We start from the raw sequence: 111256 nt of genomic DNA, 5'->3' as shown, positions 1-111256 counted from the left end.
GGCACGCCCATCCCGTTCACCTACGCGGTCATCATCCACCGCACCATCTACCTGTACTGCGTGCTGCTGCCCTTCGGTCTGGTGGATGCCATCGGCTTCATGACGCCGGTGATCGTGGCCTTCATCGCCTACACCTTCTTCGCGCTGGAGGCCCTGGGCGCCGAGCTGGAAGAGCCCTTCGGCACCGCGCCCAACGACCTGGCGCTGGACGCCATGTCCCGGATGATCGAGGCCACGCTGCGCGAGCTGGCTGGCGAGCCGTTGCCGCCCGCCCCCCTGCAGGAGGATGTGCTGTTCCTGACCTGAGGCGGCACAATCGCCGCACCCGCATCACGGAAAGAAGGGACACGCCATGACGGAGACAGCCAAGGTCAGGGGCCCGGCCTCGTACTTCCCATCCATAGAGAAGACCTACGGCCAGCCCATCGCATACTGGATGGACTTGCTGAAAAGGCAGGACACGCGCAAGCACATGGAGCTGGTGGCCCGGCTCAAGGCCGGGCACCAGATGGGCCACGGGCATGCGAATGCCCTGGTGGCGGCCTTCCTGGCCCAGGCCTGATTCGGCCCTGTCCCGTGCCCAGCGCCCGCCGGACGGCGCCCCCCGCCTCGTCCAGCAGCCGGCGCGCTGCCGGAGCCAGCCCCAGCATGTGGATGCAGGCATGGACCATGCCCGGCAGGCGCACGGCCGCCACGGGCACGCCGTCGCCCTGCCCGCTCCAGCCACGAGGAGTAGCCACTGTAGATGCCCTGGCGGCCGCTGGGCAGGAACTCCGCATCCTTCACATGGAACATGCGGATGTGCTCGCGATAGATGTCGATGTAGTCGAGATAGCCCAGCTGCTGCAGCACGAAGTGGCTGGGATCGAACAGGATCTTGCAGCGTTCGTGGCGGCCGACCAGTTCATGGAAGCGCTCGAAGCTGGTGCCGTCGTGCAGGTCCTCGCTGGGGTGGATTTCGTAGCACAGGTTCACGCCCTGCTCGTCGCAGGCGTCCAGGATGGGGCGCCTGCGGCGCGCCAGCTCCTCGAAGGCGGTCTCGATGAGGCCGGCCGGGCGCTGCGGGAACGGGAACAGGTCAGCAATCAATTTCGCGCAGGAAAACGAGGAAGTGGCCGCCTGGCTGGCCGTGCACCGCCGCCAGCGCGCGCAGTCCATCATCGACCGCCTGCAACGCGCGATGGACGAGGGCGAGTTGCGGGAAGGCGCGGATGTGCAGGCCCTGGGCGACTTCTATGCCGGCTGCACGGCATCTCGGTGCAGGCGCGCGACGGCGTGTCGCGCCCGCGCCTGCTGGCGGCCTCCGGAACCGCCATGGGAGTGCTGGACCAGGCATTGCGCCCGGCCCGCAGGTCTTGAGCGGCCGAGCTGCTAGCCGCCGTGCTTCTTCAGCTCGCCCAGCAGCTGGGTCACGCTGGGCGTGACGATGGGGATGAAGGCCGACTCGCGCCAGCGGCGTGCAAAACCTCCCGGCGTGGTGACGCCCGGCGTGGCGACGCCCGGCGTGGCGACGCCCGGCACATCCAGGTGGTAGGCCCTGCCACCCGTGGCCTGCAGTTCCAGTTGCAGGGCCTGCTGCACGCTGTCGTGCAGCGCCAGGCGCAGCGCGAACAGGCGCTGGGGCGCCTCGGCGAATTCGCCGCCGTCCACGCCTTTCTGGATGGCCATGGCCGCGTCTTCCAGCCGCTCACGGGTCTCCGTCAGCGCCTCGCGCAGCACGTGGCCGCCCTCTCCCATGCGCCGCGCCGCCGCCGCGCAGGCCGCCCGCGCCAGGCCGATGGACAGGCCGCACTGCATGCCCAGGAAGGCGGGACGCACCTGCGGCAGGAAGCCCCCGGCCTTTTCGGCCAGCAGGTCATCGGCCGTGATGGCCACGCCAGCGAGCCGCAGCGCGGCCGTGTTCGTTCCGCGCAACGCCATCAATTCCAGGTCCGGTGAGCGCTGCAGGCCTGGCCGGTCCGAAGGCAGGGCCACGATCATGGGTGGCGCGCCGTCGTCGCGCGCCACGGCCACGGCCGCCAGGAACTGCGGCTCGCGCAGGTTGGTGCACCATGGCACGCCGCCATCGAGCAGCCAGCCGCCGCCAGGTGCGGGCATCGCGCGGATGCTCAGTGCCTCGATGCCACTGAGGAATTTCATGATGTTGGACAGCCCCGAAGCGCCTGCCGTCTCGCCGCGCAGCAGCGCCGGCAGCCAGCGCTCGCGCAGGCCGGTATTGCCGGTCGCAGCCAGCATCTGGATCAGCACGCGCTGGCCCCAGAAGGCAAACGCCGCCGCCACCGAGTGCGAGGCCACCTGGGCAATGGCTTCGATGGCATGGCTGACCGGCGTCCCTCGCCCGCCCATCGCCTGGGGCAGGCCATGCGTGAGCAGGCCGGCACGGGCCAGATAGGGCACGACGCTGGCGGCCTGGCTGGCATCGGCATCCAGCGATCCGGCGCGTTCATCCAGCCACTGGCGATCGGCCTCGGTGAGCAGGGTGGAGTCTTCAGGGACGCGGGAGGCTGGCTTCAACAGTGTCATATGGCGTATGGATTCCCAATGAAAAAAGGAACCGCCGGCCCCGGCGGTTCCTTGACATCCTAGCGCGCCATCCTGGCCGCGCAGATGACACAGGGCAAGGCTCAGTGCAACGCCTTGCCAGGCCGGGTTTCCTCGCGCAGGGCCTTGACCTTGTCGCTCAGGCCGGCCCAGGGCTGCAGGCCGTACTGGCTGCGCATGGTGTTGAGCAGCGTGGCGATCTGCTCGTCGCTCAGGTTGTGGCGGAAAGCCGGCATGGTTCCCAGCTGCGGATGCGCCGGTCGCGTGATGCCGTTGAGCACCACGTGGATGGCGTTGGTGGGCGAATCGCTGTACAGGTTGGTATTCAGCGACAGCTGGGGCCGCGCGCCAAAGCTGCTGCCCGCCAGCACGCCGCTGGGGTCCGCGCGGTGGCAGGCCATGCAGGCGCCCTGGTACAGGCGGTAGCCCTGGGCGTCCACGGGTAGCCTGGCCACTTCGGTCTTTTCCTTCACCAGGGCCTGGGCGTCGCCCGTGCCTGCTCCATCGGCCAAGGGCTTGCGATAGGACATCAGATAGGTCGCGACGGCGTTGATGTCCTCGGCCGACTGGTGCGACAGGCCCTCGATCACGGGCGCCATGGGGCCGGCGGCCACGCCGTGGCGTTCCGAGAAGCCGGTCTGCATGTAGCGCACCAGATCCTCACGCGTCCAGGGCAGCGGGGCCACGGCCTTGTCGTTGAGCGCGGGCGCATCCCAGCCATCGATGAAGGCGCCGGCCAGGTGATCGACGCCCTTCTTCTCGGCACCGAACTGATTGCGCGGCGAATGGCAGGCAGCGCAGTGGCCCAGGCCTTCCACCAGGTAGGCACCGCGCACCCACTCGCCCGACTGGTTGGCGGGCGCGGGCTGCACGCCCGGCTCCAGATACAGCGCGTTCCACAGGGCCAGGCCGCGTCGCACGTTGAACGGGAAGTTCAGCGCGGTCCTGGGGGCCTTGTTGGAGACGGCCGGTTCGCTCATCAGGTAGGCGTACAGGGCCTTCATGTCCTCATCGGTGATGCGGGTGAACGCCGTGTAGGGGAAGGCCGGGTACAGGTAGTTGCCCTCGCGGTCCACGCCGTGGCGCATGGCGCGCTCGAAGGCCTCGAACGACCAGCGGCCGATGCCGGTTTCGGCGTCGGGCGTGATGTTGGTCGAATAGATGGTGCCGAAGGGGCTGGGCATGGCCAGGCCGCCCGCATTGCGCTGGCCGCCGGGGGCGGTATGGCAGACTGCGCAGTCGCCCATGTGCGCCAGACGGCGCCCCTGGTCGATCTGCTGCGGGCTGAAGTCCTGCACCGGGATCTGCTGCTGGGGAGCGATCTCGCCGCGGCCCGTGGCCAGCCAGAAGGCGGCGCCGGCCACCACGGCCAGGCCAACCACGCCGAAGGTGATTTTCTTGATTGTTTGCATGTCCTGGTCCTTCGTTCTCAGTTGCCGGCCTTGGCCGCCTGGGCCTTGAGCGCGGCCAGCACGCGCGCCGGGGTGAACGGCACCTCGCGCAGGCGCACGCCGGTGGCATCGAACACGGCGTTGGAGACGGCGGCGGCACTGGGCACCGAGGCCGATTCGCCGGCACCCATGGGGTCTTCACCCGGGCGCTCGACCAGTTGCACATCGATCTCGGGAAGTTCGTCAAAACGCAGGATGGGGTAACCACCCCAGTCCAGCGAGGTCACGCCCTTGCCGTCGAACGTCACGTATTCCTTGAGCACGCGGCTGGTGGACTGGATGATGTTGCCGTGCACCTGGTGGCGCACGCCGGCCGGGTTGACCATCTCGCCACAGTCGTGGGACACGAAGACCTTGTCCACCTTGATCACGCCGGTCTCGCGGTCCACGGTCACGTCGCAGATCCAGGTGGCCCAGGCCGCTCCGTAGCCGGGGAACTTGCTGTGGTAGTAGCGGGCGTAGGCAAAGCCACGGCCCTTGACCAGGCGCTGGTCGGCCGGCGCGGCCTTGCGGTGGGCCGGGCCGTCCTGCCAGTTGGCGTGCTTGCGCGCGGAAAGCGACAGGGCCACGGCGCGCGGATCCTTCAGGTAGCGCAGACGGTAGGCGATGGGGTCCTCGCCGGCCAGCCAGGCGCACTCGTCGATCCAGCATTCATGGGCGAACACGTTGGGCAGGGCCGAGACGCCGCGCATCCACGAGGCGCGCACGATGGGTGCCGCATCCTGCGAGACCACGCGCATCTTCGGGTACTCGTACTGCGGAATGGCCGTGCGGTCGCCCATCTGCAGCACCTTGGCCTTGTTGGGCACCTTTCCCGTGAGGATCAGGGCCAGGGCCGCCGCGTCATTGGAGGGGTAGCAGGTCTTGAGCTCGTAGCCCAGCACCTCGTGCTTGTCGTCCAGGCCACCGCGCACGCGGATCAGCTGGCCCGTGCCCTTGGGCTCCCAGGCCGCTTCCTGCTCGCGCATCAGTTGCACTCGCACCGGACGACCCACGGCCTGCGACAGCAGCACCGCATCGGATGCCACGTCGTCGGCGCAGTTGCGTCCATAGCAGCCCGAGGCCTCCAGGCGCGTGACATTGATCTGGTCCGCCGCCATGCCGGTCAGCGTGGCGATGTCCTTGCGCACATCGTGCGGGTTCTGGGAGCCGGTCCACACCTGGATCTGGTCGCCCTTCACATCGGCCACCGCGCAGGACGGGCCGATGGAGGCGTGCAGATGGTAGGGCCAGACATAGTCTGCCTCGATCACCTTGCTGGCGCCCGAGAAGGCCTCATCGATGCCCGCATCCTCTCGCAGCATGCGGTCCGTTTTTTCGTGCCTGGCCAGCGTGCCGTGCATGGCGTCCAGCGACAGGTCGGGCACGCCGGCCCAGTCCTTCCACGTCACCTCCAGCTGGCGCATGGCCGCGATCGCCTGCTCCTCGCGCTCGGCCACCACGCCCACGAAGTCGCCCTGTACCACGACCTTGACGAGGCCCGGCAGATGGGCCACCGATTGCTCGTTGACCGACACCAGGCTGCTGCCCAGCGGCGCGGAAGCATCCGCTCCGCCGTACGGTGGGCGCACCACGCGGCCGTGCAGCATGCCGGGAACGCGCACATCGTGCACATAGGCCAGCGCGCCCAGCACCTTGGCGGGGATGTCCACCCGCTGCACGGACTTGCCGATGTAGTTGAAGCCGCTGGTGCGCAGCGGCACCTCCTTGTCCAGGGCGATGTTCAGGTCCTGGCCCTGGGCCAGTTCGCCGTAGCCGATGCGGCGGCCACCCTTGCCCACGACCACGCCCTTGGAGGTGACCAGCGCGGACACCGGCTGCTGCAGCTTTTCGGCCGCCAGGCCCAGCAGCAACTGGCGCACCTGGGCCGCAGCCTTGCGCATGGGGATGGCATCGACCTGGATGGTGTTGCTGGCAATGGTCGGGCCCTGGTTGGGTGTGCGGCCCGTATGGCCCAGGACCATGGTGATGCGTTCGAACTCCACGTCGAGTTCATCGGCCACCAGCTGGGCCAGCGAGGTGCGGATGCCCGTGCCCAGGTCCACGTGACCGTGATAGGCCGTGACGCTTCCGTCGGCACCGATGGCGATGAAGCTGCTCACGCGGTCGATGGGAGGGATGGGAAAGGCGCCGGCCACGGCCTCGGCAGGGCCGGAAGTCTCAGCCACCAGGCCCGCCGCCGCGACAGAGCTGACCATGACCATGCCGCCGAGCTTGAGCAGATTGCGACGCGTCAGTTGCAAGGGGTTGGAAGCATTCATGCCGCACCTCCCTGGGCAATCAGCACGCGCGCCCGTGCGGCCGCGCGCATGATCTCCACATGCGTGCCGCAGCGACACAGGTGGCCCGCAAGGGCCTGGGTGACCTCGTCGTCCGTCGCCGTGGGCTTGTGGTCGAACAGGGCCACCAGGGCCATGACCATGCCGTTGGTGCAGTAGCCGCACTGGGCAGCCTGCTCGTCGATGAAAGCCTGCTGAACAGGGTGCAGCCTGTGCACGGCATGCCCGGCCGACTTGCCTTCCGGCAGGCCCGGCACGCTGGCAGGCAGCGCCGCCTGCCAGTCACGCGCCACGCGGGCGTGCTCGGCCTGGGTCGCCTCCTGGGACAGCCCTTCCAGCGTGGTGACCTGCATGCCTTGCACCACGCCCACGGGCACGGAACAGGAGCGGGCCACCTTGCCGTCGATCAGCACGGCACAGGCACCGCACTCGCCCAGGCCGCAGCCGAACTTGGGACCGTTGAGCTGCATGTCGTTGCGCAGCACATAGAGCAGCGGCGTCTCCGGACTTACGCCCTGGAGCTCGACCTCTTGTTGGTTGAGTGTGAATTTCATTTTTGCAAACCTCGTGGTTGACAACAGGTGAAAACCATAGGTGTGCACTGAAAAGCAGCAGCCGGCCTGTCGTGGCAGAGGCCGAAAAAGAAAGCCCACCGCCTTCAGGGTGGGCTATTGCTCGTGGTTTTCAGCAGCAATTCACTCGGACGGCTGCCTGTTGTATGCAAACGATTCTATGCCGCTGCCTGCGACTGCGCAGGCGAACGGAAGGTTGGATCGCCCCCGCACAAACTCGGATTTTTCGTCGCTTTTTACTCACAAAACCATGTGGCTTCAATGGGAATGTCCATGCAAGCATAACGATCACCCGTTCTCGCAACGGGCTCCTTGCCTGGGGACACGCACCAGCAAGGTGCACGCAACGGACAGCCTGCCATGCACCGCTACGCATAGCCCGCTCGGAGAATCAGCAAGGCATCCACCCTCAGGCGGGCCTTGTCGCGGCCGCCACCAACCCAGCAAATCAGTCGGCTTTTATCTGCATCAAATTCCAGTGCAGACGCTTGAAAACTTCTGCGCCTCCATAGGCAAGCAGCAAGAAAAAGCATGTCAACAAGAAAATCGACCACAACCCGCCAGCAAGCACCGGCAGGCCCGGCCCTGCGTCTGGACCTAACGGGTGCCCGGTGTGATCTGTATCGTCCCCAGGCCCGAACCCATGGATTGCCGCCGCCGGGTACCCAGCCAATACACCCAAAGCCCACGCAGCCAGGCCAGGGAAAATGCCGACGCCAGGCCCAGCATGCCCCACTGCCCGGCCAGCATGCCGGCATAAAGCCAATAGGGCATGCCCACGAGGCCAAAGAGGCAGGCCCATCTTCGCAAGGCTTCCGAGCGGGATTGGGACAACCACACGGCAATGGCCACGGGGATGGAGAAGGCGATCTGGTCGAGGCTCATGGCTGCATCATACTGTACAAATAAACAGCCATCCACCAGCAGCCAGCAGTCTTCAGAAGTCAGAAAGCTGTGCTTGCCCGGCCTGATCCAGGGTGCCGAAGACATGACCCTGCATCAACTCAGCCCCCAGGGATCGGGCCAGCCGCACATCGTTGGGGGTGTCCACGCCATCCAGGATCACCCTGGCATTCAATCCCTGGGCCATGCGGACCATGCTTCTCAGGAACAATGCCGCCCTGCGATCGGAGCGAGCCTGAGCAAAGAAATGCCTGGCAATCTTCACTTCATGCATCTGGCACCTGCTCAATACATGGGGCGTGGCGCCGCCAATGCCGAAATCGGCCAGGCACAGCTTCAAGCCAGCCGCCTCGACGGATGAGATGGCATGTATGAGCTTCTCCTGCGTCCTGTCCAGGGTGAAGAGCCTGGCTCCCAACCTGAGGACCACCCGCTGCCTGGGCACCCCGCATCGCTCCAGGGTTTCCATGATCCAGGGTACGAAATCCTGCTGCTGGACCAGCCACTGGCTGACTCCGAGGGAAAAATCTCCTCCAAACTTCGAGTACCTGATGATGTCGAAGGAAATCTGCAAGATGACACGCTCAAGCAGCTCATACTCCAGGCCGCAACCCTCAATGAACTCCAGGGCGTGCGGCCTCAAGGCATCCACTTGTGCATAGGCAGATGGGCTGACCCCTGCTTCCACGCCCTTCAAGGTGCCATCCGTACAGGATATTTTCTTGACCATATCCAGAGGTACATTTTTCTCCCCAATGGCTTTGCGGACCTTTCCTCTGTAGTCTTCGACTTGGCTGACATAATCGATGAACAGGGCTTCGATCATCATGGCTTAATCGCCTTTCAATTTCGTGTTTCACTCCGTGCTCACAGACGGCCGGCAAAATCAGCCCAGGTGCCTGACGCTCCATAATGCTGCGAGACCATCGATCGCCATGAAGACAGTGATAAATCCACCAACCGTTGGCTCTCAAGGAGTAGAGCCCCTTTCCGCCCCTGCGCAGATTTTTTCGGGAACGAAGATTCTCTTCATCTCATCGTCCAATCAGCTGCATGCATTGCTTTCGCCATTTCTCCAGGGCTGGGGCCTGGATTTGCACTCCTATTCAAGCCCCAGCGAGATCAGGAGCGGACATGTCAAGAATTTTCGGTTTGCCATTTTCGCAGGACCCAGGGATTCATGGAATCCAAGGAGCGAGAATCGTGTCGCGTCTGCCTTGGACTGCATCATAGAGTGCGAAAAAAACCATGGCCTGGAACCCGAGAGAATCAATCAGCGACTCATCACCGTATCTTCGAAATCATTGCCAGGATTAGTCCAGGCTCTTCAATGGGCAATCCATTCACCCTACTCCGCTTCTCCGCCCCGGCCATCTCGTCTCCCCCTTGGAATCAGTCTGTCAGATATTCACTTGCAGCACTTGCAGGAAACCTCAGCCACGATCAGGACCGCTTTCCTAGCATCATTATCATCATCCTTGCTGATCCTCACCACATCCAGGGACCGCGAGGATATCCAGCGCGAGCTGCACAATCTTTCCGGATCGTTGAGATTCTTCCATCTCAGAGAGATGTCTTTTTACTGTTTGGCCCTGGAGGAGGGCATCACCCGCAATGGATTTGGCGCTCATGCAATGGACATTGCATATTTGCAATCGGAATTGTCGAATCTGAAAAAAATCATGCTGGCAATGGGCCAAAGCTGAAGCACGAAAGCATTCATACACCCCTTGACGAAGTCACCCAACCACACTCCAGCGCATATTTCATGAGGTCTATGTCTTTCTTGATACCAAGCTTGTGCATGGCTTTGACTTTCTGGGTGCTGATGGTCTTTTTGCTTCTATTCAATCTCGCTGCAATCTCATCGACGCGAAGCCCTGCGGCATAGAGTCTCACCACCTCGGCCTCCTTGGGACTGAGAATGACAGGAGATTTTCCCTCTATGGGGATTCCATTCGCCCCCACCCGGCCAAGGCACTCCGATATGCTTGGAGAGTAGTAAATTCCTCCCGCATACGCCGCATGAATGGCCGGCACAAGATGAAGAACAGGGTCCGCCTTGCTGACGATGCTGATCCCCGAGACCTGGGTCAGGGCCTGCAAAATTGCCGGATTGTCCAGCATCGTCAGAACAACCAGCCCCACCTGGGGAAATTTTCTCGATATATAGCTGAACAACTGCAAGCCATCTCCGTATCCACCTTTGGGCATGGAGTAATCAGAGACCAGCACATCGAAATCTTCTTCCTCCAGCCTCCTGATCAGATCGCTGGAGTTGGAAACGCTTGCATTGAGCAGGATATCCTGCTCTGACGCCAATTCATGACGGATACCGGAGATGATACCCGGGTGGTCATCCGCCAACAGTACGGATATTTCTGATTCTTCCTCGTGGTTCATGGCAGAGAATTTGATGTCCAAGACCCTTACAACTTTCCAAGGCTATCGCGCAAATCTGCCACCACGGCATCGATGCACCGCCACTCCCCTGATTCAATCAGCGATGAGATTTTCTCCAGGTAGGCCAGCTGCACGGACATGCCAGCCACTGCAAATGCTCCCTTCATCGCATGGATCTCCTGACGCATGCCACCAGTGTCTTTAAGCTCCATGCAGTTCTTCAGCAACGCCAGGGAATCCTCTGTCGTCGATATGAGCATGTCGAGATAAGCAGAAACTCCGGCACTGAGATTATCCTCGGAAGCAGAGGAAACGTTCCACTTCTTTACGATATTCCTGGCGACGAAAATTTTTATGTTTCCCAAAGAGGCTGGTTTGAAAATAATATCTGAGATTCCGAACTGCAAGCATCTGGCTTTTTCATCCTTTCCCGCATGTGCCGTGATCGCACCAACCGGAATATGCGGATACTTCTGCCTTATGTGCCGTGCCAGCAGATATCCGCTCATGCCCGGCATCTGGAGATCCGTGATGACAAGGTCGTATGTCTGTTCCGCCATCATGCGCAAGGCGATTTCTCCGCCAGGTGCTGCATCGGCCGCGCATCCCACAATCCTCAGTTGATCCACCAGCAGCATGCGATTGACCGGATGGTCGTCCACCACGAGAATCCGCGCGCAAGGGCTGTTGCCTTCCATGACAGCGACATCATCCTCCGGGCCACGGTCCTGGGGAAGCAGGGCAGGTTCTGCATGATGGGCAGGAAATGACAATTCGAATTGACTGCCAAGTCCCGGTCGGCTGGAAAACCGGATCTCTCCTCCCATCAGACGCGCCATGCGCTGGCACAGCGTCAGCCCCAACCCTGTTCCTCCGAATTGCGCAGAGATGCCCGCCCCTGCCTGCCTGAATGCATCGAAAATGAATGGATGCTGTGAGGATGGAATTCCTATGCCCGTATCCGACACAACGATCCGTACCTGGCCTGAAGACTCCGATGCATGGATCCCAATCCGGCCCTGCCTGGTGAACTTCACGGCGTTGCTCAGAAGGTTGTTCATGATCTGCTTGACGCGCTCCACATCACCCAGATAGCCACCCCGCAGCGATTCATCCGCCACCACGAAGAATTCCATGCCGGCGTCCAGCACCAGCGGCTCGTAGATGCTTGCCACATGTTGAATCGCTGCCCTGAGATCAAATCCCGCCAGCTCCACGCTCATCTGCCCCGATTCTATCTTTGAGAAATCAAGCACATCATTGAGCAGTTGCAAGAGAGACTGGGATGATGAAGATATGACATCCAACCTGGCTTTCTGAGGATCAGACAAATGGCCTCTGCTCAGTATCTCCAGATTACCGAGAATGGCATTGAGCGGGGTCCGTATTTCATGACTCATGACAGCCAGGAAATTCGACTTTTCCTTGCTTGCGTCTTCGGCGGTCTTTCTGGCCCGCTCAAGGTTTCTGTGAAGCTGCTTGTGCGCCGTGATGTCCGCGAATCCGCAAAGCAACACATTTCGGCCACGATATCTTGTCTTCACCATGACGGTTGACAACTCCGCCAAATCCCCATCGCGCTCGATGACGATCTCGCTGTTGACCTGCGCATGCCCATCCTCTCTTCTGGGGGAATTTCTTTCTGCGTTGATACGACAAAAATATCCCATCAAGGATTCCTTTTGTCCTTTGCCATGCAGAACCATGCTGTCCTTGCAAAGCTGCATCATGCCGTTCTCCAGCAGCATCTTCTGCCTCTTGATATCCAACACCCCGAGACCATAGGGAGCCATCGCCATGATGGTCCTGCTCAATTGCTCTGAATCAAATACATGCCTTGCCTTTCTGTATATTGGAACAAATATACGCTCATAGAAATAGAAAAGAAACCCCCAGAAGAAAAGAATGAAAGCAGCAGCAAGAAACAAATATACGACAGACCTACCCTTCAGATATACCGCATCCTTCCAGGAGAAAACATGAAACAGCGACATGTTTGTGTTTGATATATCGGATCTATAGTAAAATAATCCATTTTCGTATACACTTCCATACCTGCTCAATATATACTTTGCAAGCAATCCTTCCTGCCTCTTCCAGCCTTGCATGACCGCCCGGTCGGCTGTCGCACGAACCTCGGCCCCTCCCCCCAATGCAATGCCCCCTGCAGAGTCCATGATGAAGAATGATCCGCGCACATCATTCTGCTCCATCAAGCTCGCGACGTAATCTGTGGGCATATCACTGACTACTGTCAGAAAAGGCTTTTCATTCTGAAATGCCGTAGCCATGATCTGAAATGACAGGTCTCCTGTAAGAACACTCCTTTCCGGCGCAAGCCATATAGGCTGGCGTGGAGCCCCCGTTCTTCCAGCACGCCCATCGTTTTCATAGATCCTGGAGATGTTCGACTTCAATCTCTGCAAGATGGCATCTCTCTCCACATCATCAGGAACATGATCGATCAGGGCACCGATGAATTTTCCATCAGGACTGAAAACATAGGCGGATATTGCCTTCCCATGCTGCAAGAAGCTGGAATTCGCAAGATAGGCCAACTCCTCCAGAATGACCCCGTACTCATCATTCAACTGGCGGCTCTCGAATCCCTCCAGCAAAGTGACCGGGATCACGCCTCCCGCTTCCGGCTGTCTCCAGATGCCCGAGCGCGATTCATGAGCATGCCCCCAAATCAACTCTGAAGCGACGATTCCACGCATCACGATGACCTGCTTGGTTTCTATTTCAACGAGGATGCGCGTTCTCCTGTCCTGGAAGCTGGCCCTTCTTTCCTCCATGAATTCATTGAACTCTGCCAGCAGAGCCACCAAGGCCACCACGATCACAAGAAGCGTAAAAACCAGCCCTCCGCCAAGGAGCAGCGTCTTGTTGTAGCGATTGAGAAGGTAGAGATCCCTTTTTTCCCCTTCCTCAGATATGCGCGCTTCCATCTGTGTGGACTACAGCAGATTTTCAGGTGGCAGGACTCCCCGCGAATCAAATACCTTCTTTTCAATCATGGAGGCCTACTTTCTGACATCCACCCAGCCCATCTCGATGCCGTAACGAATGAGACCTATATCCTTCTGAACACCCAGCTTGTTCATGATGGCGATCTTGTGCGTGCTGATGGTCTTGACACTGCGATAAAGCCGTCTGGCAATTTCGGAGACTGTCAAGCCGGAAATGAGTAGCAGCAGAATCTCCTCCTCACGTTTTGAAAGCTGCACCGGCACATCTATCTTCATTAGCCGATCCTCCCCACCTCCCAGGATCTTGCTGGCACCCGGAGAAACGAACTGTCCATCCGTATATGCGGCATAGATGGCCGGCAGCAGGCTGCCCAGCGAATCTGTCTTGTGGACTATCCTGTAGACACCCTGATTCGCCAGTGACTTGATGATTCCAACGTTTTCGATCATTGTCAGCATGACGATCTTGACTTCTGGAAACCTTTTTCTGATGACATTGAGCATGACCAGTCCGTCACCATATGCACCACCGGGCATGGAGTAATCCGTCACCAGCACGTCGCATTCGTTCTGCCTGAGAAAGCTGATGATCTCCGTTGAGTTTTTCGCCCTGCCGACTATCTGTATTTCATCCTTGTTCTCCAGGATGCTTTCAATGCCTGCAAGAACTGCCGGATGGTCGTCGGCAATCAATATGCGTAAGACAAAGTTTTTCATGATCCAGGAATGAGCATTTCGGAGCATTTCGAAGACTCGTCCTATTCTAGGTAGGTTTCCTAGGACAGACGCCCTGGTTTTGTCTGATTTTTTGGCCCAAAAAATAGGACTAGTCCTATTTTTACTGAGGGATGGTGCAAAGTTCGGCAACTGGTCTTAGGCTGGCACCGGGAATTCGACCCAGCGCCCGATCTGGCATGGGATCGACATGGAAGCTCCCGCACTTCGGCATGGTTCCCGGGCTTCCCTCGGTCGCGCTGAAGAGTTCGCTGAATCCCGGCACAATCCGTGCATGAGAATCCTCCACACCATGCTGCGCGTGGGCAACCTCCAGCGCTCCATCGATTTCTACACGCAGGTCCTGGACATGCAGTTGCTGCGCACCTCCGAGAACCCCGAGTACAAGTACTCCCTCGCCTTCCTGGGCTTTGAAGGCGGCAATCCGGGACAGGCCGAGATCGAGCTGACCTACAACTGGGGTACCGAGGCCTACGACATGGGCACTGCATACGGCCACATCGCGCTGGGCGTTCCTGATGCCTACGCTGCCTGCGAGAAGATCAAGGCTGCTGGCGGCAACGTCACGCGCGAAGCCGGTCCGGTCAAGGGTGGAACCACCGTGATTGCCTTCGTCACGGACCCCGATGGCTACAAGATCGAATTGATACAAGAAAACTCGAGGGCTTACAGACACGACGGCCCGTCCACGGCCGGTGGCGTGGAACCGGACCCCTTGCGCAACGCATGAATGACAAGCTCCCCCAGGCACCCTCACGGCTGCCGGCGGGGCTTCATTGCGTTCGGGGGCTGCGGGGCTGCAATCGTCCCGGGGAAATCAACGTCACCACGCTGCCCTCCCCCTCCTGATTCCAGTACAACCGGTGGATCGTGGCGCCTTGCAAGCTTGATGCGGCTACGGGAGGTGTCTATAGTTCTTCCACGCGGCAGAACCACCATCGCGCAAAGGCCCCGCCATGTACCAGAACTTGCTTGTGCCGATCGACGGAAGCGCCGCCTCCAGCGCTGGACTGACGCAAGCCATAGAGCTGGCGAGGGCGGTCAACGGGCGCATACGCCTGCTCCACGTCATTGACGACGTGTCCTTTTCCTTTGTCATGGATGCCTATGCCGGACAGCCCGGCAGCTGGCTGGAGGATCTGCATGCCGAAGGCACCAGGATCCTCGCCGATGCAACGGCGGCGGTGTCGCAGGCCGGGGTGGCCGTGGATGCCATCCTCGATGACCGATTGAAATCCCCGGTACATGACGTGGTGGTGTCGCAGGCCGCCAGCTGGCCCGCCGACCTCATTGTCATAGGATCGCATGGCAGGCGCGGGATCGAGTATGCAATGCTGGGAAGCAGCGCCGAGAAGATTCTCAGAAAATCCAGGGTTCCAGTGCTGGTGGTGCGTGCAGACGCATCATGAGGGATTGCGATCACTGGTCTGGCGCAGAGGCTGCGGCGCTGCGGATTCTCCAACCCGCAGCGCCGCAGCCGCATGGCTCAATCCACCAGGATCACTTCCACGCGGCGGGCCTCGGCGTTGCTGCCATCGGCCTGCAATTGCTCGGGCTTCCTGAGTTCGACCTTGTCCTCGGCCACGCCCAGGGCCGACAGCGCGGCCTGGACAGCCAGGGCGCGTTTCTTGGCGAGCTCCGCATTCAGTTCGGCATTGCCCGTGGCGTCGTGGAAGCCGGAGACCACGGCACGCTTGCCGCCCTGCACACCGGCCACCACATCGGCCAGCGCTTCATTGGCACCGACCGCCAGCTCGGCCTTGGCGGAAGCAAAGTAGAACTTCACCACGCCATTTTCGACAACCACGCGGGCCACGTCTTCCTCGATCACCACGGGTGTCGCGGCCACCGCCGCAGGCGCGGTACCGGCAGCGGCCTTCGCCGGGCCGTGCGCGATGCCACGCTGGTAGACCACGACACCGACCACCGTGGAGACGACGAGCGCAATCAGGGCAAACAAGAAACCCAGGGCAAAACGCTGTTGGCTGTCGTCGTCGGAATTGTTGAAAGACATGAAGCACTCTCCGTGAATGAACTGTTGAAAGAAAAGCCGAAAGACTGCGAAAAACCGATGGATTGTAGAGGCCGGCCCATGGACGTCCGATTCCTGGTCTGGCCAAGACCGGAAGCCTGGCCGGACTGTGGCGATCCCGAGACAAAAGATGCGGCCGACAGCCGGCGGTGCCGAGCCGTGTACACCATTCGGGCATCCAGGCGTTAAAACGTCATTGTTCTTTCACGCCTTGCCGTCCATGTCCGCACTGCCCGAGTTCGCATTTGCCCGCCGAGAACCCCAGCCCATGCTGGCCGAAGCGCTGCATCACTGGGGTGGTGCCGACGATCTCTGGGTCTTCGGCTATGGCTCACTGATCTGGCGCCCGGATTTCGATTTCTGCGAACGCCGCACGGCCCGCGTCTTCGGCTGGCACCGGGCACTGAAGATGTGGAGCACCATCAATCGCGGCACGCCCCAGAACCCGGGACTGGTGTTCGGCATGCTGTCCGGCGGCAGTTGCCAGGGCATGGTGTTCCGCATTCCGCGCCAGCAGGGCCACGCCGTCCTGGAAACTCTGTGGCAGAGAGAGATGGCCAATGCCGTCTATGACCCGCGCTGGCTGCCCTGCCGCACCGGCCAGGGCACGGTGCAGGCGCTGGCATTCACGCTGTCGCGCCACAGTCCCAACCACACGGGCGAGCTGGCCCCGGAGGACTACCGCCGCATCTTCAGCGAGGCCAGGGGCATCTACGGCAGCACGCATGACTATGCGCGTGCGACCTTCGACGAGCTGCAGCGCCTGGGAATCCGTGATCGTGCCCTGCAGCGTCTGCTCAGCTATGCAGGCCCGTCCGGATCCGGGGGCCTGGCTGGCTGCTGACGCCGCGCCGCCTGGATTGGGCGGTGCAAAGCTGCTCTCTCCGACAGGCCAGGCCCGTGGCACAGGGCAAGATGGAGCCGCGCGTCTAGCGCATTTCCCGATTTTTCAGCACGGATTCCCAACAGGAGATAGCCACCATGCCTTTGAATGCATATCCATCCAGCCACCAGGCCGCCAGTGCGCCCTCCCATTCTTGTGCAGCCATGAAGCTGCTGATGGCCACCGGCATGGTGCTGGCCCTTGGCGCCTGCGGCAACTCGCCCAGGACATCCGCAGCCGCACCGGGTGCGGCGGCACCTGCCCCCGCAGCGGCAATGGCCCAGTTGCAGCCCACGCAAGGCAGCCAGGTCAGTGGCAGCCTGCAGTTCACCCCCCAGGCCGATGGCAGCGTGCGCGTGCAAGGCTCGGTGCAGGGCCTGGCCCCGAACAGCGAGCACGGTTTCCATGTCCATGAAAAAGGGGACTGCTCCAGCCCCGACGGCCTGAGCGCCGGAGGTCACTTCAACCCGACGGGCCAGGCCCATGGCCGCTTCGGCGCCACGCCCCATCACACGGGAGACCTGCCCAGCCTGCGCGCCGACGCCCGGGGCGTGGCAACCATCGACTTCGTCTCGCGTGGCCTCACCCTGGACCAGGGCCCTGCCAGCGTGGTGGGCCGTGGCCTGATCGTTCACAAGGATCCGGACGACTACACCACGCAGCCCACCGGCAATTCGGGCGCGCGCCTGGCTTGCGCCGTGATCACGCGCGGCTGATCTCCCCGTCAACGCATGCAATCTCGCAGCCAGGCCGCGCAGTGCTCGGCCTGAGCCGCGGGCCACCGGACATTGACCGTGGTGTCGCCACGGCGCAGTTCCACGTGGATGACGTCCGTGGCAATGCCTGTCCCCCGGTTGACGGTGAAGATCCGTCCCCACCAGCCGCTGCCGGGCAGGCGGCCAGCGGCTGGTGGGGCTGATTCGCTGGCGGGCCATGGTACCGAGACGGACTCTGGTGCAGGCTCGGCCGAGGGCGCGGGCATGGCGGGTGGTATGGCATCCGCGTCCGCGTCCGCAGACAAGGCACCGGCAGGCACCGACCCGCCGTGTTCGATGCGCGCCGCCAGGTTGGCGCCGAATTCCTCCCATATCCGGTCGGCCTTGGTCTTCATCACGCTCAGGCCGAAGGCGCCCAGGCGGCCCAGCAGGTCCACATCGACCTTGATGCGCAATGCGGTGCCGCCCTCGGGCGTGGCCTCCAGAAATACCTCGCTGCGCTGCTTGAGGGAACTGGCCACCGAAGTGTCCTCACCCGTGCCCTCCACGCGCAGGTACTCGGGTGCACGCTGCTCGACGATGCGCGTGCGCAGCTTGAATCTGGCGCTGATGAACGAGATCTTCTGGTGCATCACGGCCACGTATTCCGTGGGGCTGATCACTTCGATGGACTGCATGCCCGGAACGGCGCCACCCATCACCTGTGGATCCAGCAGCAGGGCCCAGACTTGCTCGCGCGGAGCCGAAACGGTGAGTGTCTTTTCAATTTCCATGCATGTTCTCCGCGGCCACGAGGACCGATTCCACGATCTGGGTGTACCCCGTGCAGCGGCACAGGTTTCCGTTGAGGCCATGGCGCACTTCGTCGGCGCCGGGCCCGGGCTTGCGGGCCAGCAGGTCGCAGGCCGCCATGATGAAACCCGGCGTGCAATAGCCGCACTGCAGGCCGCCGCATTGCATGAAGCTTTGCTGGAGCGGGTGCAGTCGCTCCCCATCGGCCAGCCCCTCGATGGTGGTCAGCACCTTGCCGTGCACCTGTACGGCCAGCATCAGGCAGGACTTGACCACCTCGCCGTCCAGCAACACCGAGCAGGCGCCGCAGACGCCCGTCTCGCAGCCGCGCTTGGTGCCGGTCAGGTGCAGGTCGTCACGCAGTAGGTCGGACAGCAGCCGGCGCGCGGGCACCTCCAGGCTGCAGGGCTCGCCATTGACGTTGCATTCGATGCGGTGCTGGCTCATTGCATTTCTCCCGGCTCCATGGCCATGTCCAGGCCGAACAGCCCGGCCACGGTGCGGCGTACATTCACACGCACCATCGCGCGGCGGAAATCCGCCGAGCCGCGCGTGTCGGACACCGGCGTGATGTCGGCCGCAACGATGCGGGCCGCCTCGACCGCCACGGCCCAGGTGACGTCACGCCCTTCGAGAAAGGCCTCGGCGCGCCGCTGCCGTGCGGGAATGGGCGTGGAAGCGCCCACCACCAGGCGCGCATCGCGGCAGACGCCATCGGCGGTGTCCGCAACCAGGGCCACGCTGACCAATGGTCGGTGTTCGGCGGCCGTACGCAGAAAGCGCGTATGGACCCCGCTGCGCCCCTGCGCCATGGGCGGCACGCGGACCTCGCTGACGATCTCGTCGCTGTCCAGTGCGGTGGTGTAGTAGTCGACAAGAAAGTCCTCGATGCCCAGAACGCGCTCGCCCCGCGCACTGGCCAGCACGACCTGGGCGTCCAGCGCCATCAGGCAGCCGGGAGGGTCGGTGGACGGATCGGCGTAGCAGAGGTTGCCGCCCACCGTGCCCTGGTTGCGTACCTGGGGGTTGGCCATGCGCTGCGCCATGCCGGCCAGCACCGGATAGCGCTGCTGCACCAGCGGCGATGCCGCCAGTTCGGCATGCCGCACCAGGGCGCCTATGCGCAGGCCGCGCTGCGGATCGAAGTCCAGCCCGTGCAGGGCCCCTATGCCGGCCAGCGACACCAGATGGGTGGGCGCCAGCATGCGCTGGCGCATGCCCAGCATCAGCGCGGTGCCACCGGCGATCACGCGGCAGTCCTCGCCCAGTTCGGCCAGCAGCCGGCTGGCCTCGGCCACCGTGGCTGGTTCCAGGAAATCGAAGTCATGCATGGTCTTGCTCCTCGGCCCGTGCGCGCAGCGCGGCCAGGATTTTTTCAGGCGTGATCGGCAGGTCGCGGATGCGCACGCCGATGGCGTCGTGGACGGCGTTGGCAATGGCCGGTGCCCCGGGCAGGATGGCCGTCTCGCTGGCCCCCTTGGCGCCATAGGGACCGTTGGGGTCGTTGGATTCGACGAAGCCGCCGCGCAGCAGCGGCACGGCATCGGCCGTGGGCATGGTGTAGTCGGCGAAATTGCCGTTGGCCAGGCGCCCGCCTTCCAGGTGCAGTTGCTCGTACAGCGCCCAGCCCATGGCCTGCACCGTGGCTCCGTTCGTCTGGCCATGGATGGCGACGGGGTTGAGAGCCTTGCCGCAGTCGTCGGCCACATAGCTGTCGAGCACCGTCACCTGGCCGGTCTCGGTATCGACCTCGACCTCCACGGCCTGGGCCGCGAAGGAGTATGCCGGGGCGATGTTGCCGTACAGCTGGTCGTCGTGCATTCGGGTCTGGGCATCCCAGGTATGGCTGACCTGTATGCCTTCGCCGCCATGTCGCCAGATGTGCTGGCGCGCCAGTTCGGCCATGCCCAGGGCGCGGTCCGTGCCGCGAACGCGCACCTGGCCATCGGCCAGTTCCAGATCGTCCAATCCGGCCTCCAGCAACTGGGCGCCCAGGGCCAGCAGCTTGTCGCGCGCGGCCCGCGCGGCGCCGATGGCGGCATTGCCCGCCGCCATGGTCACGCGCGAAGCCAGCGAGCCGATGGCAAAGGGAACGCTGTCGGTGTCGGGCGGCGCCACGCGCACGCGGGACAGGGGCAGCGTCAACTCATGGGCCACGATCTGGCCGAGCATGGTCATGGCGCCCTGCCCCATGTCGCACTCGCCGCTGAGCACCAGCACCTGGCCATCCTCGTGGATGCGCAGGCCCACGGTGGAGCCATCCCAGTTACCCATGGTGCGGTTGCCGCTGACATGCATGGCAGCGGCCATGCCCAGGCCCCGGCGCCGGACGCCGCAAGCATCACGGGGCCGGGCTCGCCGGGCGCTCCAGCCGATGGCCTCGGTGGCCTGGTCTATGCATTCCTTGAGGCCGGCGCTGCCGATCTTCCAGCCGTGCACGGTCACGTCCCCGGCCTCGACCGCATTGCGCCTGTGCACCTCGGCCGGGTCCAGGCCCAGTTGCCCGGCCATGGCATCGATGTGGCTGTTGAGTGCGAACAGCATCTGCGTGCCGCCGAAGCCCCGGAACGCCCCGTGCGGCGGGGTGTGGCTGTAGACCAGGGTGGCGTGCGAGCGCACGTTGGCCAGACGGTGCATGTTGTCGCTGCGCATGGCGCTGACGTGCATGACCTCGGCCGACAGGCCCGCATAGGCGCCGCACTCGGCAAGGATGCGCACCTGCTTGGCCAGGATGCGGCCATCGGCGGCCATGCCCAGCTTGAGCGTGATGCGCTCGGGCACGCTGGAGCAGCAGGCCAGGAAGTCCTCCAGCCGCGTGTTCACCAGGCGCACCGGCCGGCCCGTGCGCAGGGCCAGCAGGCCGGCGAGCAACTGGTTGTCGTCCTCGATGATCTTGCCGCCGAAACCGCCGCCCGTGGTGGCCTGCACCACGCGGATGCTGGAGACGGGCCGCTCCAGCGCGGCCGCCAGCCGGGCCCGCGCCAGGAACACCGACTGCGTGGAGGTCTGCACCAGCAGCCGGCCCTCGGCGTCGATGGACGCCAGCGTGGCCATGGGCTCCAGGTACCCCGGGTACTGGGCGTGGGTGGTGTAGGTGGCTTCGTGCACGAGGGCGCTGGCCGCGAAGCCGGCATCGGGATCGCCGCGCTCGAAGCGGATCTCGTGCGCGACATTGCCCCGGCCCGGATGCACGCCGGGAGCCTCTTCGTCGAGGGCCTCCTCGGGCGAGAGAATGGCCGGCAGTTCCTCGTACTCGACCTCGATCAGGTCCAGCGCGTCCCGCGCGATCTCCTCGGTGGCGGCGGCCACGGCAGCGACCTCCTCGCCCGCGAAGCGCACTAGGCCATCGGCCAGGATGCGCCGCTCCTTGTGGCTCACGCCCCAGGGGGTACGGGGCGCGTCGGCTCCGGTCAGCACGGCCTTCACGCCCGGCAAGGCCAGCGCGGCCCTTGTGTCGATGCGCACGATACGCGCATGCGGATAGGGGCTGCGCAGTACCTTGGCATGCAGCATGCCGGGCAGCTTGAGATCGCCTGCGTACCGGGCACGGCCCAGCACCTTGGACAGGGACGTGACCTGGGCCGTCTCGCGGCCCAGGGTGGAATGCAGGGAGTTCATGGCGTTCGACGTCCCCATGTCATTGCGCCGTGATGCCGAGTTCGCGGATCACGCGGCCCAGGCGTTCATGGTCGGCCGCATTGACCTCGGCCAGCACCTGCGACGCCCCGCCGACGGGCACGGCGCCGAAGGTGGCCATCCTGGACACGACCTCGGGCATCTTCAGGATCTCGTTGAGATGGGTGTTCAGCGCCTGTACCACGGCAGCCGGTGTGCCCCTGGGCGCGAAGACGCCATTCCAGGCGCCTGCGGCGATGTCCTTGTAGCCCAGTTCAGCCAGGGCTGGAACCTCCGGCAGCAGCGGCGAGCGCTTCGGGTCGGTCACGGCCAGGGCGCGCAGCTTGCCCGCCTGGAGGTACTGGGCCACCGGCCCCAGCGTCACATAGGCCAGGCCCACATGGCCGGCCGCCACGTCGTTCACGGCCGGCGCCACGCCGCGATAAGGCACATGCTGGATCTTCACCCCGGCGGCGCGGTTCAGCCACTCGGCGCCGATGTGCATGGGCGAGCCGGCGCCAGGACTGGCATAGCTCAGGTTCTTTCCGGCCCGGGCCGCAGCCACCATGTCGGCCACGCTCTTGAAGCCCGTGGACGGATGGGCCACCAGCAGCACGGCCTGGCTGGCCGTCAGGATCACGGGCGTGAAACCCTTCAGGGGATCGTAGGTGGCCGCCGCGGGCAGTTGCATCACCATCGGCGCGATGGTGAAAGGATTGGGCGTGAACAGCAGCGTGTAGCCGTCGGGCACGGCACGGGCGACCAGGTTGTTGCCCACCGTGCCACCGGCGCCTGGCCGGTTGTCGACCACCACGGGCTGCTTCAGCCGCATGGAGAGCTTTTCGGCCAGCAGGCGCGCCATGGCGTCGGTGTCGCCCCCCGGCGGATAGGCGACCACCAGGGTGACGGGGCGGGAAGGATAGTCCTGGGCGAGTGCGCCGCCACAACAGGCGGCAAGGGCGGCTGCGGCGGCCATGCTCAGGCCTTGCCGACGATTGGGGTTCATCACGGGGCTCCTGGGGCAGTGTGCGGGGCTGGCGGTACGCCCCATTGACATGAATCACTAATGAAACATTGATTCTCAAAAGAATCCGATAGCCATTGTGAATCGAGCAGTTGATGCATCAACTTACTGAAACCACCAATTGACTCTTGTCAGATTCTCAAAATCTGATCTGCAACGAAACCACCAGGCAGCCTGTGAAACAATCCTTGCCCACATGACCTCTGCGACCCCCTCCTCCTCCCCGACCTCGGGTAATGGCCCCTGGACCGACCTCGACGAGAGCGGCAGCACGCTGACGGTCGATCTCTTCCTGACCACCCTGATGAGCCAGGTCGGCAATGCGCTGCGCCGCACCATCACCGTGCCCTATGCCGACGCGGCCGAGCTGACGGTCTCGGAGTGGCGGCTGCTGGCCCTGATCGCCCATGCGGGCGAACTGCCCTTCAGCGCGCTGGTGGTGCAGTCCACATCGGACAAGGCCCTGGTCAGCCGCACGCTGCGGCTGCTGGAAGAACGTGGCCTGGTGGCGCTGCGGGCCGAGGGCCATACGCCGCGCAAGAAGATCCTGTGCGCCATCACCCCCGAAGGCCAGCGCCTGCATGACCAGGTGATGCCGCAGGCCCGGCGACGTCAGGCCGCGGCACTGCGCGTGCTGACGCCCGAGGAGCGCGAGGTGATGTACCGCGCGCTGCACAAGCTGCGCGGCCATTGCCAGGAAGGTGGATCCTCCGGATCGGGCGGCGAGGACTGAGTTCAGGCGGCGCTGCCGCGCGCCCGCAGCAGCGCTTCGGCGCGGGCCAGATCCTGAAGCGTATCGATGTCGGCGAGCACGCCGGCATCGTCGACCTGCACCAAGACCACTGCCCCCGCCTCGCGCAGGGCCTTGAGCACGGGCGAGCCGCCTTGCTGTCCGCTCAAGGCCATGAGCGCCGGGCCGCAAGCCGCGCCAAAGCCCACGGGATGCCCGCGCTCGCCGGCATGCACGGGCTGCGCCGCCTGCGCGCCGTTGCGCAAGGCATCGGCTACCTTGCGCAGCGTCTGCGGCTGCACCAGCGGCAGATCGCCCGGCAACACCAGCCAGCCGGAGGCGCCTGCCGTGGCGCGCACGGCGGCGGCCAGCGAGTCCCCCATGCCGGGATGGCCCGCATCCTCCAGATGCCATGGCAGACCGCTGGCGCGCACGGCGGCCAGGGTGTGCTCCAGCACCGTGCTGGCGCCCAGGGGCGCGGCCAGCTTGTGCATGGTGCCGCCCGAGGCGCGAAACCGCTCGCCACGGCCCGAGGCCAGGATCAGCACGCAAGAGAGATCGTCAAGGACTGTGCGCATGCGCAAATGTAGCGCGGCCGGCGGGCCCCTGGCGGAGGCACAATGCAGGCCATGAGCAGCTTATCCACCTCGATCGCCGACCTGCGCAAAAGCTACGAGCGCGCGGAACTGAGCGAATCGGCCTCCCAGGCCGATCCGCTGCAGCAGTTTGACCAATGGCTGCAGGAAGCCCTGCGCGCCCAGGTACCCGAACCCAATGCCATGACGCTGGCCACGGTGGGCGGGGACCTGCGCCCCAGCACCCGCATCGTGCTCATCAAGGGCTATGACGAGCGCGGCCTGGTCTGGTACACCAACTACGACAGCCGAAAGGGCCAGCAGCTGGCCGGCAACCCGTTCGCGGCGCTGCAGTTCCACTGGGTGGAGCTGGAGCGCGTGGTGCGCATCGAGGGCCGCGTGGAAAAGGTCAGCGACGAGGAAAGCGACGCCTACTTCAACAGCCGTCCGCTGGACTCGCGCATCGGCGCCTGGGCCAGCCCGCAAAGCCAGGTCATCAGCGGCCGCAGCGTGCTGGTGGCCAATGCGGCCAAGTACGGCGCACAGTTCCTGCTCAACCCGCCGCGCCCGCCGCACTGGGGCGGATTCAGGCTCGTGCCCGACCGCTGGGAGTTCTGGCAGGGCCGCAAGAGCCGCCTGCACGACCGCCTGTGCTACCAGTTCGAAGGCGGCGCCTGGCTGCGCCAGCGTCTGGCGCCGTGAGGCACTGATGCGCTGAGGCCGGTCAGCCCAGCAGGCGCTGGGCCAGCACCAGCATCAGCGGCACGGTGACCAGGGCCAGCGCCGTGGACACCGCGATGCTGGCCGACACCTCCTCCTGCATCACGCCATAGCGCTGCGTGAAAAGGAATACGTTGGCGCCCACGGGCAGCGCTGCCGCCGTGAACATCACCGCCACGGGCAGGCCGTTCAGGCCGAAAGCCCATGCCAGTGCCAGCAGCAGCAGCGGGTGCACGAGATTCTTGACGAGCGCGATGCCTACGGCCTCGCGCAGGTTGCGCCCGACCTTGGTGTAGGCCAGCGTGACGCCCACCAGCAGCAGGGCCATGGGCCCCAGCGCCTGGCCCAGCACCTGCAGCGAGCGATCCACCACCCCCGGCAGGACCAGGCCCGTCTGCGCGAACAGCAGGCCGGCCAGGATGGGCAACGGCACCGGATGCACGATGCCGTTGCGCACGGCCTGCAGCACCGTGCGCCACAGGGGGCGCGGCGCGCTGCGGCCCGCACGCTGGTTCTCGCGTGCCTCCGCCAGCTCGAACACCACGGTGGCTGCCGTCAGCAGGATCAGCGCATGCAGGGAGACCAGGGTGAACAGCGTGACCAGCCCTGCCTCGCCATGGACCAGCCCGACCAGCGGTACACCGATCATGACCGTGTTGCTGAACATGTTGGCCAGCCCTCGCGCGGCCGAACGCGTGGAGAAGCCGGCCAGCCCCATGGACACCACGAAGATCAGCCCGGTCGCCAGAAAGTACAGGGCCACCGGCTGGAAGTTCAGCTCCTGTACACGCACGGCGCCCATGGTGCGGAACAGCAGGGCCGGTGTGAGAACGAGGAAGACCAGGTTGGACAGGTCCTTGATGGCAGCCGACCGGACCCAGCCCAGGCGGGCCGCGAGAAATCCGGCACCGATGCACAGGATCACCGGGATGAGGGAGGCGAAGACAGGAGAGTTCACGGAAGCGGAGCCGGGACAGGAGAGAGAGGCGCCACCTGTACAGGTCTGCGGCGCGCGCAGATTATGCGCCGCCACAACCGTCGGGCGTGGCCAGTTCGTGATGCCCTGTTTCTGGCGACTTGTCGCCACAAATATCGACCTTCCGTTGTAAGGTTTGTTTTTACAACTCATGTAAGTTACATTCAAGACCCACACATCACCAGCGACACCCCTTGCCTGTACCCACCCGCATGCCAGCCTCCACTGCTCCCTCGCCCGCTGCAACGCTCCTGGCTCCTGACGGGCCGGCACTCTTTCGCCAATGGCTGGCCTGTGAAGGCTCCAAAGGCTGGAATGCCCTGGACACGGCCCCTGACAGCGGCTACGAGACCGTCTGGCGAGCCTGGCTGCGCAGCCTGCAGGATTCAGGCGCCCGCGCCCCGGGCGAACACCCCGCCACGGCGGGCCCGGCCCCCTGCGGCACCGGGGCACCAGTCCATGCCTGGCAGCAGGCCACGGCCGTGGACGTACAGAACTTCCTGCGCCCGCGCCAAGGGCAGGTCTCGCACCACCTGCCCGGGCGCCGCATCAGCGAAGTCACGCGCCGACGCTATTGGCGGCTGCTGGAACGCATCTACGACCACGCCCTGGAGCATGGCTGGGTCATGGCCAACCCTGCTGCCGGGCTGTCCGCACCGGAGCGCCCTCCCGCCGAGGACGGCCAGGGCCATTGCCTGCCCGCACCGCTGTGGCAGGCCCTGCCCCGCCATTTTCCGGTGGCCGACGGCTTCCAATCCGCGCGCGACCGTGCCATCTTGCTGTTGTTGTACGCACTGGCCCTGGCACCCGAGGAAGTCCGCGGACTGCACTGGCGCGACGTCCAGGGAACCGCACCACCAACGGGCCTGCCGACCACGCTGCATATCGATGGCGCACGCGCCGCGCAGCAACGTGTGCTGGAGTTGCCGGAGGCGGTCGCCCTGGCGCTGCGCGACTGGCACGGCTTCAGCGCCGGACAACGTGGCCCCGAAGCCATCCGGCCCGATGCGCCGGTCTTCTATTCGCGTGAAGGCCAGCCGCTGTCGGTGCGCGTGCTGTTCCATGTGGCCTCGCAGCTGCTGCAGCGCGCCCATGCGGCGCAGCACGCGTCCAGCCAGAAGGCGCCGCTGCACCGCGTCGGCCCCCAGGTGCTGCGCAACACGGCCATCGTGCAGTGGCTGCGCGATGGCCGGTCCGAGTCCGAGGTGGTGCGGCTGATCGGTGTGGAAAGCGCACGTGCCCTGCGCCACCTGCGCCACTACCTGTAGCGCAGGCGACTCGCGACCCCGGGTGGGGCCGGACAGACCTCAGAAGGAGACCTTCACCCCCACGGTGATGTTGCGCCCCATCAGCGGCGCCGCGTTCTTGATGAACGAGGTATGGGCGAAGGCCAGGCGGTTGGTCAGGTTCTGGCCCTTGATGAAGATCTGCCAGGGCATGCCGCCTGCCGTGCGCAGCGTATAGCTGGCCGAGAGGTTGAGCATGCCGTAGCCGTCGGTCTGCGTCTCGAAGGCGGCCGTGCGGTTCTGGCGCAGCACCTGCACCCATTCGGCCTGGGCATCCCAGCCCTTCCAGAAGGTGTCCACGCGCACGCCGACGCGTGCGGCGGGGATGCGCGGCAGGCGCGAGCCGTCCTCCAGCCGGGCGCGCACCGCATCGCCGAACAGGGTCACACCCCACTGGCGCGACAGCTTCTGCCGCACCTGGCCCTCCACGCCCGTGAAGCGCGCGTCAGCCTGGGTGTATTGCAGCAGTTGCAGGCCATCCACCTCATCCAGCGTGGCGCCATAGATGTAGCCCTTGACGCGATGGTGGAAGGCATTGACGCTGAAGGTGGTGTCGCCCGAGCTCTTGCGCAGGCCGATGTCCAGTGCCTGGGAGCGCTCGCGCTTGAGATCGGCATTGCCGCGCTCATAGGTGGAGGTCGCCATGTGCAGGCCGTTGGCATAGAGCTCTTCGGCCGTGGGCAGACGGCTGCCCTGCGTCAGCGACGCCGAGAGGCTGTAGCCCGGCGTGAACTTCCAGACCGACCCCAGCGAGAACGAGGTGCCGTTGTGGCTGCGCGAGATGGCGCTGCGCTCTGCATCCACGGTCTGGCGCTCGTGGCGCAGCGCGGCCTGCCAGCGCCAGTCCTGCCAGCGGTATTCCTCCAGCAGGTAGATGCTGTTGCGGCGGGTCTCGGTGGGCTGCACATAGGCTTCCTCGCCCTCGGCGCTGAACCTGCGCTGCACGGTCTGCAGGCCGATGACCCCACGCCAGCCGGCGATGGGCTGGTGCTCGGCCTCCACGCGCAGGTCGTGGGCACGGTTCTTGAAGGTGGTCGACACCTGCCCGTCCTCGATCTCGTCGTGGCGGTAGTCCGTCCAGCCGCCGCGCACGCGCAGCGCCGCGATGCCCGCCGTCGGATTGCGCCATTCACCGCGCAGATCCCAGCGCTCGCTGACGAGATCGACCACAGGAACGCTCGCATGGTCATGGTCATGTTCGTCTCCATGGTCATGGCCGTCCTCGTCATGCCCGTGGTCATGGCCACCGCAGTGCAGGTGGTCGCCATGGGTGTGGCAGCCCTCGAAGCTGTGGTTGTGGCCCGGCAGGCCGTAGCGCGCGGTCTGGCGCGTATAGGCCAGACCCAGGTAGCCCTGGGTGCCGATCCAGGACAGACCCAGGCTGCCCGTGTCCGTGCGGTTGAAGCTGCCGGCCACCTTGCCCTGGGACTGGCCATTGGGCGCCCAGCCACTGCCCACGCGGTAGTCGCCCGCATCACGCGCCATGCCTTCCGCGTGGATGGCCAGCTGGCCCGCGCCGCCCGTCAGCGAGAACGCTCCGGCCGTCTCGCCCGCGCCCGTGCTGCCGCGCAGCTGGGCCGAGCCGGTGATGCCGTTGGTGGGGATGGCGGTGGGAATCTTGTCGTCCAGGATATTGACCACGCCGCCCATGGCGCCACCCCCACCGTAGATCAGCGCGGAGGGGCCGCGCAGCACCTCGATCTGCGTGGCCAGCATGGGCTCGCTGGCCACCGCGTGGTCGGGGCTGATGGTCGAGGCGTCATGCAACTCGGATCCATCGCTGAGGATCTGCACGCGCGGCCCATCCATGCCGCGGATGATGGGCCGGCTGGCACCGGCTCCGAAATGGCTGGCGTGGATGCCGGGCTCACCGTCCAGCGTCTCGCCCAGCGTGGCGGCCTGGCGCAGTGTCAGCACGTCGCTTTCCAGCACGGTGGCCGGCGTGGACATGTCCTCGGAGGACAGGCCCAGGCCGCTGGCCTTGACCGTCACCTCGTTGAGCACGGGACCTGACCCGCGCTGTGTGTCTGCCCGGGCCGCGGCGGCGGCCCCGCCTTCAGGTTCGGCGGCCAGGGCCGTGGCCCCCATGGCCGGCCCGAGCACGCCCGCCAGCAGCAGCTGCTGCAGCAGGGGGCGCAGCTTCATCCTCTCCCCCGGGGCCTTTGCGTCCTGGTGGTATTGCTGTGTTGTCACTCTCATCACTGGTCTTCCTGGCCGCGCGCGGCCACGGGCCCTCGGGCGTGGCGATCCGCGCGCTGCAAAAATGGCATCGAAAACGGACGGCCGCGGCCTGCCAGGCAGGTGCGCGGACCTCCGATCGGAAAAAGCATTCAGGAGCTGCCGGTCCTGGGCGCGACCCCCGTGCGCAAGCAATGCGGGACGGGCGCGGCAACGCGGCGCCGAGCCCGGCGGGCGCGCACGGCACCCGCCAGAGGTTCAGGCCGCCAGGCGGGCAGGAGCACAGTGCGGGGGAGCCCGCGCATCGAAGAAAGCCGCCAGCGTTCGGCCATCGCGCACCATGGCAGGCGGCATGGGACGGGCCTGCTCGGCCCAGACAGGCGGCAGGACCACGGCGGATGGCGGTCCGGCCATGCCGTCGTGCAACTGGTCCAGCAACTGGCAGTCGGCGGGACCATGGCCCGAGAACAATGCATGCACCCAATCGATGGGAGCGGTGCAGGAGGCGCAGGCAGCCTCGGCCTCCACCTGCGCAGGCCGATGCAGCGTCGCTGCCGCCAGTCCCCCCGCATGCACCACACGGTGCATCTGGCCCAGCAACGGGGCCAGCGCCAGGGAGCAGACCAGCAGCCAGGCCAGCAACCACCCCCTGCGCCACACGACGGCGCGCGGCGCCTGCCATGGGGCAGGCGCCGTCGCAGTGCGGTCCGGGGGCGGGAAAGACATGGATGGATCAGCGACGGTTCGGGAAGCGCAAAGTGTATGCTTCAAATACAGGCCGGGGATTCACAACCCTGTCACAAAGCCTGGGGCGCGGCTCAATGCGCGTGGCGCATGCCGCAGAACTTGCCCAGCGCCAGGCCCTTGCAGTCCAGCTGCAGCTGCTTTTGGCACTGTTCGTGGTCGCGGCCGGCGGCAAGGCATTGCGCGGCGGCCTCGTGGGCCTTGGCCATGGCCCGGTGGCGCTCCATGTCGGCACGGGCGTGGGCATCCAGCGGCGCCGACGTGCCCGTGGCCCCGGCGGCCGGCCGGCCCTGGGCATGAACGTGCTCATGGTCATGCGCGCGGACCTGCGGCGCCAGCAAGGCGGCCACCAGAATCAGGGAAGCGGAACGGAGCGGGGCAAAGGTCATGCAAGATCCTGGATATCCATGCGATGGCTGAGAAGAAAAGGAATGGGAACGGGTGTGTGAGGGCCGCCTCACGCAGGCCGGGCACCGGCCCCGTCGCCGCAGTCCCGGCACAGGCCGGTGACCGACACATCGATGGCCCGGCCCTGCAGGCCGCTGGCCTCCAGCGCCTGGCGCAACTGAGACAGCGCCGCCCGCAAAGGCTCTGCGACCTCGCCACCCAGCCGGAAGGCGCTGTGGCAGTCCGCACATTCGAAATGCGCCGCCGCACCGGCCTCCTGGGTCGCGCCCTGCGTGCAACGGCCGTAACGTGCCACGCGCGCCGCATCGACCGTACGCCGCAGCAACCCGGCCTGGGCCAGGCGATCGAGCAACCGGTAGACGGTGACCCGGTTGACCTTCACGCCCTGCGCATGCAGGGCGACCTCCACCTCGGCCTCGCTCAACAGCGCGTCGGCATGTCGCGTCCACAGCGCCAGCACGGCGCGCGTGGCCCGGGTGGAGCGCATGCCGGCAGGCAGGGACAAGCAAGCAGAGGAGGACATGGAGAAAAGGCTGGTGGCCGCAGCGGGCACTATTGCAACTCGATTGCATTATGCCCGCAAATCACACCTGCTTACAGATGCCCGCCCGCACTCACTCCCTGACCCAGCGCGCAAAGGCTCCCCGGAATTTCTGCACCTTGGGGCCCACGACGAACGCGCAGTAGCCCTGGTTGGGGTGGTGCAGGAAATAGTCTTGGTGGTACGCCTCGGCGGGCCAGTAGCTGGCCAGCGGCTGCACCTCGGTGACGATGGGCGCATCGTAGGCGCCGGCCTGGGTCAGCTCGGAGATCAGCGTGCGCGCCACCTCGGCCTGCCGGTCGTCCGTGGTGTAGATGCCGCTGCGGTACTGCGTTCCCACATCGTTGCCCTGGCGATCGAGCGTGGTCGGGTCATGGGTGCCGAAGAACACCGTCAGAAGGTCGCGCAAGCCAATCACCGACGGATCGAACTGCACGCGCACCACTTCGGCATGGCCGGTCTGGCCGGTACAGATGTCTTCGTAGGTGGGATGGTCCAACTGCCCGTTGGCGTAGCCGCTTTGCACATCGGTCACGCCGCGCACGCGATCGAAGACGGCTTCGGTGCACCAGAAGCAGCCGCCCGCCAGATAAATGGTTTCCGTGGTCATGTGGGTTCCTTCAATGCCATGAATTGGCGCAGGTTGACTCCCCTCTAGCGTAGCCCATGCACGCGACAGGTGACGACGGACGGATCTGCGGTTACGATAACTAACCCATCAGTCATTAATTTTCCGTGTCCGATTCCCCCGTCTCTCCACCCGCCCCCGCCGAACCCTCGGGCAAGCGCAGCCGGCGCAAGCAGGAACGCCCCGGCGAACTGCTGGAGGCCGCGCTCGACCTTTTCGTGGAAAAGGGCTATGCCGCTACACGCGTCGAGGAAGTCGCTGCGCGTGCCGGGGTCTCCAAGGGCACGCTGTTCCTCTATTTCGCGAGCAAGGAAGAGCTTTTCAAGGCCGTGGTGCGCCACAGCATCGCGGGCCGCTTCGGCGAGTGGAGCGAGGAACTCGACAACTACTGTGCGCCCTCCACCGATCTGCTGCGCTACTGTTTCAAGACCTGGTGGGAACGCATAGGCAACACCAAGGCCTCGGGCATCACCAAGTTGATGCTCAGCGAGGCCGGCAATTTCCCCGAGCTGTCGCAGTTCTACCATCAGGAAGTCGTTCTTCCCGGCCATGAGCTGATACGCCGCATCCTGCAGCGGGGCGTCGAGCGCGGCGAATTTCGCCCGATGGAGCTGGACCTCGCCGTGCATTGCGTGGTGGCGCCCATGATGTTTCTGATGATCTGGAAACACTCCCTGGGAGGCTGCCTGCCCCATGGCGATTTCGACCCCGAACGGTTCCTGGAGTCCCAGATCGACTATCTGCTGCACGGCATGTGCCTGCCCGTCGCAGCCCCAACGCCCCCCTCCTCCCCGTCCACACCATGAAGCGTCGTACTGGCTGGCTGATCGGCCTGGCCCTCCTGATCGCCATCGGCGCCAGCGTGTGGCGCGCCGCCGCCATGCGCCAGGCCAAGCAAGGCGCCATCGCCGCGGCCACACAGCCGCGCGAGTTGCCGGTACGTGTGTCGGCGCAGGAGCTGGTGCCGATCCAGCCTCGCCAGCTGGCCTTGACCATACCCGCCAGCGGTGTGGTCCAGGCCGTGCGCAGCGCCGTGGTCAAGGCCTATGTGGCCGGCGAGTTGCGCGGCCTGCAGGTCCGCGAGGGAGACACCGTGCGCAAGGGCCAGGAACTGGCGCATGTGGATGCCACCGAGCTCGAGGCCCGCTGGCGCCAGGCCCGCGAGCAGGCCGACGCCTCCCAGGCCCAGTTGCAGCTGGCCCGGCGTCAGCACGACAACAACAAGGCCCTGGTCACCCAAGGCTTCATCTCGACCACGGCCCTGGCAACCTCCCAGTCCAACCTCGATGCTGCGCAGGCCAATCTGGCGGCCGCCCGGGCCGCCGCCGATGCCGCGCGCAAGAGCGTGACCGACAGCGTGCTGCGCAGCCCCATGGACGGACAGGTCTCCCAGCGCCTGGTGCAGGACGGCGAACGCGTGGGCGTGGAGACGCGGGTGCTGGAGATCGTCGACCCCTCCGAACTGGAAGTCGTGGCCCAGCTCGCACCCGCCGATTCGGTGCGCGTGCAGGTGGGCCAGCGGGCGCTGCTGCAGGTACAGGGTGCGGGCACGGATGTGGCTGCCGTGACCGCGCGTGTCGTGCGCATCAACCCCAGCGCCCAGGCCGGCTCGCGCAGCGTGGCAGTCTATCTGCGCCTGCAGGAGCCCGGCCCTGCCGCAACATCCCTTCCGATCATCAGGCCTGGCCTGTATCTGCAAGGCAGCATCGTGACCGGCAGTGTCGAGCAGTTGGCCGTGCCGCTGACGGCCGTTCGTACGGATCAGCCCCAGCCCTATGTGCAGTTGCTGCAACCGGACCCCGCGACGGCGACAGGCCACAAGCCGTTGCGGGTGCAGCACCGTCCCGTGGCGCTGGGCAGCCAGAGCGCGCAGGATGGCGCCACCTGGATCGCCGTCTCCAGCGGACTGCAGGTCGGTGACAGGGTATTGGCCGGCAGCGTGGGCGGCCTGCGCTCCGGCACAGCCGTACAGCTGGAAGATGCGCCACCTGCGGCAGACTCCAGCACACCTGCCACGAAAGCCCGCTGACCATGTGGTTCACGCGCGTCAGCCTGGCCAATCCGGTCCTTGCCACCATGCTCATGCTGGCGCTCGTGGTCCTGGGAGTGTTTTCCTACCAGCGACTCAAGGTGGACCAGTTTCCCAACGTGGACTTTCCCGTGGTCGTGGTCACCGTGGACTATCCGGGAGCCTCGCCCGAGATCGTGGAGTCCGAGGTCACCAGGAAAATCGAGGAAGGCGTCAACTCCATCGCCGGCATCAATGCACTGACCTCGCGCAGCTACGAGAGCACCAGCGTCGTCATCATCGAGTTCCAGCTGCATGTCGATGGCCGGCGTGCCGCCGAGGACGTGCGCGAGAAGGTGGCCTCGGTACGCCCCAGCCTGCGCGACGAGGTCAAGGAGCCGCGCGTGCTGCGCTTCGATCCGGCCAACTCGCCGATCTGGTCCGTGGCCGTGCTTCCCCAGGCTGCCGAAGGCACCCAGGCACCCGATGCCGTGGCCCTGACCAGCTGGGCCGACCAGGTGCTCAAGAAGCGCCTGGAGAACGTGCGCGGCGTGGGCGCGGTCAACCTCGTGGGAGCCACGCCGCGCGAGATCAACATCTACCTGCTGCCCGAGGCCCTGGAGGCCTATGCCATCTCGCCCGAGCAGATCGTGGCTGCGGTACGCAGCGAAAATCAGGACCTGCCGCTGGGCGCCATCCGCTCGCGCGAGCAAGAGCGCGTGGTGCAGATCGATGCGCGCATGAAGCGACCCCAGGATTTCGAGCGCATCATCGTCGCCCAGCGCGCGGGCGCTCCCGTGCGGCTGGGCCAGCTGGCGCGCGTGCAGGACGGCGCCGGGGATCTGGAAACCGTGGCCCTCTACAACAGCAGCCGCACCCTGCTGCTGTCCGTGCAGAAGGCACAGGATGAGAACACCATCGAGGTGGTGGACGGCCTGAACGCGACGCTGCGCGACCTCGCAGCCGAGCTGCCGCCCGGTGTGCGGCTGGAGCCCATCGCCGACAGCGCCCGCCCCATCCGCGTGGCCGTGAACAATGTGCGTCAGACCCTGATCGAGGGTGCCGCGCTGACAGTGCTCATCGTCTTCCTGTTCCTGAATTCCTGGCGCTCCACGGTGATCACGGGGCTGACGCTGCCGATTGCGCTGATCGGCACCTTCCTGTTCATGTACTGGTTCGGTTTCTCCATCAACATGATCACGCTGATGGCGCTGTCGCTGTGCGTGGGCCTGCTGATCGACGATGCCATCGTGGTGCGCGAGAACATCGTGCGCCATGTGCAGATGGGCAAGGATGCGCATGCGGCGGCGCTGGACGGCACGCAGGAGATCGGGCTGGCGGTGCTGGCCACCACGCTGTCCATCGTGGCCGTGTTCCTGCCCATAGGCTTCATGGGCGGCATCATCGGCAAGTTCTTCCACGAGTTCGGCATCACCATCGTCGCGGCCGTGATGATCTCCATGTTCGTGAGCTTCACGCTGGACCCCATGCTGTCCAGCGTCTGGCACGACCCCACCATCCATGCCCATGGCGAGCAGCGCGGCCACAGCCTCTACGACCGCACGCTGGGCCGGGTCACGGCCTGGTTCGAGCGCGCCACCGATGCGCTGTCGGACTTCTACCAGGACGTGCTGGCCTGGGCGCTGCGCCACAAGATCATGACCCTGGTTGCGGCGCTATCCATCTTCGTGGCCAGCGTCGCCCTGGTACCGCTGCTGGGCACGGAGTTCGTGCCCAAGGCCGATTTCTCCGAGACCACGGTGAGCTTCAACACGCCGGTGGGTTCTTCCATCGAGGCCACCGAGGCCAAGGCCCGCCAGGTCGATGCCATCATCCGCGCCCTGCCCGAGGTGCGCTACACGCTGGCCACCATCAACACCGGCACGGCCCAGGGCAAGATGTACGCCAGCATCTACGTGCGGCTGCTGGACCGCCACCTGCGCCAGCGCAGCGGCGACGAACTCTCGGGCGTGCTGCGCGAACAGTTGCTGAGCGTGCCGGGCATCACGGTCACGCATGTGGGCCAGCGCGAGCCCGTGGGTGGCCAAAAGCAGGTGGAGTTCTCGCTGCAGGGGCCGGACCTGGGCGAACTGGAACGGCTGAACCGCGTGGTGATGGAGCGCCTGCGCGGCATCCCCGGCCTGGTGGACCTGGACAGCAGCCTCAAGCCCGACAAGCCCGTGATCGACATCGCCGTACGACGCGACGCGGCCGCCGACCTGGGCCTGTCGGTAGGCTCCATGGCGGCCGCGCTGCGCACCTGGGTGGCCGGCCAGACCGTGGGCAACTGGCGCGCCAGCGACGACCAGACCTATGACGTCAAGGTTCGCCTGGCGCCCGAATCACGCAGCACGCCCCAGGATCTGGAACGCCTGCCATTCGCCCTGCCCTCGTCCGACGGCGGCACACGCATCGTGCGCCTGAACCAGGTGGCCACCATCGTGCCCGGAACGGGCCCCAGCCAGATCAACCGCCGCGACATGACGCGCGAGATCGGCTTCAGCGCCAACGTCTACCTGCGCTCCAGCGGCGAGGTCTCGGCCGACATCCGCAAGGCCCTGGCCGACATCGCCCTTCCACCGGGCTACCGCACCCAGTTCAGCGGCGCCACCAAGAGCATGAACGAATCCTTCGGCTATGCGGTGTCGGCCCTGGCACTGGCCATCATCTTCATCTACATGATCCTGGCCAGCCAGTTCAAGAGCTTCCTGCAACCGCTGGCGCTGATGACTTCGCTGCCGCTGACTCTGATCGGCGTGGTGCTGGCGCTGATGATGTTCGGCTCGGCCCTGTCCATGTTCTCCATCATCGGCGTGGTCATGCTCATGGGCCTGGTCACCAAGAACGCCATCCTGCTGGTGGATTTCGCCATCCGTGCGCGCGGCCCCCACAGCGATCCGGACACGGGAGAAATGCGCGCGGGCCTGCCGCGCGAGCAGGCCCTGCTGCTGGCCGCGCGCGTTCGCCTGCGCCCCATCCTGATGACCACGCTGGCCATGATCTTCGGCATGGTGCCCCTGGCCTTCGCGCTCAGCGAAGGTTCGGAGCAGCGCGCCCCCATGGGCCAGTCGGTCATCGGCGGCGTGGTCACCTCGTCCCTGCTGACCCTGGTGGTCGTCCCCGTGGTCTATTGCTACCTCGACGATCTTTCCCTGTGGCTGCGGCGGCTGTGGAATGGCGGCCAAGGTGCCGTGGCCGCCAGCGCTCCCACCCTCCCCCGAGACTCGTAGAATCAAAGGTTTGTCCTGACAAGTCTTTCTCCGGAGATACCCCATGAACCTGCCCCTGAACAGCCTGCCCGAGCACCACAGCGCCCAAGCGCATGCACGCTACAACATGATCGAGCAGCAGATCCGCCCCTGGAACGTGCTCGATGAGGAAGTGCTGGCGCTGCTGGGCAAGGTGCAGCGCGAGAACTTCGTGCCGCCCGAGCACGCCGGCCTGGCCTTCATGGACCTCGAGATCCCACTGCTGGGCTCGGCCGAAGAGGCAGCCGCCAAGGGCTGGTGCATGCTGGCCCCGCGCATCGAGGCGCGCGTGCTCCAGGACCTGAAGATCAAGCCCACGGACCGCGTGCTGGAGATCGGTGCCGGCTCCGGCTACATGGCCGCCCTGCTGGCTTCCCAGGCCAGGGAAGTCGTCACGCTGGAAATCGAGCCCGCGCTGGCCGAGATGGCGCGCGAGAACCTGCTGGGTGCAGGCATCACCAATGTCGACGTCAAGCTGGCCGACGGTGCCACGGCCGCCGCCGCGCTGGGCCAGTTCGATGCCATCGTGCTCAGCGGCTCCGTGGCCCGGGTGCCCGAGGCCCTGCTGGCCCAGCTCAACGATGGCGGCCGCCTGGCAGCCATCGTCGGCCAGCTGCCCATGATGCGCTTCACGCTGGTGCACAGGAACGGCCACCAGTTCGAGACCCGCCAGCCCTGGGACGTGGTGACAGCGCGCCTGGCCCATTTCGAGGAGCCTTCGCGCTTCACGTTCTGAAAACCGCCACGGCGGCAGGCCCCGCAGGGGCTTGCGCCACGGCACCCGAACTCCATCCCGCAAGGATCTTTCCGATGCTTCCCCAAGTGCCTCCCGCGCAACTCGACGACTGGCTGAACCAGCACTCCAGCGGCCCCGATGCCCTGCCCCTGGTGCTGGACGTGCGCGAGCCATGGGAAGTGGCCCAGGCCAGCGTACGCCCCGAGGGCTTCGAGCTGCGCTGCATTCCCATGGGCGAGATTCCATCCCGCCTGCAGGAACTCGATCCGGATCACCCTATCGCCTGCCTGTGCCACCACGGCGCACGCAGCATGCATGTCGCTGCCTTCCTGTTGAACAACGGCTTCGAGACCGTGGCCAATATCAGCGGAGGCATCGATGCCTGGTCGCGCGAGCGCGATCCAGGCGTGCCGCGCTACTGAGAGCGGCAAGACGCAAATGGAACCCGGGACGTGGCCTTGCCGGCCGCCCCCGGCGCTTCGTGACGACCGTGATTTGACCCGAGGACCTCTATGCCCCTGCTCCGGCCCCCTGCCCCTGCTGCTCCCGCCCTGACCCGCCACCGCGCCTGGCACCGCGCAAGCCTTCCCGCATGGCACCTGCGTCCGCTGGCCCTGCTGCTGTGCGCCACAGGCATGGGCGCGGCACTGGCCCAGGCACCCGCGCCCATGGCGCAGGCAGCCGCACTGCCTTCCCTGGCGGCCTCCACGGCCACCGGCCAGAACCTGTCCGAACTGGTGGCCAAGGCCCGCGGCTGGGACGCCCAATGGCAGGCCCAGCAGGCCGACGCCCAGGCTGCGGCCAGCCGCGCCGAACAGGCACGCTCGGGCCTGCTGCCCAGCGTGGGCCTCCAGGCAGGGGCCAACACCTCGCACATCGAAGTCAGTGTGCTGCCCGGCAGCTTCCGCTCGCCCCAGCAGAACCTTCAGCTCAGCGCCCAGCAGCCGCTGTACCGCCCCGCCAACAAGCTGGCCTACGACCAGGGCCAGCGCGGCGTGGACGTGGCGCGTGCCCAGCTCGACGGCGGCGAGCAGGCCCTGCTTGTGCGCGTGGCACAGGCGTACTTCGACGTGCTGGGCGCCCAGGACAGCCTGGCCGTTGTCAAGGCCCAGAAGGCCGCCATTTCCCAGCAGCTGGAGTTCGCCAAGCGCAACTTCGAGGTCGGCACGGCCACCATCACCGACTCTCGGGAGGCGCAGGCCCGGTTCGATCTGGCCAGTGCCCAGGAAATCGCCTCGGAAAACGAACTGCGCGTCAAGCGCCTGGCCCTGGACCAGATCGTCGGTGCCGTGGGCACCGTGCCCAGGCCGCTGGCCCAGCCCCTGCAATTGCCGGCCCTGCTGCCGGCCGACGCGCAGGCCTGGGTGGACACCGCGCTGCAAAGCCAGCCCCAGCTGCGCCAGGCCCGGCTCGCACTGGACATCGCCCAGCTGGAGACAAAAAAGGCCGAGGCTGGTCACAAGCCCACCGTGGACCTGCAGGCGGGCTATGTCGTCAACCGTTATCCCAACGGTTCGGTCACGCCGCAGATCGGTACCAGCTACCGCACCAATGCGGCCAGCGTGGGCGTGGTCATGAACCTGCCGCTGTTCGCGGGCTTTGCCGTGCAGAACCGCATCAAGGAAACCCTGGCGCTGGAGGACAAGGCCCGCGCCCAGTTGGACGATGCCCAGCGCAATGTGGAGCAATCCACGCGCACGGCGTTCCTCGGCGTGCAATCGGGCCAGGCCCAGGTCAGGGCGCTGGAGGCCGCGCTGGCGTCGAGCCAGAGCGCGCTCGACGCCAACAGGCTGGGCTACGAAGTCGGCGTGCGCATCAACATCGACGTGCTCAACGCCCAAAGCCAGCTCTACCAGACCCAGCGGGATCTGGCGCTGGCACGTTACCAGGTGCTGCTGGGCCAGCTCAAGCTGCGCCAGGCTGCGGGCACGCTCAACGACGATGACCTGCGCGCCATCGACGCACTGTCGCTGCGCGCGCCAGCGCCTTGAACCCCTGCAGGGCCCGCGCACCGGGCCCGGCGGCGGGCATGCAGGAGGCCGCGGACGGCCGCGCCGGAGCCGCGCCGGACGCGGCGCCGCGCAGCCCGGACGAAGCGGCGGTCAAGGCGGCCGCCAGAACGCAGGCTGCGATGACGCGGCTCCGACGGGAACGGCGCAGAGCTTCTGGCATGCGCACCTTGCCTTTCGGAAGTTTCATGAGCTGGCGACTGTGGCGAACCTGCCTGAAGGTCCGCCCCAGGTTTTCTGAAGGAATGCTGAAGCACGCCTGCCGCGCGTTGGCCGATACTCGCGGCTGCCCTTTCGCCAGCGCCCATGCATGGACTGGAAGCGGCACGGGAACAAGGCCATGAAACTTCTGCTGGTGGAGGACGATCTGGATCTGGGCAATGGCGTGCGCATTGCCTTGTGCGACCACGGCCTGGACGTGGTCTGGGTGCGCCGCCTGGCCGATGCCCTGCGCACGCTGGAGGAGCAAGCCTTCGAGATGGTGCTGCTGGACCTGGGACTGCCCGATGGCGACGGCATCAGTCTGCTCACACGGCTGCGCCGCCAATGGCAGCGTCTGCCCGTGCTCATCCTCAGCGCGCGCGACGGTCTCCACGACCGCCTGCACGGCCTGGACAGCGGTGCCGACGACTACCTGGTCAAACCCTTCGCCCTGGCCGAGCTGGTCTCCCGCGTGCGCGCACTGGCGCGTCGCAGCTACGGCACGGACGACGGCACGCTGCATCTGCGCGGCCTGGCCTTGCACGAGCCCACACGCCGCGTCAGCGTGCAGGGCCAGGAGGTCGAGCTGTCGCGCTGCGAGTTCGACCTCCTGGCCCTGCTGCTGCGCCGCACGGACCGCGTGGTCACGCGTCGTGGCATCGAGGAGGAGGTCATCCCGGGCGGCAGCGCCAATGGCAGCAATGCGCTGGAAGTCCATGTCTCGAACCTGCGCCGCAAGATCGGCCCCGGCTACATACGCACGGTGCGCGGCATCGGCTACGTCATCGACTCGCAGCCTGCTGCCGTCCCGCCCGCCAGCCCATGAGCGCCACCCTCGCCGCCGATGTGCAGCCGCCCGCGCCCTGGTGGCGCCGCTGGCTGCGCCCCACCCTGGGCCGGCGCCTGCTGCTGGCACAGATGGGCGTGCTCACCGCGATCTGGACGGCCCTGCTGGTGGCGGGCATCTACATGGCCCACTTCTACAACGAGCTGCTTGCCAGCGAGCCCATCTACCATCTGGTCATGGCCGTCGCCGAGGATCTGGCCGACCAGCCCGAGCGCCAGCAGCACAGCCTTGCCGCCCTGGATACGGCGCTGCGCCACGAGTACGGCGATGGTGACGACGACAATCGTTTCACGCCCACCCTGCTGGTCTGGCAGCAGGGACATTTGATCTTTCGCGCCCCCACGCCCGCACCCACGCTGCGCAACCGCGTGATCGGAGCCGTGGAGGACATCGAGGCCGACGGGCAGACCTGGCGCATGCGCACGCTGCGCTCGGCCTCGGGCCGCACCGAGGTCACGCTGATGCTGCCTTCGTTCAAGGAACTGCTGATCACCCTCAACACGCGCAGCTACTACCTGTTGCCGCTGCTGATCAGCCTGCCCTTTCTGGCCTTCCCCGCCTGGTGGTCCGTGCGCGCGGCGCTGCGCCCGCTGCGCCGTGTGAGCGATGAGCTGTCCACCCGGGGACCCGACGACCTCAGCGCCCTGACCTATGCCCCGCCGCATGCGGAGCTCAGCCCCCTGGTACAGGACATCAATGCCCTGCTGGCCCGCGTGCGCTCCAGCAATGAACGCGAGCGCAACCTGATCGCGGATGCGGCCCACGAACTGCGCACACCGCTGGCGGCCATGCATGTCAACGTCGAAGCCCTGCTGCGCCATGGTGGCGAGCCCCACCAGCAAGAGCTCATGAACAGCCTGCTGCGCAGCAACCAGCGCGCCAGTCGCATGGTGGCCCAGTTGCTGCAACTCATGCGCAGCGAAACCGAAGCGCCCGGAACGGTGCAGCAGGCCATCCGCCTGGACTTGTTGCTGGAAGACCGGCTCGCGGCCCTCGACGCCCTGGCCTGCCGCCGCCCCGTGGAACTGGCCCTGGAGTCCAACGAACCCCTGAGCGTGCTGGGCGAACGCGAAGGCCTGGTCTCACTGATCGACAACCTCGTGGACAACGCCATCAAGTACAGCCCCGCCCACGCCACCGTGAGCGTGCGTCTGGAGCGCCAGGGCGTGCAAGCCGTGCTCCAGGTGCGCGACCGGGGCCCCGGCGTTGCCGAACCCTGGCGCCAGCGGGTGTTCGACCGCTTTTTCCGCGTCCCGGACCAGAGCCAGAACGGCAGCGGCCTGGGCCTGGCCATCGCCAGAACCGTCACGGACCGCCATGGCGGCAGCATCACGCTGCACGACGCCGAAGGCGGCGGCCTGCTGGTGCGCGTCACGCTGCCCGTACTGGCGCAGGACGACTGAGCCGGGCAGAGGTCAGCGCAGGAAAGGCTCCTGTGCCCGCATCAAGGCCACCACCGCCTGCGCCGTCGCCTGCGCCGCGCCCCGATGTTCCTGCAAGAAATCACGGGCCTGGCGCACGGCATGCAGATGGGATGGCGGGTCCTGGGCAAGGGCCATGGCCTGGCGGATCGCGTGGTCCATGTCCGGTGCGCGCAGGGCAGCGCCAGCGGCGCAGGCCAGCTCCGAAGCCTCGCTGAAATTGAAGGTATGCGGCCCCAGCGCCACGGGGCAATCGCAGGCCAGTGCCTCGATGAGGTTCTGCCCGCCCAGCGGCGCGAAGCTGCCGCCCATCAGCGCCGCGTCGGCCAGGCCGTAGTAGAACGCCATCTCGCCCAGCGAATCGCCCAGCCACACATCGATGTCCCCGGCCGCCGCGCCGGCCGGTGGCCCACCCACCCACTGGCTGCGCCGCGAGACATGCAGCCCGGCACCGGCCAGCAGCGCCGCCACCTCGTCGAAGCGCTGGGGATGGCGCGGAACGACCAGCCACTGCACACGCCGGGCTTGCGGGCCCAGCGCATGCAATGCCTCGATCAGCATGGCCTCCTCGCCCTCGCGGCTGCTGGCCAGCAGCAGTACCGGGCGGACAAAGGCCTGCCTGCAGGCCCGTGCGCGCTCCAGCTGCACGGTATCGGGGCGGGCGTCGAACTTCAGGTTTCCCAGCACGCCGCGCACCGGCGCGCCCAGTTGGCGCAGGCGTGCGGCATCGTCCTCGGTCTGGGCCCAGGCGGCGGCCAGCGCCGCATAGGTGGGCCGCGCCAAGGGCGCCACGCGCAAGGCCTGGCCCAGCGACTTGTCGCTGAGCCGCGCATTGGCCAGTGCCAGGGCGATGCCCTCCTGTCGGCAGACGGCCACCAGGTTGGGCCAGACCTCGGTCTCCATCAGCACACCGACCGCCGGCCTGAACTGCCGCAGAAAGCGCCGTACGGCCCCCGGTGTATCCCAGGGCTGCCAGACCTGGAGGTCACCGGGGCGCAGCAGCTTCATGCCTTCGGCACGGCCCGTGGCCGTACCATGGGTCAGCAGCAGGCGCATGCCGGGCAGGCATTGCCGCAGCGCGGCCAGCAAGATGGCAGCCGCCCGCGTCTCGCCCAATGACACTGCATGGATCCAGACCCACTGCCCGCGCCCGTCCTCTCCCAGCGTGGCCGGCGCATAGCGGCCAAAACGCTCGGGGATGTGCTCGGCGTAGACGGGCTCGGCCTGGGCACGCCTCAACAGCTTGCGGCGCAGCACGGGCTGGGCCGCCCAGGTCACGGCGCTGTACAGCGCGCGCGCCCAGTGCATGGGAGAACGGGAAACCATCGCCTTGCGGAAAGCTCAGTGCGCCGCGCTGCCCGGGCGGGCACCGGGCTTGACGCGTTCGAGCAGCGCCAGCATCTGCGCTTCGATGCGTGACAGCGCCTCCCGGGTCTGGCCCTCGAAGCGCAGCACCAGCACGGGCGTGGTATTGCTGGCGCGGATCAGGCCGAAGCCGTCGGCCCAGTCCACGCGCAGGCCGTCAATGGTGCTGACCTGGGCCGGCGCGGCAAAGGTCTCGGCGGCCAGCGCCTGCAGCTCGGCCGCCAGGCGATGGGGCTCGCCTTCGGCGCAGGTCACATTCAGCTCGGGCGTGGAAAAGCTCGTTGGCAGTGCATTGAGCAGCGCGCTGGGGTCGGCCACGCGGGTCACGATCTCCAGCAGGCGGCAGCCTGCGTAGGTGCCGTCGTCGAAGCCGTACCAGCGTTCCTTGAAGAAGATATGGCCGCTCATCTCGCCGCCCAGGGGCGAGTCCAGCTCCTTCATGCGGGCCTTGACCAGGGAGTGGCCGGTCTTGAACATGACCGGCTCGCCGCCCGCCTCCCGGATGGCGGGTGCCAGGCGCTGCGTGCATTTCACGTCATAGACGATGTGGCCACCCGGCACGCGCGAGAGCACGTCCCTGGCGAACAGCATCATCTGGCGGTCGGGAAAGATGTTCTGGCCATCCTTGGTGACGATGCCCAGGCGGTCGCCATCGCCATCGAAGGCCAGGCCCAGTTCGGCGTCCGTGCTGCGCAGCGCCTCGATCACGTCGCGCAGGTTCTCGGGCTTGCTGGGATCGGGATGGTGGTTGGGGAACTCGCCGTCCACCTCGGAGAACAGCTCGATCACCTCGCAGCCCAGTGCACGGAAGATGCCGGGGGCCGAGGCACCGGCCACGCCGTTGCCGCAGTCCACCACGATCTTGATGGGACGCGCCAGCTTCACGTCGCTCACGATGCGGGACTGGTAGTCGGCCAGCACCTCGGCGCGGCGCACGCTGCCGGTGCCCGTGAGGGTCCAGTCGTCGTTCTCGACGCGGCGACGCAGGGCCTGGATCTCCTCGCCATGGATGGCACGGCCGGCCAGCACCATCTTGAAGCCGTTGTAGTCCTTGGGGTTGTGGCTGCCCGTGACCTGGATGCCCGAGCGCGCCAGCGTGCTGGCCGCGTAATACAGCATGGGCGTGGTGGCCATGCCGATGTCGATCACCTCGATGCCCACATCGATGAGGCCCTTGATCAGCGCCGCCGACAGCGAGGGGCCGGACAGGCGTCCATCGCGACCCACGGCCACCACCGTCTCGCCAGCGGCCAGGGCGGCCATGCCGAAGGCGCGGCCCACGCCCAGCGCCACCTCCTCGTTGAGCGTGGACGGCACGATGCCGCGGATGTCATAGGCTTTGAAGATGGAAGATGCGACCTGCACGTCGAAAACGCCTTTCGTCGGTTGAAAACAGGGCGCCGCAGCCGGGCATGGGGCCCGGCTGCGGCCCAAGGCGCGATTGTAGGCGTGCCGGCCACCGCCAGCGGCCTGGCGGCGAAGCGTTGCAGACGCTCACAGCTGCTGCTGCACCTGGGCCAGGGCGGCCGGATCCTCCATGGTGCTCAGGTCGCCCGGATCCCGCCCTTCGGCCACGGCCTGCATGGCCCGGCGCAACAGCTTGCCGCTGCGCGTCTTGGGCAGCGCACCGACGAATACCACGCGCGAAGGCCGGGCCACGGCACCCAGCCGCGCATCCACCAGCTTCATCACATCGGCCTCCAGCGCCGCGCGCGCGGCTTCGTCGGCGGGGGCCTCGCGCGGCACGGCAAACGCCAGCGCGGCCTGGCCCTTGAGCGCATCGGCCACGCCGACCACGGCCACCTCGGCCACCTGGGGATGGGCCGAGATGCACTCCTCGATCTCGCGCGTGCCCAGGCGATGGCCGGCCACGTTGATCACGTCGTCGGTGCGGCCCAGGATGAAGTAATAGCCATCGTCGTCGCGTATGCCCCAGTCGAAGGTGCTGTAGACCAGCCGGCCGGGGATGCTCTTCCAGTAGGTGTCGACGAAGCGCTGGTCGTCGCGCCAGACGGTCTGCATGCAGCCGGGCGGCAGCGGCCCCTCGATGGCCAGCACGCCCTTTTGCCCGGCGCCGCGCAGTTCCTCGCCCGTGGCCTCGTCGATCAGCTTGACGTCGTAGCCATAGACCGCCTTGCCCGGGCTGCCGAAGCGCGTCTGCTGGGGCTGCACGCCATTGCACAGCGTGAGGATGGGCCAGCCCGTCTCCGTCTGCCAGTAGTTGTCGATGATGGGCTTGCCGATGGCCTGGCTGATCCACTGGGCCGTGGGCTCGTCCAGCGGCTCGCCGGCCAGCCACAGCGCCTTGAGGCTGGAGATGTCATGGCGGCGCAGGTATTCGGCATCGTGCTTCTTGAGCACGCGGATGGCCGTGGGCGCCGAGAACATGTGGGTGACCTTGTATTTCTCGACGATGCCCCACCACACGCCCGCATCGGGGCGGATGGGCAATCCCTCGTAGAGCACGGTGGCCATGCCGGCGATCAGCGGTGCATAGATGATGTAGCTGTGGCCCACCACCCAGCCGATGTCGCTGGTGCAAAAGAAGGTCTGGCCGGCTTCGGCGCCGAAGATCAGCGGCATGCTGGCCGCCAGCGCCACCGTGTAGCCGCCCGTGTCGCGCTGCACGCCCTTGGGCCGGCCCGTGGTACCGCTGGTGTACAGCGTGTAGCTGGGGTCGGTGGACTCCACCCAGGTGCAGGGCACCTGGGTGTCGGCATGGCGCGTGCGCAGGCTGGCCCAGTCATGGTCGCGCCCTGCGCGCATGGGCGCCGGCGCCAGGCCCCGGTCCACGATGAGCACGGCCGCAGGCTGGTGGCGGGCCAGCTTCAGCGCCTCGTCCAGCAAGGGCTTGTAGGCCACCACGCGCCCGCCGCGCGAGCCCGCATCGGCACTGATGATCACCTTGGGCTCGGCATCGTCGATGCGGGACGCCAGCGCCGCCGACGCAAAGCCGCCGAACACCACCGAATGGATGGCGCCCAGCCGCGCGCAGGCCAGCATGGCGAAGGCCGCCTCGGCGATCATGGGCATGTAGACCTGCACACGATCGCCCTTTTGCACGCCCAGCGACTGCAGCACGGCGGCCATGCGCTGCACCTCGGCATGCAGTTCGCGGTAGGAATAGGCCTTTTCGCTGCCGGTCTCGGTGGAGATGGCGATCAGTGCGTTCTGGTCTGCCCGCACGGCCAGATGCCGGTCCACGGCGTTGTGGCACAGATTGGTCCGGCCGCCCACGAACCACCGCGCAAACGGCGGGTTGTCGTAGTCGCAGATGCGCTGCGGTGGTACGTGCCATTCGATGCGCCGGGCCTGCTCAGCCCAGAAGGCATCGCGCTCCTGGATGGAGCGCTGGTGGAAGTCGTCGAAGCCGGCGGTGTGCGGGGCCATGGTCTGTCTCCTGGTTTCTTGTGGTCTGGAATCTTTCTGAATTCATAATTATTCATAACGCGCTTGCCAAAAGCTGACAATGCCCGGCGTCGGGGACTGGCTGGAGATAATCGCCGACGGCCAGCCCGAAGCCAAGCCCACACGCCACCGCGAGAGAAAGACAGGAATGGATATCGAGGATTTCGAATTGCCGCTGCGCGACTGCCTGCTGCGCGGCTCGATCCATCGGGACCGGGGCAGGCGTGCGCCGGGCACGCTGGCACTGCATGGGGGCGGTCGTTCATCCCGGCTGGGCTACCGGCCGCTGCTGGACTTTCTGGCAAGCCACGGCCATTCGAGCGCGAGCTTCGACTTCGCAGGCCAGGGGCAGAGCGGCGGCGACCTGTTGCGCTCCAGCCTTGCCCACCGAACCGGCCAGGCACTGGCCGTGGCCGGGCACCTGGGCATGGACCGTCCCGTCGGCCTGATCGCCTCCAGCATGGGCGGACATGTGGCCTGCGGCCTGATCGATGCGCTGGCCCCTGCTGCACTGGTTCTCTACTGCCCCGCGGCCTATGAGGCGGCGGCGCAGCACCTGCCTTTCGGCCCGCGATTCCAGCAGGCCATCCGCGCGACCCGCTGTTTCAAGGACTCGCCGGCCTTCGAGGCCCTTGAACGCTTCGAGGGCCGGCTGCTGCTGGTGCTGGGCGCCCAGGACAGCGTCATCCCTCCCGAAGTCGAGCAGGAATACGCGAGCCGCGCCGTGCGTGCAAGCAGCGTCGAACTGCTGCGCCTGCCCGGCGCCGGACATCATCTGCACGCCTGGCTGGCCGAGCGCCCCGCCGAATCCGCAATGGTCTTCGCCCGGGTGCTGGCGACCCTGGGCGAGGCAGGCGACAGCCGGGTTGCTCAGAAGCTGTAGTGCAGGCCGACCGATATTCACTCGAAACGAGACTGGTGCGCTGCTGCGCAGAACGGCGCATGCCCCCGGAGCCCACGAAAAAAGGCGCCCCGGCGAGCGCCTGACGGCGAGGCGGACAGAGGTCCGCGCCTGATGCCCCTACTTGACCAGTGCCAGCAGATCCTTGAAGGCGGGGTGTTCGCAGCTGCGCAGCCATTCGAAGGCCACCATCTCCGTGGTCACCAGCTCGGCACCCGCGCCGGCCAGGCGGTCGAAGGCGGCGTCGCGGTTGCGCTCGGTGCGGGAGCCGCAGGCATCGGTGACGACCCAGACATCGAACTCCTCCTCCAGCAACTCCAGCGCGGTCTGCAGCAGGCAGACATGCGCTTCGCAGCCGGCGATCACCACCATGTTGCGCTCGGGCGCCTGTTGCTGGGGCTTTTGCAGGTGCTTGGGCAGGCTGCGCGCATTGCCGCCTTGGGGCCGCGCCGGGGGACGCAGCCACTCACCCAGGCCTTCGGCCACGGCGCTGAAATGCATCTTGGACAGGGTCTTGCGACACAGGCCGCGCAGTTGCGTGTCGTTGGCGCCCAGTCGCGAGGGATTTTGCTCGGTGCCGAACACCGGCACATCCACCAGTTGCGCCAGCCGGGCCAGCTTCACTGCATTGGCCAGCACGGCCGGTCCTTCGAAAATGGCCGGCATGAGGCGCTCCTGGTAGTCGACGAGCACGAGCTGGGATTCAGAGGCTTCAAGCAGCATGGCGGTTCTTTCTTGGATGCAGGGCGGCGAGCGCCACCCTTCTTTTATGGGAGACGGGAAAAGCCCGCCATTGTCGCAGCTTGGGCGCATGGGGCTGCGCAGGCCACGTATTCCTGAGTTGCCTCAAAAACCCGGGTGTTCGGGGGTCTTATCGGATTTGTCCTACGTTTTTGCGTGGTAATCTCGCGCCCCATGTCCCGATGGCTTATCGCACTCCTGTTCGTCAGCGTCACCGCGCATGCCGCGCCGCCTGAGATGCGCGACGACGACATGAACCAGCTGCTGGTCAACCGCAGCCTCATCTCGCAGCTGCGCGAGGCCCGCCACCACATGGCGGAGCGTACCTCCGACTTCGTGAAGGAAGCGCGCCAGAGCGTCGCCGAGAAAACCTCCGATCTGGTGGTGACCGCCATGGGCTTCATCGGCGTTCCCTACCGGCGCGGCGGCAACACTGCTGAAACCGGCTTCGACTGCAGCGGCTTCGTCCGGGCCATCTATTCGGAGACACTGGGCAAGGTGCTGCCACGCCGTGCCGACCAGCAGGCCCAGGCCACCGAAAAGATCGACAAGAACGAACTCAAGCCGGGCGACCTGGTGTTCTTCAACACCATGCGCCGTGCCTTCAGCCATGTCGGCATCTATGTCGGCGACGGCAACTTCATCCATGCCCCCCGCACTGGTGCCCAGGTCCGCGTGGAAAGCATGCAAAGCGCCTACTGGTCACGCCGCTTCGACGGCGCCCGCCGCGTCCAGGACGCCGACGGCCTGGGCCTGGATGCCAGCAAGGCCGCGCTCGCCATGCAGATGCAGGCCGGTCAACTGCAGTAGGCAAGGGTCTCTGCCCGCCACCTGATGAACGCCTGCCACGCAGGCGTTTTCGTTTTTCAGGGGTCTTCCCGCATCGCCATGCCGCTTTGGCGGAGGTAGAGATGCTGTCCGACAGGGCTGCCCCGCGCCGCGCCCTAGAGTCGCGGCATGGAAGCTTCTGTTCGGAGAAAAGCATGATGTCCTTGATTGGCACCTTGATCGTTGGCCTGGTCGTCGGTTTGATCGCGAGGGCGATCAAGCCGGGCGACGACAGCCTCGGCTGGATCATGACGGCCCTGCTCGGCGTGGCGGGCTCGTTCCTTGCCAGCTATGTGGGGGTGGCCCTCGGTTGGTACGAGGCAGGCCAGCCCGCGGGCTGGATCGCCTCCATCGTGGGTGCCATCGTCATCCTCTTCATCTATGGCCTGGTGCGCAGCAAGAGCGCGCGCTGAGGGGAAAACCCGTGCCAGCCCCTGCCGGGCTGGCAGGCATCATTGATGGCCCTCGGCCTCCATCCCACTGGCACGCATGATCTTTCGCACCCCGGAAAAGACCCCGCCCCCCGTTCCACCGCGCAAGGACGTGGCACAAGCCGCCGAGAGCGCGCGCAAGCTGCTGCACCGGCGCGCCATGGTCGGCGCCGCCGCCAGCAGCCTGCCCATCCCCGGGCTGGACTGGCTGGTGGATGCGGCCTTGCTGGCACGGCTGCTGCCGCGCATCAACCGGGAGTTCGGCTTGACCCCCGAACAGCTGGATGGTCTGGAGCCCGGCAAGCGCGAGCAGGTGCAAAAGGCCGTGGCCATGGTCGGCTCGGTACTCATCGGCAAGCTGATCACGCGCGACATGGTGGTGCGCCTGGCGCGCGCGGCGGGCATGCGCATGACGGCCACGCAGGCGGCCAAGTACGTGCCGCTGGCCGGCCAGGCGGCCGCCGCGGCATTGGGCTACGCGACGCTGCGCTACCTCGGCGAGCGCCACATCCAGGACTGCATCCGCGTGGTCGAGCAGGCAGAACTGGACATTCCCGCCCGACTGGACCGCGCCGCCCGCAAGGTGGAGCGCACGGACAGCCGGTTGCAGAGCGAAAGGGATGGAGGGAAAGCGCCGGACGAAACACCGTCCGGCAGGACGCCGCGCTCCTGGCGCCAGCCGGACCGCGGCCCCTGGGGCCGTTCGCGATGAGCGATGCTCAGCCCAGGTCCGATGCCTGATGGCGTTCCGGCACCTGGGTGGCTTCGTCGCCCCAGGTCCGGTTCACGCGCCGCCCGCGCACCACGGCGGGCCTTGCGCCAATCTCGCGGGCCCAGCGCAGCACATGCGTGTATTCATGGGCCGACAGGAACTGCGCGGCGCCATAGACCTCGTTGAGCACCAGGGCGCCATACCAGGGCCAGATGGCGATGTCGGCAATGCTGTAGTCCTCGCCCGCGATGAACCGGTTGCCGGCCAGCTGTCGGTTCAGCACGTCGAGCTGGCGCTTGGTCTCCATGGTGAAGCGGTTGATCGCATACTCGAACTTTTCCGGCGCGTACACATAGAAGTGGCCAAAACCGCCGCCCAGGTAGGGCGCAGAGCCCATTTGCCAGAACAGCCAGTTCAGCGTCTCGGTGCGTGCGGCAGGGGCCGTGGGCAGCAGCGCGCCGAACTTCTCGGCCAGGTACAGCAGGATGGAGCCCGATTCGAACACACGCACGGGCGGCTCCACGCTGCGGTCCACCAGCGCGGGGATCTTGGAGTTGGGATTGGCCTCGACGAAGCCGCTGGAGAACTGGTCGCCTTCGCCGATGCGGATCAGCCAGGCGTCGTACTCCGCGCCCGCATGGCCCAGCGCCAGCAGCTCCTCCAGCATGATGGTCACCTTCACGCCATTGGGCGTGGCCAGCGAGTACAGCTGCAGCGGCTGCTGCCCCACGGGCAGGGCCTTGTCGTGCGTGGGACCGGCGACCGGTCGATTGATGTTGGCGAAGGTTCCGCCCGAAGGCGCCGGTTGCCATACGGCGGGGGGGACATAGGTGGAGCTGTCGGACATGCAGGATTCCTGTGGTTCGCGGACATTCGGGAGGCGCCCGCTTGCCAGGCATTCTCGTACCCCCGCGGCACCCGCGCCGGCCCATGGAAATCGCCGCCATCGCGCGCGGGGATTTGCCACAATCACGCCATGACCGCATCCCACCCCGCCCGCCAGTATTGGCTCATGAAGAACGAGCCCGACGAATTCTCCATAGACCACGCGCTGGCAGCCCCCAATGCCACCATCGCCTGGGACGGCGTGCGCAACTACCAGGCCCGCAACTTCATGCGCGATGCCATGCAGGTGGGCGACGGCGTGCTGTACTGGCATTCGAGCTGCGCCGAGCCGGGCATCTACGGCATCGCCCGCATCGCCGGCAATCTGCGGGTGGATGCCTCGCAATTCGAACCCGGCAACCCCTACCATGATCCCAAATCCTCGCCCGACAAGCCGCGCTGGCTCACCTTGGACGTGCAGGCATTGCGCAAGACACGCCCGTTGCTGATCGCCGAATTGCGCGCGCATCCCGAACTGGCGCAGATGGGTGTGCTGCAGAAAGGCAACCGCCTGTCGATCACGCCGGTCACGCCGGCGCAGTGGAACTTCATCGAAGCACTGCTGGGCCTGCCCTGACCGGACGGCTCCGGGCACGGGCTGCTTTCTTACAAGCGAGAAGCCACTCTCCTGCAAGCCGGCCCTGACCCGGCCGCTATGCTTTTGGGCATTTGCGGACCTGGATTTCGCAAGCTGGAGGGAGAATTTTCGTGCGCTGGCGCAAAGCAAAGGCAAAGGCAGACACCGGACCATTCAAGAGCGGCATGGCAGCGGCACCCGGTCGCCTGCGTCTGGCGTTGCGCGACGCCATCGCCGCCTCGCTGGGGGCGATGCTGGCCTGGGAGCTGTCCCACTATCTGCTCGGGCATCCCAAGCCTGTCTTCGCCGCCGTCACGGCGCTCGTATGCCTGGCACCGGGCCTGCCCAGCCATCTCAAGCAGACCTGGGGCCTGGTGCTGGGATGCGCCATCGGCATCACCGTGGGCGAGCTGGCCTGGCTGCTGCCCGACCACATTCCACTGCTGCGGCTGAGCCTGGCTTCGCTGGTCGCGCTGTCTCTGGCAGCCATGCTGGGCCAGCCACCGGTCGTGCCCATACAGGCAGGTGTCTCCGTGGTCCTGGTGCTGAGCATGGGGCCCAGCGCTGCCGGGGAAGTCAGGCTGGTCGATGTGCTGGTGGGAGCGGGCGTGGGGCTGATGTTCAGCCAGGTCCTCTTCACTGCCAATCCGCTGCGCGCCATGTCGCGCTCCGCAAGCACCTTGCTGGAGCAGCTGGCCAACGGGCTGGAGGCCACGCTGCGCGCCACGGCCACGCACGACACGCCCGATGCCACCGTGGCCCTGGGCCAACTCACGCGCAGCAGCGATGCGCTGGGCACCCTGCGCGCAGCCGTGGTGGAAGCGCAGAGCGCCAGCCGCTGGTCCCTTCGGGGGCGCCTGGGCAGCGCGGGACTGCTGACGGTCACCGGCCGGTACGACCGGCATGCCGTACGTCTGTATGCCAGCGCTCTGCTGCTCGGCGAAAGCCTGGTGCGCGGCATGGCGCACGACAGCGGCCTCATGCCGCGCCCCGTCGTCCTGCACTGCGAATGGCTGATCGAGGCCTGCCGCCAGCTGTCCGCCAACGGCAATGTGGTGGCTCTTGCTCCCGATGATGCACTGGCCCGGCTGGCAGCCTCCGCGCCTCTGCCCCCGGTGCATCCCCTGCCCCCGCCCTGGATGCCAGCACTGGAGCACGCAGGGCAGATGCAGGAAGCCTTGCAGGCGCTGATCGGCTCACGCGACGCCTGAATGCGCGCCCGCTAAAGCCGCCGCGCCACGGCCGCGCCAATGGCGCCGGCAAGCCACCAGCCGACCACGCACATGGCGCCTGTGACCAGCCAGGTCCACTGCCACCCGCCGGCCTGTACCGCCACGGCGGCCACCAGGGGCGGCCCGGCGAACTGGCCCACGCAAGACCATTGCTGCATGAATCCCACCGTGGTCGACACCGTGGATTCATCGGGCGCCAGCCGCACGGCCATGGAAAACAAGGTGCCCGGAATGAGGCCGCCGGCCGCGGAGAACAGCGCCACGGCCAGGAAGCGCAGCCACAGTGGCCCCAGGAACTGGCCCCGCCACTGCAGATAGGCGGCCAGCGCACATACGGCCATGCAGCCAAAACCCAGGCGCAGTGCGCGCGTGGCGCTCCAGCCGGCTTGCAGCAGCCGGCCCGAGGCCACATTGCCCACCATGTTGGCCAGTGCCACCAGGGCCGTCAGCATGCCCGACAGCGCCGGGCCCAGCCCTGCCTGCGCATAGACCGTGGGCAGAAAGCCGATCACCGCCATCCACTGCCCGGAGTACACGGCAAACGCCAGGGAAACCAGCCAGGGGCCCGGACTGCGCAGCGTCACCGCCAGGCGGGGGCGCCATCCGCCCCCCGGTGCGGACACGCGCGCATCTGCGCCGGCCTGCAGCCCATCCGCCGGCACCCCCCACCAGACGGCCAGCCCGGCCAGTGCGGAGACCAGACCCACCAGCAGCCACCACAGCGGCCAGGAGCTCCATGCCAGCACCCAGGGGCCCAGCAGCAGCCCCAGCGCGCTGCCCAGTGGCATATAGGTTCCCCACCACCCCATGCGCGCGCTCAGCTCCCGCGGCGCCACGCAACGGCGTATCAGCCCCGGCCCCGGCAAGGCGACCAGCAGGAATCCCAGCCCCTCCACCGCGCGCAACGCAAGCAGCGTTGCAAAGCCTGTCGCCGAGGCGCCCCAGGCACTGGCCGCGGCCATCAGCGACAGTCCGACCAGCATGCTGCGCCGCAGCCCCCAACGGTCCGCACACAGTCCTGCCGCCAGGCCCAGCAGCATGCCGGCGACCTGCACCGTGGACAGCAGGAAACCCGCCTGCACCAGCGAGACCCCCAGCTGCTGCTGCAGCATCGGCACGGCCGCAGGCAGCTTGCCCACATGCAGCGCGGCGCTGACGCCGGCCGCCACGACGATCCACGAGGGATGCACACCCTGCCTTGTTGCTGTCACCGGACCCTGCCTCCTGCCGACGCCTGCCGCGCCCCGTGGATGATGCGTGAAATATCCCAGCATAGGCGATGGCGGCTCCATGCGCAGCGGCCCGCCTTAGGTCCATCCGCGGGCACACAGGGGACCGGCATCTCCGTCCAGGCCATGAACGGGAAGCCGACTGCAAGGTCCTGTATTCTCGGGCCGAGCCAACACATTGCCGACGCCGGCATGGGTATCCGCCACATGGACGACGATGTTTTCCGACACAGACACCGACAGTGACCTCAACTCACCGCTGCCCTCAAGGCGGCTGCCATCGCTGCAGGCTCTGCGCTGCTTCGAGGCGGCGGCCCGCCTGGAGAGCTTCAGCCAGGCCGCGCAGGAACTGCACCTGACCCATGGAGCCGTCAGCCGGGCCGTTCGCGTCCTGGAGGACGACCTGGGCATCGCGCTGTTCACTCGTCGCAACCGGCGTGTCTTCCTGACCGAGGCGGGACGCCATCTGGCCCAGGCCGTGCATGAGGGCATGGAACGCATGCGTCAGGCCACGCAGGAGCTGCGCCTGCGTGCCCGCCAGTCGCAGCGCTGGGTGCTGTCCTGCGAGCCCACGCTGCTGATGCGCTGGCTGATCCCGCGCTGGCCAGGTTTCCAGGAACGGCATCCGCAACTGCAGATGCACCTGGTCGCCGGGGGCGGCGCCTTCTCGTTTGCGGACGGCATCGATCTGGCCATCCGCCGCGATGATTTTCCTCTTCCCGCAGGCTGCCATGCCGAGCCCCTGTTCACCGAACGCACAGGTCCCGTCTGCCGGCCGGACCGGCTGGCGCAATGGAGCGAGCCGGCCAGTGGATCGTCACCGGCCCGCCTGCGGCCGGAAGCCCCCACCCTGCACAGCCGCACGCGCCCTGGCGCCTGGCCGACCTGGGCCGAGTGCAGCGGCATGCCTGCGCCCTCCGGGCCTCAGCTGTGGTTCGACCATTTCTACTTCAGCCTGCAGGCTGCCGTGGCCGGGCTGGGCCTGGCCGTAGGCCCCTGGCAACTGGTAAGGGACGACATTGCCAGCGGCGTGCTGGCGGCTCCCATGGGTTTCGTGGAGGATGGCTCCCGCTATTGCCTGTTGTCCCCGGCGCCCGCAGCGCACGACGGGCTGCACGCGCAGTTGCTGCTGTGGCTGCGCTCCCAGGCATGACCATGGAAGAGTCCGGCATCGATCCGGACGAACGCTAGGCCCCCGGACTTGCGCCATCCGGGGTCTGGCCCTGCGCCGCCCAAGCAGCCGCCTCGACCTGAAGACTGCCCTGCCGCTCCAGCCCTGCTGCCATGGCCACAGGACTCAGGCAAGGAGGGCGCTGGGCGGGCAGGCCCTGTTGCACCAGCGCCTCGAAGCTGCGTACCGGCACGGGCGGGCTGAGCAGATAGCCCTGCCAGGCATGGCACTGCTCGTCCTCCAGGAACTGGCGCTGTGCCTCGGTTTCCACGCCTTCGGCGACGACCTGCAGGCCCAGGCTGGTCCCCAGGGCGACGATGGTGCGTGCGATGGCCGCGTCATTGGGGTCGCTGAGCACGTCACGCACAAAGCTGCGGTCGATCTTGAGCTGGTCCAGCGGCAGGCGCTTGAGATAGGCCAGCGAAGAGTAGCCGGTACCGAAGTCATCCAGCGAAAAGCCCACCCCATGCGCCTTGAGAGTGGCCATCTTGGCGGCCGTGTCATCCACGTCGGCCAGCAGCAGGCTTTCGGTCAACTCCAGCTTGAGCAGGCGCGGATTGGCGCCGTTCGACTGCAGCGCCTGGAGCACCTGTTCCACGAACCTGGCCTGGTGGAACTGGCGCGGACTGACGTTGACGGACAGGACCAGGCTCGCCAGCGCCGGATCCTGGGCCCACTGCGCCAGCTGGCGGCAGGCTTCGCCCAGCACCCATTCGCCCAGTTGCAGGATCAGGCCGCTTTCCTCGGCCAGGGAGACGAACAGCGAGGGCGGGACCAGGCCCTCGCGCGGGTGGTTCCAGCGCAGCAGCCCCTCGGCGCCGACGATGCGGCCATGCACCACCTGCGGCTGGTAGTACAGGACGAACTGATGGCGCACGATGCCCTCGCGCATCTCCTGCTCCATGGCCGTGCGCGATCGCAGCACCGCCTGCAACTGGGGGTCGAAGAACTGCAGCGCGTCGCGCCCCATGCCCTTGGCCTGGTACATGGCCATTTCGGCGCGGCGCAGCACCTCATCGGCGCTGAGTTCCTGGTTGCCGAACAGGCTGGCACCGATGCTCAGCGTGATATGGCAGGACTGCCCGGCCAGCTGCAGGGGCTGCTGCAGCCATGAACGCATGCGCTGGACTTCGGCCTCCACCTGCGATGCCGCCTGCATGGCGTCGTTGTCCAGATCCTCCAGCAGCACCACGAAGTCATCCCCGCTGTGGCGGGCCAGGGTGGCCTCGCGCCCCAGCGACTGGGTCAGGCGCTCGGCAAGCATGCGCAGCAGTGCGTCGCCCAGCTCCAGACCCAGGGTGTCATTGAAAGCCTTGAAATTGTCCACATCGAGCAGCAGGACGGCGCCGCAGCGCCCGCGCCGACGGCCGGAGGCCAGGGCCTGCTGCAGGCGGTCCACGAGCAAGCGGCGATTGGGCAGGCCGGTGAGCGCGTCATAGAAGGCCAGCCGGCGGATTTCCTCCTCCGCCATCTTGCGCTGGCTCTGGTCCTGGAGGATCAGCAGGCAGCCCTCATCCAGCAGCAGGCCCGCGACCGATACGGAGCGCGTGCAGCCATCCGCACCGATGAGCTGATATTCCTCGCTGCCGAAGGAGCGCTCCATCTCGGTATCGGCGCCGCCGGAATACCGGGTGACGCCTGCCCTCGCGCGTGCCGCCTCGAAGCGCCGCTGCATGCGCTGGCGCCTGGGTTCATCGGCACACATGTTGCGCCACCAGCCATCACCGTCCATGCCCGTCGTCGCGCCATGGCCCGCCAGCCGCAGGAACTCCTCGTTCCAGTAGGCGAACTGGCCGTCGCCCTGCAGCATGGCAAGGCCCAGGGGCAGGCGCTGGATGACCCTGCGCAGATGGCGCGAGCCCTCACGCTGGATCTGCTGGAGGTGGCGCCGTGCACCGATGTCCTGGACCAGGGCCATCAGACGGGGGGAGTGACCGGGGCCCAGCGCGGAAATATGGATCTCGACCCACACCAGCTCGCCGTCGTGGCGTCGCAACTGCCGCTCCATCTGCAAGGCACGGCGCTTGCCTGCGGCCAGCTCCAGCAGCGAACGTCTGTCATCGTCCGGAGACTCGCTGGACATCAGGTCCAGCAGAGGCCGCTGGCAAAGCTGCTGCGGATCGTAGCCGGTGATATCGCCATACCGCCGGTTCACGTGCAGCACCTCGGCAGTGGCCGCGTCGATCTGGACCACACCGATCGCCGCCTGCTCGAACAGCGCCTGAAAACGTGCATCGCTTTCGCGGATGGAACGCGAAGAGGCCCGCAACTGGGCCCAGCCTGAGTGGCGCCGTCGCCACCAGGCAGCGGCCAGCGAGGCCAGCAGCGCCGAAACGAGCATGCCCAGCGCGAACAGCACCAGCGGCTGCGCGCGCTCCGTCCAGGACAGGGCCGTGCCCACGGCGATGAAGTCCAGCCGCCACAGCCGGTCCTGCGCCTGCAGCGTCTGTTCCAGCACCACCTGACCGGTGCCGCCCCTGTCTTGACCTGGCTGAGGCCAGGCCGCGCCCAGGTACAACGGCAAGGGCGTGGGACTCGCAGATGGAGCGGGGGATGCGGGACCCGCATCATGCATGGCCAGCGCGAGCCGGCCCAGGAGTCCGCGCTCGTGAAGGTCCTGCACCAGATCATGCACGCGGACACTGGCATCGGCCGTGCCAAGGAACGTCCACGACGGCGTGGCGGCATCGGAGGATGCCGGCGCCGGCTGTCCGAAGACCGGCGCCCGCACCAGCACGGCCGTCGCATGCTCGCCCGGCTGCTTCATCGCGAACGGAGCCGATACCACGGTGCCGGCGCTGTCCCGGCTGCGCAGCATGCTGGCCAGCAGGCCCGGGCGGTCATGCATGTCCAGGCCGGCGATGGACTCGTTGCCTTCCAGCGGCCACAGATAATCGACGACGAAATAGCGTGCCTGTGCGCCACCTGCCGCCCCCTGCGTCGGGGAAAAATAGGGGGCACCATGCTCCACCGTGGCCCGCGTGAAGGCCAGCGCCTGCATGCCCGGCTGGGACTGCACGCGCAGGGACTGCGCCATGCGGCCGAAGGCCTGCTGTCCCATTTCGGGAGCCGCGGCCAATTGGTTGGCCACGTGCTGAACCAGCATGGCATAGGCATCCAGCCGCATCTGCAGTGCCTGCCGGGCAGACTGCGCCTGCTGGGTGTGGCGCTGCCAATCGAGCCGCTCCAGCATCTGCTGCTGGTGCAGGGCCAGCATGGCGCTCAGGCACAGCCCCAGGGCCATGGTGGCTGCGGCCGGCCATGCGGAACGGATGGCTACGAGCATGCGCTGGGCGGAAGCTGACATGGAGCGGCGAAGGCGGAAAAGGCGGTCACGGGAAAACGGAACGGGAGCACGGAACCACTCGTTGCCAGACCCGGGGACCGCAACCGAACAAAGCAAGCGGCCCATGCAGGGCAGAAAGCGGAGGATAAATGGATTTCGGCCTCTCTCAGGCAAATCACATGTAAGACCAATCCTACATTCATCACGAACTCTATCGTCCGGACGCACCAGTGCTGAAGGCTTGCCAGGGCAAACCCCAGGACCTGCGCACATTCCTCTCGGGAATCCTGGGGGACCTTCCGAGAGGCCCGCACCTCGCAAGCGGATGACTGCAAGCATTGCGCCTTTGACGAGCGGCGTCGCATCCCCACGACGTGTTGCGACTGTCTATCAGACATGAATCCAGGATCGGCATTCCTGAAACATAGTTGAAACACCCGGACCACTTGCCCAAGGCCGTGCCTCCCGGCGAATCAACGGCGAGGGTGCATCAGCGCACGACCTGCAAGACATGGCATGGCGCTTGCAACAGCGACCCGGCACAGCCCCAATGACAACGACGGAGACATACCATGAGCATCAGCCGCCGACGGTTTTGCACCGCCCTGCCCGCCCCGGTGGCAGGTCTTGTCCTGCCCCGGGCAGGCCAGGCCCAGGAGGTCTTTCCCTCCAGGCCCTTGAAGATCGTCTGCCCGTTTGCCCCGGGCGGCGGCTCCGACTTCATCGCCCGTGTCGCGTCCAACGTGCTCAATGAAAGGCTGGGCCAGGCCGTGGTCGTGGAAAACCGGCCGGGAGCCGGGGGGACGCTGGGGACGGAATATGCGCTGCGCTCGCCCGCCGACGGCCATACGCTGCTGCTCGTGGCCGGCAGCTATACGGTCAACCCCTCGCTGTACAAGCTGCGCTTCGATCCCGTGGCCGACATGACGCCCGTGATCCAGCTGTCCCGGGGCGCCTATGTCGTCTGCGTGAGCCCCCGCGTGCCGGCGCGCAGCCTGCAGGAGTTGCTGTCCCATGCACGCGAGAATCCCGGCAAGCTGACCTTTGCATCGGCCGGCAACGGCAGCCATCTGCACATCGTGACGGAATACCTGTTCGGCATGGCCAAGGTCAGGGCGACCCATGTCCCCTACCGCGGCACGGGCCCCGCCGTGACCGATCTGCTGGCGGGCAATGTGGACATGCTGGTGGCCGGCACCGAGGCCCTGATGCCGCATGTCAGGAGCGGAAAACTCCATGCCCTGGCGGTAACCACGGCCCAGCGCCTGTCCGCCTATCCCGAAATTCCCGCAGTGGCCGAGAGCGGCCTGCCGGACTACGACGTGGTCGCCTGGCACGGGCTGCTCGCACCCAAGGGCCTGCCACCGGCCATCCTGGCGCGCATCAACGGCGCACTGGATGCAGGACTCAAGGTACCTGCCCTGGTGGCCCAGCTGGAGCCCACGGGCGTGTCCCCGGCAGGCGGCACACCAGCCCAGTTCGGCACACTGATCCAGTCCGAGATCCCCCGCTACGCCAAGGTGGTGAAGGACAACGAAATCCGCGCACAGTGAGCCCACGGCCTCCCCGGACAAGAGGACCAGGACCCGCCCGCATTGCATCCGCCCCATGAACCCCAAGTACAAGAAACCCCTGCCCGGCACCGCGCTGCACTACATCGATGCCCGCGCCGCCGTCGACGCCCTGCAGCCCGGCGCCTGGCGCCGCCTGCCCTACACCGCACGCATCCACGCCGAGAACCTCGTGCGCCGCGCCGATCCCGCCCATTTGAACAACTACCTGCGCCAGCTCGTCCAGCGCCGCCGCGACATCGACTTCCCCTGGTTCCCCGTGCGCGTGGTCTGCCACGACATCCTGGGCCAGACCGCCCTCGTGGACCTGGCCGGCCTGCGCGACGCCATCGCCAAGGAGGGCAGCGACCCCGCCCAGGTCAACCCCGTCGTGCCGGTCCAGCTCATCGTCGACCATTCGCTGGCCGTGGAGTGCGGCGGCTCCGATCCCGACGCCTTTGCCAGGAACCGCGCCATCGAGGACCGCCGCAACGAGGACCGCTTCCACTTCATCGAGTGGACCAAGAAGGCCTTCGCCAACGTGGACGTGATCCCCGCGGGCAACGGCATCATGCACCAGATCAATCTGGAGAAGATGTCCCCCGTCGTCCATGTCCAGGACGGCCTGGCCTTCCCCGACACCTGCGTGGGCACCGACTCGCACACCCCCCATGTCGACGCCCTGGGCGTGATCGCCGTGGGCGTCGGCGGGCTGGAGGCCGAGAACGTGATGCTGGGCCGCGCCTGCTGGATGCGCCTGCCCGACATCGTGGGCGTGCGGCTCGCGGGCCGGCGCCAGGGCGGCATCACCGCCACCGACATCGCCCTGGCGCTGACCGAGTTCCTGCGCCGCGAGAAGGTCGTGGGTGCCTATGTGGAATTCTTCGGCGAGGGCGCCGACAGCCTGAGCGTCGGCGACCGGGCCACCATCTCCAACATGTGCCCCGAGTACGGCGCCACGGCCGCGCTGTTCTCCATCGACCAGCAGACCATCGACTACCTGCGCCTGACCGACCGCAGCCCCGAGCAGGTGCGCCTGGTCGAGACCTATGCCAGAACCACGGGCCTGTGGAGCACCGACTTGCAGACCGCGCACTACGAGCGCGTGCTGGACTTCGACCTGTCGGCCGTGGTGCGCAACATGGCCGGGCCGTCCAACCCGCACCGGCGCCTGCCCACCTCGGCCCTGGCCGAGCGCGGCATCGCCGATGCCGCCAGGCTGGCCGCCGGCCGGCAGCAGGAGTCCGAAGGCCTGATGCCCGACGGCGCCGTCATCATCGCCGCCATCACCAGCTGCACCAACACCAGCAACCCGCGCAACGTCATCGCCGCAGCCTTGCTGGCGCGCAATGCCAACCGCCTGGGCCTGGCGCGCAAGCCCTGGGTCAAATCCTCGCTGGCGCCCGGCTCCAAGGCCGTGGAGCTGTATCTGAAGGAGGCCGGGCTGCTCACCGAGCTGGAGCAACTGGGCTTTGGCATCGTGGCCTTTGCCTGCACCACCTGCAACGGCATGAGCGGCGCGCTGGAGCCCGCCATCCAGCAGGAGATCATCGAGCGCGACCTCTACGCCACGGCCGTGCTGTCGGGCAACCGCAACTTCGACGGCCGCATCCACCCCTATGCCAAACAGGCCTTCCTGGCCTCGCCGCCGCTGGTCGTGGCCTATGCGATCGCGGGCACCATCCGCTTCGATATCGAAAACGACGTGCTGGGCGTGGCCGAGGGCCGCGCGATCCGCCTGAAGGACCTGTGGCCGACCGACGAGGAGATCGACGCCATCGTCGCGCAGGCCGTCAAGCCCGCGCAGTTCCGCGCCGTCTACGAGCCCATGTTCGCCATCCACCGGGACGACGGCGGGCGGGTGGCCCCGCAGTACGACTGGCGCCCGCAATCCACCTACATCCGCCGCCCGCCCTACTGGGACACCGAAGGCGTGGGCGCGCTGGCGGCCTTCCCGCGCACGCTGACCGGCATGCGCCCGCTGGCCCTGCTGCCCGACAACATCACCACCGACCACCTCTCGCCCTCCAACGCCATCCTGGCCGACAGCGCGGCCGGCGAATACCTGGCGCGCATGGGCCTGCCCGAGGAGGACTTCAACTCCTACGCCACCCACCGCGGCGACCACCTCACCGCCATGCGCGCCACCTTCGCCAACCCGCAGCTGGTCAACGAAATGGCCGTCATCGACGGCGTGCAGCACCAGGGCTCGCTGGCCCGCATCGAGCCCGAAGGCCGCGTGGTGCGCATGTGGGAGGCCATGGAAACCTACCTGCACCGGCGCCAGCCGCTGATCATCATCGCGGGCGCCGACTACGGCCAGGGCTCCAGCCGCGACTGGGCCGCCAAGGGCGTGCGCCTGGCCGGCGTGGAGACCGTGGTGGCCGAGGGCTTCGAGCGCATCCACCGCACCAACCTCATCGGCATGGGCGTGCTGCCGCTGGAGTTCCTGCCCGGCACCGACCGCAAGACCCTGGCGCTGGACGGCACGGAGGTCTATGGCGTGGAAGGCGAGCGCACGCCGGGCGCCCAGCTCACGCTGGTGATACAGCGGCGCGAAGGCCAGGTGCTGCGCGTGCCCGTGACCTGCCGGCTGGACACGGCCGAGGAGGTCTCGGTCTACGAGGCCGGCGGCGTGCTCCAGCGCTTTGCCCAGGATTTCCTGGCGCGGCGGCAACCGATGACCGAGGAAACCCCATGAGCCTTCCGCAGATCAAGATCCCCGCCACCTATCTGCGTGGCGGCACCAGCAAGGGCGTGTTCTTTCGCCTGCAGGACCTGCCCGCGGCGGCGCAGCAGCCCGGCGCCGTGCGCGACGCTCTCCTGCTGCGCACCCTGGGCAGTCCCGACCCCTACGGCAAGCAGATCGACGGCATGGGCAATGCCTCGTCCAGCACCAGCAAGGCCGTGATCCTGTCGGCCAGTACCAGGGCGGACCACGATGTGGACTACCTGTTCGGCCAGGTCGCCATCGACCGGCCCTTCGTGGACTGGAGCGGCAACTGCGGCAACCTCTCGGCCGCCGTGGGGCCCTGCGCCATCCACATGGGCCTGGTCGATGCCGCGCGCATCCCGCGCAACGGGACGGCCACCATCCGCATCTGGCAGGCCAACATCGGCAAGACCATCGTGGCCCACGTGCCCATCGTGGACGGACAGGTGCAGGAGACGGGCGACTTCGCGCTGGACGGCGTGACCTTCCCTGCGGCAGAGGTGGCGCTGGAGTTCCTGGACCCGGCCGATGAAGGAGAGGACGGAGGCGCCATGTTCCCCACAGGGAACCTGGTGGACCGGCTGGATGTACCCGGCGCGGGCAGCTTCGCGGCCACGCTGATCAATGCGGGCATCCCCACCATCTTCCTGAACGCCCAGGACCTCGGCTACACGGGCTGCGAGCTGCAAGAGGCCATCAACACGGACGACGAGGCGCTGGCCCGGTTCGAGGCCATCCGCGCCCATGGCGCCTTGCAGATGGGCCTGATCCAGGAGCTGGCCGAAGCGGCCACGCGCCAGCACACGCCCAAGATCGCCTTTGTGGCGCCCCCGGCCGGCTACACGGCATCGAGCGGCAAGCGGGTCGAGGCCGCCGACGTGGACCTGCTGGTACGGGCACTGTCCATGGGCAAGCTGCACCACGCGATGATGGGCACGGCGGCGGTGGCCATCGGCACGGCGGCGGCGGTGCCGGGCACGCTGGTGAACCTGGTCGCCGGTGGCGGCGAGCGCGAGGCCGTGCGCTTCGGCCATCCCTCGGGCACGCTGCGCGTGGGGGCGCAGGCACGCTTGGTGAATGGCCAGTGGCAGGTGACCAAGGCCTTGATGAGCCGCAGCGCGCGCATTCTGATGGAAGGCTGGGTGCGCGTGCCCGGCGAGGTACTGCCGGCCGAATGAAGGCTCAGGCCCCGGCAGCCAGCGCTGCGGCATGCCACTGCTGCAATTGCGCCAGCGTGCTGGTGGTGCCGCCGCAGGCCACCACCAGCACGCGCCTGAAGCCGCTCAGCGCGGGCGAACGCCCATAGGCCAGGGCCAGCGCCGCACCACAGGCGGGCTCCACATGCAGGCGATGGTCGTCGATGAAGCGCAGGCAGGCGTCCAGCGCCCGGGCATCGGTTACCACGGCGCTGCGCACGGGGTGGGACTGCGCCAGATCGAAAGCCTGCCGGCAGACCTGGCGCGCGCCCAGCGAAGTGGCCACGCTGGTGATGCCGTCGAGCACCACGCGCCGCCCCAGAGCCAGCGAACGGGCCAGGGAATCCGCGCCAGCCGTCTCCGCGGCGATCACCGGCACATCGGTCCAGCCGTGGCGCAACAGGCCTTGCACCACCCCGGCCAGCAACCCGCCACCCCCCACGGCCAGCACCACGGCATCGGGCTTGAAGCCCGCCGCCTCCAGTTCATCGACCAGGGTGGAGTGTCCCTGCCACAGCAGCGGGTCATCGAACGGGTGGACAAAGGCATCCTGCGCACCCAGCAGCGATTGCGCCAGCACGTTGGCTTCATCCCAGACGGCGCCATGCACCCTCAGTTCGGCGCCCTGCGCGCGGATCTGCGCCCGTGCATGTTCCGTCGTGGTCTGCGGCACCACCACGGTCACGGGAATGCCCAGTTGCCGCCCCGCACAGGCCACGGCGATGCCGGCATTGCCGCCCGAGGATGCGATGAAGCGCCGCTTGCCCTGGCGGGCCAGCGTCTCGCAGGCATGGCCTATGCCGCGCAGCTTGAATGATCCACTGGGCTGCAGCAGGTCCAGCTTGAGCCAGATTTCGGAGCCGTTGGCCTGGCCCAGGGCCGGGGATTCGATAAGGGGAGTGACGATGTGCAAAGGCATGGATGGGCAGTGTAGGAGCAGGCATCCGCCGCGATAATCCCCTGGCATTCCAAATATTCTTTGCATTGTGAGCACAAATCAAGCCCTGCCCCTGCTCAGCGAAATGGCCATCTTCGTCAAGGTGGTGGACACCGGCAGCTTCTCCGAGGCCGCGCGCCAGTTGGGCAGCTCTGCCTCGGCCACCAGCCGCGGCGTGGCCCGGCTCGAGAAGGCGCTCGGACTGCGCTTGCTCGAACGCACCACACGCAAGCTGCGCCTGAGCGAGGCCGGCCGCGAGGTGCATGCACGCTGCCTGGACATGGTGGGCGCCGCCCAGGCCGTCATGGCCGCCTCGCTGCTGCACGATGCCCGGCCGCGCGGCCTGGTGCGCATCAGCGTGCCCAAGGCCGTGGGCCGCACCGTGGTCCACCCGCACATGCCCGAGTTCCTGGCCCTGTACCCCGAGGTCGATGTGCAGATGCGGCTGGAAGACCGCTACATGGACCTGATCGACGATCCCGTGGACCTGGCCATACGCATCACCAACCATCCACCACCGGGGCTCATGGGCCGCCACCTGATGGACATCGACCATCTGCTGTGCGCCACGCCGCAGTACCTGGCGCGGCAGGGCATGCCCGTGCATCCGCTGGACCTGCGGGCCCACAGCTGCATCTACCTGGGGGAGGAGCCGGGCGACGCGCACTGGAAGCTGCGCGCGCATGGCAAGACCGTCACCGTGGCCGTGCGCGGCCGCTATGCAGCCAACCATACGGGAGTGCGGCTGGACGCCGTGCTGCACCACATCGGCATCGCCAGCCTGCCGCGCTTCACGGCGCAGGAGGCACTACGCGAGGGCCGCATCGTCCAGGTGCTGCCCGAGTGGAGCTTTCTGCCCAACTACAGCGGCCAGCTCTGGGTTCTCCACTCCCCCACGCGCCACCTGCCGCTCAAGCTGCGCGTGCTCATCGACTTCCTGGCCCTGCGGCTAGGCCGCCAAGCGCCCTGATCAGTCCGGCACCCTGAGCCTGCGCCACAGCGTGGCCCGGCTGATGCCCAGGATCTCACAGGCGCTGCGCTGGTCGCCCCGCACCTGCTCCAGCACCTCGCGCACGCGCTGACGGTCGGCATCGCGCCGGGCCTCGCGCAGTTGCAACTGCCTTTGCTGCGCTGGCAGTGCCTGCGGCAGGCCGGGAGCGGCCTGGCCGCATTCGGGAAACAGCTCCCGCAACCGGGCCAGGTCCGCACGGCCCTCGCCGTCGCACAGGTCTTGGCGGCAGGCCAGCAGACGCTCCACCCAGTTGTCGAGTTCACGCGCATTGCCGGGCCAGCGGTGGCCTGCCGCCAGCTCCAGCAGGGCTGCCAGCAAGTGTTCCAGCGCCTTCCCCTCGGACTGCAGCGACAGTGTACGCATCCGCCTCGCCAGCATGGCTCGCGCCATTGCCTGCACATCGGCGGGTCCGCGTTCATGCAGCGAGGGCATGGCCAGGCGCAGAACGGCCAGGCGGTAGAACAGATCCCGGCGAAAGCCCCCGCTCTCGACCAGGGCCGCCAGATCGGCATGGGTGGCGGCGACGATGCGCAGGTCCACGGGCACGGGCATGGTGGAGCCTACGCGCAGCACCTCGCGCTCCTGCAGCACGCGCAACAGCCGCGACTGCAATGCCAGCGGCATGTCGCCGATCTCGTCCAGGAACAGGGTGCCCGTGTGGGCCGCCTCGATCAGGCCGGTCTTGCCGCCGCGCCTCGCGCCCGTGAAGGCGCCCTCGTCATAGCCGAAGAGCTCGCTCTCCAGCAGGCTCTCGCTCAGCGCCGCGCAATTGACGGCCAGGAAGGGCTGGGCCGCACGCCGACTGGCACGGTGCATGCCCTGGGCCAGCAATTCCTTGCCCGTGCCGCTGTCTCCCTGGATGAGCACCGTGGCATCGCTGGCCGCGAACTGGCGGGCCAGCCGGCGCACGCGCTGCGCTGCTTCGCTCTCGCCTGCATAGTCTTCTATGCGCCAGCGCACGCCTGCGCCGCGCAGGCTGCGGTTGGCGCGCAGGTGACGGTCGGCGCGCTGGATGATGGCCGGATCGCGGCACACCAGCAAGGCGCCTGTCAGCTGTCCGTTTTCGACGATGGGCGCGCGCCGCACGACCAGGGTACGCATGGCCAGCTGTACCACTTCCTCGCTGCCCTCGGGCTCCAGCGCCTGGTTCCAGGCCAGCGGGGGAGCCACCTCATCGAGCGGCCGTCCGTGCAATTGCCCGGACGGTGCGCCCAGCAGCCCGGCCATGGTGGGATTCAAGGCCTGGATGCACCCTTGCGGATCCACGGCAACCACTCCGTCCTGCAACTGCCCCAGCACGGTCTCCAGCCGCTGATGGCGCGTGCGTTCCGCATGGCGGTGGCGCGCCAGCAGCACGGCATCGTGCAGGGCCTGCAGCACGGCGCCATCCGAGTAGAGCAGCACGCTGGGAATGCCGGCCTGCTCGGCCAGGTCGGCCACCAGCCCCGGCGCGACCACGGCGCCCACCCCGGCGGCCTGCAGGGCTCGCACGCAGGCCTGCGCATCCTCGGGCCCGTGGTAGCTGAACTGCGCGATGTCGGCACCGAACAGCGCGTCGAAACGGGCCAGGTGGGGCGAGGGATGATCGAACGACACCAGGCCGATGCGCGGCGTTCCGTTCGCCTGCGCCAACGCTCGCGCGCTGGCCAGCGCATGCAGCAGGTCGAAGCCGCGCACCTCGATCATGACCACGGGAATGTCGACGCGCTCGCGCACCCAGGCGCCGCTGGCCCCGGCCACGACCAGGGCGTCGATGGGACCGCCCGCCTCCAGCGCGCGCACGGCCTGGACGGCGTCATCGAAGGCAGCACTGACATGCTCCACGCGCACCTGATCCTCCACGGCGAGGGACATGCGTTCCAGCACGCGGCCGATGCGATGGCGCCCCACGGTGACGACACGGGGCCAGCCGGCGCGCGGTCCTCTGGCCGGTCGTGAGGAAGATGCAGGTGGGGGTGCGTTGCCTGACTCATTCATGCAACCGATTATTTCATTCCTGCAACGTCGCGCAGCGCAGACCCCCCCCCACTCCCCCAGCACAAGCGATATGGCTTCAAAAAATCAATGGAATCAATGATTTGCAATTACAAGGGTTTACCCTTTGATTGGATGGCATGGTGCTTGCAATCACCGGCGGCGTTTCAATTGCTTCAAGTATCCCCAGGAGACTCCATGATCCATCCCTTGCGCATGCCCCGCCGCACCGCCCTGGCCAGCCTGCTGGCAGCCACGCTGCCCCTGGCCGGCGTGGCCGGCGCCTTCCCGGCGCATGCGGCCGACGCCTGGCCTGTGCGCCCCATCCGCCTGGTCGTGCCGTTTTCGGCGGGCGGTGCCAATGACCTGATGGCACGTTCGGCTGCGGAAGGCGCCTCCAGGATCCTGGGCCAGCCCGTGGTCATCGACAACCGCCCTGGCGCCGGCGGCACGGTCGGTGCCGACATCGTGGCCAAGGCCCAACCCGATGGCTATACCTTCCTGGTGAGCGCGGCGGGCGTGATCTCCAACAGCATGATCAAGAAGAGCATGCCGTTCAAGGACGATGCCCTGGTGCCGGTGGCCATGATCGGCCTGGCGCCCTCGGTGATCGTCGTTCCCAAGAACGCGCCCTACCAGAACCTGCGCGATTTCGTCGAAGCGTCCAAGAAGGGCCAGGGCTTCAACTTCGCCACCGCAGGCACGGGCAGCACGCCGCATTTCGTGGCCGAGATGCTGAACGTGAAGTACGGAGCGAAGCTGCAACCCGTTCCATACAAGAGCGGCTCCGAGAGCACGACGGCGGTGCTCGGCGGCCAGGTGGAGGGCACCTCGGAGGCCAGCATCATCGCCTTGCCCCACATCATCAACGAAGGCAAGTTCAAGGCCCTGGCGACCACCTGGACCCAGCGCATCTCGGCCTACCCGCAGCTGTCCACTGCCGTGGAGCAGGGCTTCGCCGATCTGCAGATCGCGCACTGGGCCGGCATCCATGCGCCCAGGGGCACGCCCGACGCCATCCTGGACAGGCTGGCGGCCGCCGTGGACAAGGCCATGAAGGAGCCTGCCACCGTCGACAAGCTCAAGGGCCTGGGGATCGAGCCCATTGGCGGCACGCGGGCCGAATTCGTGAAGTTCACCGACACCGAACGCAAGCGCCTGGGCGAGATCGTCAAGGCCGCGAACATGCAGGAAAAGTGAGGCGCCCCTCGGCACCATCATCCCTTTCCCAAGGAGACACCATGCACACCCGCCGCAACATCCTCCAGCCGGGCATGGCCCTGGCTGCGGCCGCCATGGCCGCCGCACTGCTCGGTGCACCCGCCGCCGCCCGCGCCCAGGGCGCGGACTCCTGGCCCTCGCGGCCCATCAAGCTCATCGTGCCTTATGCGGCCGGTGGCTTTGCCGACACGCGCGCCCGCAAGATCGCGGACAGGTTGGGGCAAAGCCTGGGCCAGCCCATCGTCATCGACAACCGCGGCGGCGCGGGCGGCGTGACGGGCACCGATGCCATTGCCAAGGCCAGCGACGGCCACACCTTCGGCTTCGGCTCGCCGGGCCCGCTGGTGACCAACCCCCTGCTGATGAAAAAGCTGCCCTACAACGCCGCGCGCGACCTGCAGCCCGTCATCCTGATCGAAGAGGCGCCGCTGATCCTGACGACCGCGCCCAACCAGCCGTTCAAGACCGTGGCCGAGCTGGTCGCGGCGGCCAAGGCCAGGCCGGGCACGCTGACCTATGGCTCGTCAGGCGTGGGTGGCGCCCACCACCTGTCGGGCGAGCTGCTGGCCTTCCAGACGCGCACGGACATGGTCCACGTGCCCTACAAGGGCGGCGCGCTGGCGGCCACCGACCTGATGGGTGGCCATCTGGCCTTCATGTTCGAGATGGGCTACGCGGCCCTGCCCGCCATCCAGGGCGACAAGGTCAAGGCACTGGCCGTTTCCAGCAGGCAGCGCCTGAAGGTGCTGCCCGACGTGCCCACGCTGGACGAGGCGGGCATCAAGGGCTTCGAGTCCTACAACTGGCTGGGCATGATCGCGCCGGCCAGCACCCCGCCCGCCGTGATCGAGCGCCTGAACAAGGCCGTGAACGAAGCGCTCAAGGACGCGCAAGTGCGCGCCATGATCGAGGACACGGGCGGCGTGGTCATGGGCGGCACGCCCCAGGCCTACGGCAAATTCATTGAAGCCGAGCGCGCCAAGTGGGGCCCGGTCATCAAGAACGCCAACATCACGCTGGACTGAGCCAGCCGCCTCTCTTTCCTACTTTCTCCGACACCACCGCACATGAACACCAAGCAACAACTCAAGGCCCTGGCCGAAGCGCGCCGCGGCGTGCTTGTGCCCGGCGCATTCAATGCCCTGTCCGCACGCGTCGTGGCCGATCTCGGCTTCGAGGCCATCTATGTCACCGGCGCCGGCGTCACCAACATGTGGTTCGGCCTGCCCGACCAGGCCTTCATGGGCCTGACCGACATCGCCGATCACACGGCACGCATCCGCGATGCCGTGGAGCTGCCGCTGATCGTCGACGCCGACACGGGCTTCGGCAACGCGCTCAATACCTATCACGCCGTGCGCACGCTGGAGCGCGCAGGCGCCGACTGCATCCAGATCGAGGACCAGATCAGCCCCAAGCGCTGCGGCCATTTCAACGGCAAGGAAGTGATTTCCACGGAGGAGATGCTGGGCAAGATCAAGGCCGCCGTGGACGCACGCCGCGACCAGGGCACGCTGGTCATGGCCCGCACCGATGCCTGCGCCACGCAGGGTTTCGAGGCCGCCGTCGAGCGCGCCCAGCGCTTTGCCGAGGCCGGCGCCGACATCCTCTTCGTCGAGGCCGTGACCCAGGCCGAGGAGATCCGCGCGCTGCCGCGGCGCCTGACCACGCCCCAGCTCATGAACATGGTCATCGGCGGCAAGACCCCCATCACCGACGCCGACGAACTGGCCGACCTGGGCTACGGCTTCGTGCTCTACGCCAACGCCGCGCTGCAGGGCGCCCTGGCCGGCATGCAGAAGGCGCTGGGCCAGTTGCGCCACGAGCGCAAGGTGCACGAGGATCCTGCGGTGGTGGCGCCCTTCGCCGAACGCCAGCGCCTGGTCGGCAAGCCTTCGTGGGACGCGCTGGAGTCCAAGTACCGCTGACCGGGCCCGGCGAAGGAGCGCGCCATGCCCGCCACTTCAGGGCGTGGGAATTTTCCATGCGCCCAGCGTCAGCTCCAACGCCTGCATGGCCTCCTGCAGGCGTTCGGCGGGCGCATCTTCCTCGGCGATCCAGAACGCGGACTCCACCAGGCAACCATTGAGCAGGCGAGACATCGCCAGCGCACTGGCGCGCACGATCACGCCGCGCTCCATGAGCTGCTCCAGGTAGCCTGCCACGAAAGCGATGCAGTGCCGGTGCTGCTCGCCCTGGTCCGTGCCCGTGAGCACGGCACGCGCGTCCTGCAGGACGATGCGCCGTATCTCGGCCTCCTGCGCCATGGCCAGATAGGCGCGGCAATAGGCGAGAAACCCCTCCCAGGGATCCGCATGGTCGGCCAGCACCTGCTCCAGGCGCGCGTCCATCTCGGCATCCATCTGGGCCACGACCGCCGCCAGCAGCCCCGGCTTGCCACCGAAGTGGTGGTACAGCGCGCCGCGCGTCAGCCCCGCGCTGGCCGTCAGCTCGTCCATCGAGGCCTGGGCATAGCCATGGCGGCCAAAGGCCTCGCGCGCGGCCCGCACGAGCTTGGCGCGTGTCTCCTCGATCATGCTGGCCCGGCTCTTGCGCATGGCATGCTCCATTCACATACAAAACGTATGCCAATGATACCGGGCGTCATGCACAGCCCGTAGAATCGCTGACATACGCCGCGTATGTGACTGCAGCGGCTCCCCGCTCTCCGAGGTTTCCATGTTCCAAGCCTACCGCCAGCTGTTCACCCTGCCCGGCACGGCCGCCTTCGTGCTGGCCGGGCTCCTGGCCCGCCTGCCGCTTTCCATGACGGGCATCGGCCTGATCACCATGCTGTCGCAGCAGCGAGGCGCCTACACGCTGGCCGGCGCGGTTGCCGCCTGCTTTGCACTGTCCATCGCCTTGCTGGCGCCGCGCATCTCGGCCCTCGTGGACCGCCATGGCCAGCGCAAGGTACTGCCCTGGGCAGCGGCGATCAGCGCAACGGCCATGTTCGCCCTGCTGGCCTGCGCCCGTTGGCAGGGGCCGGCATGGCTGCTGCTGGTGCTGGCCGCCCTGGTGGGCGCCCTGCCCAGCATGCCGGCCATGGTTCGCGCACGCTGGACGGTGCTGCTGCGCGGCACGCCGCAACTGCAGACCGCCTATGCACTGGAGGCCGTGCTCGACGACGTCTGCTTCATCGTCGGCCCGCCCCTGTCCGTGGGGCTGAGCATGGTGCTGTTCCCTGAGGCCGGCCCCCTGGCGGCCTCGCTGCTGCTGCTGGTGGGCGTGGCCTTGTTCGTGGCCCAGCGCCGTACCGAGCCACCCGTGGACGGAGCACCGCAAGGCGTTCGCCAGCAGTCCCTGGCCCGCCATCCCGTGGTCCGTACCCTGGCGCTTTTCATGCTGGCGCAGGGCATCATCGTCGGAACCATCGATGTGGCCAGTGTGGCCTTCGCCGCGCAGCAGGGCCAGCCGGCCGCTGCCAGCATCGTGCTGTCCTTCTACGCACTGGGATCCTGCGTGATGGGACTGGTGTTCGGCACGCTGCACCTGCGGGCGCCCTTGCACCGGCAGATCGCCTGGGTGGGGGCCTCGGTCTGCATCACGGCCGTGCCCCTGCTGCTGGCGACCAATGTGTTCACGCTGACGCTGGCCGTGCTGCTGGCCGGCATCACCTTCGGGCCCACCATCACGGTGGCCATGGGGCTGGTGGAGCAGCAGGTGCCCCATCAGCGCCTGACCGAAGGCATGACCTGGCTGTTGACCGGCCTGGCCATGGGTGTGGCACTGGGCGCCGCGGCAGCCGGCTGGGCCACGGATCTCTGGGGCGCACGCGTCTCCTTCATGGTCGCGCTGCTGGCGGGTGCCGCCATGTGGGCACTGGGCCTGCTGGCTTCGCGCCAGGCACGTGAGCGCGGAGCCCGCACGGCCCCTGTGACAGCCACCGCCTGACGCACGAGCCTCCCGACGCGAGAGAAGCCGCTCCTCAAGCGGGTGCCATGGCTGCCAGCAATTCGGAAAGGCGCTGGCGCATCCACAGGGCGGCGGCACCGGGAGCCAGACCTTCGAGCCAGAGCATGCGCACCGTCAGCGGAGGCAGTGCCAGGTCCTCGCAGCTCAATTGGCTCAGGTGGGGGCGCAGGTCACCGAATTCGGCGATGTTCAAGGGCAGGATGGCCCAGCCCAGGCCATCGGCCACCATGTCGGCGATCACATAGAAGCTGTTGGAGCGCCAGACAGCGGGACTGACCACCGTCTCCTCCACACCATCGATGTGCATGAGCAATTGGCGATGCACCGCCAGCTGCCTGCGTGTCACGGGCAACGCACCGTCGAGCGCATGCCCCCGTGCCACGCACACGGTCTGCGGCACGCTGCCGATATGGCGCTGCGCGCAGCTGGCCGGCGCCGGCGCCCGATCGAACTGGAAAGCCAGCTGGACTCGTTGCGCGGCCACATGCTCCGCCACCTCGGACGCCGTGCCGTTGAGCACGGTCAGCTCCAGGGAGGGAAAGCGCACGGCCAACTCCTTGAACAACTGGGCCAGCGGCACATAAGGCAAGGCCTCGTCCAGCGCCACGGCCATCCTGGCCTGCTCCCCGCCGGCCAGCGCACGGGCGCGCAGGTCCATGGCCTGGGCCTGGCGCAGCAGGGACTGCGCTTCCAGCAGCATCACTTCGCCTGCGGCCGTCAACCGCACATGGCGCCCCACACGATCGAAGAGCTCCAGTCCGAGGTCGGCCTCCAGCAGGCTGATGGCCGTGCTCACGGCCGACTGCGCGCGGTCCAGGCGACGCGCCGCCTCGGTCATGGTGCCGACCTCGGCCACCGTCACGAAATGCCGGAGTCTGTCGAGAGTCCATTCCATTCATCAATTTTATAGATCAAATCAAACTCTGATAAATCATTTGATTGATGGAAACTGGGATCTTCATCAAGAAAGGATCCGGGCCCGCAAGCTGCCCGGCAGACAGGTGCCTCATGGCGTTCACAACGCAAACACAGTCCTCGCACGTTGCCGCGGGACATCTTTCCCATACCGGGGCGGCCGACCCGCGCCGCTGGCTGGTTCTGGCCATCGTCTCGGTGGCCCTGCTGCTCATCGTCATCGACATGACGGTGCTCTACACGGCGCTGCCGCGCCTCACGCATGACCTGGCCGCCACGGCATCGGCCAAGCTGTGGATCATCAACATCTATGCCCTCGTCGTCTCGGGCCTGCTGCTGGGCATGGGCACGCTGGGCGACAGGCTGGGCCACAAGCGGTTGTTCCTGGCGGGACTGGGTGTCTTCGGCCTGGCGTCGCTGTGTGCGGCCTTCGCCCCCTCGGCCGCCTTGCTGATCGTCTCGCGTGCCCTGCTGGGCACGGGCGCGGCCATGATGATGCCGGCCACGTTGTCCCTGATACGGCTGAGTTTCCCGGACGAGCGCGAGCGCGCGCTGGCCATCGGCATCTGGGCCTCGGTCGCCTCGGGCGGCGCGGCCTTCGGCCCCGTGGTCGGCGGCCTGCTGCTCGAGTACTTCTGGTGGGGCTCGGTCTTCCTGATCAACGTGCCCATCGTGCTGCTGGCGCTGCCGCTTGCCTGGTGGCTGATCCCCCGGACCGGCCCCACCTCGCGCCGCCCCTGGGACCTGGTCGGCTCGCTGCAGGTCATGGCCGGCCTGATGGGTGCGACCTACGCCATCAAGGAGGCCGGCAAGACATCCCCCGACTGGGGCCTGGCCGCCCTCGCCCTGCTGCTGGGGCTGGGCTTCCTGGCCCTGTTCGCAAGGCACCAGCGCCGCAGCAGCGACCCCTTGCTCGACTTCAGGCTGTTCCGCAACCCAGCCTTTGCCACGGCCGTGGCCTCGGCCCTGGTCGCCGCCGCCGCACTGATCGGCATGGAGCTGGTGTTCAGCCAGCGCCTGCAGCTGGTGCAGGGCCAGTCGCCGCTGCAGGCAGGCCTGGCCGTGCTGCCGCTTCCCCTGGCCGCCTTTGTCGCAGGCCCCGTGGCCGGCCACTGGCTTCCACGCCTGGGCAGCGCGCGCATGCTGCCTGCATCGCTGCTGATGTCGGGCCTGGGCATGGGGGGCTATCTGCTGGTCCATGCCACGGGCGGCTGGCCACAGGTGGCGGCGCTGGCCCTGCTGGGAGTGGGCATAGGCGCGACCATGACCACGGCATCGAGCACCATCATGCAAAGCGCGCCCGCCGACCGGGCCGGCATGGCCGCTTCCGTCGAGGAAGTCTCATACGAGCTCGGCGGCGCGCTGGGCGTGACGCTGATGGGCAGCTTGCTGTCTGCCGTCTACGCAGGTGCGCTGCGGTTGCCCTCGGGGCACTCCTTGCCCGCCACCGTGCGCGACAGCCTGGACGAAGCCCTGCTGGCCGCCGAGCGGCTTGCGCCGCACGCATCGGAGCAACTGGCCGGGCTGGCGCGTACGGCCTTCGACCAGGGCTTCATCGCCGTGATCGGCAGTGCCGCTCTGCTTCTGGTGGCGGCCGCGCTGTGGACAGGCTGGCAACTGCGTCGCAAGCCCTGGGCCACACCCTGAAAAACAAAAAGCCCCTCCCGGGGCTTTTTGGACTGAGGCAGAGGCGTCGATCAGGCGAAGTTCTGCTCGGCGAACTTCCAGTTCACCAGCTTGTCGAGGAAGGTCTCGACGAACTTGGGACGCAGGTTGCGGTAGTCGATGTAGTAGGCATGCTCCCAGACGTCCACGGTCAGCAGGGCCTTGTCTTCGGTGGTCAGCGGCGTGCCGGCGGCGCCGGTGTTGACGATGTCCACGGAGCCGTCGGCCTTCTTGACCAGCCAGGTCCAGCCGGAGCCGAAGTTGCCCACGGCCGACTTCACGAAGGCTTCCTTGAAGGCGGCGTAGCTGCCCCACTTCTTGTTGATGGCATCGGCCAGGGCACCCGAGGGTTCACCGCCGCCGTTGGGGGCCATGCAGTTCCAGAAGAAGGTGTGGTTCCAGATCTGGGCCGCGTTGTTGTAGATGCCGCCGGAAGACTTCTTGACGATCTCCTCCAGGGTCATGCTTTCGAATTCCGTGCCCTTTTGCAGGTTGTTCAGGTTCACCACATAGGCGTTGTGGTGCTTGCCATGGTGGAACTCCAGCGTTTCCTGGCTGTAGTGGGGAGCCAGGGCGTCGATCGCATAAGGCAGAGGGGGCAAGGTATGTTCCATGGTGTTTCCTTCGTGGTTGAACTCTTTTAGGACGGGCCAGCACCTGTTGCGCAGAGCGCAGCAGCGCCTGCCATGGCCGTAGCGCGGGCGGCCCGGCGCGCATCGCTGCACGCTTGGCCTCCACGCACCCGAACAGGCATTGTAGGAACAAGTTCGTGGCCCTGCGGTGAAAGCACCGCCAAACAGGCGTTCTTGGCCAGGGAGCGCCCGGGTGGATATGAAGTGACTGCAATCCAGCCAATCGGCACCGGGGCGCGGCACTCAGAGCAGCCGGGGCTGCGTGACCACCAGGTCCAGGCTGCCGTCGGACAGTTGCGCCTGCAGCGCCGTGCCCGGCGGCGCGCCGCGCACCTTGGTCACGGGGCGCCCGTCGGTGTCGGTGAGCAAGGCATAGCCACGCTGGAGCACCAGCCGCGGATCCAGCAACTGCAGCCGCAGCTCCAGGCGCGCCAGATGCTCGCCGCGCCGGTCCAGCCCGCGCCGCATGCCGGAAGGCAACTGCGCCTGAAGGCCCTGGCCGGCCTGCGCCGTGCGCTGCAGCCGCAGTTGCATGGCATGGCGCAGGCGCTGCGCCTGGCGGGCCAGCTGCATCTGGCTGCGGGCCAGTTGTCCGCTGGGACGGCCCAGGCGCTGCGAGGCCAGGTCCAGACGCTGCTGCTGGCGTTCCAGCGACCGTTGGACGGCATCCTCCAGGCGGTCCTGCAGCAGTTGCAGCGCCCCCATCCAGACGTCGCGCGGCTGGCTCACGAGTTCAGCCGCAGCCGTGGGGGTGGGCGCGCGCAGGTCGGCACAGAAGTCGGCAATGGTGAAGTCCGTCTCATGCCCGACACCGCTGACCAGCGGCACCGGGCTTTGCACGATGGTGCGGGCCAGGCGCTCGTCATTGAAGGCCCACAGATCTTCGATCGAGCCACCGCCACGCACCAGCAAGATCGCATCGATGTGCGGTGCACCACCCTGCGCCTGCGTCCTTGCCAGCCGATAGAGGCGCTCCAGCGCATCGATCAGCGAAGTCGGCGCCTGCGCGCCCTGCACCAGGGCCGGCACGAGCACCACCGGAATGTGGGGTACGCGCCGGCGCAGCGCCGTGACCACGTCATGCAGGGCCGCCGCCCCCGGCGAGGTCACCACGCCGATGCCGCGTGGCAGCGCAGGCAGGCTCCGCTTTCGGGCGACATCGAACAGACCCTCGGCCTCCAGTTGCGCCTTCAGCCGCAGGAATTGCTCGAACAATGCGCCCTGGCCCGCGCGCTGCATGCTCTCCACCACCAGTTGCAGGTCACCGCGCTGCTCATAGACACCGAGCCGGCCGCGCAACTCCACCAGTTCTCCATCGCGCGGTGAGAAATCCATGAGCTGGGCGGCGCGCCGGAACATGGCGCAGCGGATCTGCCCGCCCGCGTCCTTGATGCTGAAGTAGCAGTGGCCGCTGGCGGCGCGCGAGAAGCCGCTGATTTCACCCCGGACCGCCACAGGATTGAAACGCGCCTGCAGAGCATCGCCTATGGCGCGGCACAGCGCCCCGACTTCCCAGACCAGGGGCGCCGCTGCTGGATTCGCGGCACCAAAAGCACCATTCATGCGGCCTCCCGAGGTCCATGCAGCGCAGCATTTTCCACAGGCCCGGCCATGCGACTCGAACCCGGCACTTTCGCGGCACTCTGCAGCCAGAAGTTCACAAACACCTCTCAACCCATTGATTCAAAACGAATTTTTCACTGAAACAAAGTATTCAAATTTGTCACAGCGCTCACAACCGAAGGGGGCGACTTCGCCGCATCCGGCTTGATAACAAAGTTATCCACAGAAATTTGTGCTATAGCAAACCTCCGCCATGCGCCAGAGGGATACATGCCGGCAGTTTTCGGATGATCCTGCCCCGTTGACGCCGGGGCACGGCACACGGTTGGGCCATAATCGTCGGCTGCAGTTTCCAAACGCGGGGGGAAAACAACTTGCTGTCGATCATACAAGCCGCAGGCTGGCCGATCTGGCCTCTGATTGCCTGCTCCATCCTGGCCCTGGCCCTGGTTTTCGAGCGCTTCACGGCTCTGAAAACGGCCCGTGTGGCGCCGCCTGCCCTGCTGGGAGAGGCCATTTCCGTCTCATCGCGCGGCCTGCCCAGCCAGGAGGTCGTGCAGCAACTGGCACAGAACTCCACGCTGGGCGAGGTGCTGGCCAGCGGGCTGCGCACCCTGCACACGCATCCGGACAGCAGCGAGGAAGAGCTTCGCGCCTCCATGGAAGGTGCCGGCCGCGCCGCCGCGCACTCACTGGAAAAGCACCTGAGCGCACTCGCGACCATTGCATCGGCGGCCCCGCTGCTGGGCCTGCTGGGCACGGTGATCGGCATGATCGAGATCTTCGGCTCCCAGGGCAGCGGCGCCATGGGCGGTGGCAATCCCGCCCAGTTGGCCCACGGCATCTCGATCGCCCTCTACAACACGGCCTTCGGCCTGATCGTCGCCATTCCTGCCCTGATCTTCTGGCGCTATTTCCGTGCCCGCGTCGATGGCTACCTGCTGGGCATGGAGCTGGCTTCCGAGCAGTTCGTGCGCCATCTCGTGCGCGTCGGCGGCAAGTGAAACCGCATCCGGGAGACCTGCCATGAACTTCCGTCCCCGACGCCGCGACGAGCCCGAGATCAACCTGATCCCGTTCATCGACGTGCTGCTGGTGGTGCTGATCTTTCTGATGCTGTCCACCACCTACAGCAAGTTCACCGAACTGCAGCTGACCCTGCCGGTGGCCGATGTCGAGCAACAGCGCGATCGCCCGCGGGAGATCATCGTCGCCATCGCGGCCGATGGCCGCTACGCCATCAACAAGGATGCCGTGGAGGACCGCAGCGTCACCGGCCTGGCCCAGGCCCTGGCCGCGGCGGCCGTCGCCGGCAAGGACAGCGTGGTCATCATCAGTGCCGACGCCACAGCCCCCCACCAGTCCGTGGTGTCGGTGATGGAGGCCTCGCGGCGCGCCGGGCTGTCCCAGATCACCTTCGCCACGCAGAATTCGGCCAGCGCAGGCCGCTGAAAGCCCGTCGCCATGCCAGGGACAGGAAACGCTGCCAAGGCCCGGGGCCTGCGCGACGCCTGGCGCCGGCGCGGCCTGCTGGCCCGGGTTCTGCTGCCGCTATCCCTGCTGTACCGGCTCCTGCGGGCCCTGCACCGATTGCCATATGTGCTGGGAATCCGGCAGGCCGGCAAGGCGGGCATCCCTGTCATCGTGGTCGGCAATGTGATCGCGGGCGGTGCCGGCAAGACCCCGGTCACGCTGGCCCTGGCCCGGCACCTGCGCGAGGGCGGCTGGCACCCGGGCATCGTCTCGCGCGGCTATGGCCGTGGCACGGACGACTGCCGCGAGGCATTCCCGGACAGCTCCCCTGCCGATGTGGGAGACGAGCCTGCACTGCTGGCGCGCGCCAGCGGTGCACCGGTCTTCGTGGCCCGCCAGCGCATCGAGGCCGTACGGGCCCTGCGGGCACGACACCCGCAGGTCGATGTGATCATCAGCGATGATGGCCTCCAGCATCTGGCCCTGGCCCGCGACATCGAGCTGTGCGTCTTCAATGACGAGGGCATCGGCAATGGATGGCTGCTGCCCGCAGGCCCGCTGCGCGAGCCCTGGCCCCGCCCCGTTACCGCCGTGCTTCACGCGGGAGCGCCCCCCGCGACGGACGCCCCCACCTTTGCCATGCAACGTCAGCTCGCCAGCGAAGCCGTCAATGCCCGCGGCGAGCGCATCGCGCTGGCGGCCCTTCGCGGCCTGCCGGTGGAGGCCGTCGCGGCGGTGGCCCGGCCGGAGGTTTTTTTCTCCATGCTGAGCCGGGAGCATGGCCTTGCGCTGGAGCATGTCCAGGCGCTGCCGGATCACTATAATTTTGAGAGCTTCCGGCGCCTTGGAAGCGATGCAGCCCCGCTGGTCTGCACCGAAAAGGATGCCGCCAAGCTATGGCGCACCCATCCCCTTGCGTGGGCCGTCCCGCTGCAGCTGCGGTTGCCGCCCGGCTTCTGGTCGATGCTGGAGCGGCGGCTGCAGGCCTTGCGCGCCTGACTATCAGCATGGCCTGGGCTGCGTTCCCCGGCCGGCCTCACCCTCTAACCACTGGATCTGCCATGGACGCCAAACTTCTCGAACTGCTGGTCTGCCCCGTCACCAAGGGCCCGCTGCGCTATGACCGCGAGCGCCAGGAACTGGTCTCTCGCAGCGCACGCCTGGCCTACCCGGTGCGCGACGGCATTCCCGTCCTGCTGGAAAACGAGGCACGCCCCCTTGATGACGACGAGCTTGAGGACTGAGCCCGCCAGTCCTCGCCGCCCTCCTCCTGACTGCCAGCGCCTGCCTCTACCCAGCCACGCACCATGCCCCCCGCTCCCTTCACGGTTCTGATTCCCGCCCGCCTGTCCTCCAGCCGCCTGCCGGGCAAGCCCCTGGCCGACATCGCGGGCCTGCCCATGGTCGTGCGCGTCGCCCGGCGCGCGTTGCTGAGCCGCGCCGCCCGCTGCGTGGTAGCGGCCGACGACGAAAGCATCATCGCCGCGTGCGCCGCGCACGGTATCGCGGCCGTGCTCACCCGTAGCGACCATGCCAGCGGCAGCGACCGCTTGGCCGAGGCCTGCGAACTGCTCGGGCTCGATGGCCAGGATATCGTCGTCAATGTCCAGGGCGATGAGCCGCTGATCGAGCCGGGCCTCATCGACGCCGTGGCCGAACTGCTGACCAGCCAGCCTTCGGCGAGCATGGGCACGGCGGCACACGCCATCGACAATCTCGCGGACTTCGGCAACCCCAACGTCGTCAAGGTGGTCTGCGACGCCCAGGGCATGGCCCACTATTTCAGCCGCGCCCCCATCCCCTTCGCGCGCGAGCATGCGGGCCAGGCCTGGTGGGAGACAGCCTCGGCCGCGGCCGGCCACCCCGGGTTCGCGCCCCTGCGCCATGTCGGCATCTACAGCTACCGCGCAGGCTTCCTGCGCAGCTTCCCGAGCCTGCCTCCCGCGCCGACCGAGGCGATGGAGGCGCTGGAGCAGTTGCGTGCGCTATGGCATGGCCACCGTATCGCCGTCCATGTCACATCCCATGCACCAGGCCCTGGCGTGGACACCCCCGAGGATCTGGAGCGGGTGCGCACGCAGTTGTCCACCTGAGAAGCCCTCCATGCCCGCAGGCGCACCATTGACGATGCCGGGCATCGCCAATCACCGTTTCGCGCAGGGCATGCGACGCCGTCACCGGCATGGTTTTCGCGGTTTGCACAGGCGACAGTCTTGCCCCTCTCCTGTAAGCCAGTGTTGGCCCAGTGCGTGCTATCCTTGCCCGCGACAAAAATATGACGCATGGACTGTCCGCCGCGGTGGGCCGATCCGGCAGACAAGAATTTCTACTCTCCTCAAGGACTTCCATGAAACTGATTTTGTTGGGCGCGCCCGGCGCCGGCAAAGGCACGCAAGCCGCATTCATCTGCCAGAAGTACGGCATCCCCCAGATCTCCACAGGTGACATGCTGCGTGCCGCCGTCAAGGCCGGCACGCCCCTGGGCCAGCAGGCCAAGGCCGTGATGGACGCCGGCCAACTGGTCAGTGACGACCTCATCATCAATCTGGTCCAGGAGCGCATCGCCCAGCCCGATTGCGCCAACGGATTCCTGTTCGACGGCTTTCCCCGCACTATCCCCCAGGCCGATGCCATGAAGGCGGCCGGCGTGAAGCTGGACTATGTGCTGGAGATCGATGTCCCCTTCGACGCCATCATCGAGCGCATGAGCGGCCGCCGCTCCCACCCCGCTTCGGGCCGAACCTACCACGTCAAGTTCAATCCGCCCAAGGTCGAAGGCAAGGACGATGTGACGGGCGAAGCCCTGGTGCAGCGTGAGGACGACAAGGAAGAAACCGTCAAGAAGCGCCTGGACGTCTACAGCAGCCAGACCCGCCCCCTGGTCGACTACTACCGTGCCTGGGCGGAAAAGGAAGCCGCAGCAGCCCCCAGGTACCGCGCCATCAGCGGCCTGGGCTCCGTCGAGGACATCACCCAGCGCGCGCTGGCCGCACTGGCCGAATGACGCGGGCCCCTCGCGGCGCCATGGAAAAAGCACCCGCCGGGTGCTTTTTTTGTGACCGCTGCCGCGAGAAACCTCAGCCCCGTGGCTGCGCAGCCAGGGCCAGCATCATCGCAATGCGCGCCTTGGCCACGGGCAGTTGCGCCAGGTCGGCATCGACCGGATTTAATGCCGACCCACCCGCCACCGGCAGGCCCTCGGCGCAGCGCGTGCCACGCCAGACCCACACACCCTTGTCATGGGCCCGCAGCAGCGCCGCCTCCATGTCTTCATGGACCGTTGCATTGCCCGTACCGGCCACCACGATGCCACGCACGCCGGCCGCCACGAGCGCATCCACACCGCTGGCACGGGCCAGGGCCCCGCTGAACACCACCTCCACCCAGGGCAGTTCATCGAGCGACAGCAGGTCCGAAGGCTTAGGCACCGGCAAGGCCGGACGCGTGAACGGCGCATCGGGCACCAGCCAGCGCACGCGCCCCTCCTCCACCAGTGCCTGGGGACCACCTTCGAAGGAGCGCATTGCCTGCAGGCGATAGGGGTGGACCTTTTGCACCTGCTCGGCAGCATGCACTTCGCCACCGGCCACCACCCACACCCCGCTGCGCGCGCCACTGGCAGCCACGGTCACGGCATCACGCAGATTCTGCGGCCCGTCGGCCAGCAACGCCGTGGCGGGGCGCATGGCGCAGGTCAGGACGACGGGCTTGATCGGCGGCAGCAGGCTGTGAAGCAGCCACGCCGTCTCCTCCAGCGTATCCGTGCCATGCGTGATCACCACGGCCCGTGTCTCGCTGTCTTCCAGCGCCCGCGCGCAGGCTTGCAGCAGCGCGCGCCACACGGGCCAGCCCATGTCCTTGCTGTCCACTTGCGCTATCTGCTGCGTCTGCACAGGCCCTCTTGCCTGCTGCTCCAGATCCGGCACGGCCTCCAGCAACGACTGCACCGTGATCTGACCAGCCTTGTAACCCACCCCCTGGGACTGAGAATCCGCCCGCCCGGCGATGGTCCCGCCCGTTCCCAGAATCACCAACTTCGACTGCCCCACTTGCACCTCTCGGAAAACTGGTTAAAAATACAGATACTGTATAAATCATCAGATGACCGTCCATCACGCCATCTGCCCATCAAGACCGGACGCACGCCATGCTCGATCACCCCAAGCTCACCGCCCGCCAGCAGCAGATACTGGACCTGATCCAGGCTGCGATCTCCCGTACCGGCGCACCTCCGACACGCGCGGAAATCGCCGGCACGCTGGGCTTCAAGTCCGCCAACGCGGCCGAGGAACATCTCCAGGCACTGGCCCGCAAGGGCGTGATCGAGCTGGTCAGCGGCACTTCGCGCGGCATCCGCCTGCGCACCGACACGGTACGCAACATCAACGCAGCACGTGGCACGAGCTTCGCGCTGCCGCTGTCTGCCCTGGCACCGCTGATGCTGCCCCTGGTGGGCCGTGTCGCGGCCGGCTCGCCCATTCTCGCCCAGGAACATATCGACCAGACCTATTCCGTCGAGCCCTCCCTGTTCCAGACACGCCCGGACTACCTGCTGCGCGTACGCGGCATGTCCATGCGCGACGCCGGCATCATGGACGGCGACCTGCTGGCAGTACAGTCCGCGCACGAAGCGCGCAACGGCCAGATCGTGGTCGCCCGTCTGGGCGATGAAGTCACCGTCAAGCGCCTGCGCCGTACAGCGCAAGGCGTCGAACTGCTGCCGGAGAACCCCGACTATCCGGTGATCCGTGTGGCACGCGAAGAGCCCTTCGCCATCGAAGGCCTTGCGGTCGGGCTGATCCGCAACAGCATGTCCATGTAAACCGGTCCGGCGCGCCGACAAGTCCGCCTCCATTTTCCGCATCGTCCAGGTGGTAGGCGCGAAGCCCCTGTGCTTCGCCCTGGGCGGAGCTTTGCCCGAAAACCGCAATCCTGCCTGTGTCCATGCCTCTTTGATTCACGCCAACAGGAGTCGTCACATGGGATTCGCTCTGCCAACACTGTCCTCCCTGTCCTTTCTGCGCCTGGCCCAGGGCATCCGCCTGCCAGCGGCCGCCATGGCTCAGGCCGTGGAGACCGGCCAGCGCGCCGCCAGCGCGCCTGCTCCTGCCGCCATCCCGGAACAAGGCACGATCATCTCCTTCAGCAAGGCCCGCCGTCGCGGCCCGCAGCGCCGCGGCAAGGCAGCCCGCCAGACGGGCGATGCGGGAGAGGCTCAGTTGCTCCTGCCCCTGTTGCCTGCACAGCCGCTGGCCGTGCCCGCCCAGCCCTCCCGCCTGCGCATCATCCAGCGCTCGCCGCAGGAGCAGCCGGAATGCCTGTTCATTTCCGGGCGCATGGCCGATGTCTGCGCCGCGCTGGAACGCATCGAGGCACATGGCGACCAGCCCAAGGCCTGAGCGCCCAAGCCCTCGTTGAGCGATCGGCCCGCAAGCCGCTCAGGCGCGTGCCGCCGCGCTGATGGCAAGCGCCTCGTTGCGCCGGTTGCGCATGCACCACGCCAGGACTGCCGCGACGCAAAGAATGCACAGCGCGACGCTCAGTGAAAACCGCAATCCACGCGCATCGGACAGCATCCCGAACAACGGGGCCACCATGCCACCGAGCGACATGGCAAGACCCAGGGTCAGGCCGCTGGCCGTGGCCTGGTTGCGCGGCAGATAGTCCTGCGCCAGCGTGACCTGCGCGGCAAAGGGCAGGAACATGCAGATGCCCAGAGCCACCGTGCAGGCCAGAGCCCCCCAGGCCGTGGAGGCCAGCGCCAAGGCCCCCAGGGCAGGCAAGGCCAGGAGATAGCCTGCACGTATGGCCGCCATGCGTCCCCGGCGATCCGCGATCGTTCCCCCCAGCAGCGTCCCCACGGCCGCGGCCGCCGTGAATGAAGTCAGCGTGGCAGCGCCCATGAAGTCCGAGCCTCCCAGCTCGCGCGTCACGAACAGGGGCAGCGTGGACAATACCGTCACATAGGGAATCGACCAGCAGACGATCACACCGCACAGCAAGAAAAAGGCACGCCAGTGGTTGGCAGGCAACTCACCCTGCGCCACGGCCGGACGCCGCAGCCCGGCATGCGCGCCGGCGCCATCACGCCAGGTGCAGGCATACCAGATGAGCAGCATGGCCAACGCCGGCAGCGCCAGCATCCAGCTGCGGTGCAGGCCCCCTCCCCCCACCACGGCCGCAGCCAGCATGGGGGCGAAGGATGCCCCTGCGGTGCCACCCACGGAAAACACGCTCATCGCCTTCTGCGAGCTGCCCCCCGCCCTGCGTGCAGCGACCGTGGCCGGCGGATGATAGGCGGCAATTCCCAATCCGCACAGCACGGCGGCCAGCCAGCTCACCCAGTAGTCCTGGCTCGTGCCCACCAGCGCCAGCCCCAGGGCCGCCACCACGAAGCCGGCCGGCACCATCCATGGCCGCGGCGAGCGATCCGCATACAGACCGAACAAGGGCTGGACCATGCTGGAAAGGCCCGTGGCCGCCAGCATGAGACCGCTGACCGCCGTATAGCTGTAGCCACGCTCCAGCACCATGAACGGCAGCAGCGCCGGCACCAACCCCTGGTACAGATCGTTGACGGCATGCGTACCCGTGAGCAGGCCCAGACGAGCGCGGTTCATGGCCGGCCTCCGGCCGATGTGCACTTGGATTCAAAAACGGAACTCATCTCCACTCCTGTTGCTTTCCTGAAGGTTGAAAGTGCTCCATCCTAGGAAGGCGGCGGCTTGCCCTCCTGCTACGAAACAACAAAAATCGTCGAGAAAATGACAAGCATGACAATAGCCCCGACCCACCGCCGCGGCACCGGCCCCGCGGCGGTCCCGCCCGCGCCACCACCCATGCCCCTGGAGGGCGAGCACACGCCGCGTCCCGTCGTGGCCTTTGCCACCGACATGGCGGCGGACGCCGTCATCGCGCCCCATGCCCATCGCCGCGGCCAGTTGCTGCATGCCACCCAGGGAGTGATGCTGATCCGTGCGGAGACAGGCAGTTGGGTCGTTCCGCCCGGCTGTGCTGTCTGGGTGCCACCCCAGGCCAGCCATGAGATCCGCATGGCCGCAGGCCCTGTGGCCATGCGCACCGTGTTCGTCGAGCCAGGGCTGCGCCCGGGCCTGTGGGAGCACTGCCGGGTCGTGCAGGTCACGCCACTGCTGCGCGAGCTGGTACTGGAAGCCCTGGACCTGCCCCTGGACTACCCGCTGGGCGGTAGGGAGGAGCGGGTGATGCAGTTGATCCTTGACGAGATGGAGCGTGCCCGCCCCCTGGACCTGCATGTGCCCATGCCCAGGCATGCGGCCCTGGCCGCCTGCTGCCGAGCCTTTGTGGACGAACCGGCCCAGGAGGCCAGCCTGTCCGGCTGGGGCCTGCGCCTGCACATGCATCCGCGCACCCTGGCGCGCCTGTTTCTGCGCGAGACCGGCATGAACTTCGGCGCGTGGTGCCGTCAGGCCCGCCTGCTGCTGAGCCTGCCCCGCCTGGCTGCAGGATCCTCCGTGCTGCAAGTGGCACTGTCGCATGGCTACGACAGCCCTAGCGCCTTCGCGGCCGTATTCCGGCGCAACTTTGGCGCGCCTCCCAGCAATTTTCAGGGACAGCGCCCCTCAGCCCGCCGTACACGCCAGGCCGGCCGGCCATGAATCCTCGCTGACCATCACCGTATTCGGCTGCGAAGCCAGTTGCCGGGCCAATGTCGATTTGCCCGAGCCTATCTTGCCGCAGACCAGGTGCAGCACGGCCCGTCCTGCGTCGATCGTGGCGGCCGGGGGCCGGGACTGGTCGGAAACCTGCATATCCATCTCCTGAAAGGCTTGCGAAGAACCCGGAGACGGAATGAAAAAACCCGCCTCCTCCGGGCGGGTTGCATGGCACTGTACGCTGCAGACTAACCCACCACCCTCCGGATGGTGCGAATAATCTGTGCTGTCTTCATGCATGCCATGGTTCACAGCATAGCGCAGATGACAGGCCTCAGTGGCCCACCATGCGGACCAGAGCCAGCCCGGCGAACAGTCCCCCCACTCCCAGCACCAGGGAGCCCAGCGCATACAGCGCCGATGCCAGCCAATCGCCACGCTCATACAGCATGCCGATCTCCAGCGCATAGGTGGAGAACGTGGTGAAGCCGCCGAGAATGCCCGTAGTCAGAAACAGCTTTGCGCTCTGCGGCAAAGAGGCCTTGAGCGCGAAAAACTCGACCACCACGCCCATGGCAAAGGCTCCGAGCACATTGATGGCCAGCGTGCCCAGCGGATAGGCGCCACCCACCAGGCGCGAGGCGAGCAAGTTCACGCCATGACGGCCTGCGGAACCGAGGCCGCCACCAATGAAAACAAGGATGAAACCGTAGATACCCATGACCGTCCTTTCATCGAAACACGGGACGGCTGCGCCGGGCAGGAACAAGGCGGCACCTGCCAGCGGCGGGAGACACCGTCCCACCCAGGCAGAAGCCATCAGCCCGTCAAAGGGCGGCTTCAGGAAGCTCCATTCCCATCATGCAGCGCACGCTGCGCTTGCCAGTTTACTACCTCCATGCAGAGGCCCACGGACCTGCCGACCGCGCCGCGCGGCCGCACCCGCACGCCAGCCACGCGAGCGCCAAGGCGCCGGGGGCATTCCCCAGGCCAGATACCAGTTTTCAGTGATGGTCCTCGCAGGCACCTCCAGGCACTGCGCAGCAACCGCTACAGCTCTCGCCGGATCAATGCACCCTTGAAAAGGACAGGCCCGGTCGGCCCAGCTTCACCCGGCACGCCCCCTTTAGGCTCCAGGCTGATGGCCAGTGCGGGAATCCCCTCCACCTCGGATGCGCCTGCCGTGAGCCGGATCACCCCCTCCCGCCCAAGGACCCCCAGGGACTGCGGCCCGGCCTGCGCGGGCAGCGCCCACAGTTGCAGCGACTTGTCCTCGGCCTCTTGGAAATCTCCGACACGCTGCAAAACCAGGGAGCGTTTGACGGGATCAAAGGTCACAAGCATGGAGGCGCGCGCCCGATCGTCCGCGAGCACCGCCACATACTGGATCCGGGGCATCGCCTGCAAAGCCAGCTGACTGGCCTGCAACTGGCTTCGCAGCACGGCCAGTTGCCGCGCTCCATCGTCTTTCAAGCCCTGGTGCGACCACAGGCCCACCGCCACGGCCGCCACCGTGGCCATGGCCCCCAGTACCGCGGCGCCACGCCACCAGGCCAGGGTTGGCCAGGAAGATCCGCCACCGGAAGATCTCGCAGGCTGCCGGCGGCGACGGAGCCGGGCTTCCCGGAGCTTTTCCGCCTGGAGCAGGTTGTCAATGCGCGTCCAGACCGCGTCGTCGGGACGCACCGGCGCCTGCAATTCCGCCAGCGCCGACCAACGCGATTGCCACAGCAGCGCAGACGCGCGTACCTGCGCATGGTCGCGGGCCATCTGTTCAAAGCGGCGGCGCGCGCCCCCGCGCAGGGTGCCCAGCGCATGCGCGGCTGCCAGCCGGTCCAGGAGTTCGGGGTTTTGAGCGAGGTTCATGCTTCGTCCTTGCTGCGCTCAATGGCGCGCCATGCAGCGGCGCAACTGCTCCAGGCCGCGCCGGATCCAGGTCTTGACCGTCCCCAGCGGCAGTCTGAGCTGCGTCGCCAACTCCCCATGGCTGAGATCCCGAAGATAGGCCAGGCTGATGAGCTCACGGTGCCGCTGCTCGAGGCGTTCAAGGCATTGGTACAGTGCCGTCGCCTGCTCGCCGGCTTCTGCCAGTTGCAACGGCCCCGCATCCACATCCTGCTCCGCGGCAAACCGGGCCTCGTCGAATTCTTCGTTGATGTGCAATCGCTCCGCGCGCCGACGCCGCAAGAAATCCAGTGACCGGCTGCGCACCACCAGGCCCATCCAGGCCAGCGGCGGGCTCAGCGTGCCCCGATAACCCGCCGCCGTGCGCCAGATCTGCAGATAGCTCTCTTGCAGCACATCCTCCGCCCAGTCCTTGTGGCCCAGGATACGAAGTGCAAGTCCGTACAGCCGGGACGAGGTTCGCTCATACAGGCTGCGAAGCGCGGGTTCATCCTGCGCTGCAATGCGGTCCAGCAGTTCCATCAGCTCTTGGTCGGTTGGTGTGGCGATCATCAGCCCATTTTGGGACACGCACGCGCGCCGGTGCGAATCCACGGAAGTCATTGGCATATACGCAACCCACCCCGGGCACGGATGCAAAAAAATTTGCACACCGTTGAATCCATGCGGCCGCCGGCTGCGTATTGCGAGGGTCCGCCCCGTGGCTGACATCCGCGCACTCGCGTTCGCCCGGCTTGCCGGGTTGGCTTTCTCTACCAGGAGACCTTCATGAGACATCACTTGCCTCTCGGTCTGGCCGCCTTGGCCACACTGACATTCAGCGCCTGCTCCAGCATCCACATGGGTGGCACCTACTCGCAAGCCGATCTACCGGCCCCCGTACAAGTTCCATCGGGCCACAAGGTTGCATTGGAAACGGTCGGCATAGGCCAGATCACCTACGAATGCCGGACCAGGAAAGATCAACCCATGGAGCAGGAATGGGCCTTTGTCGGCCCTGACGCCCGCCTGACAGACCGCCAGGGCCGCATCGTCGGCCGCTATTTCGGCCCGCCGGCGACCTGGGTGCATCAGGACGGCTCCAAGGTCACGGCCACCCAGGTGGCTGTGGCGCCGGCCAGTGCGGGCAACATTGCGCTGCAGTTGGTCAAGGCCGAGCCCTCCAGTGGCATGGGGGCACTGCAAGGCGTGACCTACATCCAGCGCGTAGCCACACGCGGTGGCGTACCGCCGGCGACCCCATGCAACGCCAGCAACCTGGGCGCCAAGCAAGTGGTCCAGTACCAGGCCGACTACATCATCTGGAAAGCAGCCTAGCCTCATGGCCCAATGCGACGAAGCCCGCAGCAGGCGGGCTTTTCATGCATGGCTTTGTCCCGGGCCGCGAGCACGCCAGGAGACGAGCAGCCCTGGTCTCGGAAAAAAAGGGGCCCGACCGAAAACTACTGAATCCAGCCAGCAGTTCGGGCCGTATTCCAATCAGCCGCAGCCCTGCGGCCCTTCTTCAACCCTCCAGGAGTTTTTCCATGGCTTCGATTCGAATCACTCGCAAGTTGGCATCCTTCAGTCTGGCTGTCGCGCTGTCCGCGACGTCGGTGGCAGCCCTGGCAGATGTCATGGTGGGAGGGGCGCCCATGCTGCCTTCCAAGGACATCATCGACAATGCCGTCAACTCCAAGGACCACACCACCCTGGTCGCAGCGGTCAAGGCCGCCGGTCTGGTCGATACGCTCAAAGGCCCAGGTCCCTTCACGGTGTTCGCCCCGACCAATGCGGCCTTCGCGGCACTGCCAGCCGGTACCGTCGACACTCTGCTCAAGCCCGAAAGCAAGGCCATGTTGACTACCGTCCTGACCTACCACGTGGTGGCTGGCAAATGGGATGCAGCAGCGCTGGGCAAGATGATTGCGGACGGAAACGGCATGGCCAGCATCAAGACGGCAAGCGGCGGCACGCTGATCGCCAGGGCCAGCGGCTCCAGGATCACGCTCACCGACGAAAAGGGAGGCACGGCGACCGTGACCATCCCTGACGTCTACCAATCGAATGGTGTGATTCACGTGATCGACAAGGTCCTTCTGCCCAGATGAACACCACGGTGCGCCCGATGCACATGATGTGACCCCGCTCCGGGGCCTGCCGCGTCGTCAGGCTTGCTCGCAGGCGCGGCCCCGGCAACGCCTGCCGCCATTTGGATCACGGCAGGATGAAGGGCTCGCCACGCCAAAGGCCGAACTTCCGACCCAGAAAATGGCCCGTACACGATGCACCCCGCTCTATGAAAGTATTCTCGTAATACCGAGAATATTGATAACACTCTCTCAAAATAGCGAAAAGCCATTCTGTCAAATTTTGTGTTGCTCGCCCACCATATTGAATGATTGACGTAGACTCCCCACTTCATCGACCAGCCTGAAAACAGCTGACCTCAAGAAGAAGGAGACATACGATGATTGAGGGTGGATGGTGGAGCGTGCATAGCAAGAACGGGAGATTCATAGGTCATATCCAGGGAGACGAGTTCATCGTTGGATCGACGAGAATACTTTACCGGATAAGCGGCAACAGCATTTATTCCACAGAAGTTCCGGCATCACACATTGCGGATATATCGAACAAGCAAGCCATTACGCCTGACGGGAACATATTGCTCAGATTCCTGAAAGCAAGCAGGAATAGATAATCCAGATATTTTCGAATGGCAACAGAATTTCCTGTTGGACTTGTTCAAAATTCTCCTGTTTCGAGCAGAACAGGATCATGGCGAGAAAGCGTCTCACGACCGCGGTTTGCAACGGGCGTGGCGACACGGCTACTCGCACGGACGGAACACGTTCTGGCACTGGTACAGCAGAGGGGCCGTTCGGTTGTAGCCCCCCAACGATACGCGCGCCTGTGCAATCGAGCAGCGCCATCCCTACCCGTCAAACTGAGAATGCAGGCTCACCAGCCTTTGCGTCAGAGTCTCGGCATCGTGGCGCATGGTGTAGAGCGGCGCAGTGCCGATGGAAATATGGCCGCACCAGATGTGGAATCCATCCAAATCAGGGAAGGCGGCAACTCCACAGTCTCGGATGGCTTCAGAAATCGTCGCGGTCTGAAACACCTCGATCTCGCACTGGCCATCAAGTACGCGCACCGTGTGGAGGCCGGGCTCCTCCTTGCAGATTTGTAGCGTCAGGATCATGGCTGCATGGTACGGGAGACCGGCCGCGTGCACACCATCAGCGCAGCCAGCAGCTGCACCTCGCAGCTGCGGACCTTCACAGCCCTTGGCCAGCAAGCGCACTTGAATCCTGTGTCAGCCCTGGCGCTCGAGTTCCTTGACCAAGTGGTGCTCAGATTTGCTCAGATTTGCTTCAAGAATGTTACATACACTCAAAAATATGAAAGCATCGCCATCACTTGTTCTTGCAGCAGTCTTCACGTCTGTGTCTTGCGCTACCTACGCGCAGAGCTACGCGCCTACTGGCGTACAGGAGAATGTTCCAGTCGCAACCGTGGCAAGCGGAGGATGGACGGAATGCTTCCGCGAAACATTCGACAAATCGACATCTGATATTGCATCTGTATCGACTGCCTGCGGAGGTACAAAGCTGATGCTCGCCTGCCGCCCCAGCGGCGCAGCAACACTTACGGTATTGGCGCAAGCTCCAACAACAGATGTCATGTTCGACACAGGCAATGACACGACAACTGTACACAGCGCCAATGGCGTGAACTGGTACTTTAACAGTAGCAGATCTTGGGGATTCGTTGACCCGGGAGAGGCTGTGAACAAAAATACATGCGACACAGCCGCCGGGTCAAAAAAAATGTGCATGCATACAGCCACGGGCACCATCCGAGGAGGATACCGTTGCGGAGGGACAGCAAACCTCAACTCTAGTGCCGCCTATGAGCGGATCATATACAGCAACACAGCAGCGCCAGCAGTAGCCGCCCCCATTCCTACGGTTTCCGAGTGGGGAATCATAGGGCTCTCTTCGTTCATGGCCATATTCGCATTTGCCAGGATGAGGCGTCGTAAATCCTAGAGTAGAAGCCACCTTGGCTGGCTTCCGTTAGCACGGAGTTTTGTTCAATCTCCCATGATCAGCGCAGCCAGGACCCTTCAAACCTGAGTACGTGTGGTGGCGCCCGAGGCATTCACATCAATGATCCCGCAGCAGGTGGCCGGCGCCCTCGGGCAGCCGGAGCTTGAAGTCGGGTGCGCGGTTGTCCATTCCGAGGGGGAATTGGCAGATGGGCTTTGGGGGTGGAGAACGCTGCTATCGCAAACCTGCACGCCTCCTGCGGGACGAATACCCCACTGATGCAGGAGCCGCCCAAGGTGATCGTGCGGCCGGCACCAGTCGATGATGGCCCAATCCATAGAACACTTCAAAACCACAGGAATCCCGTAGCCTCGCCCAGCGCATCGGCAGCGGCCGTGACGGCACGCGCGCAGTGACCGGCTTTACGGATTTGCCTAGGTTGGAGAGGGTGCAGGATTTGGGCTGCTCAGGGAACTGCGAGAACGGGTTCGGGCCCTCCTGTGGGGTTGCAGCAGAATGAAATTGCGCAAACGGGTTATCAGCCATGCCCCCAGTGTTTCCACGCAGGGGCTGGGGCGCGAACCGTGGGCGGTGGGCGTGAAACGGTCACCGGCATCCGTTCAGAAGCGGGGTGTAGAGTGACCCCATGACCAAAGCACTCAAACTCTCAGGAATCGCGCTCGGGGCCCTTGTGCTCAGCGCATGCGCCCAACAGAAGCTGGCTCCCTCCGTGGGCATGGCCAATCCCGCAGCGGTCTATTGCGGCGAGATCGGCGGCCAGGTCCGAATGGAGAAGACGCCCCAGGGCGTTGAAGGCATCTGCGTGCTGCCCAACGGCACGGAGATGGAGGAGTGGACGCTGTACCGGAAGGACCATCCGGCGAAGTAGCTGCCCAAACGACGAAGCCCGCCAATGCGGACCCACGGTGAAGTTGACGCTGCCTATGAGGACACCAGTGCCCAGCGTTCGTGGTCTCGCCAACGACCACCGACCTTCATGAACGCGGGCGACAAGCCCTCCAGCGTGAAGCCGCACGACTTGGCCAGTGCTATGGCCGCCTTGTTCTCGGGCTGGATGTTGGCTTCCAACCGATGCAGCCTCATGGTCCTGAAGACCTGTTTCACGACATGCGTGAGGCCCTGCTTCATCAGACCCTTCCCCTCAAAGCCCGAGAAGGCATAGAAGTCGATATGGGCGGAGCGAAACGGGTCCATCAAGACGTTCGTGATCTGCACGATCCCGGCAAAACCATCGCTTCGCCATTCCCAGATGACAAATGCGGCGCCCGACGGTTCCTGCACGCGCGCCAGGTAGCTCTGGAACTCCTGTGCCGTGCTGGGCAGCGAAACCCATGGCGCGTGCAGTTTGCGGCTTTGTCCAACCGCGTCGATGAATTGCTGCTCCAGATCGGTGGTCAGCGTCGAAACGTAGATATCAGTGCCCATGACTTCCCTTTCCTGTGGAGCGAAAAGTGTAGCGAGAGCAGAGATCAGCGGGCACCTCCACCGAGAGGCTGCACCCTGCAGGCTTGTCAAGCGAGAGTCAGAAAGGGCGAAGCCCAAAGCCTGACGGCGCCATCTGGTGCGGCAGCGATGCAATCAGCGAAACGGACTATGCGGTGCTCAAGCACCCGGGCGTCAGTGGGTTCATCTACGCGCTCGAAGATCCAGATTCGATCGCTGATGCCGTGGGCACCATCGAAGAACACCACCCCGACGAAACGATCTGGCTCGAAGCCGCATAGTCGAACTCTTAGGTCACGCGAGCCGGGCCCATCACGCAGGCGCCCTGCCCCCAGGACGCCGCCGCGATGGAGCTGGAACCAGCCGGCGATTTCACCCCTTGGAGTGGGCTTTGACTCGGCTTCTTTGACCGTCACCGGCGCCTGTGGCCCACCCTTTTTCAGCCGGTCCCTGGGAGACCCTCTTGCAGATTTGCAGGGTCAGTTCATCTGCTCGCTCATCGAAAGGCACATGGCCGCGCATGCGATACAAGCGGTCGCGCAATCCTGGCAATGGCCATGCTTATGCCTGCCGCACTCGTTGGCGCAGGCGTGGCAGATGTCCGCGCACAGCCTGCAAATTGCGTTGACGTGCGGGCTTTGCAGCGTCATGGCCTTGATGGCGAGCTCACATGCTGAGGCACATTCCAAGTCATGCGCAATGCATGCCTTCATGGCCTTCACGTCTTCTTCTTTGAGGCAGGCAGCGGCGCAGTGGTTGCAGGCAACCAGGCAAGCCTGACAGGCATCAATGCATTCTTGAAAACTGGTGTTGGAAGTGTTCATTGGGATCTCCATAAAAGGTGATCCTTCGTTTTAGACCCCATGCCGGATCGCCTCTGTCGGAGACATGGCCGCACGGCTGGAGTCCAAAGGGGCGCATGCCTTGCCCCAAGAAGTCGGCCCGCAGCTTTACAGCTCGCTGGCCTTTTCGTTTGCGGCCCGGGACGCTCGCACACACCACCAAAACAAAACCCGCCGAGGCGGGTTCTGGAGTTCAGCAGTTGCCCTTCTTGGCCTGACCAGGCGGGCATCCGTGGGGATGGCTCTTGTACCCGCCACGGTAGCCGTCGTCATACACAGCACAGCCGCCGAGAACAAAGGCCGCAACGGCCATGGCGAAAGCAATTTTCATGTGAGGCGCCTTTCATAGAGTTGTGGCCGGCAGTCTATGCCGAGCACCGACAGGCCTCTGTAAACCATTGTTCCGCAGCCCGCAGAGGGCTGCTTTCTTTTGGAGAACCGTCATGCTGATGACCGCCAAGGCGGTGCGGACCGCCATTGCTGATTCCAAAGCGCCATGCCCGCTGGCCCGGGTCCATCGGCAGTTCCGTGCCGAGCGGCCCAACCAGCTCTGGGTCTCGGACTTCACCTACGTCTCGACCTGGCAGGGCTGGGTCTACGTGGCATCCGTGGTGGACGTGTTCAGCCGGCGCATCGTGGGCTAGCGGCAGAGCAGCTCGATGCACACCGAGTTCGTGCTCGACGCGCTGGGGCAGGCGCTGTACGGCCGCAAGCCGTCTGTGACGGCAGCCTGACGCACCACTGCGACAGGGGTTCGCAATACCTGCCCATCCGCTACAGCGAACGCTTGGCCGAAGCCGGCATCGAGCCCTCAGTGGGCTCCAAGGGCGACAGCTATGACAACGCGCTGGCCGAGACCATCAACGGGCTCTACAAGGCCGAGGTCATTCATCGGCGCGGGCCGTGGAAGACCAAACAGGCGGTGGAACTGGCGACGCTGCAATGGGTGGCCTGGTTCAACCATCATCGGCTGATGGGGCCGCTGGGCTACGTCCCGCCTGCTGCGTTCGAAGCCAGCTACCATCGACAACGCGCTGGTCAGGCCGCGACCGTCTGACTTAAACCAACTGGCCTCCGCAGAACCCGGGGCGATTCACTGCCCCAACTTCACCTGCTTGAGTTTCGAGGAATCCGCAAGACTCCTGTAACGATAAGTCCATGATTTACCGCTGGCCGAAGCTTCAAGCCTCAGGCCGCGGCAACCTTGGACGACAATGTGTTCTCCAGGCTTCAAAGCCTTGGCTGCGCGAGCATGAAAGTACATCGGAACCTACACTTGGGCAGCAACTGAAAACCTGCACTTCCGATCCAAGTGCAGGTGAGTTCAGGCAAGTGTTGGTGATGTTCAGAGACCAGCGCAAGAATGGGATAAATCGTTTGCCGACAATGACTTGCATGGCAAACAGGAAAGAAATCAAAGGCTTACGAGAGATTCAGAGGCAATGAACATCATCATTCTTGACGACTACCAGGATGCCGTGCGCAAGCTGGACTGCGCGCGGCTGCTGGAGCCTTTCAACGCCAAGGTTTTCACCAACACCGTCAAGGGGGTGGGCCAGCTGTCCGTGCGGTTACGCGATGCGGACATCATCGTGCTGATACGAGAGCGCTCGCAGATCAACCGGCAGTTGCTGGAAAAACTCCCGCGTCTGAAGCTGATCGCACAAACCGGCAAGGCCGGCGCCCACATCGATGTACAGGCGTGCACGGACCAGGGAGTCGCCATTGCCGAGGGCGTGGGCTCGCCCATCGCACCGGCCGAGCTGACATGGTCGCTGATCATGGCCGCGACGCGGCGGCTGCCGCAGTACATTGCCAACCTCAAGCATGGCGCCTGGCAGCAGTCGGGCTTCAAGGCTGCGTCCATGCCAGCCAATTTCGGGCTGGGCTGCGTACTGCATGGGCGCACGCTGGGCATCTGGGGCTATGGCCGCATAGGGCGGCTGGTGGCGCACTACGGCCATGCCTTCGGCATGCAGGTCATCGTCTGGGGCAGCGAGGCCTCGCGCCAGAAAGCCCAGGCCGACGGCTTCGCGGCAGCCGCTTCGCGAGAAGCGTTCTTCGCCGAGTCCGACGTGCTGTCCATGCACCTTCGCCTGCATGAGGCCACGCGCGGCATCGTGACAGCCCAGGATCTGGCACGCATGAAGCCCACGGCACTGTTCGTGAACACGTCTCGCGCAGAACTGGTCGAGGCCGACGCGCTGCTGGGTGCGCTCAACCGCGGCCGCCCAGGCCTGGCGGCAGTCGACGTGTTCGAGAGCGAGCCCATTCTCCAGGGCCATGCACTGCTGCGGCTGGAGAATTGCATCTGCACACCCCACATCGGCTATGTGGAGCAGGACAGTTACGAACTGTACTTCCGCGCCGCCTTCGAGAACGTGGTGAACTTCATCGCGGGCCAGCCCACCCACATCCTCAACCCGGAGGTGCTGTCGGGACCTGCGCGCCTGGGTTGAAGGCCTCCGGGGGCCGAAGCGAGCCCCCCCGGATCCGCCTAGTGTCCCTGGCCCTCGTTGCGGGCTGCCCTGGCCTGGTGGGCCAACTCGTCGGCGACAGCCTCGTAGACCGCCTGGCGCACCACGGACTCCACCTCTTCGCGCAGGCGCACGACGATGGAGCGCGTCTGCTGCTGCACCACGGTGGCGATAGCCTCCCGCAGACGCTGATCCAGCACCAGATCCACGCGCTGCATGAGGCGGTGGACCAGGTATTCCTCGGTCACCTGCTGGGCATGGGTGTCCCATATCGACTCCAGGGCCTCCGTAGCCGATACGGCCGACTGCACTTGCGGCGGCCCTGCCGGAACCACGGCCACCTCCTGCGCAACAGTTTCAGGCTCCACGGATACAGGCTGTGCCTGGGATGTTTCCTGCGCCAGCTGCACCTGCACGGGCGGGGCACTGGGCGGCAGGTATTCCATGGCAAAGCTTTCCCGCCTGGAGAAAATCTCCTGGGGTGAAACCTCCGCCACGGGCGGGGGTTGCTGCGGCTCGAGACCTTCGGGCAGGGGCGGCAGGGAGGCTGGCAGGGAGACAACACCACGCCGCGGCGCCAGCATGCCTTCGCTCGCCCAGGCAGCCACGTCATCCGGCACCGGAGACGACGCCTGCGCAGGCTCCATGACCGGCTCGGCCGCCCTTGCGGGCTGAGCCTGGGCAGCATCGACCGGAACCACATCGGTGAGCGTGGGAACGAAGCGCGGCGGGATTCGGGAGGAAGCGCTCATGGCCTACTCCTTGAGCACCAGGTCATGCCGCTTGATGGCAATGCCCTGTGCCGCGTAATGCCGCCAACGCAGCCGGGCAAGGAGCCGGTCCTGCTCATCGGTGGCGGAAACCACCTCGACAACTCGTGCAAAACGCTCGAAGCCCTGAGGCACCTCCCCGGCCAGATTGACCAGCATGTCATGGTGGGGTGCCTCGTCCAGCCGCCCCAGCAACGCGATGGGGGAAAAGGCCATGATCGCCGCGCCGTCCCCTTCCCCGGCATGGGCCAGGAAGTCGGTGGCGGAGACGCTCCAGAGCCTGGATGACAGGGACTTGAGCAGGGGCGGTTCGCCCAGAATCACGAGCCGCGCGCGATGCCTGAGCGCCTTGCGCGCCAGCCGGCAGACATAGGCCTGCTTGTCGGGCGCGTTGAAATGGAAGGCCACTTCGGTCAAGCGTCACTCCTTTGATGGACCATGCCGAAAACAGGCGGCAACATCAGACCTGCTCCGGCCCGGTGGTGGTGGTGATCTTTCGAACCTTGGTGACCTTGGCAGGCTTCGCACCCCTGGAAGCCGTGGCTTTGCCAGGCGTGGCGGCCTTGGCCTGTGGCTTGCCGGCCAGGGCGCTGGACAGCAGAAAGTGCAGCAGCAGGCCCACGGGGCGGCCGGTGCCTCCCTTGGCCGCGCCACTCTTCCAGGCCGTTCCAGCGATGTCCAGGTGGGCCCAGGGGATGTCCCCCACGAAACGCTGCAGGAACTTGGCTGCCGTGACCGCCCCTGCCGCGCGGCCCGCCACGTTGCCCATGTCGGCGAAGTTGCTCTTGAGTCCTTCGCCGTACTCCTCGTCCAGCGGCATGCGCCAGCAGGGATCGAGTGCCGCATCACCGGCCTGCTCCAGGGCCCGTGCCAGCTCGTCGCTGGCCGAGAACATGCCGCTGCGCAGTCCGCCCAGGGCGATGACGCAGGCGCCGGTCAGCGTGGCGATGTCCACCATGGCACGGGGCTTGAAGCGGGCGGCATAGGTCAGCGCGTCGCTGAGCACGAGGCGGCCTTCGGCATCGGTGTTGAGTATCTCGATGGTCTGGCCGCTCATGCTGGTGACCACGTCGCCGGGCTTCACAGCCGAGCCGCCGGGCATGTTCTCGCAGGCGGGAATGAGGCCCACGACATTGATGGCCGGCTGCAGTTGTCCCAGGGACTGGAACACGCCCAGCACGCTGGCGGCGCCCCCCATGTCGAACTTCATCTCGTCCATCTCGGCCGCGGGCTTGAGCGAGATACCACCCGTATCGAAGGTGATGCCCTTGCCCACCAGCACGATGGGCGCATCACCCTTGGCTCCCCCGTTGTAATGCAACTCGATGAAACGCAGCGGCTGAGCCGAGCCCTGGGCCACGGCGAGGAAGGCGCCCATGCCCAGCCTGGCGACTTCGGCGGGGCCATGGATCTTGCAACTGATGCCGGGCAGCTTGGCCAGGGAGCGGGCCGCATCGGCCAGAAGAGTGGGGGTGGCGTGGTTGGCCGGGCGGTTGGCCCATTCGCGCGCCAGCGACATGCCTTCGGCCTGGGCCACGGCCGTCCTGAAGGACGCCGCGATGCCGTTCTTGGCGCCTGTCTTGCCCCCGGCGCCGATCACCAGTTTCTTGAGCGCCACGGGCTTGGCCTGGGGCTTGGTATGGGTATAGCTGTAGCAGGCATCGGCCGCCGCCAGGACGGCGGCCGCGACCGCAGCGCCCGCGGGCTCGAAACCGAAGCACAGCAGTGCCTTGCCGACGCCAGACGCCTTCAGGCAGGCGCCCGCGCCAGCCACGGCCTGGCGCACATCGCGGGCGGAGCCGCTGCCCGCGCCCAGCAGCACCACGCGGCGCGCGGCCACGGCCGGCAGGCCATACAGCGCAAGCTGCTTGCCCGCAGCCACCTCGAAATCTCCGGCCTTGACCGCATGGGCAACCAGGGTGGACAGCGCATCGCTGCCCGTGGCCGTGGCCTCGGTCACCAGCACCAGCAACAGGTCACACTTTTCACGCACTGCCGCTGCAGTCGTCAAGGGCTTCAGTTCAAAGTTCATAATCGGCGTTTTCCTTTCAGCCAATGTTATTCGATTCATCCATACGCAAAGAGCTGGCCCGCAGCTTCGGCGCGACGGTCGTGGTGTTGATCACGGTCGTCATGACCATGATGCTGATCCGTACCCTGGGCCAGGCTTACAAGGGCAATGTCAGCCCTTCCGATGTGCTGCTGGTCATGGGCTACACGGTGCTCGGCCAGTTGCCCACGATTTTGGGCCTGGGCCTGTTCGTGGCCGTGGTCGGATCGCTGTCGCGCATGTACCGCGACAGCGAGATGGTGATCTGGTTTGCCGCGGGCCAGGGGCTGGCAAGCCTGCTGCGCCCGCTGCTGCGCTTCGCCTGGCCGGTACTGGCCGTGATCACGGCGCTGGGGCTGGCCATCCTGCCCTGGGCCAACCAGCAGATCGAGCAGATCAAGACCCAGTTCGAGCAGCGCAGCGACATCGACCGCATCGCCCCCGGCGAGTTCCAGGAGTCCGCGGGCGGCTCGCGCGTGTTCTTCATCGACAAGGACGTGCCCAGCGCCACGGCGGCCAACAATGTGTTCATCGTCGCCAATGAGCGCGGTCGCGAGTCCGTGACCTCGGCACGCGGCGCACGGCTGGAGGTCATCAAGGGCGAGCGCATGGCCGTGCTCACCGACGGCCAGCGCATGGAGACGCAGACCGGCGACGGCACAGTGAAGATCAGCGAATTCAAGGAATACGGCACGCAGATCGGCGGCGGAAGCAATCCGGCCGCCGTGGAGGAGATGGCCGCGCGCAGCACGCCCACGCACGCATTGCTGCCGCGCACCGAGCCCATCTACCGGGCTGAGCTGGGCTGGCGCATCGGCCTGCCGCTGGCGGCGTTGAACTTCGTGGTCCTCGGGTTGGCGGTGGCCAGTGTGAACCCGCGGGCCGGCGGCAGCGGCAGCCTCATGCTGGCACTGTTCGCCTTCATCGTGTACTACAACCTGATGACGCTGGGCGAGAGCTGGGTGGCCTCGGGCAAGCTGGGCATGCCTGCCATGACTGCGCTGCTGCATGGCGGAACGCTGGCGCTGGCGCTGCTGGTGCTGCTGGCGCGGCACACGCGCTGGTCGCCGCGCGATCTGTGGCGCAGGCCCGCCATGCCGGCGGGCGAAGACGGCGCAAAGGCGGTGCAATGATGCGAGTCCTGAGGAACCTGCTGTACCGCGACATCATCGCGGCCGTAGGCTACGTCACGCTGGCCTTTCTGGCCCTGTTCTTCTTCTTCGACCTGGTCGATGAGCTGCGCTGGGTCGGGCGCGGCGGCGACAACGGCTACCAGATCACGCACGCCCTGCTTTTCGTGGTGCTGCGCATCCCCAGCCATCTGTACGAACTGATGCCCATCACCGTGCTGATCGGCACCATCTATGTGATGGCGCGTTTTGCGCAGAGCTCGGAATTCACCATCATGCGCACCAGCGGCATGGGCCCCTGGCTGGCGCTGCGCACGCTGATGGTGCTGGGCCTGGGCTTCGTACTGGCGACCTTCGGCACGGGCGACTACCTGGCGCCGGCGGCGGAAAACGCAGGGCAGAACATCCGGGCCATCCACCTGGCCCAGCTGTCGCGCGGCGCCACGGGCGCCTGGCTCAAGGAACGCCAGGGCGACCACTCCATCGCCCTCAATGTGCGCGCCATCCGCGGCCCCGGCGATTTCGCCAATGTGCGCATCTTCGATTTCGATGGCCAGGGCCGGATCTCCGCACAGATCCATGCGGAGTCCGCCCAGGTCGTCGACGACGGCAGCGCGTGGACACTGCATGGCGTGCAGGCCAGCCGCCTGACGGCCAAGGGGGATGGCGGCATGGTGCTGGTGCGCGAAAAGCACGATTCCCTGAAGTGGAAGACGGACATCAGTGCCGAGATGGTGTCGGCCGCACTGCTCAAGCCCGACCGCATGTCCACCATCTCGCTGTTCCAGTACGTGCGCCACCTTGAAGCCAACGGCCAGGCCGCGCAAAAGTACGAGATCGAGTTCTGGCGCAAGGTGTTCTACCCGATGAGCTGCCTGGTGATGGTGGTGCTGGCCCTGCCCTTCGCCTACCTGCACTTCCGCTCGGGCGGCATCGCGGCCTATGTGTTCGGCGGCGTCATGGCCGGCATCAGCTTCTTCCTGCTGAACAACGTGTTCGGCTACATCGGTACCTTGCAGACCTGGTCGCCCTGGCTGACTGCCGCAGCGCCGGGCCTGCTCTACAGCCTGCTGTCACTGACGGCTTTCACCTGGCTGGTGCTGCGCCGCTAACGCTTCATCCATGGACAACGACGCAACTCCCGAACCCCAGGCCGGCCTGGTCCTGCTGGCCCACGGCTCTCGCGATGCCCTGTGGCGCCAGCCCATCGAGGCCGTGCTCCATGCGGTGCAGCAGTCCGGGCCGACACCGCTCGCCTGCTGTGCCTATCTGGAGGCCTGCGAGCCGGATCTGCCCACCGCCGCGCAGGGGCTGATCGATGCCGGAGCCACGCAACTCACGGTGCTGCCGCTGTTCCTGGGCACGGGCAAGCATGCGCGCGAAGACATACCGAGGCTGGTGGAGCTCATCCGCGCACGCCATCCGCAGGTGCGCGTGCATCTTCAGCCGGCCGTTGGCGAGCACCCGCGCGTCACCGCCCTGCTGGCGGAACTGGCGCGACAGGCCGCGGGGGCGCAAATGCAGAAATAACAAAACGATTCCTTATATAAATCAAGCATAATGGCGCACAGCATCCAGCTGTCATCGCCATGAACCTGCACCAATTCCGATTCGTCCAAGAGGCGGCGCGCCGCAACCTCAACCTCACCGAGGCCGCCAAGGCCCTGCACACCTCGCAGCCCGGTGTCTCCAAGGCCATCATCGAGCTGGAGGAGGAGCTGGGCATCGACATCTTCGCGCGCCACGGCAAGCGCCTCAAGCGCATCACCGAGCCCGGGCTGGAAGTGCTCAAGAGCATCGAGCTGATCATGCGCGAGATCGGCAACCTCAAGCGCATCGGCGAACAGTACAGCGCCCAGGACAGCGGCACCCTGTCCATCGCCACCACCCATACCCAGGCGCGCTATGTGCTGCCCCCCGCCGTGGCCCGGCTGCGCGAGATCTACCCCAAGGTCACCATCAGCCTCCACCAGGCCACACCAGCCGAGGTGGCGCGCATGGTCATCGACGAGGTGGCCGACATCGGCATGGCCACGGAATCGCTGGCCGACTACCCCGATCTCGTCACCCTGCCCTGCTACGAGTGGCAGCACGTGCTGGTCCTGCCCACGGGCCATCCGCTGGCACAGAAAGAGCGCATCACGCTGGACGACATCGCCCACGAGTCGCTGATCACCTATCACCCCTCGTTCACGGGCCGCGGCAAGATCGACCAGGCCTTCGCCACGCGCCGCCTGCGCCCGCGCATCGTGCTGGAGGCCATCGACTCCGACGTGATCAAGACCTATGTGCGCCTGGGCCTGGGCATAGGCATCGTGGCCGAGATGGCCATGCGCGACGATCCTGTGGGCGACCTCGTGGTCCGGCCCATGGGCCATCTGTTCGGCCAGAGCGTGGCGCGCGTGGCCATCAAGCGCGGTGCCTATCTGCGAAACTTCGTCTACAAGTTCGCCGAGCTGCTCAGCGATCGCCTGACGCGCGATCTCATCATGCGGGCCATGAACGGCCACGTGCACGACTACGAACTGTGATTTCCCGGTGAGCCAGGCCTGCCATGCGGGCCCGGCCACGCCCCTGCCTTGCCCGCACCATGACCTCTGCCACCTCCTTGCCCCGCACGCCCGCCTTTCCCAGCCGCCTGCCCCATGTCGGTACGACCATCTTCACCACCATGTCGGCACTGGCCGCCGAGCACCAGGCCGTGAACCTGGGTCAAGGCTTTCCGGATTTCGGCTGCGCCCCCCGGCTGGTCGATGCCGTCACGGCCGCCATGCAGGCCGGCCACAACCAGTACCCACCCATGCCCGGCCTGCCCCAGCTGCGCCAGGCCATGGCGGCCAAGATCGAGGCACTGTATGGCCGCCGCTACGACGCGGGCAGTGAAATCACGGTGACGGCCGGCGCCACACAGGCCATCCTCACGGCCATCCTCGCCACCGTGCATGCGGGCGACGAAGTCATCGTGCTTGATCCCTGCTACGACAGCTACGTGCCCAACATCGAGCTGGCCGGCGGCGTGCCCGTGCGCGTGCCGCTGACGCCAGGCACCTTCAGACCCGACTTCGCGAAGATCGCCGCCGCCATCACGCCGCGCACCCGGCTGCTGATCACCAACAGCCCGCACAACCCCAGTGCCACTGTCTGGAGCGACGCGGACATGCGTGCGCTGGAGGAACTGCTGGCCCCCACCGACGTGCTGCTGATCAGCGATGAGGTCTATGAGCACATGGTCTACGACGGCCGGCAGCACCAGAGCGCGGCGCGCTTCGAAGGCCTGGCCGCGCGCGCCTTCATCGTCTCCAGCTTCGGCAAGACCTACCATGTGACGGGCTGGAAGGTCGGCACCGTGGCAGCGCCGGCCGCGCTCACCGCCGAGTTCCGCAAGGTCCACCAGTTCAACGTGTTCACGGTCAACACGCCCATGCAGGCGGGCCTGGCCAGCTACATGGCCGATCCCGCGCCCTACCTGCAATTGCCGGCGTTCTATCAGGCCAAGCGCGACCTGTTCCGCCAGGGCCTGGAAGGCTCGCGCCTGCGCCTGCTGCCCACGGCGGGAACCTATTTCGCCTGTGCCGACATCTCGGCCGTCTCCGATCTCGGCGAAGCCGCGTTCTGCCAATGGCTGGTCAAGGAACACGGCGTGGCCGCGATTCCCCTGTCAGCCTTCTACGGCGATGGCTTCGACCAGCGCGTGGTGCGGTTTTGCTTCGCCAAACAGGACGACACACTGCGCGCGGCGGTGCAGCGTCTGCGAAAACTCTGAAAATCCGTGGCGACCGGGCGCGCCAGGCAAGGATAATGAGAAGCGTTCTCAAAAACTTCGCCAACGGTCCCGCCGTCCCATGTCCGCTCCGTCCCAGCGCTACACCATGGCGCATCTCGACGCCATGCGCCAGCGCCATGGCTTCAGCGTGCGCTTTCTCTCGAAGGTCGCACAAGACGACTGCATCTTCGAAGGCCAGGTGCAGGAGCACCGGCTGTCCTCGGGCCTGCAACTGGTCAGCTCGGACATCCACATCCGGCATGGCTACGAATCCACTTCCGAGCATCCGCGGCGTTTCACCGCCGTGGTGCTGCTGGGCGGCGAGGCCCGCCTGCGGCTGTCCGATGCGGCCACGCCGCTGCAGGTGACACGCCATCACGCGGCGGCCTTCGCCTGCGGCGACACGCAGGTGCTGCAGGCCACGCACGAAGGCGGCCAGCGGGTGCGAGGCTTCAATCTGTCCATAGAGACACCCGAGACCTGCACCGATCCCGAGCTGGCCCAGTTGCTGCACCAGGCCCTGCGTGCATCGCACACGCCGCCGCGCGCCTGGTCGCTGCCTGGCCATCTGGCCGAGGGCCTCCAGCAGCTGCTTGAAGGCCGCTGGAGCGGCTCACTGGCACGCCTGCACCGTGAAGGCCTGGCACTGCAGGTGCTGGCCTGCGCGCTCCAGGCCCATGATCAGCCGCAGCCGGTGGCGGTCGTGCGTCTGCACCCCCGGGACCTGCGCGGCCTGGAGCGGGTGCGCGACTGCATGCAGGCCGCGCCGGGACAGGCACACCGGCTCGAAGACCTGGCGCGGCTGGCCTGCATGAGCCCCACCACCTTGCGCGAGAAGTTCCAGGCCGCCTATGGCCAGACGGTCTTCACCTGGCTGCGGGAGCAGCGCATGCAGCTGGCCCGCGAGCGCCTTGCCCAGGGCTGGAGCGTGCAGGAAGCCGCCGACTACGTGGGCTTTCAGCATGCCAGCAATTTCGCGACGGCATTCCGCCAGCGTTTCGGCCAGCCCCCCAGCCGCAGCACGTTGCGTCAGGAGGCATAGGCAAGGCATCGGCAGGCACAGGTGACCATGGCCATAGATTTCGACAATCCGAGGCTATCGCCAAGGATTCCGAAATGATCAGCATTCGCATTCAAGACACTACACCGCGCCACCACGCTTTCGCGCTGCCGGCACTGCCCCTGCTGCTGTACGCCCTGTACACGCCCGGCGCCTGGGCCGCCACCGATACGGACACGACGCAACCGGGACGCCACGACGCCGAACTGGACACCGTCACCGTGCGTGCCCAGGCCGATGCCGCCGCCACGGAAGGCACGGCCCGCTATACCAGCGGTGCCACGGGCACGGCCACGGGACTGCAGCTATCGGCCCGGGAGACACCGCAGTCGGTCAGCGTGGTCACGCGCCAGCTCATGGATGACACGGGCCAACTGTCGGTCTCGCAGACCCTGGAATCTTCCGCGCCGGGCTTGTCCGTGAGCCGCAGCGACAGCAACCGCTTCCAGTTTTCCGCACGCGGCTTCACGGTCAGCAACTTCCAGTTCGACGGCCTGGCCTCGCCCATCAACGGCTTCTGGAATTTCGGTGCCACCGACATGGACACGGCCTTCTACGACCGTGTCGAGATCGTGCGCGGGGCCACCGGCCTGCTCAATGGCGCTGGCGATCCGTCGGCCACCGTCAACTTCGTGCGAAAAAAGCCCCTGCCCAGGCTGGGCGGCCATGCCGCGCTCACCCTGGGGCGCTGGAACCTGCGCCGCGCCGAGGCCGACCTGTCCCTCCCCCTGGACAGCGAAGGCCGTGTGCGCGGCCGCGTGGTCGCCGTGCACTCGGACAGCGACAGCTACGTCACCCACTACGGCCAGCGCAAGCAAGGCCTGTATGCCGTGGTCAGCGCCGACCTGACGCCCGCCACCCGCCTGCTGGCCAGCCTCGAATACCAGAAGAACACCAGCCCGGGCATGGGCTCCGGCTTTCCGCTGTTCTACGCCGACGGCCGCCGCACCGACTTCGACCGCTCGGTCGCCAACAACACGCGCTGGTCGCACTTCGGCACGGAGAACACCACGGCCACGCTGGACCTCAGCCACCGCCTGGACAACCGCTGGTTGCTGCGCGCCGCCTACAGCCACAACGAGGGCCGCTACGACATGCGCTACGTCTACCGTGGCGGCGCCCCCAGCGCCAGCACGGGCCTGGGCATGGCCAACTCCTTCATCAAATACCATGGCGAGCGCTCGCGCGACAGCCTGCACCTGGCGGCCAGCGGCCCGGTACGGATGTTCGGACGCCAGCACGAGATCGCCGTCGGATGGAACCATACGCGCGACGACATAGCCATGCGCCGCTATGCACCCGTGGGCAGCGTGCCGGCCACCGACAACTTCCTGGACTGGCGCAATGACACCTTGGCCGAACCCCGCTGGTCCGACGTGAGCAACGGCGGCGACGACAACCGCATGCGCCAAGGCGGTGGCTACGCCGTGGGCCGCTTTTCACTGGCCGAGGGCTGGACGGCCGTGGCCGGCGCGCGCCTGAGCCGCTGGTCCACGCGCCAGAACTACTTCGGCAGCCTGCGCGACTATCGCTACAGTAACGAGATCACGCCCTACGCCGGCCTGTTGTGGGACATCGATGCCCACCACACGGCCTATGCGAGCTACACCGAAATCTTCACGCCGCAGAACTACCGCGACAAGAAAGGCGGCATTCTTGACCCCGTCACGGGCCAGGCCTTCGAGATCGGCTTCAAGGGCGCGTGGATGCAGGAGCGGCTGCAGGGCTCGGCCGCGCTGTTCCAGACCCGCCAGGACAACCTGGCCCAAAGCACGGGCGAGTTCATCGACGGCACCACGGACCAGATGGCCTACCAGGGTGTCAAGGGCGCGCAGGTGCGCGGCTTCGACCTGGAAGTCAGTGGCGAACCCGCCAGGGGCTGGCGCATGGGAGCGAGCTACACGCACTACACGGCGCGCAGCGCCACCGGCACGCCGTTCAATACCACGCACCCGCGCAGCCTGGTCAAGCTCACGGCCATGCACAGCTTCGACGGTGCATGGCGGGGCCTGAGCCTGGGCGGCAGCCTGCGCTGGCAAAGCCGCATCTGGCAGAACGTGACCGACCCGCTGCGCCAGAGCGTGCAGGTCGGCCAGGGCAGCTACATGGTGCTCAACCTTGCGGCCCACTACCGCATCGACGCCACCTGGTCGGCCAGCGTACAGCTCAACAATCTGCTGGATCGCAAGTACTACAGCCAGATCGGCTTCTACAACCAGGGCTGGTGGGGCGAGCCGCGCAATCTGGCGGTGAGCCTGAAGGCGGACTTCTAGGGGGCCATGGGATCCGCCAGGCCACAGACACCGCGGCACGCTTGCGCGTCCCTACTCCCAGGATTTCGAGTAGGCATGGTCCCGGAACAGCTCAGGCAGGCCCGAGACCTGCTTGAAGCGCCTGACCTCATCCCCGTCCATGCCCAATTCACAAGCCACCTGCGCATCGCTCCAGCCCTGGCGGATCAGGGCCGTCACGATGTCGGTCATGGGCAGCACCGCATGTACGCCGCGCGCACGGTTGTGGCGTATGGTGGCCGCCATGCGCTCGCCCGGGCCGCCCCGCCCGGCGCGCACCAGGGCCAGGGGCAGATGACCATGCAGTTGCTCGCGGATGGCAGCCACCTCCCTGCCCAGGCGCTGCCGGTGAAAGCCGTCGACGACGACATAGTGCCCGTCCTGCGCATGCGCCACGATGGGTTGCGTGAAGCCGTCGCTGCGAATGGAATGCTCCAGCAGGCGCATCTCGGGCGGCGCCACCGCATTCGGGTTGTAGTCATTGCCCACCACCTGCTCTGCCGGTATCCATTGCACGCAGTCGGCCGGCTGGCCGGCAAACGGGCTGTGCGCGTGCAGCCCCCTTCTGAGCGCGTTGATGGCCACGATCCGATCGGCCAGGGGCAGCGCATCCAGTGCCTGAAACACAGCCTCGGCCTGGCGCAGGATGGGCTCGATCACGTCATTCATGGGCATTCCTCACAAGCGTCACCCAGCCACCACGGCGGCTGAGGACATGAAAACCGAAAGGTGCCAGCCATGCGGCACCCTCCTGCGGCACGCAGGCGCGGCAGGCCTGGCGCTGCGCATCGGCATGGGCCAGCACGCGCCGGCGCAGTTCCCGGAACAGGCCCTGCCCCCGCGCCTGCGGCAGCACATAGGCATGCCTGATTCGCATGCCGGCCCTGGACTGCTCCACGCTGATGAAGCCCAGCACCGCACGGCTGCCCGGCTGGCGCGCGACGAACCACTGGAACGATGGCCCGTCGTTGAGCGGGTAACCCCCACATTCCCGCCGCACGTCGGGACTGGCGAAAAACCGGCCCATGCAGGAAAAGAAGGCCTGCTCATCCTGTGCGGAGCGCAGGACCTGGAAATCGCAGGAAGTCAGCGGGCTCATGGGCGGGACTCCCCTGGCGCGCCAGCCAGCGTGTCCATGTCCTGCCGGGCAAAGCCGAAGGACAGCGAACGCGCCATGTCCTGCTTGAGCAGCGACATCGCGACGCGGCGCCAGGAGGGCTGGACCTTGCGGCTTTCCAAGGCCGGCGTGCCCGCGTCAGGCCATGCCGGCAGCGGATAGCCATGGACCTCCCACCAATGGATGAATTGCAGGATGCGCCGCTCGTACACGCTGCGCAGCGGCTGGGGAAAACTCCCCAGCAGGAACTGGCAATAGGCACGCCAGCTCTCGAAGGACGGCGGCAGCCCCAGCCCGCCGCGATAGCCGAGAAAGCGCTGGCGACAATAGCGCGCAGCATAGTTGGCGCCTGTCACGCGCTGCACCACGCGCGCCCAGGTCTCGGGCTCCAGTTTCTGGAACAGGTCCAGGCCCCTGCGCTGGTCATCGCCGTAGGGCTGGCAGATACGCATCTGGGAAAACGGCATGCCTGTCAGGTACATGGCGTCATAGATGCGGTTGTAGGCACAGCCATGCTCCGCCGTGTAGCGCCACAGATCCGAGAAATTCCAGTCGTAGATGGGAAAGAAGCTCACCACACGGCTGGCCGCGCTGTCCCTGGAACTCCAGGCCAGCGCCTTGCCGCCCGGCACCTGCCAGGCGCGCTTCTTGACACGCGCCTTGCGCTTGACGGCCAGATAGCGGTTGAGCGACTCGTCCGAGCGTATGCCCACGAGCATGGCCGTGGAGGCATCGCGCGCCAGCCACTCGTTGAAGGCCGGCACGAACTCCTCGAACTCCATGCGATGGCGAAAGAACGGGAAGAACTGCGGATCGCTGATGACGGCGCCATGCGTCGGCATGGGCCGTATCCAGTCAGCCTCCCGCCCCGGCTCCCAGGCACACCAGAACGGTTCCTGCAGGCTCGACGCGTTGCGCAGGTTCAGGGGCAGGCAGATCCACCACGGCCGGACGTCTGCACGGTCGAACATCTCGATGACATGGGCGATGGTGGCCCGGTACTGCCCTTC

105 protein-coding genes and 3 pseudogenes (2 of these 108 running past the window's edge) are annotated in these 111256 nt (G+C 66.5%); 57 read left to right on the top strand and 51 right to left on the bottom strand.

Translation table 11 applies throughout. The features are described from left to right. Positions 1-306: the final stretch of a bestrophin family protein gene (locus L1Z78_RS13830; RefSeq protein ID WP_234642045.1), read on the top strand. 606 nt of this gene lie to the left of the window's left edge; 306 of the gene's 912 nt are visible here — the last part of the coding sequence; its start codon lies beyond the left edge, outside the window; the stop codon is at positions 304-306. Between the two features lie 46 nt (positions 307-352). Then, positions 353-562 (top strand): DUF4287 domain-containing protein, encoded by a 210-nt coding sequence (locus L1Z78_RS13825; RefSeq protein WP_234642044.1) that lies wholly within the window; start codon positions 353-355, stop codon positions 560-562. A gap of 128 nt (positions 563-690) precedes the next feature. Here L1Z78_RS13825 and L1Z78_RS13820 read toward each other — a convergent pair. From L1Z78_RS13820 to L1Z78_RS13785, 7 genes and pseudogenes are all read right to left on the bottom strand, one after another. Next, positions 691-1077 (bottom strand): annotated as a pseudogene (locus L1Z78_RS13820) (sugar phosphate isomerase/epimerase family protein); the annotation flags it as partial. A gap of 294 nt (positions 1078-1371) precedes the next feature. Continuing rightward, a complete protein-coding gene (locus L1Z78_RS13810) occupies positions 1372-2523 on the bottom strand; it encodes an acyl-CoA dehydrogenase family protein (protein ID WP_418921701.1) in 1152 nt (383 codons plus the stop codon). A gap of 101 nt (positions 2524-2624) precedes the next feature. Continuing rightward, positions 2625-3953, bottom strand: coding sequence for a c-type cytochrome (locus L1Z78_RS13805; RefSeq protein ID WP_234642042.1), 1329 nt, complete (start codon positions 3951-3953; stop codon positions 2625-2627). A 17-nt stretch (positions 3954-3970) separates the two neighbouring features. After that, positions 3971-6253 (bottom strand): xanthine dehydrogenase family protein molybdopterin-binding subunit, encoded by a 2283-nt coding sequence (locus L1Z78_RS13800; RefSeq protein WP_234642041.1) that lies wholly within the window; start codon positions 6251-6253, stop codon positions 3971-3973. Continuing rightward, complete coding sequence (locus L1Z78_RS13795; RefSeq protein ID WP_234642040.1) at positions 6250-6825, bottom strand: (2Fe-2S)-binding protein; 576 nt, start codon at positions 6823-6825, stop codon at positions 6250-6252. The genes L1Z78_RS13800 and L1Z78_RS13795 overlap by 4 nt, the downstream gene beginning before the upstream one ends. A 615-nt stretch (positions 6826-7440) precedes the next feature. Further along, complete coding sequence (locus L1Z78_RS13790) at positions 7441-7728, bottom strand: hypothetical protein (protein WP_234642039.1); 288 nt, start codon at positions 7726-7728, stop codon at positions 7441-7443. Between the two features lie 52 nt (positions 7729-7780). After that, the gene (locus tag L1Z78_RS13785) at positions 7781-8575 is read right to left on the bottom strand and encodes an EAL domain-containing protein (RefSeq protein WP_234642038.1); all 795 of its coding nucleotides are present in this window, start codon (positions 8573-8575) and stop codon (positions 7781-7783) included. A gap of 106 nt (positions 8576-8681) precedes the next feature. On the opposite strand from L1Z78_RS13785, the gene L1Z78_RS27955 reads away from it, so the two are divergent. Beyond that, a complete protein-coding gene (locus tag L1Z78_RS27955; protein ID WP_267967009.1) occupies positions 8682-9452 on the top strand; it encodes an Hpt domain-containing protein in 771 nt (256 codons plus the stop codon). 13 nt (positions 9453-9465) lie between these two features. Here L1Z78_RS27955 and L1Z78_RS13775 read toward each other — a convergent pair whose 3' ends face one another. The 3 genes from L1Z78_RS13775 to L1Z78_RS13765 form a co-directional block, all read right to left on the bottom strand. Next, positions 9466-10149, bottom strand: coding sequence for a response regulator (locus tag L1Z78_RS13775; protein WP_234642036.1), 684 nt, complete (start codon positions 10147-10149; stop codon positions 9466-9468). A gap of 26 nt (positions 10150-10175) precedes the next feature. Continuing rightward, on the bottom strand, positions 10176-13100 hold the full coding sequence (locus tag L1Z78_RS13770; RefSeq protein WP_234642035.1) for an ATP-binding protein: 2925 nt from the start codon (positions 13098-13100) through the stop codon (positions 10176-10178). Positions 13101-13175: 75 nt separating this feature from the next. Then, the gene (locus L1Z78_RS13765) at positions 13176-13838 is read right to left on the bottom strand and encodes a response regulator transcription factor (RefSeq protein ID WP_234642034.1); all 663 of its coding nucleotides are present in this window, start codon (positions 13836-13838) and stop codon (positions 13176-13178) included. 292 nt (positions 13839-14130) lie between these two features. On the opposite strand from L1Z78_RS13765, the gene gloA reads away from it, so the two are divergent. Both gloA and L1Z78_RS13755 read left to right on the top strand, forming a co-directional pair. Next, positions 14131-14586: a lactoylglutathione lyase gene (gloA, locus tag L1Z78_RS13760; protein WP_234642033.1), complete on the top strand. Its 456-nt coding sequence runs from the start codon at positions 14131-14133 to the stop codon at positions 14584-14586. A 226-nt stretch (positions 14587-14812) separates the two neighbouring features. Then, the gene (locus L1Z78_RS13755) at positions 14813-15265 is read left to right on the top strand and encodes a universal stress protein (RefSeq protein WP_234642032.1); all 453 of its coding nucleotides are present in this window, start codon (positions 14813-14815) and stop codon (positions 15263-15265) included. 77 nt (positions 15266-15342) lie between these two features. Here the strand turns inward: L1Z78_RS13755 and L1Z78_RS13750 are convergent, their stop codons facing one another. Beyond that, positions 15343-15870, bottom strand: coding sequence for an OmpA family protein (locus L1Z78_RS13750; protein WP_234642031.1), 528 nt, complete (start codon positions 15868-15870; stop codon positions 15343-15345). A gap of 238 nt (positions 15871-16108) precedes the next feature. Here L1Z78_RS13750 and L1Z78_RS13745 point away from each other — a divergent pair, with 238 nt between their 5' ends. Continuing rightward, positions 16109-16732, top strand: a complete 624-nt coding sequence (locus L1Z78_RS13745) for a gamma-glutamylcyclotransferase (RefSeq protein ID WP_234642030.1) — start codon at positions 16109-16111, stop codon at positions 16730-16732. A gap of 137 nt (positions 16733-16869) precedes the next feature. Next, positions 16870-17487 carry a superoxide dismutase family protein gene (locus L1Z78_RS13740; RefSeq protein WP_234642029.1) on the top strand — a complete coding sequence of 206 codons (618 nt, stop codon included), beginning with the start codon at positions 16870-16872 and terminating at the stop codon, positions 17485-17487. Between the two features lie 8 nt (positions 17488-17495). Here the strand turns inward: L1Z78_RS13740 and L1Z78_RS13735 are convergent, their stop codons facing one another. Genes L1Z78_RS13735 through L1Z78_RS13715 form a run of 5 tightly spaced genes read right to left on the bottom strand, consistent with a single transcriptional unit; the run spans position 17496 to position 22900 of the window. Next, the gene (locus L1Z78_RS13735) at positions 17496-18260 is read right to left on the bottom strand and encodes a CoxG family protein (RefSeq protein WP_234642028.1); all 765 of its coding nucleotides are present in this window, start codon (positions 18258-18260) and stop codon (positions 17496-17498) included. Beyond that, the gene (locus L1Z78_RS13730; RefSeq protein ID WP_234642027.1) at positions 18250-18726 is read right to left on the bottom strand and encodes a (2Fe-2S)-binding protein; all 477 of its coding nucleotides are present in this window, start codon (positions 18724-18726) and stop codon (positions 18250-18252) included. The genes L1Z78_RS13735 and L1Z78_RS13730 overlap by 11 nt, the downstream gene beginning before the upstream one ends. Continuing rightward, on the bottom strand, positions 18723-19610 hold the full coding sequence (locus L1Z78_RS13725) for an FAD binding domain-containing protein (RefSeq protein WP_234642026.1): 888 nt from the start codon (positions 19608-19610) through the stop codon (positions 18723-18725). Before L1Z78_RS13725 ends, L1Z78_RS13730 begins: the two co-directional genes overlap by 4 nt. After that, a complete protein-coding gene (locus L1Z78_RS13720) occupies positions 19603-21897 on the bottom strand; it encodes a xanthine dehydrogenase family protein molybdopterin-binding subunit (protein ID WP_234642025.1) in 2295 nt (764 codons plus the stop codon). Before L1Z78_RS13720 ends, L1Z78_RS13725 begins: the two co-directional genes overlap by 8 nt. A 19-nt stretch (positions 21898-21916) precedes the next feature. Further along, positions 21917-22900 carry a Bug family tripartite tricarboxylate transporter substrate binding protein gene (locus tag L1Z78_RS13715; RefSeq protein ID WP_234642024.1) on the bottom strand — a complete coding sequence of 328 codons (984 nt, stop codon included), beginning with the start codon at positions 22898-22900 and terminating at the stop codon, positions 21917-21919. Positions 22901-23114: 214 nt separating this feature from the next. On the opposite strand from L1Z78_RS13715, the gene L1Z78_RS13710 reads away from it, so the two are divergent. Continuing rightward, positions 23115-23651, top strand: coding sequence for a MarR family winged helix-turn-helix transcriptional regulator (locus L1Z78_RS13710; RefSeq protein WP_234642023.1), 537 nt, complete (start codon positions 23115-23117; stop codon positions 23649-23651). A gap of 2 nt (positions 23652-23653) precedes the next feature. Here the strand turns inward: L1Z78_RS13710 and L1Z78_RS13705 are convergent, their stop codons facing one another. Then, entirely contained in the window at positions 23654-24226 is a 573-nt protein-coding gene (locus L1Z78_RS13705; RefSeq protein WP_234642022.1) for a nucleotidyltransferase family protein, read from the bottom strand. Between the two features lie 51 nt (positions 24227-24277). Here L1Z78_RS13705 and pdxH point away from each other — a divergent pair, with 51 nt between their 5' ends. After that, complete coding sequence (pdxH, locus tag L1Z78_RS13700) at positions 24278-24925, top strand: pyridoxamine 5'-phosphate oxidase (protein ID WP_234642021.1); 648 nt, start codon at positions 24278-24280, stop codon at positions 24923-24925. Between the two features lie 22 nt (positions 24926-24947). Here the strand turns inward: pdxH and L1Z78_RS13695 are convergent, their stop codons facing one another. Then, positions 24948-25901 carry an AEC family transporter gene (locus L1Z78_RS13695; RefSeq protein ID WP_234642020.1) on the bottom strand — a complete coding sequence of 318 codons (954 nt, stop codon included), beginning with the start codon at positions 25899-25901 and terminating at the stop codon, positions 24948-24950. Between the two features lie 230 nt (positions 25902-26131). Between L1Z78_RS13695 and L1Z78_RS13690 the strand changes: the two genes are divergently transcribed. Beyond that, a complete protein-coding gene (locus L1Z78_RS13690; protein ID WP_234642019.1) occupies positions 26132-27187 on the top strand; it encodes a tyrosine-type recombinase/integrase in 1056 nt (351 codons plus the stop codon). Between the two features lie 39 nt (positions 27188-27226). On the opposite strand, the gene L1Z78_RS13685 is transcribed toward L1Z78_RS13690, so the two are convergent. From L1Z78_RS13685 to msrA, 5 genes are all read right to left on the bottom strand, one after another. Further along, positions 27227-29404 (bottom strand): TonB-dependent receptor domain-containing protein, encoded by a 2178-nt coding sequence (locus L1Z78_RS13685; RefSeq protein ID WP_234642018.1) that lies wholly within the window; start codon positions 29402-29404, stop codon positions 27227-27229. A 237-nt stretch (positions 29405-29641) separates the two neighbouring features. Continuing rightward, a complete protein-coding gene (locus tag L1Z78_RS13680) occupies positions 29642-30109 on the bottom strand; it encodes a hypothetical protein (RefSeq protein WP_234642017.1) in 468 nt (155 codons plus the stop codon). Between the two features lie 92 nt (positions 30110-30201). Continuing rightward, positions 30202-30516: a hypothetical protein gene (locus L1Z78_RS13675; RefSeq protein ID WP_234642016.1), complete on the bottom strand. Its 315-nt coding sequence runs from the start codon at positions 30514-30516 to the stop codon at positions 30202-30204. Positions 30517-30584: 68 nt separating this feature from the next. Then, positions 30585-31022 (bottom strand): Fur family transcriptional regulator, encoded by a 438-nt coding sequence (locus tag L1Z78_RS13670; protein WP_234642166.1) that lies wholly within the window; start codon positions 31020-31022, stop codon positions 30585-30587. A gap of 127 nt (positions 31023-31149) precedes the next feature. After that, on the bottom strand, positions 31150-31686 hold the full coding sequence (gene msrA / locus L1Z78_RS13665) for a peptide-methionine (S)-S-oxide reductase MsrA (RefSeq protein ID WP_234642015.1): 537 nt from the start codon (positions 31684-31686) through the stop codon (positions 31150-31152). A 125-nt stretch (positions 31687-31811) separates the two neighbouring features. Here msrA and L1Z78_RS13660 point away from each other — a divergent pair, with 125 nt between their 5' ends. The 8 genes from L1Z78_RS13660 to L1Z78_RS13625 all read left to right on the top strand — a co-directional run bounded on the left by L1Z78_RS13660 (position 31812) and on the right by L1Z78_RS13625 (position 42156). Next, on the top strand, positions 31812-32510 hold the full coding sequence (locus L1Z78_RS13660) for a TetR/AcrR family transcriptional regulator (protein ID WP_234642014.1): 699 nt from the start codon (positions 31812-31814) through the stop codon (positions 32508-32510). Beyond that, the gene (locus L1Z78_RS13655) at positions 32507-33733 is read left to right on the top strand and encodes an efflux RND transporter periplasmic adaptor subunit (RefSeq protein WP_234642013.1); all 1227 of its coding nucleotides are present in this window, start codon (positions 32507-32509) and stop codon (positions 33731-33733) included. Before L1Z78_RS13660 ends, L1Z78_RS13655 begins: the two co-directional genes overlap by 4 nt. Positions 33734-33735: 2 nt before the next feature. Then, positions 33736-36942, top strand: a complete 3207-nt coding sequence (locus L1Z78_RS13650; RefSeq protein WP_234642012.1) for an efflux RND transporter permease subunit — start codon at positions 33736-33738, stop codon at positions 36940-36942. 43 nt (positions 36943-36985) lie between these two features. Further along, entirely contained in the window at positions 36986-37696 is a 711-nt protein-coding gene (locus tag L1Z78_RS13645) for a protein-L-isoaspartate O-methyltransferase family protein (RefSeq protein ID WP_234642011.1), read from the top strand. 74 nt (positions 37697-37770) lie between these two features. Continuing rightward, a complete protein-coding gene (locus L1Z78_RS13640; protein WP_234642010.1) occupies positions 37771-38118 on the top strand; it encodes a rhodanese-like domain-containing protein in 348 nt (115 codons plus the stop codon). 90 nt (positions 38119-38208) lie between these two features. Beyond that, complete coding sequence (locus tag L1Z78_RS13635) at positions 38209-39687, top strand: TolC family outer membrane protein (protein ID WP_234642009.1); 1479 nt, start codon at positions 38209-38211, stop codon at positions 39685-39687. A gap of 358 nt (positions 39688-40045) precedes the next feature. Next, the gene (locus tag L1Z78_RS13630) at positions 40046-40732 is read left to right on the top strand and encodes a response regulator (protein ID WP_234642008.1); all 687 of its coding nucleotides are present in this window, start codon (positions 40046-40048) and stop codon (positions 40730-40732) included. After that, the gene (locus L1Z78_RS13625; RefSeq protein WP_234642007.1) at positions 40729-42156 is read left to right on the top strand and encodes a sensor histidine kinase; all 1428 of its coding nucleotides are present in this window, start codon (positions 40729-40731) and stop codon (positions 42154-42156) included. The genes L1Z78_RS13630 and L1Z78_RS13625 overlap by 4 nt, the downstream gene beginning before the upstream one ends. Positions 42157-42168: 12 nt before the next feature. On the opposite strand, the gene L1Z78_RS13620 is transcribed toward L1Z78_RS13625, so the two are convergent. From L1Z78_RS13620 to L1Z78_RS13610, 3 genes are all read right to left on the bottom strand, one after another. After that, on the bottom strand, positions 42169-43500 hold the full coding sequence (locus tag L1Z78_RS13620; RefSeq protein WP_234642006.1) for a 3-deoxy-D-manno-octulosonic acid transferase: 1332 nt from the start codon (positions 43498-43500) through the stop codon (positions 42169-42171). A 15-nt stretch (positions 43501-43515) separates the two neighbouring features. Then, the gene (locus tag L1Z78_RS13615; protein ID WP_234642005.1) at positions 43516-44904 is read right to left on the bottom strand and encodes a phosphomannomutase/phosphoglucomutase; all 1389 of its coding nucleotides are present in this window, start codon (positions 44902-44904) and stop codon (positions 43516-43518) included. Between the two features lie 129 nt (positions 44905-45033). After that, positions 45034-46971: a propionate--CoA ligase gene (locus tag L1Z78_RS13610; protein WP_267967013.1), complete on the bottom strand. Its 1938-nt coding sequence runs from the start codon at positions 46969-46971 to the stop codon at positions 45034-45036. A gap of 37 nt (positions 46972-47008) precedes the next feature. Between L1Z78_RS13610 and L1Z78_RS13605 the strand changes: the two genes are divergently transcribed. Next, a complete protein-coding gene (locus L1Z78_RS13605) occupies positions 47009-47830 on the top strand; it encodes an alpha/beta fold hydrolase (RefSeq protein ID WP_234642003.1) in 822 nt (273 codons plus the stop codon). Between the two features lie 138 nt (positions 47831-47968). Here the strand turns inward: L1Z78_RS13605 and L1Z78_RS13600 are convergent, their stop codons facing one another. Then, positions 47969-48571, bottom strand: a complete 603-nt coding sequence (locus tag L1Z78_RS13600) for an isochorismatase family protein (protein ID WP_234642002.1) — start codon at positions 48569-48571, stop codon at positions 47969-47971. Between the two features lie 192 nt (positions 48572-48763). Here L1Z78_RS13600 and L1Z78_RS13595 point away from each other — a divergent pair, with 192 nt between their 5' ends. From L1Z78_RS13595 to L1Z78_RS13585, 3 genes are all read left to right on the top strand, one after another. Then, positions 48764-49399: a C40 family peptidase gene (locus tag L1Z78_RS13595; protein WP_234642001.1), complete on the top strand. Its 636-nt coding sequence runs from the start codon at positions 48764-48766 to the stop codon at positions 49397-49399. A 173-nt stretch (positions 49400-49572) separates the two neighbouring features. Beyond that, complete coding sequence (locus L1Z78_RS13590) at positions 49573-49830, top strand: GlsB/YeaQ/YmgE family stress response membrane protein (RefSeq protein WP_234642000.1); 258 nt, start codon at positions 49573-49575, stop codon at positions 49828-49830. Positions 49831-49906: 76 nt separating this feature from the next. Next, positions 49907-50560: a hypothetical protein gene (locus tag L1Z78_RS13585; RefSeq protein ID WP_234641999.1), complete on the top strand. Its 654-nt coding sequence runs from the start codon at positions 49907-49909 to the stop codon at positions 50558-50560. 7 nt (positions 50561-50567) lie between these two features. On the opposite strand, the gene yghU is transcribed toward L1Z78_RS13585, so the two are convergent. Then, positions 50568-51407 (bottom strand): glutathione-dependent disulfide-bond oxidoreductase, encoded by an 840-nt coding sequence (gene yghU, locus L1Z78_RS13580; protein ID WP_234641998.1) that lies wholly within the window; start codon positions 51405-51407, stop codon positions 50568-50570. 129 nt (positions 51408-51536) lie between these two features. Between yghU and L1Z78_RS13575 the strand changes: the two genes are divergently transcribed. Then, entirely contained in the window at positions 51537-52022 is a 486-nt protein-coding gene (locus L1Z78_RS13575; RefSeq protein WP_234641997.1) for an EVE domain-containing protein, read from the top strand. Positions 52023-52207: 185 nt separating this feature from the next. Then, positions 52208-53233, top strand: a complete 1026-nt coding sequence (locus L1Z78_RS13570; protein WP_234641996.1) for an FUSC family protein — start codon at positions 52208-52210, stop codon at positions 53231-53233. Between the two features lie 11 nt (positions 53234-53244). On the opposite strand, the gene L1Z78_RS13565 is transcribed toward L1Z78_RS13570, so the two are convergent. Further along, on the bottom strand, positions 53245-54465 hold the full coding sequence (locus L1Z78_RS13565) for a CynX/NimT family MFS transporter (RefSeq protein WP_234641995.1): 1221 nt from the start codon (positions 54463-54465) through the stop codon (positions 53245-53247). A 235-nt stretch (positions 54466-54700) separates the two neighbouring features. Here L1Z78_RS13565 and L1Z78_RS13560 point away from each other — a divergent pair, with 235 nt between their 5' ends. Further along, positions 54701-55636: a LysR family transcriptional regulator gene (locus tag L1Z78_RS13560; RefSeq protein WP_234641994.1), complete on the top strand. Its 936-nt coding sequence runs from the start codon at positions 54701-54703 to the stop codon at positions 55634-55636. A 34-nt stretch (positions 55637-55670) separates the two neighbouring features. Here L1Z78_RS13560 and L1Z78_RS13555 read toward each other — a convergent pair whose 3' ends face one another. After that, positions 55671-58961: an EAL domain-containing protein gene (locus L1Z78_RS13555; protein ID WP_234641993.1), complete on the bottom strand. Its 3291-nt coding sequence runs from the start codon at positions 58959-58961 to the stop codon at positions 55671-55673. Positions 58962-59512: 551 nt separating this feature from the next. Between L1Z78_RS13555 and L1Z78_RS13550 the strand changes: the two genes are divergently transcribed. Genes L1Z78_RS13550 through prpF form a run of 3 tightly spaced genes read left to right on the top strand, consistent with a single transcriptional unit; the run spans position 59513 to position 64381 of the window. Next, positions 59513-60493, top strand: a complete 981-nt coding sequence (locus L1Z78_RS13550; RefSeq protein WP_234641992.1) for a tripartite tricarboxylate transporter substrate binding protein — start codon at positions 59513-59515, stop codon at positions 60491-60493. Between the two features lie 55 nt (positions 60494-60548). Continuing rightward, entirely contained in the window at positions 60549-63191 is a 2643-nt protein-coding gene (gene acnD, locus L1Z78_RS13545; RefSeq protein ID WP_234641991.1) for a Fe/S-dependent 2-methylisocitrate dehydratase AcnD, read from the top strand. After that, positions 63188-64381, top strand: coding sequence for a 2-methylaconitate cis-trans isomerase PrpF (gene prpF / locus L1Z78_RS13540; RefSeq protein WP_234641990.1), 1194 nt, complete (start codon positions 63188-63190; stop codon positions 64379-64381). The genes acnD and prpF overlap by 4 nt, the downstream gene beginning before the upstream one ends. A gap of 4 nt (positions 64382-64385) precedes the next feature. On the opposite strand, the gene L1Z78_RS13535 is transcribed toward prpF, so the two are convergent. Beyond that, a complete protein-coding gene (locus L1Z78_RS13535) occupies positions 64386-65318 on the bottom strand; it encodes a pyridoxal-phosphate dependent enzyme (RefSeq protein ID WP_234641989.1) in 933 nt (310 codons plus the stop codon). Between the two features lie 67 nt (positions 65319-65385). Between L1Z78_RS13535 and L1Z78_RS13530 the strand changes: the two genes are divergently transcribed. Next, the gene (locus L1Z78_RS13530; protein ID WP_234641988.1) at positions 65386-66306 is read left to right on the top strand and encodes a LysR family transcriptional regulator; all 921 of its coding nucleotides are present in this window, start codon (positions 65386-65388) and stop codon (positions 66304-66306) included. On the opposite strand, the gene prpR is transcribed toward L1Z78_RS13530, so the two are convergent. Then, a complete protein-coding gene (gene prpR / locus L1Z78_RS13525; RefSeq protein ID WP_234641987.1) occupies positions 66307-68325 on the bottom strand; it encodes a propionate catabolism operon regulatory protein PrpR in 2019 nt (672 codons plus the stop codon). 195 nt (positions 68326-68520) lie between these two features. Between prpR and L1Z78_RS13520 the strand changes: the two genes are divergently transcribed. Genes L1Z78_RS13520 through L1Z78_RS13510 form a run of 3 tightly spaced genes read left to right on the top strand, consistent with a single transcriptional unit; the run spans position 68521 to position 71471 of the window. Further along, entirely contained in the window at positions 68521-69522 is a 1002-nt protein-coding gene (locus L1Z78_RS13520; protein ID WP_234641986.1) for a Bug family tripartite tricarboxylate transporter substrate binding protein, read from the top strand. 41 nt (positions 69523-69563) lie between these two features. Beyond that, on the top strand, positions 69564-70568 hold the full coding sequence (locus tag L1Z78_RS13515) for a Bug family tripartite tricarboxylate transporter substrate binding protein (RefSeq protein ID WP_234641985.1): 1005 nt from the start codon (positions 69564-69566) through the stop codon (positions 70566-70568). 42 nt (positions 70569-70610) lie between these two features. Then, a complete protein-coding gene (locus L1Z78_RS13510) occupies positions 70611-71471 on the top strand; it encodes an isocitrate lyase/PEP mutase family protein (protein ID WP_234641984.1) in 861 nt (286 codons plus the stop codon). Positions 71472-71507: 36 nt separating this feature from the next. Here the strand turns inward: L1Z78_RS13510 and L1Z78_RS13505 are convergent, their stop codons facing one another. After that, positions 71508-72101 carry a TetR/AcrR family transcriptional regulator gene (locus L1Z78_RS13505; RefSeq protein WP_234641983.1) on the bottom strand — a complete coding sequence of 198 codons (594 nt, stop codon included), beginning with the start codon at positions 72099-72101 and terminating at the stop codon, positions 71508-71510. 121 nt (positions 72102-72222) lie between these two features. On the opposite strand from L1Z78_RS13505, the gene L1Z78_RS13500 reads away from it, so the two are divergent. Continuing rightward, positions 72223-73437: an MFS transporter gene (locus tag L1Z78_RS13500; RefSeq protein ID WP_234641982.1), complete on the top strand. Its 1215-nt coding sequence runs from the start codon at positions 72223-72225 to the stop codon at positions 73435-73437. A gap of 34 nt (positions 73438-73471) precedes the next feature. Here L1Z78_RS13500 and L1Z78_RS13495 read toward each other — a convergent pair whose 3' ends face one another. Then, entirely contained in the window at positions 73472-74353 is an 882-nt protein-coding gene (locus L1Z78_RS13495) for a LysR family transcriptional regulator (protein ID WP_234641981.1), read from the bottom strand. Positions 74354-74466: 113 nt separating this feature from the next. On the opposite strand from L1Z78_RS13495, the gene L1Z78_RS13490 reads away from it, so the two are divergent. Continuing rightward, positions 74467-76020: an MFS transporter gene (locus L1Z78_RS13490; protein WP_234641980.1), complete on the top strand. Its 1554-nt coding sequence runs from the start codon at positions 74467-74469 to the stop codon at positions 76018-76020. 50 nt (positions 76021-76070) lie between these two features. On the opposite strand, the gene L1Z78_RS13485 is transcribed toward L1Z78_RS13490, so the two are convergent. Next, positions 76071-76652, bottom strand: a complete 582-nt coding sequence (locus L1Z78_RS13485; protein ID WP_234641979.1) for a superoxide dismutase — start codon at positions 76650-76652, stop codon at positions 76071-76073. A gap of 261 nt (positions 76653-76913) precedes the next feature. Next, positions 76914-78233 carry an exodeoxyribonuclease VII large subunit gene (gene xseA, locus L1Z78_RS13480; protein WP_234641978.1) on the bottom strand — a complete coding sequence of 440 codons (1320 nt, stop codon included), beginning with the start codon at positions 78231-78233 and terminating at the stop codon, positions 76914-76916. 374 nt (positions 78234-78607) lie between these two features. Between xseA and L1Z78_RS13475 the strand changes: the two genes are divergently transcribed. The 6 genes from L1Z78_RS13475 (at position 78608) to adk (ending at position 82710) form a co-directional block, all read left to right on the top strand. Then, complete coding sequence (locus L1Z78_RS13475; RefSeq protein ID WP_234641977.1) at positions 78608-79237, top strand: MotA/TolQ/ExbB proton channel family protein; 630 nt, start codon at positions 78608-78610, stop codon at positions 79235-79237. Positions 79238-79259: 22 nt separating this feature from the next. Next, complete coding sequence (locus L1Z78_RS13470; protein WP_234641976.1) at positions 79260-79685, top strand: ExbD/TolR family protein; 426 nt, start codon at positions 79260-79262, stop codon at positions 79683-79685. Positions 79686-79697: 12 nt separating this feature from the next. Then, positions 79698-80705 (top strand): tetraacyldisaccharide 4'-kinase, encoded by a 1008-nt coding sequence (lpxK, locus tag L1Z78_RS13465; protein WP_234641975.1) that lies wholly within the window; start codon positions 79698-79700, stop codon positions 80703-80705. Positions 80706-80767: 62 nt separating this feature from the next. Beyond that, the gene (locus tag L1Z78_RS13460) at positions 80768-80950 is read left to right on the top strand and encodes a Trm112 family protein (RefSeq protein WP_234641974.1); all 183 of its coding nucleotides are present in this window, start codon (positions 80768-80770) and stop codon (positions 80948-80950) included. A 63-nt stretch (positions 80951-81013) separates the two neighbouring features. Next, a complete protein-coding gene (kdsB, locus tag L1Z78_RS13455) occupies positions 81014-81799 on the top strand; it encodes a 3-deoxy-manno-octulosonate cytidylyltransferase (protein WP_234641973.1) in 786 nt (261 codons plus the stop codon). Between the two features lie 254 nt (positions 81800-82053). After that, a complete protein-coding gene (gene adk / locus L1Z78_RS13450; RefSeq protein ID WP_234641972.1) occupies positions 82054-82710 on the top strand; it encodes an adenylate kinase in 657 nt (218 codons plus the stop codon). A 73-nt stretch (positions 82711-82783) separates the two neighbouring features. Here the strand turns inward: adk and L1Z78_RS13445 are convergent, their stop codons facing one another. After that, the gene (locus L1Z78_RS13445) at positions 82784-83755 is read right to left on the bottom strand and encodes an asparaginase (protein ID WP_326491980.1); all 972 of its coding nucleotides are present in this window, start codon (positions 83753-83755) and stop codon (positions 82784-82786) included. A gap of 98 nt (positions 83756-83853) precedes the next feature. Here L1Z78_RS13445 and lexA point away from each other — a divergent pair, with 98 nt between their 5' ends. After that, positions 83854-84528, top strand: a complete 675-nt coding sequence (lexA, locus tag L1Z78_RS13440; protein ID WP_234641971.1) for a transcriptional repressor LexA — start codon at positions 83854-83856, stop codon at positions 84526-84528. A 157-nt stretch (positions 84529-84685) separates the two neighbouring features. After that, on the top strand, positions 84686-85105 hold the full coding sequence (locus L1Z78_RS13435) for a hypothetical protein (RefSeq protein ID WP_234641970.1): 420 nt from the start codon (positions 84686-84688) through the stop codon (positions 85103-85105). Positions 85106-85144: 39 nt separating this feature from the next. Here the strand turns inward: L1Z78_RS13435 and L1Z78_RS13430 are convergent, their stop codons facing one another. Beyond that, positions 85145-86326 (bottom strand): MFS transporter, encoded by a 1182-nt coding sequence (locus tag L1Z78_RS13430; RefSeq protein ID WP_234641969.1) that lies wholly within the window; start codon positions 86324-86326, stop codon positions 85145-85147. A 144-nt stretch (positions 86327-86470) separates the two neighbouring features. On the opposite strand from L1Z78_RS13430, the gene L1Z78_RS13425 reads away from it, so the two are divergent. After that, a complete protein-coding gene (locus L1Z78_RS13425; protein WP_418921700.1) occupies positions 86471-87343 on the top strand; it encodes an AraC family transcriptional regulator in 873 nt (290 codons plus the stop codon). Here the strand turns inward: L1Z78_RS13425 and L1Z78_RS13420 are convergent. The 4 genes and pseudogenes from L1Z78_RS13420 to L1Z78_RS13405 all read right to left on the bottom strand — a co-directional run. Next, a pseudogene (locus L1Z78_RS13420) lies at positions 87326-87496 on the bottom strand (AAA family ATPase); the annotation flags it as partial. The gene L1Z78_RS13425 and the pseudogene L1Z78_RS13420 overlap by 18 nt on opposite strands. Positions 87497-87674: 178 nt before the next feature. Then, positions 87675-88061, bottom strand: coding sequence for a fluoride efflux transporter CrcB (crcB, locus tag L1Z78_RS13415; protein WP_234641968.1), 387 nt, complete (start codon positions 88059-88061; stop codon positions 87675-87677). Positions 88062-88390: 329 nt separating this feature from the next. Next, positions 88391-89206: an anti-sigma factor gene (locus L1Z78_RS13410; protein WP_234641967.1), complete on the bottom strand. Its 816-nt coding sequence runs from the start codon at positions 89204-89206 to the stop codon at positions 88391-88393. An 18-nt stretch (positions 89207-89224) separates the two neighbouring features. After that, entirely contained in the window at positions 89225-89797 is a 573-nt protein-coding gene (locus L1Z78_RS13405; protein WP_234642163.1) for an RNA polymerase sigma factor, read from the bottom strand. A gap of 216 nt (positions 89798-90013) precedes the next feature. On the opposite strand from L1Z78_RS13405, the gene L1Z78_RS13400 reads away from it, so the two are divergent. Then, a complete protein-coding gene (locus tag L1Z78_RS13400; RefSeq protein ID WP_234641966.1) occupies positions 90014-90562 on the top strand; it encodes a DUF3455 domain-containing protein in 549 nt (182 codons plus the stop codon). A gap of 209 nt (positions 90563-90771) precedes the next feature. Continuing rightward, on the top strand, positions 90772-91335 hold the full coding sequence (locus L1Z78_RS13395) for a fasciclin domain-containing protein (RefSeq protein WP_234641965.1): 564 nt from the start codon (positions 90772-90774) through the stop codon (positions 91333-91335). 827 nt (positions 91336-92162) lie between these two features. Here L1Z78_RS13395 and L1Z78_RS13390 read toward each other — a convergent pair. Next, positions 92163-92432, bottom strand: coding sequence for a hypothetical protein (locus L1Z78_RS13390; RefSeq protein ID WP_234641964.1), 270 nt, complete (start codon positions 92430-92432; stop codon positions 92163-92165). Between the two features lie 178 nt (positions 92433-92610). Between L1Z78_RS13390 and L1Z78_RS28080 the strand changes: the two genes are divergently transcribed. Together L1Z78_RS28080 and L1Z78_RS13380 are read left to right on the top strand one after the other, a co-directional pair. Then, entirely contained in the window at positions 92611-93282 is a 672-nt protein-coding gene (locus L1Z78_RS28080) for an IPTL-CTERM sorting domain-containing protein (protein WP_326491979.1), read from the top strand. Between the two features lie 646 nt (positions 93283-93928). After that, complete coding sequence (locus tag L1Z78_RS13380; protein ID WP_234641963.1) at positions 93929-94171, top strand: DUF333 domain-containing protein; 243 nt, start codon at positions 93929-93931, stop codon at positions 94169-94171. Positions 94172-94224: 53 nt separating this feature from the next. Here the strand turns inward: L1Z78_RS13380 and L1Z78_RS13375 are convergent, their stop codons facing one another. After that, entirely contained in the window at positions 94225-94728 is a 504-nt protein-coding gene (locus L1Z78_RS13375) for a GNAT family N-acetyltransferase (protein ID WP_234641962.1), read from the bottom strand. Between the two features lie 83 nt (positions 94729-94811). Here L1Z78_RS13375 and L1Z78_RS13370 point away from each other — a divergent pair, with 83 nt between their 5' ends. Next, a complete protein-coding gene (locus L1Z78_RS13370; RefSeq protein WP_234641961.1) occupies positions 94812-95027 on the top strand; it encodes a hypothetical protein in 216 nt (71 codons plus the stop codon). A 198-nt stretch (positions 95028-95225) separates the two neighbouring features. On the opposite strand, the gene L1Z78_RS13365 is transcribed toward L1Z78_RS13370, so the two are convergent. Next, entirely contained in the window at positions 95226-95570 is a 345-nt protein-coding gene (locus tag L1Z78_RS13365; protein ID WP_234641960.1) for a four-helix bundle copper-binding protein, read from the bottom strand. Between the two features lie 476 nt (positions 95571-96046). Between L1Z78_RS13365 and L1Z78_RS13360 the strand changes: the two are divergent. Next, positions 96047-96645, top strand: a pseudogene (locus L1Z78_RS13360) (IS3 family transposase); the annotation flags it as partial. A 385-nt stretch (positions 96646-97030) separates the two neighbouring features. Next, positions 97031-98047, top strand: a complete 1017-nt coding sequence (locus L1Z78_RS13355) for a D-2-hydroxyacid dehydrogenase family protein (RefSeq protein ID WP_234641959.1) — start codon at positions 97031-97033, stop codon at positions 98045-98047. Positions 98048-98085: 38 nt separating this feature from the next. Here the strand turns inward: L1Z78_RS13355 and L1Z78_RS13350 are convergent, their stop codons facing one another. From L1Z78_RS13350 to L1Z78_RS13340, 3 genes are read right to left on the bottom strand one after another with little or no spacing between them, the layout of a single operon-like run. Beyond that, the gene (locus L1Z78_RS13350) at positions 98086-98817 is read right to left on the bottom strand and encodes a hypothetical protein (RefSeq protein ID WP_234641958.1); all 732 of its coding nucleotides are present in this window, start codon (positions 98815-98817) and stop codon (positions 98086-98088) included. Between the two features lie 3 nt (positions 98818-98820). Further along, the gene (locus L1Z78_RS13345) at positions 98821-99252 is read right to left on the bottom strand and encodes a DNA polymerase III subunit chi (RefSeq protein ID WP_234641957.1); all 432 of its coding nucleotides are present in this window, start codon (positions 99250-99252) and stop codon (positions 98821-98823) included. A 43-nt stretch (positions 99253-99295) separates the two neighbouring features. After that, the gene (locus L1Z78_RS13340; RefSeq protein ID WP_234641956.1) at positions 99296-100867 is read right to left on the bottom strand and encodes a leucyl aminopeptidase; all 1572 of its coding nucleotides are present in this window, start codon (positions 100865-100867) and stop codon (positions 99296-99298) included. A gap of 23 nt (positions 100868-100890) precedes the next feature. Between L1Z78_RS13340 and lptF the strand changes: the two genes are divergently transcribed. The 7 genes from lptF to L1Z78_RS13305 all read left to right on the top strand — a co-directional run bounded on the left by lptF (position 100891) and on the right by L1Z78_RS13305 (position 109111). Continuing rightward, on the top strand, positions 100891-102018 hold the full coding sequence (gene lptF, locus L1Z78_RS13335; RefSeq protein WP_234641955.1) for an LPS export ABC transporter permease LptF: 1128 nt from the start codon (positions 100891-100893) through the stop codon (positions 102016-102018). Further along, positions 102018-103127, top strand: a complete 1110-nt coding sequence (gene lptG / locus L1Z78_RS13330) for an LPS export ABC transporter permease LptG (protein WP_234642161.1) — start codon at positions 102018-102020, stop codon at positions 103125-103127. The genes lptF and lptG overlap by 1 nt, the downstream gene beginning before the upstream one ends. Positions 103128-103137: 10 nt before the next feature. After that, entirely contained in the window at positions 103138-103545 is a 408-nt protein-coding gene (locus L1Z78_RS13325) for a sirohydrochlorin chelatase (RefSeq protein WP_234641954.1), read from the top strand. 59 nt (positions 103546-103604) lie between these two features. Beyond that, a complete protein-coding gene (locus L1Z78_RS13320; RefSeq protein WP_234641953.1) occupies positions 103605-104546 on the top strand; it encodes a CysB family HTH-type transcriptional regulator in 942 nt (313 codons plus the stop codon). A gap of 59 nt (positions 104547-104605) precedes the next feature. Continuing rightward, positions 104606-105778 carry a pyridoxal phosphate-dependent aminotransferase gene (locus L1Z78_RS13315; protein ID WP_234641952.1) on the top strand — a complete coding sequence of 391 codons (1173 nt, stop codon included), beginning with the start codon at positions 104606-104608 and terminating at the stop codon, positions 105776-105778. Positions 105779-105857: 79 nt separating this feature from the next. Further along, positions 105858-106820 carry a helix-turn-helix transcriptional regulator gene (locus L1Z78_RS13310; RefSeq protein ID WP_234641951.1) on the top strand — a complete coding sequence of 321 codons (963 nt, stop codon included), beginning with the start codon at positions 105858-105860 and terminating at the stop codon, positions 106818-106820. A gap of 74 nt (positions 106821-106894) precedes the next feature. After that, complete coding sequence (locus tag L1Z78_RS13305) at positions 106895-109111, top strand: TonB-dependent siderophore receptor (RefSeq protein WP_234641950.1); 2217 nt, start codon at positions 106895-106897, stop codon at positions 109109-109111. A 51-nt stretch (positions 109112-109162) separates the two neighbouring features. Here the strand turns inward: L1Z78_RS13305 and L1Z78_RS13300 are convergent, their stop codons facing one another. The 3 genes in view from L1Z78_RS13300 to L1Z78_RS13290 are tightly spaced (each overlapping or abutting the next) and all read right to left on the bottom strand, a layout consistent with a single transcriptional unit that may run on beyond the window. Further along, complete coding sequence (locus L1Z78_RS13300) at positions 109163-109798, bottom strand: IbrB-like domain-containing protein (protein WP_234641949.1); 636 nt, start codon at positions 109796-109798, stop codon at positions 109163-109165. Further along, a complete protein-coding gene (locus L1Z78_RS13295) occupies positions 109791-110228 on the bottom strand; it encodes a GNAT family N-acetyltransferase (protein WP_234641948.1) in 438 nt (145 codons plus the stop codon). The genes L1Z78_RS13300 and L1Z78_RS13295 overlap by 8 nt, the downstream gene beginning before the upstream one ends. After that, on the bottom strand, positions 110225-111256 hold the 3' portion of the coding sequence (locus tag L1Z78_RS13290) for a DUF3440 domain-containing protein (RefSeq protein ID WP_234641947.1). 195 nt of this gene lie beyond the right edge of the window; the window shows 1032 of its 1227 coding nt (coding positions 196-1227); its start codon lies beyond the right edge, outside the window — the gene reads right to left on this strand; the stop codon is at positions 110225-110227. The genes L1Z78_RS13295 and L1Z78_RS13290 overlap by 4 nt, the downstream gene beginning before the upstream one ends.

The sequence above is a fragment of the Delftia tsuruhatensis genome (genome assembly GCF_903815225.1).
GTDB classification, from domain to species: Bacteria; Pseudomonadota; Gammaproteobacteria; order Burkholderiales; family Burkholderiaceae_C; genus Comamonas; species Comamonas tsuruhatensis_A.
Note: the sequence above shows the minus strand (reverse complement) of the source record. Positions and strands in the feature narration are given on the sequence as shown.

What these genes read in the sequence shown, in the direction of transcription:
- L1Z78_RS13320 (WP_234641953.1), top strand. Translation starts at nt 103,605, where the DNA reads ATGAACCTGCACCAATTCCGATTCGTCCAAGAGGCGGCGCGCCGCAAC.
- L1Z78_RS13355 (WP_234641959.1), top strand. Translation starts at nt 97,031, where the DNA reads ATGAACATCATCATTCTTGACGACTACCAGGATGCCGTGCGCAAGCTG.
- L1Z78_RS13795 (WP_234642040.1), bottom strand. Translation starts at nt 6,825, where the DNA reads ATGAAATTCACACTCAACCAACAAGAGGTCGAGCTCCAGGGCGTAAGT.
- L1Z78_RS13625 (WP_234642007.1), top strand. Translation starts at nt 40,729, where the DNA reads ATGAGCGCCACCCTCGCCGCCGATGTGCAGCCGCCCGCGCCCTGGTGG.
- L1Z78_RS13375 (WP_234641962.1), bottom strand. Translation starts at nt 94,728, where the DNA reads ATGGGCACTGATATCTACGTTTCGACGCTGACCACCGATCTGGAGCAG.
- L1Z78_RS13490 (WP_234641980.1), top strand. Translation starts at nt 74,467, where the DNA reads ATGGCGTTCACAACGCAAACACAGTCCTCGCACGTTGCCGCGGGACAT.
- L1Z78_RS13735 (WP_234642028.1), bottom strand. Translation starts at nt 18,260, where the DNA reads ATGGAAATTGAAAAGACACTCACCGTTTCGGCTCCGCGCGAGCAAGTC.
- L1Z78_RS13715 (WP_234642024.1), bottom strand. Translation starts at nt 22,900, where the DNA reads ATGAACCCCAATCGTCGGCAAGGCCTGAGCATGGCCGCCGCAGCCGCC.
- L1Z78_RS13305 (WP_234641950.1), top strand. Translation starts at nt 106,895, where the DNA reads ATGATCAGCATTCGCATTCAAGACACTACACCGCGCCACCACGCTTTC.
- L1Z78_RS13550 (WP_234641992.1), top strand. Translation starts at nt 59,513, where the DNA reads ATGAGCATCAGCCGCCGACGGTTTTGCACCGCCCTGCCCGCCCCGGTG.
- adk (WP_234641972.1), top strand. Translation starts at nt 82,054, where the DNA reads ATGAAACTGATTTTGTTGGGCGCGCCCGGCGCCGGCAAAGGCACGCAA.
- L1Z78_RS13430 (WP_234641969.1), bottom strand. Translation starts at nt 86,326, where the DNA reads ATGAACCGCGCTCGTCTGGGCCTGCTCACGGGTACGCATGCCGTCAAC.
- L1Z78_RS13620 (WP_234642006.1), bottom strand. Translation starts at nt 43,500, where the DNA reads ATGGTTTCCCGTTCTCCCATGCACTGGGCGCGCGCGCTGTACAGCGCC.
- L1Z78_RS13740 (WP_234642029.1), top strand. Translation starts at nt 16,870, where the DNA reads ATGCCTTTGAATGCATATCCATCCAGCCACCAGGCCGCCAGTGCGCCC.
- L1Z78_RS13340 (WP_234641956.1), bottom strand. Translation starts at nt 100,867, where the DNA reads ATGAACTTTGAACTGAAGCCCTTGACGACTGCAGCGGCAGTGCGTGAA.
- L1Z78_RS28080 (WP_326491979.1), top strand. Translation starts at nt 92,611, where the DNA reads ATGTTACATACACTCAAAAATATGAAAGCATCGCCATCACTTGTTCTT.
- L1Z78_RS13785 (WP_234642038.1), bottom strand. Translation starts at nt 8,575, where the DNA reads ATGATGATCGAAGCCCTGTTCATCGATTATGTCAGCCAAGTCGAAGAC.
- L1Z78_RS13310 (WP_234641951.1), top strand. Translation starts at nt 105,858, where the DNA reads ATGTCCGCTCCGTCCCAGCGCTACACCATGGCGCATCTCGACGCCATG.
- gloA (WP_234642033.1), top strand. Translation starts at nt 14,131, where the DNA reads ATGAGAATCCTCCACACCATGCTGCGCGTGGGCAACCTCCAGCGCTCC.
- L1Z78_RS13425 (WP_418921700.1), top strand. Translation starts at nt 86,471, where the DNA reads ATGACAAGCATGACAATAGCCCCGACCCACCGCCGCGGCACCGGCCCC.
- L1Z78_RS13720 (WP_234642025.1), bottom strand. Translation starts at nt 21,897, where the DNA reads ATGAACTCCCTGCATTCCACCCTGGGCCGCGAGACGGCCCAGGTCACG.
- L1Z78_RS13725 (WP_234642026.1), bottom strand. Translation starts at nt 19,610, where the DNA reads ATGCATGACTTCGATTTCCTGGAACCAGCCACGGTGGCCGAGGCCAGC.
- L1Z78_RS13750 (WP_234642031.1), bottom strand. Translation starts at nt 15,870, where the DNA reads ATGTCTTTCAACAATTCCGACGACGACAGCCAACAGCGTTTTGCCCTG.
- L1Z78_RS13410 (WP_234641967.1), bottom strand. Translation starts at nt 89,206, where the DNA reads ATGAACCTCGCTCAAAACCCCGAACTCCTGGACCGGCTGGCAGCCGCG.
- L1Z78_RS13510 (WP_234641984.1), top strand. Translation starts at nt 70,611, where the DNA reads ATGAACACCAAGCAACAACTCAAGGCCCTGGCCGAAGCGCGCCGCGGC.
- L1Z78_RS13325 (WP_234641954.1), top strand. Translation starts at nt 103,138, where the DNA reads ATGGACAACGACGCAACTCCCGAACCCCAGGCCGGCCTGGTCCTGCTG.
- L1Z78_RS13680 (WP_234642017.1), bottom strand. Translation starts at nt 30,109, where the DNA reads ATGTCTTTCCCGCCCCCGGACCGCACTGCGACGGCGCCTGCCCCATGG.
- L1Z78_RS13395 (WP_234641965.1), top strand. Translation starts at nt 90,772, where the DNA reads ATGGCTTCGATTCGAATCACTCGCAAGTTGGCATCCTTCAGTCTGGCT.
- L1Z78_RS13605 (WP_234642003.1), top strand. Translation starts at nt 47,009, where the DNA reads ATGCCCGGCGTCGGGGACTGGCTGGAGATAATCGCCGACGGCCAGCCC.
- L1Z78_RS13755 (WP_234642032.1), top strand. Translation starts at nt 14,813, where the DNA reads ATGTACCAGAACTTGCTTGTGCCGATCGACGGAAGCGCCGCCTCCAGC.
- L1Z78_RS13690 (WP_234642019.1), top strand. Translation starts at nt 26,132, where the DNA reads ATGCCAGCCTCCACTGCTCCCTCGCCCGCTGCAACGCTCCTGGCTCCT.
- L1Z78_RS13805 (WP_234642042.1), bottom strand. Translation starts at nt 3,953, where the DNA reads ATGCAAACAATCAAGAAAATCACCTTCGGCGTGGTTGGCCTGGCCGTG.
- L1Z78_RS13505 (WP_234641983.1), bottom strand. Translation starts at nt 72,101, where the DNA reads ATGCGCAAGAGCCGGGCCAGCATGATCGAGGAGACACGCGCCAAGCTC.
- L1Z78_RS13560 (WP_234641994.1), top strand. Translation starts at nt 54,701, where the DNA reads ATGTTTTCCGACACAGACACCGACAGTGACCTCAACTCACCGCTGCCC.
- L1Z78_RS13435 (WP_234641970.1), top strand. Translation starts at nt 84,686, where the DNA reads ATGGGATTCGCTCTGCCAACACTGTCCTCCCTGTCCTTTCTGCGCCTG.
- L1Z78_RS13365 (WP_234641960.1), bottom strand. Translation starts at nt 95,570, where the DNA reads ATGAACACTTCCAACACCAGTTTTCAAGAATGCATTGATGCCTGTCAG.
- lptF (WP_234641955.1), top strand. Translation starts at nt 100,891, where the DNA reads ATGTTATTCGATTCATCCATACGCAAAGAGCTGGCCCGCAGCTTCGGC.
- L1Z78_RS13635 (WP_234642009.1), top strand. Translation starts at nt 38,209, where the DNA reads ATGCCCCTGCTCCGGCCCCCTGCCCCTGCTGCTCCCGCCCTGACCCGC.
- L1Z78_RS13315 (WP_234641952.1), top strand. Translation starts at nt 104,606, where the DNA reads ATGACCTCTGCCACCTCCTTGCCCCGCACGCCCGCCTTTCCCAGCCGC.
- L1Z78_RS13650 (WP_234642012.1), top strand. Translation starts at nt 33,736, where the DNA reads ATGTGGTTCACGCGCGTCAGCCTGGCCAATCCGGTCCTTGCCACCATG.
- lpxK (WP_234641975.1), top strand. Translation starts at nt 79,698, where the DNA reads ATGCCAGGGACAGGAAACGCTGCCAAGGCCCGGGGCCTGCGCGACGCC.
- L1Z78_RS13380 (WP_234641963.1), top strand. Translation starts at nt 93,929, where the DNA reads ATGACCAAAGCACTCAAACTCTCAGGAATCGCGCTCGGGGCCCTTGTG.
- prpF (WP_234641990.1), top strand. Translation starts at nt 63,188, where the DNA reads ATGAGCCTTCCGCAGATCAAGATCCCCGCCACCTATCTGCGTGGCGGC.
- L1Z78_RS13670 (WP_234642166.1), bottom strand. Translation starts at nt 31,022, where the DNA reads ATGCGCTCCACCCGGGCCACGCGCGCCGTGCTGGCGCTGTGGACGCGA.
- L1Z78_RS13770 (WP_234642035.1), bottom strand. Translation starts at nt 13,100, where the DNA reads ATGGAAGCGCGCATATCTGAGGAAGGGGAAAAAAGGGATCTCTACCTT.
- L1Z78_RS13460 (WP_234641974.1), top strand. Translation starts at nt 80,768, where the DNA reads ATGGACGCCAAACTTCTCGAACTGCTGGTCTGCCCCGTCACCAAGGGC.
- L1Z78_RS13600 (WP_234642002.1), bottom strand. Translation starts at nt 48,571, where the DNA reads ATGCTGCTTGAAGCCTCTGAATCCCAGCTCGTGCTCGTCGACTACCAG.
- L1Z78_RS13575 (WP_234641997.1), top strand. Translation starts at nt 51,537, where the DNA reads ATGACCGCATCCCACCCCGCCCGCCAGTATTGGCTCATGAAGAACGAG.
- pdxH (WP_234642021.1), top strand. Translation starts at nt 24,278, where the DNA reads ATGAGCAGCTTATCCACCTCGATCGCCGACCTGCGCAAAAGCTACGAG.
- xseA (WP_234641978.1), bottom strand. Translation starts at nt 78,233, where the DNA reads ATGAATGGTGCTTTTGGTGCCGCGAATCCAGCAGCGGCGCCCCTGGTC.
- msrA (WP_234642015.1), bottom strand. Translation starts at nt 31,686, where the DNA reads ATGACCACGGAAACCATTTATCTGGCGGGCGGCTGCTTCTGGTGCACC.
- L1Z78_RS13585 (WP_234641999.1), top strand. Translation starts at nt 49,907, where the DNA reads ATGATCTTTCGCACCCCGGAAAAGACCCCGCCCCCCGTTCCACCGCGC.
- yghU (WP_234641998.1), bottom strand. Translation starts at nt 51,407, where the DNA reads ATGTCCGACAGCTCCACCTATGTCCCCCCCGCCGTATGGCAACCGGCG.
- L1Z78_RS13590 (WP_234642000.1), top strand. Translation starts at nt 49,573, where the DNA reads ATGATGTCCTTGATTGGCACCTTGATCGTTGGCCTGGTCGTCGGTTTG.
- L1Z78_RS13640 (WP_234642010.1), top strand. Translation starts at nt 37,771, where the DNA reads ATGCTTCCCCAAGTGCCTCCCGCGCAACTCGACGACTGGCTGAACCAG.
- kdsB (WP_234641973.1), top strand. Translation starts at nt 81,014, where the DNA reads ATGCCCCCCGCTCCCTTCACGGTTCTGATTCCCGCCCGCCTGTCCTCC.
- lexA (WP_234641971.1), top strand. Translation starts at nt 83,854, where the DNA reads ATGCTCGATCACCCCAAGCTCACCGCCCGCCAGCAGCAGATACTGGAC.
- L1Z78_RS13810 (WP_418921701.1), bottom strand. Translation starts at nt 2,523, where the DNA reads ATGACACTGTTGAAGCCAGCCTCCCGCGTCCCTGAAGACTCCACCCTG.
- L1Z78_RS13390 (WP_234641964.1), bottom strand. Translation starts at nt 92,432, where the DNA reads ATGATCCTGACGCTACAAATCTGCAAGGAGGAGCCCGGCCTCCACACG.
- L1Z78_RS13705 (WP_234642022.1), bottom strand. Translation starts at nt 24,226, where the DNA reads ATGCGCACAGTCCTTGACGATCTCTCTTGCGTGCTGATCCTGGCCTCG.
- L1Z78_RS13570 (WP_234641996.1), top strand. Translation starts at nt 52,208, where the DNA reads ATGGCAGCGGCACCCGGTCGCCTGCGTCTGGCGTTGCGCGACGCCATC.
- acnD (WP_234641991.1), top strand. Translation starts at nt 60,549, where the DNA reads ATGAACCCCAAGTACAAGAAACCCCTGCCCGGCACCGCGCTGCACTAC.
- L1Z78_RS13295 (WP_234641948.1), bottom strand. Translation starts at nt 110,228, where the DNA reads ATGAGCCCGCTGACTTCCTGCGATTTCCAGGTCCTGCGCTCCGCACAG.
- L1Z78_RS13710 (WP_234642023.1), top strand. Translation starts at nt 23,115, where the DNA reads ATGACCTCTGCGACCCCCTCCTCCTCCCCGACCTCGGGTAATGGCCCC.
- L1Z78_RS13350 (WP_234641958.1), bottom strand. Translation starts at nt 98,817, where the DNA reads ATGAGCGCTTCCTCCCGAATCCCGCCGCGCTTCGTTCCCACGCTCACC.
- L1Z78_RS13655 (WP_234642013.1), top strand. Translation starts at nt 32,507, where the DNA reads ATGAAGCGTCGTACTGGCTGGCTGATCGGCCTGGCCCTCCTGATCGCC.
- L1Z78_RS13515 (WP_234641985.1), top strand. Translation starts at nt 69,564, where the DNA reads ATGCACACCCGCCGCAACATCCTCCAGCCGGGCATGGCCCTGGCTGCG.
- L1Z78_RS13630 (WP_234642008.1), top strand. Translation starts at nt 40,046, where the DNA reads ATGAAACTTCTGCTGGTGGAGGACGATCTGGATCTGGGCAATGGCGTG.
- L1Z78_RS13765 (WP_234642034.1), bottom strand. Translation starts at nt 13,838, where the DNA reads ATGAAAAACTTTGTCTTACGCATATTGATTGCCGACGACCATCCGGCA.
- L1Z78_RS13775 (WP_234642036.1), bottom strand. Translation starts at nt 10,149, where the DNA reads ATGAACCACGAGGAAGAATCAGAAATATCCGTACTGTTGGCGGATGAC.
- L1Z78_RS13400 (WP_234641966.1), top strand. Translation starts at nt 90,014, where the DNA reads ATGAGACATCACTTGCCTCTCGGTCTGGCCGCCTTGGCCACACTGACA.
- L1Z78_RS13685 (WP_234642018.1), bottom strand. Translation starts at nt 29,404, where the DNA reads ATGAGAGTGACAACACAGCAATACCACCAGGACGCAAAGGCCCCGGGG.
- L1Z78_RS13595 (WP_234642001.1), top strand. Translation starts at nt 48,764, where the DNA reads ATGTCCCGATGGCTTATCGCACTCCTGTTCGTCAGCGTCACCGCGCAT.
- prpR (WP_234641987.1), bottom strand. Translation starts at nt 68,325, where the DNA reads ATGAATGAGTCAGGCAACGCACCCCCACCTGCATCTTCCTCACGACCG.
- L1Z78_RS13500 (WP_234641982.1), top strand. Translation starts at nt 72,223, where the DNA reads ATGTTCCAAGCCTACCGCCAGCTGTTCACCCTGCCCGGCACGGCCGCC.
- crcB (WP_234641968.1), bottom strand. Translation starts at nt 88,061, where the DNA reads ATGGGTATCTACGGTTTCATCCTTGTTTTCATTGGTGGCGGCCTCGGT.
- L1Z78_RS13645 (WP_234642011.1), top strand. Translation starts at nt 36,986, where the DNA reads ATGAACCTGCCCCTGAACAGCCTGCCCGAGCACCACAGCGCCCAAGCG.
- L1Z78_RS27955 (WP_267967009.1), top strand. Translation starts at nt 8,682, where the DNA reads ATGAAGACAGTGATAAATCCACCAACCGTTGGCTCTCAAGGAGTAGAG.
- L1Z78_RS13470 (WP_234641976.1), top strand. Translation starts at nt 79,260, where the DNA reads ATGAACTTCCGTCCCCGACGCCGCGACGAGCCCGAGATCAACCTGATC.
- L1Z78_RS13300 (WP_234641949.1), bottom strand. Translation starts at nt 109,798, where the DNA reads ATGAATGACGTGATCGAGCCCATCCTGCGCCAGGCCGAGGCTGTGTTT.
- L1Z78_RS13675 (WP_234642016.1), bottom strand. Translation starts at nt 30,516, where the DNA reads ATGACCTTTGCCCCGCTCCGTTCCGCTTCCCTGATTCTGGTGGCCGCC.
- L1Z78_RS13555 (WP_234641993.1), bottom strand. Translation starts at nt 58,961, where the DNA reads ATGTCAGCTTCCGCCCAGCGCATGCTCGTAGCCATCCGTTCCGCATGG.
- L1Z78_RS13800 (WP_234642041.1), bottom strand. Translation starts at nt 6,253, where the DNA reads ATGAATGCTTCCAACCCCTTGCAACTGACGCGTCGCAATCTGCTCAAG.
- L1Z78_RS13495 (WP_234641981.1), bottom strand. Translation starts at nt 74,353, where the DNA reads ATGGAATGGACTCTCGACAGACTCCGGCATTTCGTGACGGTGGCCGAG.
- L1Z78_RS13745 (WP_234642030.1), top strand. Translation starts at nt 16,109, where the DNA reads ATGTCCGCACTGCCCGAGTTCGCATTTGCCCGCCGAGAACCCCAGCCC.
- L1Z78_RS13405 (WP_234642163.1), bottom strand. Translation starts at nt 89,797, where the DNA reads ATGATCGCCACACCAACCGACCAAGAGCTGATGGAACTGCTGGACCGC.
- L1Z78_RS13485 (WP_234641979.1), bottom strand. Translation starts at nt 76,652, where the DNA reads ATGGAACATACCTTGCCCCCTCTGCCTTATGCGATCGACGCCCTGGCT.
- L1Z78_RS13825 (WP_234642044.1), top strand. Translation starts at nt 353, where the DNA reads ATGACGGAGACAGCCAAGGTCAGGGGCCCGGCCTCGTACTTCCCATCC.
- L1Z78_RS13535 (WP_234641989.1), bottom strand. Translation starts at nt 65,318, where the DNA reads ATGCCTTTGCACATCGTCACTCCCCTTATCGAATCCCCGGCCCTGGGC.
- L1Z78_RS13730 (WP_234642027.1), bottom strand. Translation starts at nt 18,726, where the DNA reads ATGAGCCAGCACCGCATCGAATGCAACGTCAATGGCGAGCCCTGCAGC.
- lptG (WP_234642161.1), top strand. Translation starts at nt 102,018, where the DNA reads ATGCGAGTCCTGAGGAACCTGCTGTACCGCGACATCATCGCGGCCGTA.
- L1Z78_RS13790 (WP_234642039.1), bottom strand. Translation starts at nt 7,728, where the DNA reads ATGAGCCTCGACCAGATCGCCTTCTCCATCCCCGTGGCCATTGCCGTG.
- L1Z78_RS13520 (WP_234641986.1), top strand. Translation starts at nt 68,521, where the DNA reads ATGATCCATCCCTTGCGCATGCCCCGCCGCACCGCCCTGGCCAGCCTG.